The 111,399-nt window shown below is 62.4% G+C and carries 113 protein-coding genes, 1 tRNA gene and 1 pseudogene (1 of these 115 only partly in view); 63 read left to right on the top strand and 52 right to left on the bottom strand.

Going from position 1 to position 111,399, the window contains the following annotated elements; all coding sequences use genetic code 11:
• The 4 genes from NKJ37_RS04260 to NKJ37_RS04245 all read right to left on the bottom strand — a co-directional run.
• Positions 1-663: the 5' portion of an amino acid ABC transporter ATP-binding protein gene (locus NKJ37_RS04260; RefSeq protein WP_128305968.1), read on the bottom strand. 132 nt of this gene lie to the left of the window's left edge; 663 of the gene's 795 nt are visible here — the first part of the coding sequence; it begins with the start codon at positions 661-663; its stop codon lies off the left edge, out of view.
• 2 nt (positions 664-665) lie between these two features.
• Positions 666-1,316 (bottom strand): amino acid ABC transporter permease, encoded by a 651-nt coding sequence (locus NKJ37_RS04255; RefSeq protein ID WP_023810936.1) that lies wholly within the window; start codon positions 1,314-1,316, stop codon positions 666-668.
• A 1-nt stretch (position 1,317) separates the two neighbouring features.
• Positions 1,318-1,983 carry an amino acid ABC transporter permease gene (locus NKJ37_RS04250; protein WP_023810937.1) on the bottom strand — a complete coding sequence of 222 codons (666 nt, stop codon included), beginning with the start codon at positions 1,981-1,983 and terminating at the stop codon, positions 1,318-1,320.
• Between the two features lie 170 nt (positions 1,984-2,153).
• On the bottom strand, positions 2,154-3,035 hold the full coding sequence (locus NKJ37_RS04245) for a transporter substrate-binding protein (RefSeq protein WP_128305966.1): 882 nt from the start codon (positions 3,033-3,035) through the stop codon (positions 2,154-2,156).
• 127 nt (positions 3,036-3,162) lie between these two features.
• Here NKJ37_RS04245 and NKJ37_RS04240 point away from each other — a divergent pair, with 127 nt between their 5' ends.
• On the top strand, positions 3,163-3,951 hold the full coding sequence (locus tag NKJ37_RS04240; protein WP_352442017.1) for an IclR family transcriptional regulator: 789 nt from the start codon (positions 3,163-3,165) through the stop codon (positions 3,949-3,951).
• A 23-nt stretch (positions 3,952-3,974) separates the two neighbouring features.
• Here the strand turns inward: NKJ37_RS04240 and NKJ37_RS04235 are convergent, their stop codons facing one another.
• Complete coding sequence (locus NKJ37_RS04235) at positions 3,975-4,178, bottom strand: YdcH family protein (protein ID WP_013529216.1); 204 nt, start codon at positions 4,176-4,178, stop codon at positions 3,975-3,977.
• Between the two features lie 239 nt (positions 4,179-4,417).
• Here NKJ37_RS04235 and NKJ37_RS04230 point away from each other — a divergent pair, with 239 nt between their 5' ends.
• The 4 genes from NKJ37_RS04230 (at position 4,418) to NKJ37_RS04215 (ending at position 7,949) form a co-directional block, all read left to right on the top strand.
• Complete coding sequence (locus NKJ37_RS04230; RefSeq protein ID WP_013529217.1) at positions 4,418-4,597, top strand: YdcH family protein; 180 nt, start codon at positions 4,418-4,420, stop codon at positions 4,595-4,597.
• Between the two features lie 334 nt (positions 4,598-4,931).
• The gene (gene ispG, locus NKJ37_RS04225; RefSeq protein WP_023810940.1) at positions 4,932-6,185 is read left to right on the top strand and encodes a flavodoxin-dependent (E)-4-hydroxy-3-methylbut-2-enyl-diphosphate synthase; all 1,254 of its coding nucleotides are present in this window, start codon (positions 4,932-4,934) and stop codon (positions 6,183-6,185) included.
• 5 nt (positions 6,186-6,190) lie between these two features.
• On the top strand, positions 6,191-7,045 hold the full coding sequence (locus NKJ37_RS04220; protein WP_023810941.1) for a lytic transglycosylase domain-containing protein: 855 nt from the start codon (positions 6,191-6,193) through the stop codon (positions 7,043-7,045).
• A 1-nt stretch (position 7,046) separates the two neighbouring features.
• Positions 7,047-7,949, top strand: coding sequence for a Stf0 family sulfotransferase (locus NKJ37_RS04215; RefSeq protein WP_245273206.1), 903 nt, complete (start codon positions 7,047-7,049; stop codon positions 7,947-7,949).
• 19 nt (positions 7,950-7,968) lie between these two features.
• Here the strand turns inward: NKJ37_RS04215 and NKJ37_RS04210 are convergent, their stop codons facing one another.
• The 3 genes from NKJ37_RS04210 to NKJ37_RS04200 all read right to left on the bottom strand — a co-directional run bounded on the left by NKJ37_RS04210 (position 7,969) and on the right by NKJ37_RS04200 (position 12,305).
• Positions 7,969-10,308 carry a response regulator gene (locus NKJ37_RS04210; RefSeq protein WP_352442019.1) on the bottom strand — a complete coding sequence of 780 codons (2,340 nt, stop codon included), beginning with the start codon at positions 10,306-10,308 and terminating at the stop codon, positions 7,969-7,971.
• A 114-nt stretch (positions 10,309-10,422) separates the two neighbouring features.
• Positions 10,423-11,229 (bottom strand): class I SAM-dependent methyltransferase, encoded by an 807-nt coding sequence (locus NKJ37_RS04205; protein ID WP_352772858.1) that lies wholly within the window; start codon positions 11,227-11,229, stop codon positions 10,423-10,425.
• Between the two features lie 158 nt (positions 11,230-11,387).
• Positions 11,388-12,305, bottom strand: a complete 918-nt coding sequence (locus NKJ37_RS04200) for a polyprenyl synthetase family protein (RefSeq protein ID WP_352554509.1) — start codon at positions 12,303-12,305, stop codon at positions 11,388-11,390.
• A 78-nt stretch (positions 12,306-12,383) separates the two neighbouring features.
• Between NKJ37_RS04200 and NKJ37_RS04195 the strand changes: the two genes are divergently transcribed.
• The 3 genes from NKJ37_RS04195 to NKJ37_RS04185 all read left to right on the top strand — a co-directional run bounded on the left by NKJ37_RS04195 (position 12,384) and on the right by NKJ37_RS04185 (position 14,109).
• Entirely contained in the window at positions 12,384-13,145 is a 762-nt protein-coding gene (locus NKJ37_RS04195; protein WP_031213164.1) for a transglycosylase domain-containing protein, read from the top strand.
• A gap of 140 nt (positions 13,146-13,285) precedes the next feature.
• Complete coding sequence (gene rpmF / locus NKJ37_RS04190; RefSeq protein WP_008834724.1) at positions 13,286-13,468, top strand: 50S ribosomal protein L32; 183 nt, start codon at positions 13,286-13,288, stop codon at positions 13,466-13,468.
• Positions 13,469-13,707: 239 nt separating this feature from the next.
• Positions 13,708-14,109 (top strand): hypothetical protein, encoded by a 402-nt coding sequence (locus NKJ37_RS04185; RefSeq protein WP_127296853.1) that lies wholly within the window; start codon positions 13,708-13,710, stop codon positions 14,107-14,109.
• A 109-nt stretch (positions 14,110-14,218) separates the two neighbouring features.
• On the opposite strand, the gene NKJ37_RS04180 is transcribed toward NKJ37_RS04185, so the two are convergent.
• The 3 genes from NKJ37_RS04180 to NKJ37_RS04170 all read right to left on the bottom strand — a co-directional run bounded on the left by NKJ37_RS04180 (position 14,219) and on the right by NKJ37_RS04170 (position 15,648).
• Complete coding sequence (locus NKJ37_RS04180; protein WP_023810947.1) at positions 14,219-14,650, bottom strand: GlcG/HbpS family heme-binding protein; 432 nt, start codon at positions 14,648-14,650, stop codon at positions 14,219-14,221.
• A 164-nt stretch (positions 14,651-14,814) separates the two neighbouring features.
• Complete coding sequence (locus NKJ37_RS04175) at positions 14,815-15,048, bottom strand: hypothetical protein (protein ID WP_027037125.1); 234 nt, start codon at positions 15,046-15,048, stop codon at positions 14,815-14,817.
• A gap of 78 nt (positions 15,049-15,126) precedes the next feature.
• Positions 15,127-15,648 carry a winged helix-turn-helix transcriptional regulator gene (locus tag NKJ37_RS04170; protein WP_352772855.1) on the bottom strand — a complete coding sequence of 174 codons (522 nt, stop codon included), beginning with the start codon at positions 15,646-15,648 and terminating at the stop codon, positions 15,127-15,129.
• A gap of 99 nt (positions 15,649-15,747) precedes the next feature.
• Between NKJ37_RS04170 and NKJ37_RS04165 the strand changes: the two genes are divergently transcribed.
• Complete coding sequence (locus tag NKJ37_RS04165; RefSeq protein ID WP_352772852.1) at positions 15,748-16,584, top strand: alpha/beta fold hydrolase; 837 nt, start codon at positions 15,748-15,750, stop codon at positions 16,582-16,584.
• 103 nt (positions 16,585-16,687) lie between these two features.
• Positions 16,688-17,343 (top strand): annotated as a pseudogene (locus tag NKJ37_RS04160) (glutathione S-transferase family protein).
• Positions 17,344-17,427: 84 nt separating this feature from the next.
• Here NKJ37_RS04160 and NKJ37_RS04155 read toward each other — a convergent pair.
• The 3 genes from NKJ37_RS04155 to NKJ37_RS04145 all read right to left on the bottom strand — a co-directional run bounded on the left by NKJ37_RS04155 (position 17,428) and on the right by NKJ37_RS04145 (position 19,256).
• Positions 17,428-17,691 (bottom strand): ArsR/SmtB family transcription factor, encoded by a 264-nt coding sequence (locus tag NKJ37_RS04155; RefSeq protein ID WP_013529232.1) that lies wholly within the window; start codon positions 17,689-17,691, stop codon positions 17,428-17,430.
• A 32-nt stretch (positions 17,692-17,723) separates the two neighbouring features.
• Positions 17,724-18,971, bottom strand: a complete 1,248-nt coding sequence (locus tag NKJ37_RS04150; protein WP_352772850.1) for an MFS transporter — start codon at positions 18,969-18,971, stop codon at positions 17,724-17,726.
• A gap of 90 nt (positions 18,972-19,061) precedes the next feature.
• On the bottom strand, positions 19,062-19,256 hold the full coding sequence (locus tag NKJ37_RS04145; protein WP_352554508.1) for a DUF1192 domain-containing protein: 195 nt from the start codon (positions 19,254-19,256) through the stop codon (positions 19,062-19,064).
• Positions 19,257-19,379: 123 nt separating this feature from the next.
• On the opposite strand from NKJ37_RS04145, the gene NKJ37_RS04140 reads away from it, so the two are divergent.
• From NKJ37_RS04140 to NKJ37_RS04125, 4 genes are all read left to right on the top strand, one after another.
• Entirely contained in the window at positions 19,380-20,390 is a 1,011-nt protein-coding gene (locus NKJ37_RS04140) for an NAD(P)H-quinone oxidoreductase (RefSeq protein ID WP_032909131.1), read from the top strand.
• 204 nt (positions 20,391-20,594) lie between these two features.
• Entirely contained in the window at positions 20,595-20,735 is a 141-nt protein-coding gene (locus NKJ37_RS04135; RefSeq protein WP_013529236.1) for a DUF1127 domain-containing protein, read from the top strand.
• Positions 20,736-21,012: 277 nt separating this feature from the next.
• Positions 21,013-21,660: a hypothetical protein gene (locus NKJ37_RS04130; protein ID WP_023810956.1), complete on the top strand. Its 648-nt coding sequence runs from the start codon at positions 21,013-21,015 to the stop codon at positions 21,658-21,660.
• Between the two features lie 307 nt (positions 21,661-21,967).
• The gene (locus NKJ37_RS04125; RefSeq protein WP_023810957.1) at positions 21,968-22,663 is read left to right on the top strand and encodes a DUF1013 domain-containing protein; all 696 of its coding nucleotides are present in this window, start codon (positions 21,968-21,970) and stop codon (positions 22,661-22,663) included.
• 59 nt (positions 22,664-22,722) lie between these two features.
• Here the strand turns inward: NKJ37_RS04125 and NKJ37_RS04120 are convergent, their stop codons facing one another.
• The 4 genes from NKJ37_RS04120 to NKJ37_RS04105 form a co-directional block, all read right to left on the bottom strand.
• Positions 22,723-23,442, bottom strand: coding sequence for a helix-turn-helix transcriptional regulator (locus NKJ37_RS04120; protein ID WP_352772847.1), 720 nt, complete (start codon positions 23,440-23,442; stop codon positions 22,723-22,725).
• Between the two features lie 125 nt (positions 23,443-23,567).
• Positions 23,568-23,975, bottom strand: coding sequence for a hypothetical protein (locus NKJ37_RS04115; protein ID WP_023810958.1), 408 nt, complete (start codon positions 23,973-23,975; stop codon positions 23,568-23,570).
• A gap of 72 nt (positions 23,976-24,047) precedes the next feature.
• The gene (locus NKJ37_RS04110; RefSeq protein WP_023810959.1) at positions 24,048-24,638 is read right to left on the bottom strand and encodes a DJ-1/PfpI family protein; all 591 of its coding nucleotides are present in this window, start codon (positions 24,636-24,638) and stop codon (positions 24,048-24,050) included.
• Positions 24,639-24,726: 88 nt separating this feature from the next.
• Positions 24,727-24,894 (bottom strand): hypothetical protein, encoded by a 168-nt coding sequence (locus NKJ37_RS04105; protein ID WP_023810960.1) that lies wholly within the window; start codon positions 24,892-24,894, stop codon positions 24,727-24,729.
• Between the two features lie 313 nt (positions 24,895-25,207).
• Here NKJ37_RS04105 and NKJ37_RS04100 point away from each other — a divergent pair, with 313 nt between their 5' ends.
• Together NKJ37_RS04100 and NKJ37_RS04095 are read left to right on the top strand one after the other, a co-directional pair.
• The gene (locus tag NKJ37_RS04100) at positions 25,208-26,155 is read left to right on the top strand and encodes a ring-cleaving dioxygenase (RefSeq protein WP_352442021.1); all 948 of its coding nucleotides are present in this window, start codon (positions 25,208-25,210) and stop codon (positions 26,153-26,155) included.
• Between the two features lie 117 nt (positions 26,156-26,272).
• A complete protein-coding gene (locus NKJ37_RS04095; protein ID WP_023810961.1) occupies positions 26,273-26,434 on the top strand; it encodes a hypothetical protein in 162 nt (53 codons plus the stop codon).
• Here NKJ37_RS04095 and NKJ37_RS04090 read toward each other — a convergent pair.
• The 7 genes from NKJ37_RS04090 to tkt all read right to left on the bottom strand — a co-directional run bounded on the left by NKJ37_RS04090 (position 26,402) and on the right by tkt (position 35,904).
• The gene (locus tag NKJ37_RS04090) at positions 26,402-27,169 is read right to left on the bottom strand and encodes an SGNH/GDSL hydrolase family protein (protein WP_352442022.1); all 768 of its coding nucleotides are present in this window, start codon (positions 27,167-27,169) and stop codon (positions 26,402-26,404) included. The genes NKJ37_RS04095 and NKJ37_RS04090 overlap by 33 nt on opposite strands.
• Positions 27,170-27,231: 62 nt before the next feature.
• Positions 27,232-27,972, bottom strand: coding sequence for a DUF899 domain-containing protein (locus NKJ37_RS04085; protein WP_127296844.1), 741 nt, complete (start codon positions 27,970-27,972; stop codon positions 27,232-27,234).
• A gap of 165 nt (positions 27,973-28,137) precedes the next feature.
• Complete coding sequence (locus tag NKJ37_RS04080) at positions 28,138-29,163, bottom strand: class I fructose-bisphosphate aldolase (protein ID WP_352442024.1); 1,026 nt, start codon at positions 29,161-29,163, stop codon at positions 28,138-28,140.
• Between the two features lie 134 nt (positions 29,164-29,297).
• Positions 29,298-30,494, bottom strand: coding sequence for a phosphoglycerate kinase (locus NKJ37_RS04075; RefSeq protein ID WP_352442025.1), 1,197 nt, complete (start codon positions 30,492-30,494; stop codon positions 29,298-29,300).
• Between the two features lie 145 nt (positions 30,495-30,639).
• Complete coding sequence (locus NKJ37_RS04070) at positions 30,640-32,529, bottom strand: potassium/proton antiporter (RefSeq protein WP_352442026.1); 1,890 nt, start codon at positions 32,527-32,529, stop codon at positions 30,640-30,642.
• Between the two features lie 218 nt (positions 32,530-32,747).
• Positions 32,748-33,758 (bottom strand): type I glyceraldehyde-3-phosphate dehydrogenase, encoded by a 1,011-nt coding sequence (gene gap / locus NKJ37_RS04065; RefSeq protein ID WP_128305873.1) that lies wholly within the window; start codon positions 33,756-33,758, stop codon positions 32,748-32,750.
• 154 nt (positions 33,759-33,912) lie between these two features.
• Positions 33,913-35,904, bottom strand: coding sequence for a transketolase (tkt, locus tag NKJ37_RS04060; protein WP_352772842.1), 1,992 nt, complete (start codon positions 35,902-35,904; stop codon positions 33,913-33,915).
• Between the two features lie 263 nt (positions 35,905-36,167).
• Between tkt and NKJ37_RS04055 the strand changes: the two genes are divergently transcribed.
• The 4 genes from NKJ37_RS04055 (at position 36,168) to NKJ37_RS04040 (ending at position 38,724) form a co-directional block, all read left to right on the top strand.
• The gene (locus NKJ37_RS04055; protein WP_013529251.1) at positions 36,168-36,440 is read left to right on the top strand and encodes a DUF4164 domain-containing protein; all 273 of its coding nucleotides are present in this window, start codon (positions 36,168-36,170) and stop codon (positions 36,438-36,440) included.
• 15 nt (positions 36,441-36,455) lie between these two features.
• A complete protein-coding gene (locus NKJ37_RS04050; RefSeq protein WP_352772839.1) occupies positions 36,456-36,821 on the top strand; it encodes a cell division protein ZapA in 366 nt (121 codons plus the stop codon).
• A gap of 222 nt (positions 36,822-37,043) precedes the next feature.
• On the top strand, positions 37,044-37,703 hold the full coding sequence (locus NKJ37_RS04045; RefSeq protein ID WP_127260439.1) for a peroxiredoxin: 660 nt from the start codon (positions 37,044-37,046) through the stop codon (positions 37,701-37,703).
• Positions 37,704-37,851: 148 nt separating this feature from the next.
• On the top strand, positions 37,852-38,724 hold the full coding sequence (locus NKJ37_RS04040) for an MBL fold metallo-hydrolase (RefSeq protein WP_352750517.1): 873 nt from the start codon (positions 37,852-37,854) through the stop codon (positions 38,722-38,724).
• Positions 38,725-39,022: 298 nt separating this feature from the next.
• On the opposite strand, the gene rpoH is transcribed toward NKJ37_RS04040, so the two are convergent.
• Together rpoH and NKJ37_RS04030 are read right to left on the bottom strand one after the other, a co-directional pair.
• Positions 39,023-39,934, bottom strand: a complete 912-nt coding sequence (gene rpoH, locus NKJ37_RS04035; protein ID WP_013529255.1) for an RNA polymerase sigma factor RpoH — start codon at positions 39,932-39,934, stop codon at positions 39,023-39,025.
• A gap of 190 nt (positions 39,935-40,124) precedes the next feature.
• Positions 40,125-41,174, bottom strand: coding sequence for an RluA family pseudouridine synthase (locus tag NKJ37_RS04030; RefSeq protein WP_352772836.1), 1,050 nt, complete (start codon positions 41,172-41,174; stop codon positions 40,125-40,127).
• A gap of 26 nt (positions 41,175-41,200) precedes the next feature.
• Here NKJ37_RS04030 and NKJ37_RS04025 point away from each other — a divergent pair, with 26 nt between their 5' ends.
• The 7 genes from NKJ37_RS04025 to NKJ37_RS03995 all read left to right on the top strand — a co-directional run bounded on the left by NKJ37_RS04025 (position 41,201) and on the right by NKJ37_RS03995 (position 45,121).
• The gene (locus tag NKJ37_RS04025; protein WP_352772833.1) at positions 41,201-41,584 is read left to right on the top strand and encodes a fimbrial protein; all 384 of its coding nucleotides are present in this window, start codon (positions 41,201-41,203) and stop codon (positions 41,582-41,584) included.
• Between the two features lie 48 nt (positions 41,585-41,632).
• Positions 41,633-42,040, top strand: a complete 408-nt coding sequence (locus NKJ37_RS04020; RefSeq protein ID WP_023810974.1) for a VOC family protein — start codon at positions 41,633-41,635, stop codon at positions 42,038-42,040.
• A 90-nt stretch (positions 42,041-42,130) separates the two neighbouring features.
• A tRNA-Glu gene (locus NKJ37_RS04015) sits at positions 42,131-42,205 on the top strand.
• Between the two features lie 247 nt (positions 42,206-42,452).
• Positions 42,453-42,629: a Flp family type IVb pilin gene (locus NKJ37_RS04010; RefSeq protein WP_352772831.1), complete on the top strand. Its 177-nt coding sequence runs from the start codon at positions 42,453-42,455 to the stop codon at positions 42,627-42,629.
• Between the two features lie 272 nt (positions 42,630-42,901).
• Entirely contained in the window at positions 42,902-43,483 is a 582-nt protein-coding gene (locus tag NKJ37_RS04005) for a VOC family protein (protein WP_352772828.1), read from the top strand.
• Positions 43,484-43,505: 22 nt separating this feature from the next.
• A complete protein-coding gene (locus NKJ37_RS04000; protein WP_352772825.1) occupies positions 43,506-44,453 on the top strand; it encodes a glutathione S-transferase family protein in 948 nt (315 codons plus the stop codon).
• Between the two features lie 299 nt (positions 44,454-44,752).
• A complete protein-coding gene (locus NKJ37_RS03995; protein ID WP_128305017.1) occupies positions 44,753-45,121 on the top strand; it encodes a UCP034077 family protein in 369 nt (122 codons plus the stop codon).
• 10 nt (positions 45,122-45,131) lie between these two features.
• Here NKJ37_RS03995 and NKJ37_RS03990 read toward each other — a convergent pair whose 3' ends face one another.
• The gene (locus NKJ37_RS03990; protein WP_023810978.1) at positions 45,132-45,344 is read right to left on the bottom strand and encodes a hypothetical protein; all 213 of its coding nucleotides are present in this window, start codon (positions 45,342-45,344) and stop codon (positions 45,132-45,134) included.
• Positions 45,345-45,662: 318 nt separating this feature from the next.
• On the opposite strand from NKJ37_RS03990, the gene NKJ37_RS03985 reads away from it, so the two are divergent.
• On the top strand, positions 45,663-46,577 hold the full coding sequence (locus NKJ37_RS03985) for a DUF2865 domain-containing protein (RefSeq protein ID WP_352772822.1): 915 nt from the start codon (positions 45,663-45,665) through the stop codon (positions 46,575-46,577).
• A gap of 124 nt (positions 46,578-46,701) precedes the next feature.
• Complete coding sequence (locus NKJ37_RS03980) at positions 46,702-46,938, top strand: hypothetical protein (protein WP_013529265.1); 237 nt, start codon at positions 46,702-46,704, stop codon at positions 46,936-46,938.
• A 73-nt stretch (positions 46,939-47,011) separates the two neighbouring features.
• Here the strand turns inward: NKJ37_RS03980 and NKJ37_RS03975 are convergent, their stop codons facing one another.
• Positions 47,012-47,362, bottom strand: coding sequence for a hypothetical protein (locus NKJ37_RS03975; protein WP_023810980.1), 351 nt, complete (start codon positions 47,360-47,362; stop codon positions 47,012-47,014).
• 190 nt (positions 47,363-47,552) lie between these two features.
• Here NKJ37_RS03975 and NKJ37_RS03970 point away from each other — a divergent pair, with 190 nt between their 5' ends.
• The 10 genes from NKJ37_RS03970 (at position 47,553) to NKJ37_RS03925 (ending at position 63,812) form a co-directional block, all read left to right on the top strand.
• Positions 47,553-52,112 (top strand): PAS domain-containing protein, encoded by a 4,560-nt coding sequence (locus NKJ37_RS03970; RefSeq protein ID WP_502901974.1) that lies wholly within the window; start codon positions 47,553-47,555, stop codon positions 52,110-52,112.
• A 507-nt stretch (positions 52,113-52,619) separates the two neighbouring features.
• Positions 52,620-53,648 carry a PstS family phosphate ABC transporter substrate-binding protein gene (locus tag NKJ37_RS03965; RefSeq protein WP_352611788.1) on the top strand — a complete coding sequence of 343 codons (1,029 nt, stop codon included), beginning with the start codon at positions 52,620-52,622 and terminating at the stop codon, positions 53,646-53,648.
• A 95-nt stretch (positions 53,649-53,743) separates the two neighbouring features.
• Positions 53,744-55,210 (top strand): phosphate ABC transporter permease subunit PstC, encoded by a 1,467-nt coding sequence (pstC, locus tag NKJ37_RS03960; protein WP_127295148.1) that lies wholly within the window; start codon positions 53,744-53,746, stop codon positions 55,208-55,210.
• Positions 55,207-56,523: a phosphate ABC transporter permease PstA gene (pstA, locus tag NKJ37_RS03955; RefSeq protein WP_023810984.1), complete on the top strand. Its 1,317-nt coding sequence runs from the start codon at positions 55,207-55,209 to the stop codon at positions 56,521-56,523. Before pstC ends, pstA begins: the two co-directional genes overlap by 4 nt.
• Before the next feature lie 17 nt (positions 56,524-56,540).
• Entirely contained in the window at positions 56,541-57,359 is an 819-nt protein-coding gene (gene pstB, locus NKJ37_RS03950) for a phosphate ABC transporter ATP-binding protein PstB (RefSeq protein ID WP_013529271.1), read from the top strand.
• Positions 57,360-57,385: 26 nt separating this feature from the next.
• On the top strand, positions 57,386-58,093 hold the full coding sequence (gene phoU / locus NKJ37_RS03945; protein ID WP_127413489.1) for a phosphate signaling complex protein PhoU: 708 nt from the start codon (positions 57,386-57,388) through the stop codon (positions 58,091-58,093).
• A 16-nt stretch (positions 58,094-58,109) separates the two neighbouring features.
• Positions 58,110-58,799 carry a phosphate regulon transcriptional regulator PhoB gene (phoB, locus tag NKJ37_RS03940; protein WP_010911896.1) on the top strand — a complete coding sequence of 230 codons (690 nt, stop codon included), beginning with the start codon at positions 58,110-58,112 and terminating at the stop codon, positions 58,797-58,799.
• 463 nt (positions 58,800-59,262) lie between these two features.
• Positions 59,263-60,687 (top strand): endo-1,3-1,4-beta-glycanase EglC, encoded by a 1,425-nt coding sequence (eglC, locus tag NKJ37_RS03935; RefSeq protein ID WP_352442041.1) that lies wholly within the window; start codon positions 59,263-59,265, stop codon positions 60,685-60,687.
• Positions 60,688-60,731: 44 nt separating this feature from the next.
• Positions 60,732-62,489: a type I secretion system permease/ATPase gene (locus NKJ37_RS03930; protein ID WP_352629262.1), complete on the top strand. Its 1,758-nt coding sequence runs from the start codon at positions 60,732-60,734 to the stop codon at positions 62,487-62,489.
• A gap of 3 nt (positions 62,490-62,492) precedes the next feature.
• Positions 62,493-63,812, top strand: a complete 1,320-nt coding sequence (locus tag NKJ37_RS03925) for an HlyD family type I secretion periplasmic adaptor subunit (protein ID WP_128305025.1) — start codon at positions 62,493-62,495, stop codon at positions 63,810-63,812.
• A gap of 33 nt (positions 63,813-63,845) precedes the next feature.
• Here the strand turns inward: NKJ37_RS03925 and NKJ37_RS03920 are convergent, their stop codons facing one another.
• Positions 63,846-65,090, bottom strand: a complete 1,245-nt coding sequence (locus NKJ37_RS03920; RefSeq protein WP_352772817.1) for an ROK family protein — start codon at positions 65,088-65,090, stop codon at positions 63,846-63,848.
• Positions 65,091-65,359: 269 nt separating this feature from the next.
• On the opposite strand from NKJ37_RS03920, the gene xylF reads away from it, so the two are divergent.
• The 4 genes from xylF to NKJ37_RS03900 all read left to right on the top strand — a co-directional run bounded on the left by xylF (position 65,360) and on the right by NKJ37_RS03900 (position 70,466).
• On the top strand, positions 65,360-66,400 hold the full coding sequence (xylF, locus tag NKJ37_RS03915; RefSeq protein ID WP_023810990.1) for a D-xylose ABC transporter substrate-binding protein: 1,041 nt from the start codon (positions 65,360-65,362) through the stop codon (positions 66,398-66,400).
• Between the two features lie 145 nt (positions 66,401-66,545).
• Positions 66,546-67,898 carry a sugar ABC transporter permease gene (locus tag NKJ37_RS03910; RefSeq protein WP_224698718.1) on the top strand — a complete coding sequence of 451 codons (1,353 nt, stop codon included), beginning with the start codon at positions 66,546-66,548 and terminating at the stop codon, positions 67,896-67,898.
• A gap of 11 nt (positions 67,899-67,909) precedes the next feature.
• A complete protein-coding gene (locus tag NKJ37_RS03905; RefSeq protein ID WP_352772815.1) occupies positions 67,910-68,710 on the top strand; it encodes an ATP-binding cassette domain-containing protein in 801 nt (266 codons plus the stop codon).
• Between the two features lie 127 nt (positions 68,711-68,837).
• Positions 68,838-70,466, top strand: coding sequence for a CHASE domain-containing protein (locus tag NKJ37_RS03900; protein ID WP_352772812.1), 1,629 nt, complete (start codon positions 68,838-68,840; stop codon positions 70,464-70,466).
• A gap of 96 nt (positions 70,467-70,562) precedes the next feature.
• Here the strand turns inward: NKJ37_RS03900 and NKJ37_RS03895 are convergent, their stop codons facing one another.
• The 6 genes from NKJ37_RS03895 to NKJ37_RS03870 all read right to left on the bottom strand — a co-directional run bounded on the left by NKJ37_RS03895 (position 70,563) and on the right by NKJ37_RS03870 (position 73,985).
• Complete coding sequence (locus NKJ37_RS03895; protein WP_023810994.1) at positions 70,563-70,808, bottom strand: YMGG-like glycine zipper-containing protein; 246 nt, start codon at positions 70,806-70,808, stop codon at positions 70,563-70,565.
• Between the two features lie 83 nt (positions 70,809-70,891).
• Entirely contained in the window at positions 70,892-71,218 is a 327-nt protein-coding gene (locus NKJ37_RS03890) for a hypothetical protein (protein WP_352772809.1), read from the bottom strand.
• A gap of 120 nt (positions 71,219-71,338) precedes the next feature.
• A complete protein-coding gene (locus NKJ37_RS03885; RefSeq protein ID WP_127295168.1) occupies positions 71,339-71,515 on the bottom strand; it encodes a hypothetical protein in 177 nt (58 codons plus the stop codon).
• Positions 71,516-71,645: 130 nt separating this feature from the next.
• Positions 71,646-72,677: a sensor histidine kinase gene (locus NKJ37_RS03880; RefSeq protein WP_164893021.1), complete on the bottom strand. Its 1,032-nt coding sequence runs from the start codon at positions 72,675-72,677 to the stop codon at positions 71,646-71,648.
• 176 nt (positions 72,678-72,853) lie between these two features.
• Entirely contained in the window at positions 72,854-73,021 is a 168-nt protein-coding gene (locus tag NKJ37_RS03875; RefSeq protein WP_013529282.1) for a DUF1328 domain-containing protein, read from the bottom strand.
• Between the two features lie 169 nt (positions 73,022-73,190).
• A complete protein-coding gene (locus tag NKJ37_RS03870) occupies positions 73,191-73,985 on the bottom strand; it encodes a response regulator (protein ID WP_023810997.1) in 795 nt (264 codons plus the stop codon).
• 213 nt (positions 73,986-74,198) lie between these two features.
• On the opposite strand from NKJ37_RS03870, the gene NKJ37_RS03865 reads away from it, so the two are divergent.
• Together NKJ37_RS03865 and NKJ37_RS03860 are read left to right on the top strand one after the other, a co-directional pair.
• Positions 74,199-74,402, top strand: coding sequence for a NepR family anti-sigma factor (locus NKJ37_RS03865; RefSeq protein WP_023810998.1), 204 nt, complete (start codon positions 74,199-74,201; stop codon positions 74,400-74,402).
• A gap of 3 nt (positions 74,403-74,405) precedes the next feature.
• Positions 74,406-74,957 carry an RNA polymerase sigma factor gene (locus NKJ37_RS03860; RefSeq protein ID WP_013529285.1) on the top strand — a complete coding sequence of 184 codons (552 nt, stop codon included), beginning with the start codon at positions 74,406-74,408 and terminating at the stop codon, positions 74,955-74,957.
• A gap of 13 nt (positions 74,958-74,970) precedes the next feature.
• Here the strand turns inward: NKJ37_RS03860 and NKJ37_RS03855 are convergent, their stop codons facing one another.
• Positions 74,971-75,282 (bottom strand): response regulator, encoded by a 312-nt coding sequence (locus NKJ37_RS03855; RefSeq protein ID WP_050592687.1) that lies wholly within the window; start codon positions 75,280-75,282, stop codon positions 74,971-74,973.
• 205 nt (positions 75,283-75,487) lie between these two features.
• On the opposite strand from NKJ37_RS03855, the gene NKJ37_RS03850 reads away from it, so the two are divergent.
• From NKJ37_RS03850 to NKJ37_RS03840, 3 genes are all read left to right on the top strand, one after another.
• On the top strand, positions 75,488-76,234 hold the full coding sequence (locus NKJ37_RS03850) for a Crp/Fnr family transcriptional regulator (protein ID WP_023811000.1): 747 nt from the start codon (positions 75,488-75,490) through the stop codon (positions 76,232-76,234).
• A gap of 128 nt (positions 76,235-76,362) precedes the next feature.
• Positions 76,363-76,689 (top strand): ElaB/YgaM/YqjD family protein, encoded by a 327-nt coding sequence (locus tag NKJ37_RS03845; RefSeq protein WP_023811001.1) that lies wholly within the window; start codon positions 76,363-76,365, stop codon positions 76,687-76,689.
• A gap of 11 nt (positions 76,690-76,700) precedes the next feature.
• Positions 76,701-77,159, top strand: coding sequence for a hypothetical protein (locus NKJ37_RS03840; protein ID WP_352554484.1), 459 nt, complete (start codon positions 76,701-76,703; stop codon positions 77,157-77,159).
• A 13-nt stretch (positions 77,160-77,172) separates the two neighbouring features.
• Here NKJ37_RS03840 and NKJ37_RS03835 read toward each other — a convergent pair whose 3' ends face one another.
• On the bottom strand, positions 77,173-78,705 hold the full coding sequence (locus tag NKJ37_RS03835) for a sensor histidine kinase (RefSeq protein ID WP_352772805.1): 1,533 nt from the start codon (positions 78,703-78,705) through the stop codon (positions 77,173-77,175).
• A gap of 149 nt (positions 78,706-78,854) precedes the next feature.
• On the opposite strand from NKJ37_RS03835, the gene NKJ37_RS03830 reads away from it, so the two are divergent.
• Entirely contained in the window at positions 78,855-79,058 is a 204-nt protein-coding gene (locus tag NKJ37_RS03830; RefSeq protein ID WP_352772802.1) for a hypothetical protein, read from the top strand.
• 29 nt (positions 79,059-79,087) lie between these two features.
• Here NKJ37_RS03830 and NKJ37_RS03825 read toward each other — a convergent pair whose 3' ends face one another.
• Entirely contained in the window at positions 79,088-80,008 is a 921-nt protein-coding gene (locus tag NKJ37_RS03825; protein ID WP_352772799.1) for a diacylglycerol/lipid kinase family protein, read from the bottom strand.
• 251 nt (positions 80,009-80,259) lie between these two features.
• On the opposite strand from NKJ37_RS03825, the gene NKJ37_RS03820 reads away from it, so the two are divergent.
• Positions 80,260-81,597, top strand: a complete 1,338-nt coding sequence (locus NKJ37_RS03820) for a PRC-barrel domain-containing protein (RefSeq protein ID WP_352772797.1) — start codon at positions 80,260-80,262, stop codon at positions 81,595-81,597.
• A gap of 48 nt (positions 81,598-81,645) precedes the next feature.
• Here the strand turns inward: NKJ37_RS03820 and NKJ37_RS03815 are convergent, their stop codons facing one another.
• Positions 81,646-83,217: an alkaline phosphatase family protein gene (locus NKJ37_RS03815; RefSeq protein WP_352772794.1), complete on the bottom strand. Its 1,572-nt coding sequence runs from the start codon at positions 83,215-83,217 to the stop codon at positions 81,646-81,648.
• A 227-nt stretch (positions 83,218-83,444) separates the two neighbouring features.
• Between NKJ37_RS03815 and NKJ37_RS03810 the strand changes: the two genes are divergently transcribed.
• From NKJ37_RS03810 to NKJ37_RS03785, 6 genes are all read left to right on the top strand, one after another.
• Entirely contained in the window at positions 83,445-84,377 is a 933-nt protein-coding gene (locus tag NKJ37_RS03810; protein ID WP_352772792.1) for a VOC family protein, read from the top strand.
• Positions 84,378-84,381: 4 nt separating this feature from the next.
• A complete protein-coding gene (locus NKJ37_RS03805) occupies positions 84,382-85,002 on the top strand; it encodes an alpha/beta hydrolase (RefSeq protein WP_352772790.1) in 621 nt (206 codons plus the stop codon).
• Between the two features lie 2 nt (positions 85,003-85,004).
• Complete coding sequence (locus NKJ37_RS03800; protein WP_023811010.1) at positions 85,005-85,304, top strand: GNAT family N-acetyltransferase; 300 nt, start codon at positions 85,005-85,007, stop codon at positions 85,302-85,304.
• Positions 85,305-85,447: 143 nt separating this feature from the next.
• A complete protein-coding gene (locus tag NKJ37_RS03795) occupies positions 85,448-86,506 on the top strand; it encodes a dipeptidase (RefSeq protein ID WP_352772787.1) in 1,059 nt (352 codons plus the stop codon).
• Positions 86,507-86,605: 99 nt separating this feature from the next.
• The gene (locus NKJ37_RS03790) at positions 86,606-87,916 is read left to right on the top strand and encodes a flavin monoamine oxidase family protein (RefSeq protein WP_352677419.1); all 1,311 of its coding nucleotides are present in this window, start codon (positions 86,606-86,608) and stop codon (positions 87,914-87,916) included.
• A gap of 209 nt (positions 87,917-88,125) precedes the next feature.
• Complete coding sequence (locus tag NKJ37_RS03785; protein WP_352772784.1) at positions 88,126-88,536, top strand: hypothetical protein; 411 nt, start codon at positions 88,126-88,128, stop codon at positions 88,534-88,536.
• Positions 88,537-88,647: 111 nt separating this feature from the next.
• Here NKJ37_RS03785 and NKJ37_RS03780 read toward each other — a convergent pair whose 3' ends face one another.
• Complete coding sequence (locus NKJ37_RS03780) at positions 88,648-90,735, bottom strand: PAS domain S-box protein (protein WP_352772781.1); 2,088 nt, start codon at positions 90,733-90,735, stop codon at positions 88,648-88,650.
• 84 nt (positions 90,736-90,819) lie between these two features.
• Entirely contained in the window at positions 90,820-91,593 is a 774-nt protein-coding gene (locus NKJ37_RS03775; RefSeq protein ID WP_196815325.1) for a response regulator, read from the bottom strand.
• 46 nt (positions 91,594-91,639) lie between these two features.
• Between NKJ37_RS03775 and NKJ37_RS03770 the strand changes: the two genes are divergently transcribed.
• Positions 91,640-92,341 carry a response regulator transcription factor gene (locus NKJ37_RS03770; protein WP_127271440.1) on the top strand — a complete coding sequence of 234 codons (702 nt, stop codon included), beginning with the start codon at positions 91,640-91,642 and terminating at the stop codon, positions 92,339-92,341.
• Positions 92,342-92,413: 72 nt separating this feature from the next.
• On the opposite strand, the gene NKJ37_RS03765 is transcribed toward NKJ37_RS03770, so the two are convergent.
• Positions 92,414-92,581 (bottom strand): hypothetical protein, encoded by a 168-nt coding sequence (locus NKJ37_RS03765; RefSeq protein ID WP_023811016.1) that lies wholly within the window; start codon positions 92,579-92,581, stop codon positions 92,414-92,416.
• 56 nt (positions 92,582-92,637) lie between these two features.
• Positions 92,638-92,970, bottom strand: a complete 333-nt coding sequence (locus tag NKJ37_RS03760; RefSeq protein WP_023811017.1) for a hypothetical protein — start codon at positions 92,968-92,970, stop codon at positions 92,638-92,640.
• Positions 92,971-93,329: 359 nt separating this feature from the next.
• Here NKJ37_RS03760 and NKJ37_RS03755 point away from each other — a divergent pair, with 359 nt between their 5' ends.
• Positions 93,330-93,791 carry a L,D-transpeptidase gene (locus tag NKJ37_RS03755; protein WP_023811018.1) on the top strand — a complete coding sequence of 154 codons (462 nt, stop codon included), beginning with the start codon at positions 93,330-93,332 and terminating at the stop codon, positions 93,789-93,791.
• A 195-nt stretch (positions 93,792-93,986) separates the two neighbouring features.
• On the opposite strand, the gene NKJ37_RS03750 is transcribed toward NKJ37_RS03755, so the two are convergent.
• Positions 93,987-97,070 carry an efflux RND transporter permease subunit gene (locus NKJ37_RS03750; protein ID WP_352772779.1) on the bottom strand — a complete coding sequence of 1,028 codons (3,084 nt, stop codon included), beginning with the start codon at positions 97,068-97,070 and terminating at the stop codon, positions 93,987-93,989.
• Positions 97,067-98,398 (bottom strand): efflux RND transporter periplasmic adaptor subunit, encoded by a 1,332-nt coding sequence (locus NKJ37_RS03745; protein ID WP_352772776.1) that lies wholly within the window; start codon positions 98,396-98,398, stop codon positions 97,067-97,069. Before NKJ37_RS03745 ends, NKJ37_RS03750 begins: the two co-directional genes overlap by 4 nt.
• Positions 98,399-98,544: 146 nt before the next feature.
• On the opposite strand from NKJ37_RS03745, the gene NKJ37_RS03740 reads away from it, so the two are divergent.
• The gene (locus NKJ37_RS03740) at positions 98,545-99,078 is read left to right on the top strand and encodes a TetR/AcrR family transcriptional regulator (protein ID WP_023811021.1); all 534 of its coding nucleotides are present in this window, start codon (positions 98,545-98,547) and stop codon (positions 99,076-99,078) included.
• 348 nt (positions 99,079-99,426) lie between these two features.
• Here the strand turns inward: NKJ37_RS03740 and NKJ37_RS03735 are convergent, their stop codons facing one another.
• From NKJ37_RS03735 to NKJ37_RS03710, 6 genes are all read right to left on the bottom strand, one after another.
• Positions 99,427-101,106 carry a dipeptide ABC transporter ATP-binding protein gene (locus NKJ37_RS03735; protein ID WP_127295206.1) on the bottom strand — a complete coding sequence of 560 codons (1,680 nt, stop codon included), beginning with the start codon at positions 101,104-101,106 and terminating at the stop codon, positions 99,427-99,429.
• Position 101,107: 1 nt separating this feature from the next.
• A complete protein-coding gene (locus NKJ37_RS03730) occupies positions 101,108-101,959 on the bottom strand; it encodes an ABC transporter permease (RefSeq protein WP_236383514.1) in 852 nt (283 codons plus the stop codon).
• Positions 101,956-102,894 (bottom strand): ABC transporter permease, encoded by a 939-nt coding sequence (locus NKJ37_RS03725; RefSeq protein WP_023811025.1) that lies wholly within the window; start codon positions 102,892-102,894, stop codon positions 101,956-101,958. The genes NKJ37_RS03730 and NKJ37_RS03725 overlap by 4 nt, the downstream gene beginning before the upstream one ends.
• 74 nt (positions 102,895-102,968) lie before the next feature.
• Positions 102,969-104,501: an ABC transporter substrate-binding protein gene (locus tag NKJ37_RS03720; RefSeq protein ID WP_050592685.1), complete on the bottom strand. Its 1,533-nt coding sequence runs from the start codon at positions 104,499-104,501 to the stop codon at positions 102,969-102,971.
• Between the two features lie 74 nt (positions 104,502-104,575).
• The gene (locus NKJ37_RS03715) at positions 104,576-106,018 is read right to left on the bottom strand and encodes an amidase (protein WP_352772773.1); all 1,443 of its coding nucleotides are present in this window, start codon (positions 106,016-106,018) and stop codon (positions 104,576-104,578) included.
• Between the two features lie 46 nt (positions 106,019-106,064).
• On the bottom strand, positions 106,065-106,967 hold the full coding sequence (locus NKJ37_RS03710; RefSeq protein WP_352554470.1) for a MurR/RpiR family transcriptional regulator: 903 nt from the start codon (positions 106,965-106,967) through the stop codon (positions 106,065-106,067).
• Between the two features lie 434 nt (positions 106,968-107,401).
• Between NKJ37_RS03710 and NKJ37_RS03705 the strand changes: the two genes are divergently transcribed.
• From NKJ37_RS03705 to NKJ37_RS03690, 4 genes are all read left to right on the top strand, one after another.
• Positions 107,402-108,730: an NAD(P)H-dependent oxidoreductase gene (locus NKJ37_RS03705; RefSeq protein WP_352750491.1), complete on the top strand. Its 1,329-nt coding sequence runs from the start codon at positions 107,402-107,404 to the stop codon at positions 108,728-108,730.
• 2 nt (positions 108,731-108,732) lie between these two features.
• Positions 108,733-109,761: a thiamine pyrophosphate-dependent dehydrogenase E1 component subunit alpha gene (locus tag NKJ37_RS03700; protein ID WP_352772769.1), complete on the top strand. Its 1,029-nt coding sequence runs from the start codon at positions 108,733-108,735 to the stop codon at positions 109,759-109,761.
• Positions 109,761-110,759 carry an alpha-ketoacid dehydrogenase subunit beta gene (locus NKJ37_RS03695; RefSeq protein ID WP_352773066.1) on the top strand — a complete coding sequence of 333 codons (999 nt, stop codon included), beginning with the start codon at positions 109,761-109,763 and terminating at the stop codon, positions 110,757-110,759. The genes NKJ37_RS03700 and NKJ37_RS03695 overlap by 1 nt, the downstream gene beginning before the upstream one ends.
• Positions 110,760-110,762: 3 nt before the next feature.
• On the top strand, positions 110,763-111,399 hold a 637-nt coding region (locus tag NKJ37_RS03690; RefSeq protein ID WP_352772766.1), incomplete at its 3' end, for a biotin/lipoyl-containing protein.

The following is a 111,399-nucleotide window of genomic DNA, read 5'->3' as shown; positions in this document are numbered from 1 at the left end:
GGCATCTCGGGCAAAGGCCATTTCGTGCGTGACCATCACCATCGTCATGCCGTCCTCGGCCAGGCTGCGCACGACCTCAAGCACCTCGCCGACCAGTTCCGGGTCGAGCGCGGATGTTATCTCGTCGAGAAGCAGGATCTTCGGCCCCATGGCCACGGCGCGGGCAATGCCGACGCGCTGCTGCTGGCCGCCGGACAGTTCGGCGGGCAGGCTGTCGGCCTTGTGGGCTAGACCGACCCGGCCGAGCCAGTGTTCGGCGATGGTGCGCGCTTCGGCGTTGCTCTTGCCGCGCACCTTGGTGAGGCCAAGCATGATGTTGCCGGCGGCTGTCAGGTGCGGAAAGAGGTTGAAGCTCTGGAACACCATGCCGGTCTCGGCGCGCATCGCGGCGAGATCGCGTTCGCTGCGACGCTGGCGGGTTCCGGCTTCGCGAAAGCCGACCTCCTTGTCGTCGATGCGAATCGAACCGCTGTCATAGCTTTCGAGAAAGTTGACGCAACGCAGCAGCGTGGTTTTGCCGCTGCCGGAGGGGCCGATGACCGTCACCACCTCCCCCTTCGCCACCTGCAGGCTGACCGAACGCAGGACCTGGACGGTCCCAAAGGCTTTGGAAACGTCCAGGACGTCGAGAAGGGCCGGGGTGTTTTTCGGACTTGTGGACATTGCTATTCCCGGATGAAGGAGAAACGCCGCTCGAGCCGCCGGCTGGCGAGCGAAAGGGCATAGTTGACCGCGAAGTAGATGAGCGCGCCGAGAATATAGAGCGGCATGGCCTCGTAGGTGCGGCCGATGACCTGGTTGATGGCCTGCATCAGGTCGGTGATGCCGAGCAGCGATACCAGCGCGCTGCCCTTGACCGCATCGGTGACGCCGTTGATCCAGGGCGGCAGGAAGCGCCTGAACGCCTGTGGGAAAATGACGTAGGCGAGCCGCTGGCGAAAGGTGAGTCCGATCGCCATCGCCGCCTCGGACTGCCCTTTCGGAATGGAGCCGACAGCACCTCTGAAATATTCGACGACCTGGGCTGTCTTGAACAGGGTCAGCGCCAGCACGGCGGCCCAGAACGACGGCAGATGAAGCCCGACGGCCGGCAGTCCGTAATAGACAAAGAAGATGAGCACCAGGATCGGGATGCCGCGGATGGTGTCGCTGAAGATGCGCACGGCCCATTGCAACGGCACCGGGCCATAGACCAGACCGACGCCCATGATCACGCCGGCAATCAGCGAAAACACCACGACCAGCAGGGATACCCACAGTGTCAGCGCAAAGCCCTGGGCGAGGAAAGGCAAGGCATAGGCGATCTGGGTCAGCATGTCAGCGCGCCGCCCTGAACCGGCGCTCGACAAGCCGAAGCGCAAAAAGCAAGATGTAGCCGGTCACCAGATACATCGCCGTGACCACGAGATAGACCTCGACGATGCGGAAGGTGTTGAAGTTGATCCACTGGGCGCCATAGGTCAGCTCCGGCACCGAAATGACCGAGGCGACGGAGGTGTCCTTGAACAGCGATATGAAGGTGTTGGACAATGCCGGCAAGGTGATGCGCAGCATGGTCGGCAGGCGCACGTTGAGCAGCCTTTGCCAGGGCGTCAGGCCGATTGCCTTGCCGGCGTCCAGCTGTCCGCGCGGAACGGCTTCGAGCCCGGAGCGAAACACCTCGACCAGATAGGCGCCGCTATAGAGCGACAGCGTGACGACGAACGAGGTCGGCGCGCTGTAGGCGATGTCGACCACTGTCGGCAGGCCGTAGAAGACGAGGTAGACGAGCAGGATCAGCGGCACGTTGCGGATGAATTCGACGTAGGCGGCGATGATGGTGCGCACGATGCGTCCGGCAGACACGTACCAGACCGCCAGAACCAGGCCGATGACGGTGCCGATGGCGATCGATATGACGGCGAGCTCGAGACTGAGCAGCAGTCCTCCCCACAGCTTGTCGAAGTGCCGCCAGATCAGGTTGAAATTAAGGGCATAGCCCATGCGTCCGCCTCAGTGCCGCAGGCTTAGAGCAGTTCACCGTTTCACGGAAACGGCGACCCGCTCTAACTCTTTGTTTTGACGCAATTCCGGGCGGAAAACCGTTTCACACTTTTCCTGGAATTGCTCTAGGGAGGCGGAAGGGCGCTGGATACGCCCTTCCGCCCGGCAGGTCAGATGGCTGGGAAGCCGGGATGGCGCGCCGGCGGCTCCTGTCCGAAAAAGTCCTTGAAGGCGGCATCGTAGAGTGCGTTTTCGTGGCCGAACATGGCGATGGTGAAGGTCGAGTTGACGAAGGTCAGCCAGTCAAGGTCGCCTTGCCGGAGTGCCGCGCCATAAAGCATGCTCAGCCAGCTCTTGCCGGCGTCGAAATATCTGTCCGGATTGCGCGAGGCGAGCCAGCGCACCGTGGACAGATCGACGGCAGCGGCGTCGACGCGTTTCGATTCCAGTGCCTGCAGCACGTTGGCCTGGGTATCGATCTGCATAACCTGGCACTCGGGCAGCACCGAATGCACCTGCGCCTCGGCATCGACATTCTGCAGGATGGAGACGCGTGTCGCCGAGCCGCCGGCAAGCAGCTTGTCGAAGGTCTTGTTCTCGGCGGTCGGAAGGCTCAGCAGGGCGACGCCCTCGACGTAGTAAGGCCGGGAAAAATTGACCAGCTGCGAGCGCTGGGCGCTCATCGTCATGAACTGAATGGTGATGTCGACCTTGTTGGTGGTGACGTTGGGGATGCGCTGTGCCGGATCCTGCATCACGAACTCGACCTTGGTCGGATCGTCGAAAAGGCCCTTGGCAAGAATGCGCCCCATGGTGATGTCCATGCCGACGAGTTCGCCGGCATCGTTCTCGAAGTGCCACGGCGCATTGGTGCTGCCGGTGCCGACGATCAGCTTGCCGCGATCGAGCACGGTGCGCAGCAGGCTGTCGGGTGCTGCCTGGGCAGCGGCCTTTTGGGCATCGACGGTTACCGCCGCACCCACGACGCCGGCCGCGGCCAGTCCCGCCATTCCCAATTTCAGAAAATCACGTCTTCCGGATGTGTCGTTCACGGCGACCTCCTTTCGTTTGTGTTCCCCTTGCACAGGCAATACACGCGTCAGTGACGTCGAAGCGATTGTCTCTTACAAGAGACGCATGTATCCTGTACAGGACAGATACTAACACCGGGAATCAACAATGCAAGATGGCAATACCTCGGCACTTTCAGCCGGCGAGAAGATTTCGGGCTCCCGTGAAAAGGGGCTCAACCGGGTGCTCGAGATTCTGGAGTTTCTTCACACGACCCAGCGCGCGATCGGCATTGGCGACCTTGCCAAGGGCGTGAACGCGCCCCGCTCGACGACCTATACGCTGGTGCGGTCGCTGGTCGATGCGGGACTGCTGGAAATGGAAGGCGACGGCAATCGCGTCTATTTCGGCAAGAAGCTCTATCTCTACGGAATGGACTATGTGCGGGGCAACGACCTGTTGAGGCGGGGGCGCCAGGAGGTCGACAATCTGTCGCGCGAGACCGGCGAGACTTCCGAACTGTGCATGCTGCAGAGCGGCCGCTATACGATCGTCCATGCGAGTCCCGGCACCAGACCGTTCCGCATCAGTTCCGCCACCGGCTTGCAGATACCGCTGCCCTGGACAGCCTCGGGGCGGCTGCTTCTGGCGGGGCTGGAGAAGGCTGAGATCGAAGACATGGTGTCAAACGACGATCTCGTGCTGCCCGACGGGCGCAAACTGCGGCTTGACGATTTCGTCGCCGACATAGCAAAAGCGCAGGTCACCGGCCATTGCGTCACTTCGGGCCTTGTCGATGCCTATACGAAGTGCCTTGCCGCACCGGTGTTTTCAGCGCCGGGCAAGGTCGAGGCGACGATGTGCCTGGTGGTCCCCATCGATACGTCCGAGGAGCGGACCGGCGAACTCATCGGCCTGCTGCGTGATCGTGCCGCAAAGCTTTCGATCGCCGGGTAGCGCGCGGGCGAGCGAATGCCAACTCACGCAATGATGTCGGGAATGATCTTGTCTTCCAGTGCCATCAGCCGATCCTTGAGGAACAGCTTCTTCTTCTTCATGCGCTGGATCTGCAGCGGATCGCAGGCCATGGCGATCATCGCGTTGATGGCGGCATCGAAATCGGCGTGTTCCTGCTTCAGGCGGGAAAATTCGAGGCGAATATCGGCCTGTTCCTGATCGGACATTCTCTACCGTCTGCACGTCTGCGGCGCCCAAAGCTGGGCCTGATTGGGCGGGGCCGGGTGTTTTGTCACCGGCGTGCAGCCCATATCACATTTCACAGTGTCGTGGAATGCTACCACGGATCATTCGACATCGCCCGCGGAAGGTGACACACTGTCACCGTGCCGTCACAGAAGCGAACCTGCGGTGGACGCGCCGTGACGGTTGCAATCGAGGAAAACCATGAAAGGGAGAACCAATCATGTCTCTTGCATCCCATCTTGATGAGTTGCAGCGGAAACACGGCGACATCGAACGTGAAATCGATGACGCGATGAATCATCCATCGGTCGACGACCTCGAAATCGTGAATCTCAAGCGACGCAAGCTGGCACTCAAGGACGAGATTGAAAAACTAAGAGGCAAACCGACCACGCATTGATACCCTCCTGACATAGCCGCCCAATATCCGCGGCCTCTTTTCCCGGCGGCACCACGCCGCCGGTGTGGAGGGTTTTGATTTCCAGCACCGGTCTGTCAGCCGAAGCTGGACTTGCACAGGCTCAATTTCCGCTTCGGCCGTCGCCCGTTTCGCCAGATCATCGATTGTTTCCTGGCCTCTGGTGGCGGACCGATTCCGGCCAGTGGCGACCTGTCGCCATTGACAAGCCATCTTTGCTCCTCCACCTCATGCCCGGACCTCAGCGCATCGGCCCGGGGCGTCGTTGTGCGTCCATGCAGGACACAAGATGCTCCAGAGACAAAAGGCTGCCGGCATGACCGGATATTTTTCCTCTCCTTTTCCCCGCCGTACGTCGGTCGGCGTCGATGTCGGCGGCGTGATCGTCGGCGGCGGCGCGCCTGTCGTCGTCCAATCGATGACCAACACCGACACGGCCGATATCGACCAGACCGTTGCGCAGGTCGCAGCCCTGCACCGGGCCGGGTCGGAGATCGTGCGCATCACCGTCGATCGCGACGAGAGCGCCGCCGCCGTGCCGCGCATTCATGAGCGGCTTCAGCGGCTGGGTATCCACGTGCCGCTGGTCGGCGATTTCCACTATATCGGCCACAAGCTTTTGGCCGATCATCCGGCCTGCGCCGAGGCGCTGGCCAAATACCGCATCAATCCGGGCAATGTCGGCTTCAAGGACAAGAAGGACCGCCAGTTCGCCGATATCGTCGAGATGGCGATCAAGCATGACAAGCCGGTACGCATCGGTGTCAACTGGGGCTCGCTCGACCAGGAGCTTTTGACCCGGCTGATGGACGACAACCAGGACAAGGGTTTCCCGCTGACGGCCCAGGAGGTGATGCGCGAGGCGATCGTGCAGTCGGCGATCCTGTCGGCCGAGATGGCGGAAGAGATCGGCCTTGGCCGCGAGAAAATCATCCTGTCGGCCAAGGTCAGCGGCGTGCAGGACCTGATCGCCGTCTATACCGAGCTCGCCACCCGCTCCAACCACGCGCTGCATCTCGGCCTGACCGAAGCCGGCATGGGCTCGAAGGGCATCGTCGCTTCGTCGGCCGCCATGGGCATCCTGCTCCAGCAAGGCATCGGCGACACCATCCGCATCTCGCTGACACCGGAGCCGAATGGCGACCGCACGCGCGAGGTGCAGGTGTCGCAGGAATTGCTGCAGACCATGGGGTTCAGGCAGTTCGTGCCGATCGTCGCCGCTTGCCCCGGCTGCGGCCGCACGACCTCGACCGTGTTCCAGGAACTTGCCCAGAACATCCAGGCGGATCTCAGGAAGAATATGCCGGTGTGGCGCGACAAATATCCCGGCGTCGAGAACCTCAAGGTCGCGGTGATGGGTTGCATCGTCAACGGCCCGGGCGAGTCCAAGCATGCCGACATCGGCATTTCGCTGCCCGGCACCGGCGAGACGCCGACCGCGCCTGTCTTCGTCGACGGCAAGAAGGCGGCGACGCTGCGCGGGCCGTCGATCGCCGCGGATTTCGAGAAAATGGTCGCCGACTATATCGAACAGCGGTTCGGTCGCGGCGGCAAGGCCGCGGCAGAGTAAGTCAAATGCAGCGTTTCCTATGGGCGACGCTGATCCTGCTGTACGGGCTGACCTGGTCGGCCCTTGTGCAGGCCGATCCGCCGCAATCCGCTAAGCAGCGGCTGATCGACAAAGTCTGCAATCTGATCCAGGCGCATGCCGACCAGAACGGCCTGTCCAGGGATTTCTTCGCCCGGCTGATCTGGAAGGAAAGCCGTTTCGATCCCAACGCCGTCAGTCCGGTCGGCGCCGAAGGCATTGCCCAGTTCATGCCGGGCACCGCCAAGATGCGCGGGCTTGCCAATTCCTTCGACATCAACCAGGCGATTCCGGCTTCGGCTAGATATCTCGCCGAAATGAAAACCGGCTACGGCAATCTCGGCCTGGCCGCCGCCGCCTACAATGCCGGCGAGAGCCGGGTGTCGCGCTGGCTCAGCTCCGGGGGGTTCCTGCCAATGGAGACCGAAAGCTATGTCTTAGACATCATGGGCGAACCAGCCGACAAGTTCACGGACCGGGCCTATGCTGGAAAAGTCGAGCCGCTCGACGCAAAGACGGATTTTGCCGTCGCTTGCCGAAAACTGCCGGTGATCATGTCGCGGACGGTGGCCATGGCTTCGATCAACATAAAGCCATGGGGCATCCAGGTGGCCGGCAATTTTCGCCGCAGTGCCGCGATCAACCAGTGGCTCAGGGTAAGGAGCCGGTTCCCGGCCCTGCTCAACGGGCATGATCCGGTGGTCAGCCGGGTGCGCACGCCGATCGGCCGGCGCGGCATCTACGCGGTCAGGATCGGTGTCGACCGCCGCGCCGATGCCAACGTTATTTGCCAGAAATTGCAAAGTGTCGGTGGGGCGTGCGTGGTGGTGCGCAACCGGTAATTTGGCCGCTGCCGGCGCGATGTTCTGTCTGAGAAAGGCATTTATAAGCGACAGCCGGAACGTCGCATCCAGCAAAGATTTCAGCTATAGCGGCCGCCATCTTTACTGGGCGGCGGCCCTGTCTTTGACGAGCAGCATGGGTCTCAACATGTTCGATGGATACATTATCTGCGGCACGCCGAGGACCGGAAGCACGCTGCTGTGCAAGCTTCTGGCATCCACGAAGACGACTGGCGATCCGCACTCATTCTATCGGCGGCAGGATGTGCTGGAGTGGGCTGAAGAGTGGAAGCTGCCCGATCGCGACACGATGAGTGAGCTCGACTTCAATGTCGCCTATCTCAACGCGGCGATCGCTGCGGGCAAGGGTGGAACCGGCCTCTTCGGCCTTCGCTTGATGCGCGAAAATCTGGATGAGCTTTCGACGATCCTCGACCGGATTTTCCCGAAACTGCCGTCGGACAGAGCGCGGTTCGAAAGAGCATTCGGCAATGTTCTCTACATACACCTCTCGCGGGAGGACAAGCTCGCGCAGGCTGTCTCCCTGATCAAGGCAGAGCAGACCGGTCTTTGGCATATCGCTCCCGACGGCACCGAGATCGAAAGGGTCGCGCCGCCGAAAGAGCCTCAATATGATTTCGAGCGGATCAAACGAGAGGTCACGGAACTCGAGACCTATGACGCGGCCTGGAACATTTGGTTCGCAGAGCAAGGCATATCCCCGCTGCGTGTCGGCTATGAGCGCCTTTCAGGCAATCCGGCCGCGACATTGCTAGGCATCTGCGAAGCCCTGAGGGTCCGAGCGCCTGACGAGGAGGATGTAAGCCCCGGCGTTGCAAAGCTTGCTGACGCGACAAGCCTCGACTGGATGCGCCGCTATCGTCTGGAGGCAGCAGCCGTCTGACGCATCCCATGGATGCAGCCTAGGCGGTCTTCGCCACCACCGTTTCGCTGAGCCAGGTGCCGATCTTGGTGCCCAGGCGGTCGGGCGAAACTGGCTTCGGCAGATAGTCGTCCATGCCTGATTCGATGCACTTGTCGCGATCACCCTTCAGCGCGTGCGCGGTGACGCCGATGATCGGGATGTGGGCGCCCGTCGAGACCTCCATCGCCCGGATGGCGCGGGTCGCCTCATAGCCGTTCATTTCGGGCATCGAGACATCCATCAGGATCAGCTTGGGGCGCAGCGCCCGGTACATCTCGACCGCCGTGCGGCCATTGCCGGCGATGCGGTAGCTCAAGCCCAACCCGTTGAGGATTTGGCCGAACACCAGCTGGTTCACGTCATTGTCCTCGGCAATGAGGATGTCGATCGGTCCGTTCGGCGCGGTTGTCGATTCCGGCGCTGCCGCGACCGGCATTGCCGGGCCGCGGATGACGGTGAAGGCGGGCGGCGCCGCCGGGGGAGCCTGCACGATCGGTTCGCGGACGAACCGCGCCTTGCCGACCTGCGAGCGGGCCTTCTGGATCACCGAGATGACCGTGCCGAGCAGCACCGCGGAGCGCGCCGGCTTGGTCAGGTGTGCTGCAATGCCGTAGTCGATGATCATCTTGCCGAAATCGACCTGGTCGACCGAGGTCAGCAACACCACCGGGATGGAGGACAGCCGGCTGTCGGAAGCAATGGCTCTGGCGACGTCGGCGCCGTTCATGCCCGGCATTTGGTAGTCGAGGATGATGCAGTCGACGGCGGCGCCCAATTGAAAGGCGCGGTCGAGGAAAGCAAGCCCAACCGCGCCGCTTTCGGCGGCGGCGCAATCGAAGCTCCAGCTTCTGAGCTGCTCGAGCAGGATTTCGCGGTTGACCGGATTGTCGTCGATGACCAGCACGCGCGCGCCGGTGACGTCGACCGGCACGATCTCGTCGCGCGCCGCCGCCTGATGCGCGGCCAGCGGCACCGCGAACCAGAACACCGAGCCGCGGCCGATCTCGCTCTCGACACCGATCTTGCCTGCCATCAGGTCGACGAGGCGGGCGGCGATGGCGAGGCCCAGCCCCGTGCCCTCATGACGGCGGGTGGACGAGCCGTCCACCTGCGCGAATTTCTCGAATACATTCTGCAGTTTCTCGGCCGGTATGCCGATGCCGGTGTCTTCGACGCGGACCTTGAGCTGGACCACGTCGTTGACGATTTCGCCGCCGACATCGATCAGCACATGACCCTTCTCGGTGAATTTCACGGCATTGCCGAGCAGGTTGGTGATGATCTGCCGGAACCGGCCGGCGTCACCGACGACATGGGCCGGCAGGCGCGGGTCGACACGCACGATCAGTTCGAGGTTCTTTTCGGCGACGCGCGCCGAGACCAGCGTCGCCACATCCTCGACCGCCTCGGAAAGGCGAAAGGGAGCAGGGTCGAGGGTGAGCTGGCCGGCATTGATCTTGGAGAAATCGAGGATGTCGTTGATGATGGTGAGCAACGCGTTGCCGGATTTGACGATGACGTCCGTGAAGGTCTTCTGGCGCGGGGTCAGATCGGTCTTGGCCAGCAGTTCGGCCATGCCGAGCACGCCGTTCATCGGCGTGCGGATTTCGTGGCTCATATTGGCCAGGAATTCCGATTTGGCGCGGTCGGCGGCCTCGGCCTTGAACAGGGATTCGGCGGATTCGGCAAAGGCGCGGCGGATTGCCACTTCCATCGGGCGGAAGATCCAGAAGGCGACGATGGCAAGTGCCGCGAACAGGATGCCGCTCGCCCACAGCAGCAGTCTGTCGCTTGAGGCATCGGCCAGGTGGCGCTCATCATCCATGGCGGTGCGGACGCGAACCAGCATAGGCTGGGCAAACAGGTCGTTCTGGTTGCGGATTTCGCGATAGCTCCACTCGTCGACCTTCTGCGCCACCGACATCAGGTTAAAATTGCGCACCATGTCGCGCGGCGACCAGAACAGATCGCCGTTGACGGAAGCGGACTGGAGTTCGTTGACGGTCTTGATCGACAGCCGCGGCTTGATCGCCGCAAGCTGGGCGGTCAGCGTCTCGATCTCGCCGGTCAGACGCTCCGAATGGCCGCGCGCCGATGTGGTCAGGGCATCGCGTGTCTCCGCCCGCCAGGCTGTCCCGGTCGTCTCGGCAAAGCTGGTCGCGTTGCGCAGGTCGCGGGTGAAGATGACGAGATTGCTGCTCAGCGCATCGATGTCGCGGCGAAAGGAATTGACGCGGTCAAGCGCAATCACGATGCCGGCGGAAGCCAGCGCGAAGATCAGCAAACCTGAAATATAGCGGATCCGGACCGACCGGATGAAGGACGAATATTCAGGCATGCGCAACCCCAACACATACGCACCATTTTAATGGCCGGGATTACGCTTCATTTACATTAAAATTTCGTTCGTGCGGGTTGGCAGGCCATGCGAGCCGCCGGATGGACACCACGCCTAGGCCGCATCCACGACGAGGGCGCGGATGCGGCCACTCACCGAGCCTTCCCCGAACCGTTTCCCAAGGGCATTTGCCACGTATCGCGTCGTCTCCTCCAGCGAGCCGCCGCGCGCCTCGATCTCAGCCCGCAGGGGCGTGCCCTGGCAATAGGCCGCGGCCGCCTCATATGGCGAGGAAGCGGCGCTGACGGCATCCAGCGGCTCTATGGTGATGTCACGGAAGCCGGCGGCATGCAGGTCGGCGCGGATGGCGTCTGCATCGTGATAGCCATGCGGCGTCCTCGCCATGAAGCGAGGCGGATCGGCCGGAAAGAAATGGCCGAGTGCCCGCGTCACTTCCTCGGCGAACTCATTGTCTTCGATGGCACCCCAGACGTTGAACAGGAAATGCCCGCCCGGCCGCATCACCCGCCGCGCTTGTCCGTAGGCGCCCACTCGATCGGGGAAGAACATCGCGCCAAATTGGCAGACCACGGCGTCGAACCGGGCGTCCTCGAAGGGCAGTGCCTGGGCGTCGGCCTGCTGCCAGATGATACGAGGATCGTCCGCCATCCGCGTGCGCGCGTGGTCGAGCATCGGCTGGTTGAGGTCGGTGGCCACGATGCGTGTTTGCGCCGGCAATCTTGCTGCCAGCGCACGCGTCACCACACCGGTGCCCGCCGCCACTTCGAGCACCGATTGCGGCCCGAGCTTCGACACTCTCTCCGCCAGATCCTGCGCATAGGGCTCGAAGATCAGCGGCACCATCGCCCGGTCGTAGACTTCGGGAATGGAACCGGTGAACAGCTTGTCGGTGGTCGACATGGCATCCCTCCAACTCTATCCGCACCGCGTGCTTGCCGTGCGGTGGCAAAGCGATGTCGATCCTCTGCCTCGGCAGGCTTCCGCTCAAGCTCTATTTCAGAACCGGCCGGCGGGGACGTGCGTGCGTCGATCAGCTCGATGTTCCGGCTGGCACAACCTCAGCTGTTACGCGCCGCCACGAACGTCGCCGCTTCCTTCAGCAATTGGGCATCGTCGCCATAGGGCTCAAGCAGTGCATGGGCCTGTTCGACGAGGCCGTGAAGCTGGCCGCGTGCCCAATTCGCACCATGCAAGGCCACCAGCGTCGCCTTGCCGGCGGCGGCGTCCTTGCCGGTCGCCTTGCCCATCTGGCTGGCATCGGCGGTCAAATCGAGCAGGTCGTCGGCAAGCTGGAAGGCAAGACCGATCGCCGAGCCGAATTCGGCCAGCCGCTCGCGGTCATCGGCCGGAGCGCCGGCGATGAGGGCACCTGCCTCGCAGGCAAAGCGGATCAATGCGCCGGTCTTCATCGCCTGCAGCCGGATGATGCCGGCCTCGTCCGGCGGCGTCTGTTCGGCTTCGAGGTCGAGCTTCTGGCCGCCGACCATGCCGCCGGGTCCGGCGGCGCGGGCCAGCGCCAGCACCAGGGCTGCCCGCCGCTCCGCCGGCAGGGCGGTCGCCTCGCCAGCGATGATGTCGAAGGCCAGCGTCAGCAAGGCATCGCCAGCCAGGATGGCGGTCGCCTCGTCGAAGGCTCTGTGCACGGTCGGCTGGCCGCGGCGCAGATCATCGTCGTCCATGGCGGGCAGATCGTCGTGGATCAGCGAATAGCAATGCACGCATTCAAGTGCGGCGGCGACACGCAGTGCCGCCTCGCCATCGGCGGAAAAAAGGGCTGCACTTTCCATGACCAGGAAAGGCCGCAGGCGCTTGCCGCCGTTCAGCACGCCGTGGCGCATGGCCGCCATCAGCCGGGCGGGCCGGGCGATCTCGCCGGAAAGCGCGCGGTCGTCGAGCAGCCGCCGCAGCAGCACCTCGACGGCTGCCGCCCGTCTGATCAGCGCCATTTCGAACGCCATTTGGTCGTCATTCGTCATGGCCCGGACCGGTAGCCGACACTCAGACGTTGCGCAAGAAGCCAAGCGCCATTATGCCGGGGCAGGGAGAAGCACGGGTTGGGCGGCTTGGCGGAACCGATCGTCGATCATGAAACCGAAAGACTGGACATGGCGACGAGATCGCGGGGCGTAAACCGCCGTGGTCTCAAGCGCTGGGTCCGGCGCGGCATCGTCGTGGCCGCGGTGCTGGCTTTGATTCCGGTCGTGCTGACGTTTCTGTATCTGCCATTCTTCGTGCATCCTGTCTCGACGCTGATGCTGAAGGACCTGGCGACGTTCTCCGGTTACGATCGCCGCTGGGTGTCGATCGACGACGTGTCGCCGGTGCTGGCCAATTCCGTCATCATGTCGGAGGACGGGCAGTTCTGCTTTCATCGTGGCGTCGATCTCGGCGAGCTGAGGGGCGTCGTCGACGACGCGCTGGCCGGCGAAGCGACGCGCGGCGCCTCGACCATCACCATGCAGACGGTCAAGAACCTGTTTCTCTGGTCGCGGCCGCTGGGCTCGGTGCGCAAGGTGGTCGAATTGCCGCTGGCCGTCTATTTCGATGCGGTGATGTCGAAACGGCGCATTATGGAAATCTACCTCAACATCGCCGAGTGGGGGCCGGGCATCTACGGCATCGAGGCTGCGGCACAGCACCATTTCGGCGTTTCGGCAAAACAGCTGTCGCGACGGCAGGCCGCCTTGCTTGCGGTCTCCTTGCCAAATCCGATTGCCCGCAATCCGGCCAAACCCGGGCCTGGCTTGAGGCGGCTCGCCAATCTGATCGAGCGGCGCGCCGGCCGCTCCGGCGCCTATGTCGGTTGTCTCCGCTAGCCGATCCAAAAAAATTCGCGCCAGTGCTGGCCAAAACGGCACAGGGCGTGTATAGGCACCCGACTTTCTCAGATTTAGGCCCCGACATGGCCCTTTCACGAGGGCGGGCGGGGCTTTTGACCATGTAGTGGAGCATATCCATGGCCGTTCCGAAACGAAAAACCTCTCCGTCCAAGCGCGGCATGCGCCGCTCGGCCGACGCCCTCAAGGCCCCGACCTATGTCGAGGACAAGAATTCCGGCGAAATGCGCCGTCCGCACCATATCGACCTGAAGACCGGCATGTATCGCGGTCGCCAGGTGTTGACCCCCAAGGAAAGCTGAGACCAGCTTTTTCAAAGGTTTGAATTTCCAAAAGGACCGGCCGGTGGCTGGTCCTTTTGCGTTTGGGCGGGCCGGCAGCGCAGGCGTGCACCGCCGGCGTTGCAAATCCTTCGGCCGGCAACCGGCTGACATGGTTGTTGCGTGCGGTCTTCGACCGTGTTCAGCGCCGATGGCGAAACATCTTGACGACGTGGCTATGGCGCATTCTACAAAGGATCGCCCCCACATGGAGACGCCAGATGTTCGGTGCCATTCCGCTGCTGATCGTGCCTTTCGTGCTCTACAACCTCGGACTGCTGGGAATTTTCGGTAGCGGTGACGATCCGTGGGCGAGCGAGGTCTTCTCCTTCAGCATGATGTCGGGCGGCGTGTTCTCGATGACGCTGGGCGACCTGATGATACTGATCGGGCTGATCTTCCTGTTCCTCGAAATGGCGAAGTCGGTGCGCACGACCAACGCCTCGATCATGGACCATCTTCTGTCGACGCTGGTGTTCGTGGCCTTCCTGGTCGAGTTCCTGTTGGTGAAGGGCGCGGCCCATTCCGTCTTCTTCACGCTGATGGTCATCGCGCTGTTCGATGTGCTGGCCGGATTCGCGGTGTCGATGCGATCGGCCAGCCGAGACATCAATCTGAATTAGTTCCTCAGCGAAGCGATTGGCAGGAAACGCGCATCGCTTCGTCATCCCAGGGCCTCCGCGACGGAGCTTCGCTCCTGCTTCGCCCAGCGATGACCAAAGTGGAGAGGATTCAGCCCGGATCGGCGGTGAAGCCGGCGGCCTCGATGCCGGCGATGGCTGCGGCTTCGTCATTGTCCGACGTGTCGCCTGAGATGCCGACGGCGCCGATGATGGCTCCGGCCTTGTCGCGGATCAGCACGCCGCCGACCACCGGCAGCACGCGTCCGCCCGAGACGTCCGAGATGCCGGCCACCAGGTGCGGGCGCTCCTTGGCGAACGCCTCGACTTTGCGCGAGCCCATGCCGATGGCGAGCGCGCCATAGGCCTTGCCGGCCGACATTTGCGGGCGCAGGAACGAGGCGCCGTCCTGGCGCTGGAAGGCGACCAGATGCCCGCCGGCGTCGAGCACCGAGACGCCAAGCGGCTTGAGCTTGAGATCGGCGCCCTTGGCAAAGGCGGCATCGATGATTTGCCTGGCTTTTTCGAGCGGCAGTGCTGTCATGGCAATCTCCTGTTTGAAACGCGTCGATCATTGACCGTCGGCGGGCGAGATAACATCCCGGTTTGGGTTGAAATTGCTTCGCGTGAAGAGGCGGGATGGCAAGCGGCCTTCGCCCCCACCATCCAGATACGGCGTTGCCGCTTATGGGCTCCAGGCGTGGCTGGCTATTTTTTCTTGGCGCGGGCCGGCTTCTTGGCAGGTTCCGCCGGCGCATTGGCGAGGTCTTCGGCCTCCTTGGCGAGACGCAGCGCCCGCAGTTTGTTGGTCTTGGCCTGGCGGGCGTCGCTCTCGGCGACGTATTCGGCCATCGCCTTCTGGCGGACGGTTGCCGCCTCTTCCTGCTTCTTGAAGCGCAGGTCGGCTCGTGCGCGGGCAGCATCCCGAGAGTTCTCAACCAAGACCTTATCCAATCCCGTGAATTATGATTTTCCGCCTCTTCTAGCAGAGCCGGCCCCAAAACGGGAAAATAAAGTTGGTCAAGCGGCAGAGTTGGCGGCGAGAGCTTTGCTGGCAACCAGGGCTTCATAGGCGGCCTGCAAGGTCGCGCGGACAGAAGGACCCGCTGCAGTATCGAGCGGCATGCCGAGATGTTCATGGCGCAACTCGTCCATGAATTTGTCCCACATCGGCTGTCCGCCCTTTTCCAGAAGTTCGGCGCGGATCGACAGTTCTTCGCTGACCGGCAGCCAGACGCGGCCCCAGGCGCCGAGATGGGCCAGGATCGGCACCAGCGTGATCGCCATTTCGGTCAGGCTGTAGATCGCCTTCTGCTTGTGCGAGGGGTCGTCGGCCTTGGTCAGCATGCCCAGTTCCATCAGCCGCTTCAGCCGGTCGGCGAGGATGTTGGAGGCGATGCCTTCCATCGATCCGTTGAGCAGCTCGCGAAAATGACGCCTGCCGCCGAAGATCATGTCGCGAAGGATGATCAGGCTCCAGCGATCGCCGAAGACTTCCAGCGACAGGTTGATCGGACACCCGGACCGGCGATCCATGCTCATGAGATTTTTCTCCAAAACCGGTTGCATTATCGTATCGGTTTTATTATCGTGCAACCGATTGCAAAATGCAATCGGTATTGCAGGAGAGGAGGCCGAACCGTGACGACTACCGAACGCCCCGAAATCATATCCGAAACCTTTGGCGATCCGGCGAACCCGCCGCTGTTGCTGATCATGGGAGCGATGGCCTCGATGCTGTGGTGGCCGGAGGCGTTCTGCCGGAAACTGTCCGGTGCCGACCTGTTCGTGATCCGCTACGACAACCGCGACACAGGCCGTTCGACCAAATACGAGCCGGGAGAGCCGCCCTACACGTTCGATGATATGGCCGACGATGCAATGCGCGTTCTCGATGACCACGGCATCGGCAAGGCGAATGTCGTCGGCATGTCGATGGGCGGCATGATCGCGCAGCTTGTGGCGTTGAAACACCCGTCTCGTGTCGCATCGCTGACCGTCATCAGCAGCTCGCCCGTGGGAACCGACACTTCGCACCTTCCGCAGACGAGCGATGCCTATATCGAGCATTCGGCCGAGGGCGCCAAAGTCGATTGGTCGGACCGTGGCCAGGTGATCGATTTCACCGTCAGGGATGCGCGGGCGATCGCCAGCATCGCACATCCATTCGACGAGGCCCGGATGCGTGCCTTTGTCGAGCAGGATCACGACCGCTCCGGCGGCTTCCTGAGCGCGACCAACCATTTCATGCTCAAGGGCGGCGACGCCTGGAAGGGCCGCCTGCACGAGATCGCGGCGCCGCTGCTGGTCATCCATGGCACGGCTGATCCGATCTTTCCGGTCGAACATGGCGAGGCGCTGGCCGAGGCGGTCACCGGCGCGAAAATTCTCCGGATCGGAGGCGGCGGCCACGAGCTGCACCCGGACGGCTGGGAGGTGATTGTCGCAGGCATCGTCGCCCAGGCCCATGTCGCTTGAAGCGGCAAGCGGGCCTTGACGGGCCATGCTTGCCGCAGTGTCTGACCCTTGATGAGCAGCACGGCACCGGCCATCGATGAACCACGAAACAGATAAGCAAAAAATGTCCCTGACGCTTCATTTCCATCCGTTGGCCTCTTTCTGCTGGAAGCCGTTGATCGCGCTGTATGAGAACGTGACGCCGTTCACGCCAGTCATCGTCGATCTTGGCGATGCTGAATCGCGCGGGGCCTTCCTGAAGATTTCGCCGGCCGGCAAGATGCCGGCGCTGCGCGACGATGCGCGCGACCGCACGGTGCTGGAATCGACCATCGTTGTCGAATATCTGGCCGCGCATTATCCGGGGCCGATCGACCTCGTTCCCGCCGACATCGACCTGGCGCTGGCCGTCCGCCAGGCCGATCGCTTCTATGATTTTATGTGCAGGAGCCGATGCAGAAGATCGTCGGCGACCGGTTGCGGCCACAGGACAAGACCGACCCGTTCGGCGTCGAGCAGGCCCGCGACCAGTTGCGCAATTCCTACGCCATCATCGAACAAGACATGCAGTCGAAGATCTGGGCGATGGGCGACACCTTCACCATGGCCGATTGCGCGGCGTCCCCGGCGCTGTTCTATGCCAACAAGGTCGAGCCGTTCGGCGACAAATACCCGGCCGTGAAGCGCTATCACGACCGGCTGGTGCACCGGCCGGCTTTCGCCCGGGTGATCGAGGAGGCGCAGCCCTACTTCAAGTTCTTCCCCTACAATAATGGCTGATCGGGATGCTGCACGATCTCGCCCCAGACGCTCGCCGATACGGTCGGTCAACTGACCGAGCCGCTGGCAATGGCACTGAGAAGCTCAGGCTTCCCAGAACTGATCGAGCCAGATGTTGAGTTTGAGGAAGCCGGTGCCGCTCACCGTATAGACGCGCCTTGTTCCTTCCGGCTTGGCGTGGACCAGGCCGGCATCGAGCAGCACTTTCAGATGCTGCGAAACGGCTGGGCGCGACACCGGCAAGCCGGCGGCCAGTTCGGTGACGGTTTTCGGGCCGCGGCGAAGTTCTTCCAGAAGATGGCGCCGGTTGGGATCGGCAATCGCCATGAAGGCGTCGGAAAACATCATGCCTGTATTAGTGCGGCAAAGCCTTTCGAATCTCAACCGTCTGCTTCTGCTTTTCTTCTGGGATCAAGCCGCAATGCTTCCGGCGTCACCGAACGGTCGGCCGGCTGCGTCTTGAAGGCGTCACGATCCCCGATCGGCACCGGCGCGCGGCGGCTGATGCGCAGCAGCGTGTAGCCCGCCAGGCAGAGATGCGCCAAGGCGGTCGCCAGGAACAGACCTTCCGGGCGCATCCAGCCCATCAAAGCGGCGGCGAGCAAGGGTCCAATCATCGTGCCGAAGCCGTAGAGCAGCAGCAGGCCGCCCGACACCTTGACGAAATCCTCCGAGCGCGCGTGGTCGTTGGCATGCGCCACGGCGATCGAATAGAGCGTGTAGGCGAAGGCGCCATAGGCTGCGGTGAAGACGATGACGAAGATGCCGGAGCGTGGCTCGAACAGGAAGATCATGAGCGCGAACAAGGCCGCGCCGAAAGCAGCGCCCGCCAGCACGAAACGCCGGTCGGTCTTGTCGGACATGCGCCCGGCGGGAAGCTGCATGGCGGCACCGGCAACGACCACAAGGCTCATCATCAGGGCGATCTCGGCCGTGGAGATGCCGATACGGGCGCCGTAGACCGCGCCAAGCGTGCCCCAGGCCCCGTTGGCGATGCCGATCAACACGCAGGCGACCGCCGAAACCGGCGAATTGGCATAAAGGCCTTTGACGTCGAGCGAGACATCCTGCAGCGGCTTGGGGTGGGAGGCGGTCGAGACCGCGGTCGGAATGAGCGACAGGCAAAACAGGATGCCGGTGATCATGAACAGCGACGCCGATTTCACGTCGCCGCCGGCGACGATCATCTGCCCGCCCATGATCGAGGCATAGGTGACCATCATGTAGAGGCCGAAGACGGTGCCGCGATTCTCGTTGGTGGCCTTCTCGTTCAGCCAGCTTTCGATGACCATGAAGGCGCCGGCCATGGTGAAGCCGGTGAAGGCGCGCAGCAGGATCCAAACATATTCGTCGATGATCAGGCCGGTGAGCAGCGCCACGATGGCGCCCGACGCGGCAAAGGCGCCGAAGGCGCGCACGTGGCCCGCGCGGCGCACGATGCGCGGCGCAAAGAAGCAGCCGGTGACGAAGCCGCCGGCCCAGGCCGTGCCCATCAGGCCGAGCGATGCGGTCGAGAAGCCTTCCAGCTGACCGCGCAGGGGCAGCAGCAGCCCGTGCAATCCAGACGCCGCCAGCAGGAAGGCGGTGCCGCGAAGCAGCGAGAGGATCGGACGGTAGGTTGCGAACATTGTTTGATCCGGCTCGAGTTTGGCGGGGACGCTGGGTCTGAAGACAGTCGCATTCGGGCTTTTCGGCGGCGGGCTTTAGCGCCCGCGCACCTATCCGCGACGGAACAGCGCCTCGGCGGCGGATTTGGTGTTGTCCTTGGCCTTGAGCTCGGCCTCCAGCCTGGCGATCTCGGCGCGCAGGATGCCGATCCGCTCGGTCAAGTCGCTGACGGAAAGCAGTGACAGGTCCTGCCCGATCTCGTGCGGGCGCGCCTTCTTCTTGGGTTCGTCGTCGAAGATCGCCATCGTCGCTCCTCCTCCGCCAAGACCAGATTGGCCATTTGCCTGATTTGGCAATCAGCATACATAGGGCAGGGGCGTCGATGCAAACAGCCGATCGGATAACGGCGAGGAAAGACGGGAAATCTCATGGCGAGCGGACAGAAAATTCCGGCAAGGATGACGGCCATCGCGATCTCGGAGCCGGGTGGCCCTCGGGTGCTGAAGCCGGAAACACGCGACGTGCCGCAGCCCGGGCCCGGCGAGATCCTGATCAAGGTGCATGCGGCCGGCGTCAACCGGCCCGACGTCCAGCAACGCAAAGGCGCCTATCCGCCACCACCCGGCGCATCCGACCTGCCGGGCCTCGAGGCGTCGGGTGAAGTGGCGGCCCTTGGCGACGACATATCACGCTGGCGCATTGGCGACCGCGTCTGTGCACTGACGCCCGGCGGCGGCTATGCCGAATATGTCAAGGTCCATGCCGGGAGCGTGCTGCCGTTGCCCGCCGGCTTCACCCATACCGAAGCCGCGGCAGTGCCGGAGAATTACTTCACCGTCTGGCACAATGTGTTCGAGCGTGGCGCCCTCAAGAAAGGCGAGACGCTGCTCGTCCATGGCGGCTCGTCCGGCATCGGCACGACAGCAATCCAGCTTGCCTCGGCCTTTGGCGCCTATGTCATCACCACCGCGGGCAGCAAGGAGAAATGCGACGCCTGCCTGAAGCTCGGCGCAGACCGGGCGATCAACTATCGCGAGGAGGATTTCGTCGCCGCAGTCAAGGAGGCGACGGGGGGCAAGGGCGCCAATGTCATCCTCGACATGGTCGGCGGCGACTATGTGGGGCGCAACTACGAGGCTGCTGCGGTTGAGGGCCGGATCGTCCAGATCGCCGTGCAGGCCGGTGCTGTCGCAAGCGCGGATTTTTCGAAGATCATGGTCAAGCGGCTTACCCACACCGGGTCGACGCTGAGGCCACGCACCGTCGAGTTCAAGGCGGCGATCGCGGCGGCGCTGGAAGCGCAGGTGTGGCCGTTGCTCGGCACGCGCAAGGTTGCTCCTGTCATGGACATGATCTTCCCGCTCAGCGAAGCATGGCGGGCGCATGAGCGGATGGAAGACGGCGAACATATCGGCAAGATCGTGCTCGACGTCGGCTAGGCCGTATCGATATTCAGGTGAACCCGGCCTGACCTGAATCTCGATACCCCCCGGGGCGTCCGTGTCACTGCCTACAAGATGAACAGAAGCTTAATGCTGCAATGCAGCATTTGCATCATTGCTATGCAAAATCAGCCATTCAAGTCCTCATCGATGACGCCTATTTGAGCACCATCGAAACGAACATCATTTTGGAGGACTACCATGAACCCGATCCGCGCTTTCCGTAACTGGCGTATGTACACCGAGACCGTCCGCGAACTGAACCGTCTCAACGCACGTCAACTCAGCGATCTCGGCATCAACCGCGCCGACATCGAAAAGATCGCCCGCAGGGCCATCTGACTTCGAGCATGGTTCGCTGTAGGGTGGCTCACCGTTTCACGGAAACGCTGAACCGCTCTAGCTCCTGCCGATGCGACTCCGGACGGAAAACCGTTTCACGCTTTTCCCGGAATTGCTCTAAGGAGCGGACCTTGCCGTAGAAGCAAGAGCCGGAGCTGACGGTTTTGCCGTCGCCGGTTCCGAGCCCGCTGGACCCCGTCCGGCGGGTTTTGTCTTTTTGGGGCCATCAACCGCATGCGCTCGACAGCAATCTGAGGTTGACCTTCAACGGCCGCCCTTGCGCAAGGGAGGCCGCCAGCCGCGCCTCTGCGGGGTCGATCGAGAAACCTACTTCGACAAGTGGTTCAACTACAATGGACGGTGGACGCTCACCCAACTCTACGATCATGCCGTGACCGATCCGGTACCGCTCTCAATGGATTTCGTCAGTGCCAACAATCTGGACCCATACGATTCTGATGGCCTGCGCGCCACGAGCGAGACCGGCATCTGGTTCACCTATGTGCCGGACATGGACGGCTACGTAACGGTTTTCTGGCTATCGGACCGCGTAACCTATCGCCTGTTCAGACAATACCATCCGCGCGATGCGGACGGCTGGGCGAATGGTTGGCTCTCGGTGGAAGGGGTTGTCGGCATCTGGACGAACAATTCATTCGCAGGTCGCGACTACGTCGAAATTTCGAGCAGCAACGGCAATGCGCACGACACGCTACAAGCGAGCGGGGTCCTTTTCATTCACAACAGTACATACCCCGTCCAGGCAGGAAAACCGGTCCATGTGCTGATCGGAACGCGGTCGAAAATCTTTAGTGTTTGCGACGGAACGGGCATCAACTTGGGGGCCGGCGTTGTCGCGCGAATTGATCACCCCATTTCCATCTTCACGCGAGCGGGGCTGGAGCCATATTCGCCGTTCTACTGAACCTGGATGACAACTGGGCCGCTACCGTTTCGAGGCATTCGACCTCGGGTAAGGTGGAGCTGTCGGGCCGATACCGACAGGCCGGAAAGCCGACGCGCGATTTTTTGCGCCATCCGTCGAACAAGGGACGGCCGCGCTCCGGGCGATCTGACGGTCTTGGGACCGCGCAGCGCACGCGGTGCGGTCTTGGCTCCAAAAACGTTGCGAAACGACCCGAGAGCGGTTATACAGACCGCGAATTTCCCATTTTGGTGGCTCTAAACCACCGCCCGCGCGGGAACGCGGGCGAACGAGAAGGATTTGTAAAATGGCCAATACGCTGCTGATGCCCAAGGCGACCGCTGTCTGGCTGGTCGACAATACCGCACTTTCCTTCGAGCAGATCGCGCAGTTCTGCGGGCTGCACCCGCTCGAGGTCAAGGCAATCGCCGACGGTGAATCGGCGCAAGGCATCAAGGGCATGGACCCGATCATGACCGGACAGCTGACCCGCGACGAGATCGCCCGTGCCGAGAAGGACCCGAACCAGCGCCTGAAGCTTTCGGACCCCAAGGTCCGGGTGCCCGAATCCAAGCGCAAGGGGCCGCGCTACACGCCGCTGTCGAAGCGCCAGGACCGGCCGAACGCGATTCTGTGGCTGGTGCGCAACCATCCCGAGCTCAAGGACGCGCAGATCTCGCGCCTCGTCGGCACCACCAAGTCGACGATCGAACAGATCCGTGAGCGCAAGCACTGGAATTCGGCCAATCTGCAGCCGATGGATCCTGTCACGTTGGGCCTCGCCTCGCAGATCGACCTCGACATGGAAGTCAATCGCGCCTCGCGCGGCCGCGAACAGGCGCAGCCGGTCGGCGACACGCTGCTGCCGGCGGCCTTGACCGAGCGGCTGGTGCCGGCTCCCGAGAAGCCCAAGGACGAGGATGCCGAACTCGACGCCAACGCCGTGTTCGCCAAGCTTTCGGCCTTGAAGTCGAAGAACACGGACAATGACGACGACGAGTGAGGTTGTCTGACATTCTAATAAAAGCCCGCTTCGAGCGGGCTTTTTATTGGGTCAACAACTCAGCTGCGCGCCGCGCGATCCGGCGCCATGCCATAATCTTCGCTGCGCTCCACCGCGCGGTAGAAGTCGGCAAGCTGCTTGCAGCGCTCGGGCTTGAAGATGCGGCCAGCGATGACCACGGAGGCGATGCGATCGATGCGGAAGGCGCGAAAATCGTCGCGCATCTCGCACCAGGCGACCAGCGTCCACACCTTGCCCCAAAACCACAGGCCGAGCGGGCGGATATCGCGGGCGGTGCCGCGGCCGGCCTCGTCGGAATAGTCGATGGTCAGCACCTGCCGTTTTTCGACCGCGCGCTCGATCAGGTCAATCGCCTCGCGAGCAGCGTCGCTGACCACCCACATCGGTGTGTGGATCTCAGTGCGGGCGATGCGGTCTTTCTCGGCATCGGGCAATACGGCGCCGATCTTGACCAGCGCCTCGTCGGCGGCCCTCGCCATGGCGGCACCGCCAAAGGCGCGCACCATGCGGGCGCCGGCGACCAGCGCGACGATCTCGTCACGCGTGAACATCAGCGGCGGAAGGTCGAAACCCTCCCTCATCATATAGCCAACGCCGGCCTCGCCGTCGATCGGCACTCCGGTCGACTGCAAATCGGCAATGTCGCGATAGATGGTTCGCTCGGAAACTTCGAGCCACGTGCCGAGCTTCTGGGCAGTGACCAGTCGGCCACCGCGCAGATGCTGCACGATCTGGAAGAGCCTGTCGGCGCGGCGCATCGTATGGTCCCTCGGCGTTGTCTCTATGCATGTCGCCCGAAACCGGTCCACCTCTGGGTGGCATGCATCGTGTTTTCGCGCATGCCGCTATCCCAAAACCGCAGAACACTTTTGGGCGGCATGTATCATGGCTTCAGCCCTTCGCGCTTGCGCTGCGCGGCGACGAACTCCGCGCCGAAGGACAGTTTCTTCGTCGTCGGTGTTTTCGCATCGAGCACGCGCCAGAATGGTGCCACGCCACTCAGCGTCATACCGCGCTGGAGGTCCTCGTTGGCGGCTTCGGCAACAGTGCGCAGATGATAGCCTATGGTGACCGGGCATGTCACTTCGGCGCCATGCTCTATGGCAAGTGCTGTACGCAGCGCACGCATATCCATCTCGACGCCTTCGGGAATCGAGCGGATGAAATCATCGACCTGGCGCGCCGTCGGCACCAGCATAGGCTGGCCTTCGACGACATCGGCCATCGTGCGCGGCGTCGGCCTCACGCCGTTGATGCCTGGTGTGCTCAGTCTGTCGTTCCAACTCTTCATCGATCGTCCTTTAACGCCAATGCGCAGTGTCCGAAGCTGGCACCATTGCACGCCCCTCCTGACAGCATACTGTCAGGAGGCTTCAGCGTACTCCTTGGCGAACAGCGTCCGCATCTGTGCGAGATCGCTGCCTCTTTCGGGGTAGAGCGCCTTCAGAAAGGCGAGTGCGAAGGTGCCTGGTGCCGAGCCCGGTGCGGAAACGATGTTGCCGTCGGCTACGGCATGCGGCACATCCTCGTAGTTCTCGGCACCGGCATAACCGGCTTCATGACCCTTGATCCACTCGCGGCCATTGCTGGTATGCCTGGCCTTCTCGAAAAGGCCGGCTCGGGCCAGCGCCAGCGTGCCGGCGCAGATGCCGCCGACCACGCCGCCGCGCGATGCAATGGCGGCAAGCAGGTCGCCTACATCAGGCGGTGCCTTGCCCGTCCACCGGTCGGAACCAATGACGGCAATGGCATAGAGATCGGCATTCTCGCCGGCGCCTGTTGCGCGATCGGGGATCAGCCGAAAGCCGCTAATGCCCGTCACCTGCTTGCCATCAGGCGTCAGCGACACGGCACGGGCGCCGAACCATTCGACCGCCGAGGCCGCCAGCAGCCCATACTCCCAGTCAGCGAAGCCTTCGATGAAAAGGAAACCGATTGTCTTTTGTTCGGGCATAAGCGCGCTCCGCGTGTCGACCTGTTACCCTGCTTGTTATCTGGGCGTTGACGCGCCCACATCCAATCGCCGGGTCGAAAAATTGGCTTCAATTGCCGCGAGAGCCACGGTCGGCGTACATGTCGGGCCAGCCGATATCCTTGCGAATGTCCGCCGGCAGCGAGTTCATGAACCGCTGGGTGCGGATCTCGTTGCGCATCGTCCGGATCTTGCCGACATAGTGCTGCATGCCGCGCAGAATGGTGTAACCGTTCATGGCTAAGTCTCCTCTCTCTGTGTAGAGGCACTATCGCATACCCCTCCTGACAGCAGTCTGTCAGGAGGATGTCAGGGCGCGAGACAATAGTTGCGGCCGGTGCGCGCGCCGCAGGCAAGGCATCGCTTCTCGCCGCATCGAGCGGTGCCTCAAGGCAGGTTTGCGACGTCCGATTGTTCATGGCGACGACGTTGTTTTCGGCGCCGCTGTTCAGCGTCCGGCGACGGACTGTCGGAATACGAGGCCTTCAGCGAGGTGACCGCAGGTCTGATATGAAGGGAGAAAATTCTTCCCCAACAGCAGGGAGACGACGATGAGCTTGCAACTGACAGGTATCCACCATCTGACCGCCATCACCGCCAATGCGCCTGGCAATCTTCATTTCTACACCAAGGTGCTGGGTCTGCGGCTGGTCAAGAAGACCGTAAACCAGGACGACACCTCGGCCTACCACCTCTTCTATGCCGACGGCGAAGCGACGCCGGGCACCGACCTTACCTTCTTCGACTGGCCGGTCGGCCGCGAGCGGCGCGGCACGCACAGCATCGTGCGGACCAGCCTCAGGGTCGGCAGCCGGGAGAGCCTTGCCTGGTGGAAGCAACACTTGACCGATGAAGGCCTGGCAACAGGAGAGGTCGCCGACATCGGCGGTTATGCGTCGTTGGACTTCGAAGATCCCGAGGGCCAGCGTCTGCGCCTGGTCCGCGATGGCGGCAAGGGCGGCAGCCATCCCTGGGCGCAAAGCCCGGTACCGGTCGAGCACCAGATACGCGGGCTCGGGCCGATCGTCATCAGCGTTCCCGACATCACCAACACCGAAGCGGTGGTGACCAAAGTGATGAACATGCGCAAGGCGCGCGACTATGTCTCGCCGGAGGGGCAGGTTCACGTCTTCGAAATGGGAGAGGGCGGGCCGGCGGCGGAGTTGCATGTCCTGGTGCAGCCGGGACTGGCGCCGGCGCGGCAAGGCGCGGGTGCGGTTCACCATGTCGCCTTCAGGGCGCCGGACCAGGAGACGCTGCATCAATGGACGGCGCGGCTGGCCGAGTTCCGGCTGCCGTCGAGCGGCGAGGTCGAGCGCTATTATTTCCGTTCGCTCTACTTCCGCGAGCCGAATGGCATCCTGTTCGAGATCGCAACCGACGGGCCGGGGTTCACCGCCGACGAGCCGCTGGAAACACTGGGGGAAAGCCTCGCCTTGCCGCCATTCCTCGAACCGAAGCGGGCTTCGATCGAGGCTGGCCTCAAGCCGCTGAAGTAGATCGTTTTCCCAGTTGCAGACGGGCGCCGCGTTCCGACCTAGGATCGCGGCGTCGTTCTTTCTCAGGCAATGAACGACGTGCTTTGACAGCCGGGCGCGTTGCTGGTCAAAGGCGGCATGACGAAATTCCTCGCCCTTGTCATCGTCGGTTTCATGGTCATTCAACTGATCAAGCCGCTCGGCTGGCCAGGCCTCAAGCGACGCGGCGATTTCTGGAAGCTGGCACTGCTCGCCATGGCCGCGATTTCACTGGCGGCCGTGCTCGGGCATTTGACGTAGGACGGCACTTGTCGTCGGTGCCCCATTGCCAAGCACCGGGCCAACCAGATGCTCGGCCCAAGCCCGGTAGCCTGCTTCCGAGGCGTGAAAGCCGTCCGAGGCAAAGCCGGCTTCCGGATTGGTGATCGGCAGGCGCGGCGCCGGCACCGCGCCGCGCTCCAGGCAAAGGCGTTCGCCCATCCGGTTCATGTCGGTGGCGCGAATCTCAAGAATTTTTCCGAGCAGCGGCGGCATGGCCGGCGCCCGGGTGAACTCCAGCACCGGCGACCATACCACGCGTGCTTCCGGCCATTTGGCGCGCAGGCCGTAGAGCAGGCCACCGAACTCCTTCTTGAAGCGCGGCACGGAGTGAAAATTCTTGGCGTCGTTGGTGCCGATGGCCAGCACGATATGCGTCCACGGATCGGCCGACAGATTGGGCAGGACATGGTCGCGGATCTGGCCCGACGTTGCCGAATTGAAGCCGGCCGCCCGCCAGCGCACGGCGCGGCCTGTGCTTTGTGAAATCAGCACGGCGAGTTGCGCGGCAAGCCCGTCTTCCGAATTGCCGATGCCGACCGACGCGGCGGAGGAATCGCCCAGCACCAGAAGCGAGATCGCCGGCGCCTTGCCTGGTATTTCGTGCATGACCGGCCCTTGCGCCGGCAGCATGCGCGTGGTGCGGCGTCGCACGCCGAGGCCTTGCCAAATATAGACCGGGAAGGCGAGCCAGGTGAGTAGGGCCGGGAAGCGCATAGCAGTACCGTAAAACGATCAGCGGCAGCCTTAGCGCATGTTTTGGTCGACGGGAACGCTCTTCAATCGCAGCAACTCGCCTGCCCCGCTTGCTTGCCCTGATATTCATCGTGCAGCCGCACCCAATCCATCAGTCCGTGATAGGGGCCGTTCTCGTTGCGGCCCTTCGGCGTCATGTCGAGATAGTCGTAGGCGCCGATCTGCGCCTCGCCGCCGCGGGCGCGCGACATGAAGGTGAGCAAGATGTCGCCGGTCTCGTCCCGGTAGAAAACGCTGGTGCCGGGAAGCTCCTTCGATGTCCGTGGACGGGTCTCGAAATTGTAGGTGGTGTCGCCGGCGGCGATCTGCTTGTCGGTGAAGGAGACCTGCATGTCGAAGTTGAAATCCGAGGCATAGGACGACACCCAGTCGAACTTCCAGCCCATGCGCTGCTTGTAAGGCAGAAGTTCCGCCAGTGGGGCGCGCGAAACCACGACCAGCGACACGTCGTGATGCCGCAGATGCTGATTGGCGCCGTCGATATGGTCGGCAAGGAATGAGCAGCCCTCGCAATGATTGACGCAGCCCGGCCCGAACATGAAGTGATAGACGATCAGCTGGCTGTTGCCGGCAAACAGGTCGGCCAGTCTCTTCGGCCCTTGCCCGGTCTCGAAGACATAGTCCTTCCGGATCTTCAGCCAGGGCAATTCACGCCGCTCAGCCGCGATCCGCTCGCGGAGCCGCGTCAGTTCCTTCTCGCGCGCCAGATGCGCCTTGTGCGCCTGGAACCAGTCTTCGCGCGAAACGACCTTGTTGCGATGCATGAACCTCTCCCTGAAGTGTCATTCCAAGGACGTTCGGGATGAGCACAACCCGACATCGCCCGAGAGGAAATAAGGACGGAGAGGCTCCGCCCCAAGCCCGGCAAGTCACAAACAAAAAACCCGGGCGCATCGGCCCGGGTTCGAAGGAGGAAGAAAGGACTGTGGTCAGGCGGCCTGTTCCAGGCTCGCCTTCCATTTTCCGAGCGCTGCCAGATGGTTCATGTGGGCGCGATGGGTGAAGGCAGCCTGACCGACGGCGACGTTCGAGGCCTTGCCGCTCCAGGCTTTCTGTGGCGCGGCCTGCAGCGCGCGACCATAGGAGAAGGTCAGCTTCCACGGGTGCGGCCCGATGGCGTTGATGGCGTTGAGGTTAGCGGTCGCCTCCTCGTCCTCCTGGCCGCCGGAGAGGAACGCGATGCCCGGCACCGCTGCCGGTACGGTTTCGCGGAACAGCTTTATAGTCTTTTCCGCGACTTCTTCAGGGCCACTCACCTTGCCTGATTTCCTGCCGGCCAGCACCATGTTCGGTTTCAGGATAGTACCTTCCAGCACGACGCGCGCCGCGTAGAGTTCGCTATAGAGCTTGAGCAAAATCACCTTGCTGATCTCGTAGCATGTGTCGATGTCGTGGGCGCCATCCATCAGCACCTCCGGTTCGACGATCGGCACGATGCCGGCTTCCTGGCAAAGAGCGGCATAGCGGGCGAGCGCATGGGCGTTGGAGCCGATCGAGGTCCCCGAAGGCACGCCTTTGGCGACATCGATGTCGATCACCGCGCGCCATTTGGCGAAGCGGGCGCCGAGCTTGTAGTAGTCGGCAAGGCGCTCGCGCAGGCCATCGAGGCCTTCGGTGATGGTGTCGCCGGGAAACCTGGCCAGCGGCTTGGCGCCTGCATCGACCTTGATGCCGGGGATGGCGCCGGCCGCCTTGATGATGTCGACCAGCGGCGTGCCGTCGGCGGCCTTCTGGCGGATCGTCTCGTCATAGAGGATGACGCCGGAGATGTAGCGGGTCATTGCCTCCCTGGTGCGGAACATCATCTCGCGGTAATCGCGGCGGCTGTCGGCTGTCGATTCGACGCCAATGACGTCGAAGCGCTTCTTGATGGTGCCCGAACTTTCGTCGGCGGCCAGCAGGCCCTTGCCATCGGCGACGATCGCAGCGGCAATGTCTTCGAGACGTTCGCTCATTGTGGCTTCTCCTGAAACGGTTGTTCCGCGCTTAACGGAAGTCTACCGCCAAAGGAATGGCATCGGAAAGCTCGAATCGATTGAAAGCCTCGGGCGGCCTTGTTCGCTCTCCGAGTGTTGATCGCCTCGGAGCCTCAGCGCTTCAAGACGTCGACGCCGGGCAGCGGCTTGCCTTCCATCCATTCCAGGAAAGCGCCGCCGGCGGTCGAGACATAGGTGAAGTCGTCGGCGACGCCGGCATGGTTGAGCGCCGCCACCGTATCGCCACCGCCGGCGACCGAGACCAGCTTGCCGGCCTTGGTGCGCGACGCCGCGTGCTTGGCAGCTGCCACCGTCGCATGATCGAAGGGCGCGATCTCGAAGGCGCCGAGCGGGCCGTTCCAGACCAGTGTCGCGGCGCGGTCGATCCATTCGCCGATGGCCGTCACGGTTTTGGCGCCGACATCGAGGATCATGCCGTCGGCCGGCACATCCGATATAGCGACGGTCTCGCAGGCCGCGCCCGCCTTGAACTCCCTGGCGACGACGCCGTCGACCGGCAGGATGATGGCGCAGCCGGCCTCGGCCGCCTCGATCATGATCTGCTTGGCGGTCGCGGCGAGATCATGCTCGCACAGCGATTTGCCGACATTGGTGCCACGCGCGGCAAGAAAGGTGTTGGCCATCCCGCCACCGATGACGAGGGCATCAACCTTCTTCACCAGGTTCATCAACAGATCGATCTTGGTCGAGACCTTGGCGCCGCCGACAATGGCGACGACCGGACGAACCGGTTTTCCCAAGCCCTTCTCCAGCGCCTCAAGCTCGGCTTGCATGGTGCGGCCGGCAAAAGCCGGCAACAGATGCGCCAGCCCCTCCGTCGAAGAATGCGCGCGGTGCGCGGCCGAGAAGGCGTCGTTGACGAAGATATCGCCATTGGCGGCGAGTTTTTCCGTGAAGGCCGGCTCGTTCTTCTCCTCGGCCTTGTAGAAGCGGGTGTTTTCGAGCAGCAGCACGTCGCCCTTGTTCATGGCGGCGACAGCGCTTCCGGCCGTGTCGCCGACGCAATCCGAGGCGAAACCGACGGGACGGCCGAGCACGTCGGCTGTCGCCCTGGCGATAGGCTCCAGCGAGAATTCGGGCGAGGGGCCATTCTTGGGGCGGCCAAAATGGGCGAGCAGGATGACCTTGGCGCCCTTGGCCGATAGCTCGGCGATAGTCGGTGCGATGCGTTCGATGCGGGTGGCATCGGTGACCTTGCCGTCGGCGACAGGCACGTTGAGGTCGACGCGCACCAGCACGCGCTTGCCGCTGATGTTGCCGATATCGTCGAGTGTCTTGAAGGCGGCCATGCGGGTTCCTTTCGCGAAAAACCGGGGGACCATACCCCGCATCGGTGACGATGCAAGGCTTAGGGCGCGCTCGAACCGAAATTTTGAAGTGGGTACGATCTTGCGCCGGCGGGGCGGATGAATGGCAGCGCTCAATAGCGGTTTGTCAGCTTTCGGTTGCTGCCTTTTCCGGCGCTGGCTCCGGGGCCGGTTTTTCGTCCGTCCGCGCCTCGGCCTCCTGCGTCTCGGTCGGCTTGCGCCAGTTGCGGATGAAGGCGGAAAGCCGATCGCCGATTTCGCCGGCGCTGAGGAAGACCGGCACCCGCGCCACCGGCGCGGTCGGCTCGAAAGACAGACCGAGGCCTATGATCTTGCCCTTGTCGTCGACGTCGCGGACGATCAGTTCTATCGGGCCGAGCAGGACGCGGTCGGCATATTCGGCATGGCCGCCGAGCCGCGCCGTGACCAGCGCGCCAACGGTGAGCTTTTGCTCCGCTTCGGTCAGGCCCGGCGTATAGGCCGCTTCCAGTTCGGCGGCTGAGCGCGCGGGGTCGACCGCGAACGCACCGAAGAAATCGGCATCCTCGGGATCGACCACGGCACGGCTGGCGAACAGCTTGTCGAGCAGGCGCGGATAGCGGTCCGGCACGAAAATATAGACCTGGTCGCCGGCGGCGAGCCGGCCCATGTCCTGGAAGCGCATCGAGCGGCCGTCGCGCAGCACCAGCGAGGGCCGTGCCCAGCGCGGGATGCGCTCGCCGCGCGCCACCGGGCTGCCGTGTGCGACCCGATAGGCGAGAAGCTCGTGATGGGCCGAGCCCGGCAGTTCCAGCTCGACCTTGTCCAGCGGTCCGAGCCGTGCCGGCACGATCAGGCCGAGGCGGCGCGCCAGCGGTCCGACCGTCCAGCCCTGGATGACCAGCGACACGAGCACGATGATGAAGGCGCTGTTGAAGATGACACGGCCGTTTTCCAGCCCGCCGAGCAGCGGGGTGATGGCGAGCAGGATCGACACCGCGCCGCGCAGGCCGACCCACGAGATGAAGGCGACTTCGGGGCGCGGCAGACGGAACGGGATCAGGCAGAGCCAGACGGCGACTGGCCGCGCCACGAACATCAGGAATAGGCCGAGCAGCACCGCCGGCACCATGATCGCCGGAAACTGCGACGGCGTCGCGAACAGGCCGAGGATGAGGAACATGATGATCTGCGCCAGCCACGACATGCCGTCCTGGAAACGCTTGAGGATGGTGACGGCTCGGATGTCGGAATTGCCGGCGATAAGGCCGGCGATATACACCGCCAGGAAGCCTGAGCCGCCAATGGCGCCGGCTGCTGCAAACACCATCAGCGACAAGGTCAGCACGAAGATCGGCAGCAGGCCGTGGTCGAGATTGAGCCGGTCGACGAGGCGCACGATGGCGAGACCGCCCAGCACGCCTACGATTGCACCGAGGCCCATATTGAGGAGGAAGCCGAGGAACAGGCTGGTGACCAGAACATTGGTCTCGGGGTTGGCGTGGGCGGCGATGATCTCTACCAGCGTGATGGTCAGGAAGATGGCGATCGGGTCGTTGGTGCCGGATTCCACCTCCAGCGTCGAGCGCACGCGTTCGCGCAGATTGATCTCGCCGGCTCGCAACAGGAAGAACACGGCCGCCGCATCTGTGGAGGCGACGGCAGCCCCGAGCAGGAAGGATTCCAGCCAGGTGAGATCGAGCAGATAATGGGCGGCGGCGCCGAACAGGCCGGTGGTCAGAATTACGCCGAAGGTCGCCAGCGACAACGCCGGGCCTGCAGCCTGCCGCAAGGCGTTGAGCGGCGTGCCGAAACCGGAATCGAACAGGATGACGGCCAGCGCCAGTGAGCCGGCAAAATAAGCGATGCGGGCGTTGTCGAACTGGATACCGAGTCCGTCGGTGCCGGTGGCGAGGCCAATGCAGAGAAACAGGAGCAGAAGAGGGGCGCCGAAGCGGAAGGCGATCAGGCTCGAAAACGCGGCGGCGACGACAAGCGCTGTGCCGACCAGCGTGACGAGATAGATCGCATGCTCCATCCTGAAATCAGCCCCTCAAATTCGTCTGTCTCCTGCTTTGCGAGAGAGTGGGGCGAAGACGTGACCAGTGCAAGGCGGCAGGGTGGCTTTTTGGCCTATGCCGCTGATTTTTGGATGTTTTGGCGTCCAGGACACAATTTGGAAAGGCGCAAGCCGCCCTCATGAAAAACGCCCGGGCAAAGCCGGGCGTTCCAAGTCTCGAAAAGAGAGTTTTGTGATCAGGCGATGGTCTTGCCGAAGGCGACCGATGTGTCGCCCATGCGGTTGGAGAAACCCCATTCATTGTCGTACCAGGACAGCACAGACACGAAGTTGCCGTCCATCACCTTGGTCTGGTCGAGCGCCATGATCGAGGAGCGCGGATCGTGGTTGAAGTCGATCGACACGTTCGGGTGATGGGTGACGCCGAGAATGCCCTTGAGCTTGCCGTTGGAGGCGGCGATCACCGCTTCGTTGATCTCCTGCACCGTGGTCGACCGCTTGGCGATGAACTTGAAATCGACGACCGAGACGTTCGGGGTCGGCACGCGGATCGAGATGCCGTCGAGCTTGCCCTTGAGGTCGGGCAGCACCAGTCCGATCGCCTTGGCGGCACCGGTCGAGGTCGGGATCTGCGACAGGGCAGCGGCGCGGGCGCGGTAGAGATCCTTGTGCATGGTGTCCAGCGTCGGCTGGTCGCCGGTGTAGGAATGGATCGTCGTCATCATGCCCTTTTCGATGCCGACCGCCTCATGCAGCACGGCTGCCAGCGGCGCCAGGCAGTTGGTGGTGCAGGACGCATTCGAGATGACGATGTGGTCCTTGGTCAGCTGGTCGTGGTTGATGCCGTAGACGACGGTGAGGTCGGCGCCTTCGGCCGGGGCCGAAACGATGACGCGCTTGGCGCCGGCGGTCAGGTGTGCGGCTGCCTTGTCGCGGGCGGTGAAGATGCCGGTGCATTCGAGCGCGATGTCGATGCCCAGTTCCTTCCACGGCAGCTGCGTCGGATCCTTGATCGCGGTGACCTTGAACGTCTCCTTGCCGACGGTGATCTGGTCGCCGGAAACCGAGACTTCATGCGGGAAGCGGCCATGCACGCTGTCGTAGCGCAAGAGATGCGCGTTGGTCTCGACCGGGCCGAGGTCGTTGACGGCGACGACGTCGATATCCTTGCGGCCGGATTCATGGATGGCGCGCAGGATGTTGCGGCCGATGCGGCCGAATCCGTTGATGGCAACTCTGACGGTCATTATTCTCTCCCTGGGAGTTGGAGGGCAGACGATGGGTCCGCAGTTTCATAGCGGCGGAAGCGGAAAGAATCCAGCCGCAGCGACGTGGATTTAAATCGATTAAGTTGGTCCAGCCCGGCGAGGCCGCCTTACGCGATTTCGCCGAACCTTGAACCTACTTGGCATGCAGGCGGGTTTCCGCCGCCTTGACCGCGGCTTCGGCGGTGATGCCGAAATGCGGATAGAGCTGCTCAATGGTGCCTGAGGCGCCAAAGCCGGTCATGCCGACGAAGATGCCGTCGGAGCCGATCAGATGATCCCAGCCCTGGCGGATGCCGGCTTCGATCGCCATCTTGATTGGCGCGTTGCCGATCGTTTTCTTGCGGTAGTCGTCGCTCTGCTGGTCGAACAGTTCGAAGCAGGGCACCGAGACGACGCGGGTGGGATGGCCGTGCTTTTCCAGCAGGTCGCGGGCGCCGAGCGCGATCTCGACCTCGGAGCCGGTGGCGAAGATCGTCACCGCCGCTTCGCCGCTGGCGGCTGCCAGCTCGTAGGCGCCCTGGCTGCTGAGATTCTCAGCAACGAATTCGTTGCGTACCGTCGGCAGGTTCTGGCGTGTCAGCGCCAGCGTCGACGGCGTCTTTTCCGACTCGAGGGCGATCTGCCAGCATTCAGCGGTTTCGACCGCGTCGGCCGGGCGGAAGACATTGTGGTTGGGAATGGCGCGCAATGCGGCCAGATGCTCGACCGGCTGGTGGGTCGGGCCGTCTTCGCCCAGACCGATGGAATCATGGGTCATGACGAAGATGGAGCGGATGCCCATCAGTGAGGCCAGCCGCATCGACGGCCGGGCATAGTCGGAGAAGCACATGAAGGTGCCGCCATAGGCGATGAGGCCGCCATGCAGAGTCAGGCCGTTGATCGCAGCCGCCATGCCATGCTCGCGGATGCCGTAGTGGACATAGCGCTGGCCATAGTCGTCCGACGTGATGTTCTTGGTCTGGCTGGTCTTGGTGTTGTTGGAGCCGGTCAGGTCGGCGGAGCCGCCGATGGTCTCGGGCACGGCGCCGTTGATGACTTCCAGCGCCATCTCGGAAGACTTGCGGGTGGCGACCTTCGGCTTGTCGGCCGACAGCTTCTTCTTGTAATCAGCGATGACGGCGTCGAAATTGGACGGCAGCTTGCCGCTGATGCGGCGCTCGAACTCGGCCTTCAGCTTGGCATCGGCCTTGGCCAGGCGGCCTTCCCAGTCTGTACGCGCCTTGACGCCGGCCTTGCCGGCGGTGCGCCAGGCGTCGAGGATGTCGGCTGGAATCTCGAAGGGCGGCGAATCCCAGTTGAAGAACTTGCGCGCGCCGGCGATTTCGTCGGCGCCCAGAGGGGAGCCGTGCGCCTTGTTGGTGCCAGCCTTCGTTGGCGCGCCGAAGCCGATGGTCGTCTTGCAGGCGATCATCGTCGGCTTGTCGGAATGGCGGGCAGCTTCGATGGCATAAGCGATGGCTTCCGGATCGGTGCCGTCGATGTGGCTGGCATTCCAGCCGGAGGCCCGGAAGCGGGCGACCTGATCGGTGTTGTCGGACAGCGAGACCGGGCCGTCGATCGAGATGTCGTTGTTGTCCCAGAAGACGATCAGCTTGTTGAGCTTGAGATGGCCGGCAAGCGCGATGGCTTCCTGGGAAACACCTTCCATCAGGCAGCCGTCGCCGGCCAGCACATAGGTGTAATGATCGACGAGATCGTTGCCGAAGGCGGCGTTCATGATGCGCTCGCCGAGCGCGAAGCCGACCGAATTGGCGAGACCCTGGCCGAGCGGGCCCGTCGTCGTCTCTATGCCGGCGGCATGGCCATATTCGGGATGGCCGGCGGTCTTCGAGCCCAACTGACGGAAGTGCTTGATCTGGTCGAGGGTCATGTCTTCGTAGCCGGTCAGATGCAGCAGCGAATAGAGCAGCATTGAGCCATGGCCGGCCGACAGGATGAAACGGTCGCGGTCGGCCCAGTGCGGGGCCTTGGGATCATATTTCAGGAAGCGCGTGAACAGCACCGTAGCGATATCGGCGCAGCCCATGGGCAGGCCTGGATGGCCGGAATTTGCCTTCTCGACGGCGTCCATGGAGAGAAAGCGGATCGCATTGGCCATCCGGTCATGTTGTTCACGCGACGTCATGGTTCCTCCAGAAGTGGGGGTTTGGGGGCTTGGGAGAGCCCTTGAAAAGGGTGCGCGACACATAGCAGGCGCGGGCTTTTAGTCAACAAATCGGGTGCACATTTGCCGGTCTTGTGATGCCGGCGGCGGACCTACATTAGCGTTAGCGGGGGACAGTCGCGAGAGCTTTGTTGACGTTGCCTTCACCCGGTGCCTAATGTTTCAGGGATAACGCGTTCTGAACGTGAACGATTCGGTGATGGGCAGGGCACAGGACGAAGGCCATGACCGGGGAAGCCACACTCAAGGAAGTCATCGCGAGGCTGGGCAAGGCCATCGAGGGGCTGGAAAACGCCGTCGCGGCCAAGCTCGAGCATGAACGCGACTACTCCGAAGCCGAGGCCGAGGTGCAGCGGATGAATGCCGACCGCTCGCGGCTGGCGCAGGAACTCGATAATTCCGAAGCGCGCGCCGAACGGCTGGAAGATGCCAACAAGGAAGTCTCGCGACGGCTGGTGACCGCCATGGAAACCATCCGCGCTGTGTTGGACAGGTAGGGGGCTGGATAGCTCATGGCTCAAGTCACGGTTTCCATCGACGGCAAACAGTATCGGATGGCCTGCGACGAAGGTCAGGAAGACCATCTGATCGACCTTGCCGAACGTTTCGACCGCTATGTCTCGCATCTGAAGGACTCGTTCGGCGAGATCGGCGATCAGCGGCTGACCGTGATGGCCGGCATCATGGTGATGGATGAACTCTCGGAGTTGCAGAAACGCGTCAAGGGCATGGAAAGCGAAGTGCTGACCCTGCGCAAGACCCGCGACGAGGCTCTGACCAAAGCCGACAAAAGCGATAGCGTGCTGACCAACGCGCTCGGCGCGCTGGCACAGCGCATGGAAGACCTGACTGTGACGCTGGCGGTCAACAAAACCTGAGGCAGGAACCTTTCCTGTCCAGCCCAACAGGCTCTCATACGCGCGCAGCGTATTCGGCAGCATAAAAATGCTCGCCTGCCGCCCACAAGAGTTTCATATTATCTTGCAGCCACGATTTTTGCGCTAAGATGCAACGATGCCGGGCGGGACAGCTTGATGTCGGCGTGATTGCCGCGTGCTGTTCCTCGCTGCCGACGGTTCCGTTTACAGGGGAGATGTACCATGAGCCTTCGTATCAACGACATTGCGCCGGATTTTACCGCCGAGACCACGCAAGGGACGATCAAATTCCATGACTGGATCGGTGATGGCTGGGCGATCCTGTTCAGTCACCCGAAGAATTTCACGCCGGTCTGCACGACCGAGCTTGGCACGATGGCCGGGCTCGAAGGCGAGTTCAAGAAGCGCAACGTCAAGATCATCGGCATTTCGGTCGATCCGGTCGAAAGCCACGGCAAGTGGCAGGACGACATCAAGACGGCGACCGGTCATTCGGTGAACTACCCGCTGATCGGCGACAAGGACCTCAAGGTCGCCAAGCTCTACGACATGCTGCCGGGCGGTGCCGGCGAGACGTCGGAAGGCCGCACGCCGGCCGACAATGCCACGGTGCGCTCGGTCTATGTCATCGGACCGGACAAGAAGATCAAGCTGGTGCTGACCTACCCGATGACCACGGGCCGCAACTTCGACGAGATCCTGCGCGCGGTCGATTCCATGCAGCTCACCGCCAAGCACCAGGTGGCGACACCGGCGAATTGGAAGCAGGGCGAGGACGTCATCATCACCGCTGCTGTCTCCAACGAAGACGCGATCAAGCGCTTCGGCGCCTACGAGACCATTTTGCCCTATCTGCGGAAGACCAAGCAGCCATCGGCCTGATCCCAGGCGCTTCGGAGCGATCTTTGGCCTTCCCGCCCTTGCGAGCCAAGTGATACTTGACTGCCGCGCCCGAGCGGACAACCATGCTCCTCTCGGGTGTCGTCAGAGCAAAATCATTCCTGGCGACCGAGAGTTGGGGAAGCCGGAATTGGACGTAGCTTTGGCCAAGCCGCAGGTCAGCGGCTTCTATGACAAGCCGACCGGGGCCATCCAGTATGTCGTCGCCGACCAGGCGGCGAAGCGATGCGCCATCATCGATCCGATCCTTGATTTCGACGAGAAATCCGGTGCTACGGCAACGACGAATGCCGATGTCCTGCTCGACTTCATCAGCGAGCAGGGACTGAGCGTCGAATGGATCCTCGACACGCACCCGCACGCCGACCATTTCTCGGCGGCACACTATCTGAGGGAGAAGACCGGCGCGCCGACGGCGATCGGCGACAGAGTCGTCGACGTTCAGAATTTGTGGAAGGCGATCTACAACTGGCCGGATTTTCCCGCCGACGGTTCGCAGTGGGACAGGCTGTTTGGTGAAGGCGAAACCTTCAAGGTCGGCACGCTTCCGGTCAAGGTGCTGTTCTCGCCTGGCCATACGCTGGCCTCGGTCACCTATGTGATCGGCGATGCCGCCTTCGTCCACGACACGCTGTTCATGCCCGACAGCGGCACAGCGAGGACGGACTTTCCCGGCGGCAGTGCCGCGCGGCTCTGGCGCTCGATCCAGGACATTCTGGCGTTGCCGGACGAGACGCGGGTGTTCGTCGGCCATGACTATCAGGCCGGCGGCCGCGAGCCTTTGTGGGAGAGCACGGTCGCCATACAGAAGGCGACCAACATCCATCTCGCCGCTGCCCGCAGCGAGGTCGAGTTTATCGCCCTGCGCGAGGCGCGCGACAGGATGCTGCCGATGCCAAGGCTGATCCTGCATGCGCTGCAGGTCAACATGAATGGCGGAAGGCTGCCCGAACCCGAAGCCAATGGCCGGCGGTACCTGAAGTTTCCGCTGGATGGGCTTTGAGGGGCTGTTGGCGAAGTTGCCAATCTCCCCCTTGCGGGGGAGATGCCCGGCAGGGCAGAGGGGGTGCTGTCCCGCCAACCTGTCAGCTAATTGTGGTTGTGCCTTTAGTCTTTCGGTTGGGTGACTGACGCCGAAAGTAGCGATCCTTCACACCCCCCTCTGTCCTGCCGGACATCTCCCCCGCAAGGGGGGAGATCGGATGTCGCCTTCGCTTTCGCCAACCACCATTGCAGTCCGCTACAAAAAAGGCGGCGCCAGTTTCCTGACGCCGCCTTGATTTTTGTAACCGAAGCTAACCTTACGCCGCGGGCTGCGCCTCAATCGTGCGCAGCGCCTGGGTCTGGCGCTTGGCGGCGGCCTTGACCGCATCCTGCACCTTCTCGAAGGCGCGCACCTCGATCTGGCGCACGCGCTCGCGGCTGATGTCGAACTCGGACGACAGCTCTTCCAGCGTCAGCGGCTCCTCGGCGAGGCGACGGGCCTCGAAGATGCGACGCTCGCGCTCGTTGAGCACGGCAAGAGCGCCCGACAGCATGCCGCGCCGGTTTTCCAGCTCGTCCTGCTCGATCAGCATCTCTTCCTGGCTTTCGTGGTCGTCGACCAGCCAGTCCTGCCACTCGCCGGACTCACCTTCGCTCGCCCGGATCGGGGCATTGAGCGAGGCGTCGCCCGACAGGCGGCGGTTCATCGACACCACCTCGGCTTCGGAAACGTTCAGCCTGGTGGCGATCTCGGCGATCTGGTCGGGCTTCAAGTCGCCGTCGTCGAGCGCCTGGATCTTGCCCTTCACCTTGCGCAGGTTGAAGAACAGGCGCTTCTGATTGGCGGTCGTGCCCATCTTGACCAGGCTCCACGAGCGCAGGATGTACTCCTGGATCGAGGCCTTGATCCACCACATGGCATAGGTCGCCAGGCGGAAGCCACGCTCGGGTTCGAATTTCTTGACGGCCTGCATCAGGCCGACATTGCCTTCCGAGATCACTTCGCCGATCGGCAGGCCATAGCCGCGATAGCCCATGGCGATCTTGGCGACGAGCCTGAGGTGGCTGGTGACGAGCTTGTGCGCAGCGGAGGTGTCTTCATGCTCGGCATAACGCTTGGCGAGCATGTACTCTTCCTGCGGCTGCAGCATGGGAAAGCGGCGGATTTCTTCCAGGTAGCGGCTGAGGCCGCCTTCGCCGGAAACAATGCTGGGTAGTGACTGGGCCATGATAGCGCCCCCTCTCGATTGGAGTGATGCCCCCGAAACGCGGCGGGCATGTGACGCGAGCACCAAAAGGCTCGCCCGCGACATCAGATCTTATACAGGAACAAAACCAGAAAAGACAGGCATTTGTTCAACACGAAACAGTGTGTCACGGTGAAGTGAACAATGTCAGTCAGGTTTTTTGATGGCGAGTTCAGAGCTTGCGGAAGCCGCTGACGAGTTCCTCCATGTCCCTCGGTAACGGCGCCTCGAACCTCATCGTTAGATGGGTAGTGGGGTGGCGAAATGCAAGGAGCCAGGCATGCAAAGCTTGCCGGGGAAATGCCTTGACCTGACTTTTCAAGGGTTCGGGCAGCCGGTTGCCCTTGGTGCGGAAGGCCTGCCCATAATCGGGGTCGCCGATCACCGGATGGCCGATATGTGCCATGTGGACCCGGATCTGGTGGGTGCGGCCGGTCTCCAGCCGGCATTCGACCAAGCTGGCCGTGGCGAACTCCTTTTGGCTCTCGCCGAAACGCTCCTGCACGGCGAAGTGGGTGACCGCATGGCGGGCGTCGTCGCGTCCTTCCGGCACCACGGCACGGCGCACCCGGTCGGCGGCGCGGCCGAGCGGCGCGTCGACCCTTCCGGCCGGCCTTTGCGGTATCCCCCAGACCAGCGCCAGATAGGCACGTTCGAGATCGCCGGTCAGGCCGTGATCGGCGAAAGCCTCGGACAGTGACTTGTGGGCGCGGTCGGTCTTGGCGACGACCATGACGCCGCTGGTCTCCTTGTCGAGGCGGTGCACGATGCCCGGCCGGCGCACGCCGCCGATGCCGGAAAGGCTGTCGCCGCAATGATGGATCAGCGCGTTGACCAGCGTGCCGGTCCAGTTGCCGGCGCCGGGATGAACGACAAGCCCGGCCGGCTTGTTGATGACGATCAGCTCTTCGTCCTCATAGAGCACATGGAGCGCGATGTTCTCGCCCTGCGGCTCCGCCGGCTCCGGCTCCGGCATGGTAACCGACACGCTTTCGCCCGGCGCCATCTTGCGCTTGGTCTCGTCGACAGGCTTGCCGTCGACCGAGACCGCGCCCTGCCTGATCAGCATCTGCACGCGGCTGCGTGACATGTCCGGGCCAAGGCTTGCGGCCAGCCACTGGTCGAGGCGCAGGCCGGCCGCATCCGCGCCCGCCACCAGCACAGTGGGCTGCATGAATTGGTGCTCTATCAATTCAGGGGCCTCTTCGCTATGAGCGCTCATTGAAAAACCGTTCCGGATTGTTTGTCATGGCCACCCCAATTGCCGAGGAAGACCAGGAAAAGCCGCTCGACCCCGAGGTCGAAAAGGTGCGCAGGAAACTCGTCCGCTTCGTCGGGATCAATCTAGGCCTGCTGTTCCTCGCCCTTATGGTGGTGATCGGCGCCCTTGTCTACAAAGCGCGCAATGCACCGCCGGCGAACCCGCCGCTGGCCGGCGATATCCAGACACCCGCAGGCGAACCGGTCAGCGGCGACATCGTGCTGCCGGTCGGGGCCAAGGTGGTCAGCCAGTCGCTGTCCGGCAATCGGGTCTCGATCGACGCCGAGCTTGCCGACGGCAGCCGCACGATCTTCGTCTACGACATCACGGAGCGACGCCTGATCGGCCGCTTTGCGATCCGCAACAAGTGACCGAGCTGCAACGATGAACGGCAGCAGGCCAATGAGCAAGCCTCAGGGATGAGCGGGTTCGCCGAGCATCGTCGCGTCGCCACGGTCGCCCTGGTCGTCGCCAACTATGACGAGGCGATCGCCTGGTATGTCGAGAGGCTGGGGTTCCTGCTCGTCGAAAATGTCGATCTCGGCGGCGGCAAGCGCTGGGTCACAGTGGCGCCGGCCAACGGGCAGGGCGCCAGGCTGCTTCTGGCCGAGGCTTCCGACGAGGCACAGAGCAAAAGCATCGGCAACCAGACCGGCGGGCGTGTCTTCCTGTTCCTGGAAACCGACGACTTCGCCCGCGACCACGCGGCGATGCTGGAGAAGGGCGTCGAATTCCGCGAAGCACCGCGCTTCGAGCCCTATGGCACGGTGGCTGTTTTCGCCGATCTGCATGGCAATCTCTGGGATCTGATCGAGCCGAAACGATAGGCTGACGGCCGGCTTTTCCTCGGCAAGGGAAAGCGGCCTAACCCCAGTTGCTTTTTCCCAGCGCTCAGCCTATATCGCCGGTTCTTGAACGCGCCCATCGTCTAGCGGTCAGGACACCGCCCTCTCACGGCGGGAACAGGGGTTCGATTCCCCTTGGGCGTACCAAGTTTTCCGACAAATTACAGGATGCCGTCGATTTCGTTTCTGAAGTCGGCGACCGTCGATACTGCGGCGTTCGGAAAACCCGCTCTGCACAGGTAGCCGCAATCTTGAAGATCCCAGTGGCACCAACCACTCCGGCCTTCATTTCAGTCGTCTGGCAAATGTTAACGGACCCGAAACCGAGAACCTTAACGCCCCGCAGCTCACGGCGATATATTAGTTGTCGCTTTAGTATCTGCAGGAGGTTGAGATGCAGAAAATAGCCTATCGTTTCGCTTGGGACGAGCCTGGCGCGACCGCGATCGAGTATGGCTTGATCGCGGCTCTTATCGCGCTGGCGATCATCACCGGCGCCCGGGCGCTTGGCAATTCGCTCAACGGGATATTCACGAACGTCGGCACTACGGTCAACAGCAGCGGCTCGTAAGTCGGTACATCAATTCGGTCGCCACCGGCCGGATTCGTCGATCTCAGCCTCCAAGAGCGCAGCGCGTACGTGCTTCCGATGTCGGGCATCGGGAGTGCGGACGGCGCTCTCAATCAGTCGGCTTTTTCCCGTTGCGTCGCCGCGTCGTCGCTTCTGGCGCCGCGAGGCTGTTTGCATTAGCATCACGTCACGGATCCTGAGATACGGCTCCAGCGGCGCGCAGAACGCCGCGCTGCCCGGACGGCCAGTTGATGCCGTGGGGAGGAAGGCCAATGCAGAAGCTGCAATCGCAGGGCGTCCATCACATCACGCTGGTCGGCGCCGGGCGCCAGACCTCTATCGATTTCTGGGAAGGCGTGCTCGGCATGCCGTTCATCTTCGAACAGCCCAATCTCGACAAGCCGAGGGAAAGCCACCTCTATTTCGATCCTGGCGACGGCCGGCTGGTCACCATCTTCACCGACGAGAGCCGCACACCAGAGAAGCGGCGCACGCCGACCGATCCGGGCTGTGTCCACCACATTGCCTTTTCGGTGTCGCGCGTCACCTTCCTGCAGGCGGTCGCCCGGCTTGACGAGCGCGGCATCAAGCACAGCGGCGTGAAGGATCGCGGTTTCATGGATTCGATCTATTTCGAGGATCCGCTCGGTCTGCTGGTCGAGTTGGCGTCCTACCGCTTCGAACCGCCAGCGGGCTTCACCCATGCCGATGTGCTGATGGAAGCGCACAGGCTGCGGGTCGCGCGCGGCGACTACAACATCGCCGAAGTGCATCTCGCCGATGCGATCCAGGCGCTCGTCGAGCGTTCCCGCGCAACCTTGTCGGAGGACCGGGCAGCGAAGAACCCATACTGAACAGACCAGAGGGAGGAATAAGATGGCCAAGACAGCGACGAAGACTGCCGGGGAATCCGCGGCCAAAGCTGCCGCCAAGCCGGCGGCGAAAGCTGCGGCAAAGCCAAAAGCCAAGGCGGCCGTTAGGCCTGCGGTGAAGGCGACGGGAAAAGCCGCGCCCAGGGCCAAGGCCAAGCCGGCCAAGAAGCCGGCGCTGAAGCTCAGCATGCTGAAGCCCAGCGTCAACAACATGACCGTGCGGGTGTTTGCGCGCGCGGCCGGTTTCGACCATGCCGAGACCGATGCCTGGGGCCACACCCGTTCGCCGGAGTTCATGGCGCGAAACCCGGCCCATTTGACACCGATGATCGAGGACAAGAGCCTCCCCAGAGGCGTGCTGTGGGAAAGCTGCGCCATCATGCAGTATCTCGCCAACAAGCACGGGCTGGAGAAATTCTATCCGAAGGCGCCGGCCAAGCGGGCGATGGTCGACAGCGCCATGTTCTACCTGATCGGCACGCTCTACCCCTATGTGGCGCGCGCCACCTACCCGGCGCTCGGCTTCCCGCATTATGCCGGCGAGGTCGGCCACAGCGACGCGCACCCCGACAGGAAGTCGGAGGCCCAGAAGGCGGCGATGGCCGCGATCGCCGAGCCGCTGGAGGTCTTCCACAGCTTCTTCAGGGACGGCAAGCCGTTCATCGGCGGCAAGCATCCTTCGATCGCCGATATCCGGCTGGCGGCGACGCTCGAATTCCTGGCCGTCGTCGACTATTCCTTGCCCCGATGGGCGAAGGACTATGTGGCGGCGATCGAGAAGACGCTCGGCAAGGCCTATAGCGAGCCGGCCGGCGACGTGCGCGGCTATATCGCGCATGTGAAGTCGCAGGCAAGGCCTGAGGTTAAGGATGCGTTAACCGAAGCCCTGTCTACTGCGGGGCAATTCGCTTTCGGCCCGCGACCACGGATGTACTGGCGCAGAACGTCGTAGCGATGGGAAAGGTCGGCGCAATGCCGGCCTTTTTGCTTTCGCACGCGGTCTCTTTGTTCAACGCAATTCCCAAGGGAAGCGCCATGCGCTTTCCCCGGGAAAACCGTTTCACACTTTTCCTGGAATTGCTCTATCGCCGGGCGCGATCGAGCAGCGATCAGGCCACGCAAGCCTCGGCCGCTGTCGCTTTTTTGGCGTCAACTTTTGCGGAGAGATATTGTCATCGCCGGCGTTGACCCTACCATCCATTTCGGCAGTCCGGCATGGATTGTCGGTCAGGCGCGAAATGAGGGCTGGCGATGAAAAGCGTTGCGAAGCGGGTTGCGGTTGTGGGTGTGATGCTGGCGAGTGCTGTTCATCCTTCAAATGCGGCTGAACTGAACACAATGAACGATGTCGGGACCGCCATTCAGGCATGCTGGACACCGCCGGCGGATGCCGGAACCGCCAGCGTCACCTTGAGCTTCAGCTTCAAGCGGGACGGCACGCTAATCGGCCCACCGAGGCCGACAGCCATCAAGGTGGAAGGCGGTGCCATGGCGAAGAAATCGTTTGTCGACGCCGCGACAACCGCCCTGCAGAATTGTCTGCCCCTGACCTTCTCAGCGAAGCTGGCGCAAGGGATCGCCGGCAACGTGTTCACATTGCAATTCGCTTCTCCAAAATAGGCGCTGCCGCTCAGTGGTGACTGCGCCTTGCCTCGGCATGCCGGGCAAGATCGGGCGTCTCGAAGACGTAGTCGCTCCAGGCTGATTCAGGAACCTGGCCGGCCAGATAGCATTCCAGCAACAGGCTCTGCTCGGGATTGAGTGGCCTTGGCGCGCGCTGGTCCAGCCCCAGCGAGTGAAACAGGTTTCTTGTCAGGTCCGAGACGGTGAAGTGGATCGACATCTGCAATCTCCCTTTGGTCCTTCAACGCGGAAGGCCCGGCAAAGGTTTCGAACGCCTGGCGATAATGGCGCATTGATCTCGGTCCGTTGCGTTGCAAATCCTCGGCCACGGTCAGGCTTGCGCTTTCTTTCGAGGTTCGTCTCAATCTTGAAATAAAAATGTAATATCGAATTTACATGAGGTAACGTAGTACAATAGACAATAGGTCCTTCAGGTTGAAACTCTTTAGATTATTAGAAAGTACTCATGTAGCTGAAGCTTGCTGAAGTCATGGGCTCTAAATTCCAGGTTCTCCGCAAAAAGGACCAAGTTGTCCCGATGATCCGTTTCTGGCTTTCCATGGTGATCGCATTTATTTCGCTGGCGGCAGTTTTGTTCGGTACGCTTTCGTCCTACGCGGACAGCTGCGGCGCGATCAGAAGCCAGTTGCTTTCGGCTGGCCGCAGCGGCGGGGCAAGCCCGGAGCTTGCCCCGTTGCGCCGGCAACTTGCAGCCATCCAGACTATCGAGAGACAGCGCCAGTGCACGGCGAAAAGTTCGCTTGGTGGTCTCTTCAACGCCTGCGCCGATCTCGCCAGGAGCCGCTCGGATGTGCAGCGCCGGATCGCTGCCGCCGGGAATTCGGGCCGCGACACAGCGGGCCTGCAGGCGCGCCTCGTCGCGCTTGGCTGTGCGCCTTCAGCAAAGCAACGGCCTGTGCGCGCCGCGCCCAGCACCCAATCGGCGACCACCACGTTCGCCGGCAATGCGATGCTGTTTTGCGTGCGTCTGTCGGACGGGTATTTCTTCCCGGCGCCAAAGTCGCAGTTCGCCGCCAGCGGCGATCTTAAGGAGACGGTCGATCAATGCCGTTACATCTGCGATGACCCCAGCGTCGACCTCTACACGTTGAGCGACGCCAGCCTCGAAACCGACCAGATGACCGCGCTCGACACGCGCAAACCCTATACCGAGCTGCCGGCAGCCTTCAGATATCGCGATGATGCGAATTTCAAGGCATGCGACGTCAAGCGCTACTACCAGCGGGTCACCGAACTGCGAGCCAGGACTGTGACGCCCGCCAACATGCGCAACGCCATTATTCCGCTGCCGACGGCGAAGCCGGATCTCGGCACGGTTGCGGCCGTCGCCGGGATCGATGCCGAAGCCCCAGGTGCCGCCCAGCACCTTTCGATCGAGGCCGGCGAGCGGCCGGTGCGCGTGGTCGGCCCGGCATTTTTCCCGGCCGAATGATCGCCGGTCTTCCCCGATCGGCGATCACCGGTGGCGGCGTGCCTGCTGCGATGCGGTTGCGCGATCCCTCTGGAACAGAGGGGCACTCACGGCGTTGTGATCGACATCAGCCGGGAGGAACGCCGTGGCTACTTTCAGGGAAATGCGGGTGCTGGAGATCGTCGAAGACGACTCGCTGACCACCGAACAGAAAATCGCCGAACTGCGCGAGATCGAATCCGAGGCGCGTGGGTTGCAGCGGGCTGCCTCGGAGGGCCCAATGGACGACGATGACGGTTGGCAGGAAGATCTGCGTCAGGTTCGTCTTGCACTCGACAAGCTCGGAGCGAAGGAGCCGAAAAAAGGCGCTGCTTCCCTGTGAAGGCCGGGTCACCGAGCTATCCGCGGATCGCGTTTTGTTTGATCGAAACCCGCTTTTAGGACCAAGCTCCAATCTAATCGCAGACCATGCGAGCTCTCTTGCCAGGCTCGCTGACGTTCCTGCAGGTCAGCGATTTCGCCGGCGCCGATAGGGACGCCGACGCAGGCAACCTCGTCTGGTGCCGTCTCGGTGCGGCATGGCTGACCTTGCGCTCGGAAAAACGCCGGGGCGGCTGCGGCGCCACCGGAAAAGCGCCGTTTTCGACCTCGGCTTGCCCATAGTCGACATTCGGTGGCGGCCGATCCCAGAAGCGCCGGACATCGAGCGGCCTCGGGATGACGACCGTGCCGTCATAACTGCGCGAGCAACCGCCGCCGAAAAGCAGCGCCAGCCCCATGAAAAAAGGCACAATCCGTCCAAGCATCAGCAATACCCCTGCCGTTGCTTATATAGCGGGTTCGACCCTGCCGACAACCGGGCGGAATGAAGCAGACCCTGCCGCCCGATCCTGTCTAACAACCGTTAAGGTTAGCGGATCCTTAATGCTTCTCGGGCACATTCCGCCGACGAACCGCGGAGGAGGGTTCGGCCTTGGTTTTCGGGGTGGGGACGGCATGGCGGAAGCGAACGAAACAATCGGCGCGCGCGGCAAGCGCGGGCCTCGCAGATCCACAGTGCATGGCGATGATGCATCATCGTCCGCCTCTTGCATGGATTCGAACGATGCGCTTCGCCAACTCGTTGAAGCCGGTTCCGACTGGATTTGGGAGACCGACGCCGTACTGCGGTTCTCCTGGCTTTCGCAAAACTACCAGGCAGCCACCGGCATCGATCCGGCAAACGTGCTTGGCCGGTTCCGCTTCGACTTCCTCAACCAGGTCCTGAACGGCGATCGCAGTGGCGCCGCGCATCTGGAGGATCTGCAGGCGCACCGGCCTTTTCGCGACTTCGTCTACGAACTCAAGGGTGGCAACGCCGACTGTCGCTGGGTCTTGACGTCAGGCTTTCCGAAGTTCGACGACGAAGGAAGATTTGCCGGTTATCGCGGCATCGGCCGCAACGTCACGGCACTGGCGGACGCCTTTAAAGGTCCGGGGCCGGGACCATCGGCCGACGGCGAGCCCGACCAGCATCTGGCCGACCTCGAGCGAACGATGGACGCCATGCATATGGGCGTCGTGCTTCTCGATGCCAGGCTCGACACGCTGATCATCAACAAGGCCTATCGCGACCTCTCGAGGATTCCGGACGGCGCTGTTAGCGTCGGCGCTCCGTTCAGCCTGTTGATGGAGCTCAACCGCCGCAGCGGCATCTATGGCGACATCGACGAACGGCAATGGCAGCGCTACCTTGCCGCTCGTCTCGACGAGATTCGCGCCGGATCCGTCGCGCCGCGCGAATTCGTCCATGCCAACGGCAGGACGATGATGTTCTCGGTGACGGCGCTGTCAGGCGGCAAGCGGCTGTTGACCTATTATGAGGTCACCGAGATGAAGCAACGCGATGCGGAGATCAAAAGCGCGAACGCCAAGATCGCCGAGACCTTCGCCAGTCTCCGCAGCATGGTCGACCAGATGCCGATCGGTGTCCTCGTCCTGGACGCCAATATGCGCGCCGAGATCATCAACCGTGCTTTCTATGATTTCTGGCAGATCGACGCCCGGCGCGCCGAGATCGGCTGCAGCTTCCGCGATCTGATGGACGCCAGCCGCGACATCGATCCGTTTGGTGCCGACGATGCATCATGGCAGCGGCATGTCGCAGAGCGCGAGGCGGAAATCAGGGCCGGGGTCGCCGCCTCGCGGCAGTTCCCGCGCAATGACGGCCGCACCCTGATCTCGTCGATGGCGCCGCTGGCCGGCGGCAAGCGGCTGATCTCCTATGTCGACGTCACCGACATGAAGGACCGGGAGGCCGAACTTGCCGACGCGCTGGAGAAGGCGCGGCTGGCGGAGGCGGTGATCAACGCCGTCAAGGATCCGATCTTCGTCAAGGACGACCATCTGCGCTTCGTCTTCGTCAACGAGGCGTTCGCTGCTCTGTTTGGCCAGACGCCGCAAACCATGCTCGGCAAGCCCGGCGGCGATTTCCTCCCGGCGAACGCTGTCGCGCTTTTCGAGCAGAGCGAAGGTGAGGTCCTTGCGACCGGGCGGCCGTACGAAGTGGAAGAGAATTTCGAGGTCGATGGCGCCAGCCGATCGCGCATCGTCAGGAAGAGCCGCGTCGGCATGGCCAGCGGCCGCAACTATGTTGCCGGCTTCCTGTTCGACGTTTCCGACATGAAACGCCGCGAGACCGAGGCGCAGGATGCGCGCAAGCATCTCGCCAGCGTCCTTGAATCCTTGCCGGCCGCCGTGATCATCTACGATAGCGACGACAGGTTCGTGTTCGCCAACCGCAAGATCCAGGATACGCTGCCGGCCTTGAAGCCGGCATGGCAGCCCGGCTGCACATTCCGCGAGGCACTCGTTCTGGGCCATGCGAACGGCTATTTCCGCAACAGCGGCGATCCACAAGTCGACCAGCTCTACGACAGCGACCATGACCGCTGGCTGGATGCGATCCTCGCCCGCTACCGCTTGCCCAATTCCTGCTACGAGCGTCATAACCCCGACGGCCGCTGGTACCAGGTCTACGACATGCGGACCGATGACGGCACCTTCATCGGTGTTCGCGTCGACATCTCCGAGATCAAGAGCCGCGAGGCGGCATTGCGCGATTCGATGCGCCAGATCGACCTGTTCCGGCACGTGATGGACGAGTTGCCGGTGGCCGCCTTCATCAAGGCGCAGGACCTGAGCATCGAATTCGTCAACAAGGCCTGGTGCGCGATCACCGGCTTGGCCAAGGAGGATGTCATCGGCCGCACCGACCGGCAGTTGTTCGGTGCGCAGGACGCCGATGGCTACAGCCATGACGACACGCAAGTCGTCGTGACGGGCGCCGTCAAGGAGGTCGAGGAACCCGTCACCCATAGCGACGGTACGGTTCGGCAGTTGATGACGCGCAAGAGCCGCCTGGTGACGCTGGACGGGTCGGTGCATCTGGTCGGTTCGAGCACCGACATCACCGACGTCAAGGCGCGCGAGCGTGCGCTGGAAGAAAGCATGCGCGAGAACGAGGTGTTCCGCAGCCTGATCGACAACGTGCCGGTATCGATCTACGCCAAGCGCTCCGATCTGAGGCAGTTCTATGTCAACAAGGGCTGGTGCGATCTCACGGGCTTCCGCAAGGAAGAGGCTATCGGCAAGACCGACATCGAGATTTTCGGGCCGGATGGCGAGGCTTTCGTCAATGGCGACCTCGCCGTGCTGCGCACCGGCGAAACCCAGGAGGTCGAAGAGACGGTGACGTTGGCCGACGGCAGCGTCAGGCATCAATTCGCCCGCAAGGGCGCGATGATCGCCTCCGACGGCTCGCTCTATTTGATCGGCTCGACCACCGACATCACCGAGCTGAAGATGCGAGAGGCCGAACTGCGCGAGGCGCGTCAGCGCGCCGTGCTCGCCGACCGCGCCAAGTCGGAATTCCTCGCCAATATGAGCCATGAGATCCGCACGCCGATGAACGGCGTGCTCGGCATGGCCGAACTGCTGGCCAAATCGGACCTCGACCCGAAGCAGAAGACGTTTACCGACATCATCGTGAAATCGGGCAATGCGCTGCTCACCATCATCAACGACATCCTGGACTTCTCCAAGATCGATGCCGGTCAGTTGGTGCTCGATCCGGCGCCCTTCAATCTGGCCGAGGCGATCGAGGATGTAGCGACGCTGGTGTCCACACGGGCCAAGGAAAAGGACCTCGAGCTGATCGTTCGTGTCGAGCCTCGGCTCGAGAGCCTGTTCGTCGGCGATGTCGGCCGTATCAGGCAGATCGTCACCAACCTGCTCGGCAATGCGGTGAAATTCACCGATGAAGGCCATGTGCTGGTCGACGTCACCGGCGAGAGGGTTCCAACCGGAACGAAGCTGACGATCTCGGTCACCGATACCGGCATCGGTATCCCCGAGGAAAAACTGAAACTGGTGTTCGAGAAATTCAGCCAGGTCGACACCTCTTCGACGAGGCGACACGAGGGGACCGGTCTCGGCCTCGCCATCACCTCGCGGCTCGTCGAGCTGATGGGCGGCGATATCGGGGTCGAAAGTGCGGAAGGCAAGGGCTCGACTTTCTGGTTCTCGGTGACGCTGCCGAGGGCCGGACAGCAGAACGGGCAACGCATCATGCCGATCGACGTGACCGGTGCGCGTGTGCTGATCGTCGACGACAATGCCGTCAACCGGGCGATCCTGACCGAACAGATGACATCGTGGACGTTCGATTCCTGCGCGGCCGAAAGCGGCGCCGAAGGCCTCAAGGTGCTGATCGCCGCCGCAGCCTATGGCGTGCCGGTCGACTGCGTCGTGCTCGACTACCAGATGCCTGAAATGAGCGGCGCCGAAATGGCGCGGATCGTGCGCAACACCGCCGGTCTTGCCGGCACGCCGATCATCATGCTGACCTCGGTCGACCAGTCGCTCGCCAACACCAGCTATCGCGATCTCGGCATCGATGCCCAGCTGATCAAGCCGGCGCGCTCTTCGGTGCTGCTGGAAACGCTGGTCGCCACCATCCAGCGGCATCGCCACAATACTGGCGACACGCAGCCGCTCGCGGCCGACACCACTCCAGGCAATGTTGCACGGCCGCAGCCCTCGGCACCGTCCGAACAGCGTGCGCTGCTGCAGCCGCCTTCGATTCGCCCCCGGCCACCGGTGGCGGCTGGCGGCGACAGGCTGGACATCCTGGTGGCCGAGGACAATGAGGTGAACCAGATGGTGTTCACCCAGATCCTCGGCGAGACCGGTTATGGTTTCGAGATCGTCGGCAATGGCCGCAAGGCGCTCGACGCCTTCGGCCGGCTCAACCCGTGCATGATCCTGATGGATGTCTCCATGCCGGAGATGAACGGTCTCGAAGCGACCGCCGCCATTCGCCGGCTGGAGGAAGAAACCGGCACGCATGTGCCGATCGTCGGCGTCACCGCGCATGCGCTGAAGGGCGACCGCGAGCGCTGCCTGGAGGCAGGCATGGACGACTATCTGCCCAAGCCGATCAGTCCCCGGGCGTTGCTCGAGAAGGTCGAGCGCTGGGTCGGCGCCAGCCGGCAGGCTCAGCGCAACGCCGGGTAAGCCGGCTCTGCCCGAGTGCGGGGAACGCGGCGAAGATTCGCGCCCCTGTCAGCGGCCAAGACTATGGCGCGATCGCACCATATCAAAGGCGGCATCCAGCCGAGACAATGGCTACATTCGAATTCCGCTCTTCCCAGTTACGGGCGGGAGCAGCGACCGCCGGCATGAGACAGCGTCAACCTACCCCAACGGACCTGTTTTCGGCGATGGCCCGGCCACGACACCGTCTGGCTGAGAGCAACGCGCTCCCGTCCGGCTTTTCTTCACAGAGGCCGGCTGGTCCCAAATCGCCGGCCAGCCTCGGCTGAATAGAGCAAGTCCCTGATTCCGGTGACAAAGCCGGGCTGCGTCGGGAGTGCCGGCCAGGCGGCATTCTGCTCATCCCGATGAAGCGTTACCGGGGTGACATCAAACTGTCATGCGACTGTTATAATCGAAGGCTATTGGCCTCAGCGGGCGCCGACTGACGAGCGCCGAGAGACCATCTTCCGAACAGGAGCAGGCCACATGAAGAAATTCCTCTATACGGCGTCGGCCGCTGCGCTTGCGCTCGCCGCGTCGTCCGGCTTCGCCGCCGCGCGCGACCAGATCCAGGTCGCCGGGTCATCGACCGTGTTACCTTATGCCAAGATCGTTGCCGAGCAGTTCGGCGAAACGTTCACCAACTTCAAGACCCCGGTCGTCGAATCCGGCGGCAGCGGCGCCGGCATCAAGGAATTTTGCAAGGGCGTCGGCGAAGACACGATCGACATCGCCAACTCGTCGCGTCCGATCAAGGCGGACGAACTCAAGTCCTGCGCCGACGCCGGCGTGAAGGAAGTCCAGGAAGTCCGGATCGGCTATGACGGCATCGTCTTCGCCACCGACATCAAGGGCCCGGACTGGGCGCTGGTTCCCGCTGACATCTACAAGGCGCTCGCGGCCAAGCTGGTCGTTGACGGCAAGCTGGTCGACAATCCGAACACCAAGTGGAGCCAGGTCAATCCGAAGCTGCCCGACTGGGACATCGCCGCCTACATTCCGGGCGAAAAGCACGGCACGCGCGAAGTGTTCGAGACCAAGCTCCTCGATGCCGGCTGTGACAAGGCTGCTCTCAAGGCTGCCGGCATTGCCGACGACAAGGAAATCGGCAAAACCTGCATCGCCATCCGCAAGGACGGCAAGGCCGTCGACATCGATGGCGACTATACCGAGACGCTCGCCCGCATAGACTCCAACAAGACCGGCGTCGGCGTGTTTGGCCTCGCCTTCTATGAGAACAATGCCGACAAGCTGAAGGTCGCCACCGTGGAAGGCATCGTGCCTTCGACCGAGACGATCGCCAGCGGCAAGTATCCCGTCTCGCGCCCGCTGTTCTTCTACGTCAAGAAGGCGCATCTGGGCGTCGTTCCCGGCCTCAAGGAATATGTCGAGTTCTTCCTTGACGACCAGATGGTTGGCCCGGAAAGCCCGCTCGCCGAATACGGCCTCGTTGCTGCACCGGATGCCGAGCGTCAGGCCCAGCGTGACGCTTTCGCCGCCGGAAAGTCGATGTAATCAGCTGCCGAACCGGGGTGCGGGCCAATCCCGCGCCCCGGTTTCATCGCAGGCCGCAATGGCGGCTGCGTAAGAATTTCTCTTGGGGTGGGTCCATGTCGTCCTTGCTCGTACTGGCCATCGTCGTTGCCGTCGGCCTGGTTGCCTTTTTCATCGGCCGGCAACGTGCCGCGGCCCAGGACAATGGCAAGGTCAAGCCGCATTCGCGCGCCCATTATCATGGCTGGTGGGCCTTCCTGCTCGCCGTTCTGCCTGCTCTTTTGCTGCTTGCCGTCTGGACCGTCGGGTCTTCCATCTATCTGGACCGACACATTCACGCTGCCTTGCCCGAGCGCACCGTCGACAGCAAGGTTGCCAGTGAGGCACTGGACGTCAGCCTGGTAAAGAGCCTCGCCAGGGGCCTGCGCAAACTCGATGCGGGCACACTGGCCGCAATGCCTGCCAGCTTTGCCGAGTTGCAGCCGCTGCTCGCCGCCAAGGGTGTGGCACTGGCGAGCGACACGCAGGATTACATGATCCCGATCGCCGTCGAGGCGAACAAGGTCCAGGACCGGCTCGGCCTGTTCGGCGCCATTGTCATTCTCGTTTCCTCGATCGCCGGCGCCTTCTATGCGCTCAGGCAGATCGAGCCGCGCGCCAGGGCACGCAACAATGTCGAGAGGCTGATGCTGTGGGGGCTGCTTGCCGCCTCCACCATCGCCATCCTGACCACCATCGGCATCGTGCTTTCGATGCTGTTCCAGACGATCACCTTCTTCGAAAGCGTCTCGCCGATGAGTTTCTTCTTCGGCACCGTCTGGGATCCGCGTTTTGCCGCTGCCGGTTCGGGCGGCAGCCAGGGCCAGTTCGGCCTGATCCCGCTTCTTGCGGGCACGCTCTACATCGCCGCCGTCGCACTGCTGGTTGCGGTGCCGGTGGGGCTGATGTCGGCTGTCTACATGGCCGAATACGCAACGCCCAGGGTGCGCTCGGTGGTCAAGCCGGCGCTTGAACTGCTGGCCGGCATACCGACCATCGTCTACGGCATCTTCGCCGTCGTCACGCTTGGGCCATTCCTGCGCGACCTGTCCGCGGCACTGACCGGCGGTTCGCCCTTCATCCAGGGCCAGAGCATCTTCACCGCCGGCCTGGTCATGGGCGTCATGCTGATCCCGGTCGTGTCCTCTCTTTCGGACGACATCATAACCGCGGTGCCGCGCGCCATGCGCGACGGGTCGCTCGGCCTCGGCGCGACCCGCTCCGAGACGATCAAGCGGGTGATCCTGCCGGCTGCACTGCCCGGCATCGTCGGCGCCGTCCTGCTGACTGCCTCGCGCGCTATCGGCGAAACGATGATTGTCGTGCTGGCGGCGGGCGTCGCCGCCAACCTCACCATCAACCCGTTCGAGGCGATGACGACCATCACCGTCAAGATCGTCAACCAGCTCACCGGCGACCTCGAGTTCAATTCGCCGCAGACGCTGGTCGCCTTCGCGCTCGGCCTGACGCTGTTCGCGCTGACGTTGGTGATGAACATCGTCGCGCTCTACATCGTGCGCAAATATCGGGAGCAGTACGAATGACCGACATTTCCATGGATACGATGGTCAGGGCGGCGGCCCATCCGCGCCGCGACATCGGCCTGAAGGCCCGTTACGCTGCCGAGCGCCGATTCCGCATCTATGGCGTCGTGGCGATTTCCGTAGGCCTGGCGTTCCTGGCAATCATGCTGATCACCATCGTCTCGAAAGGCTACACCGCCTTCTGGCAGACGACGGTATCACTGCCGATCTCGTTCGACGAGAAGGTGATCGATCCTTCCGGCAAACGCGCAACCGATCCGAGCGTTCTGATCAAGGCGAATTATCCCAAGCTCGCCGAAAACGCGCTGGTGGCCAAGCTCGGCATCAATCCCGACGACAAGCCGGCGATCAAGCAGCTCAAGGGCTTCCTGTCGGAAGGCGCCCGCGTCCAGTTGCGCGACATCGTTGCCGCCGATCCGTCCGTGATCGGCACGACGCGCGACGTCAACATCCTCGCCGCCGCCAATCTCGACTCGGCTTTCAAGGGTCAGATCGACCTCAGCGTCGAGGAAGCGCGACGCAAGGTCTCGGACCAGCAGATCACCTGGATGAACAAGCTCAAGGCCGAGGGCGCGATGGCCGAGCACTTCAACAGCGGCCTGTTCACCTACGGCGCCTCCAGCCGCCCGGAAACCTCGGGCATGGGCGTGGCGATCATCGGCTCGTTCTATATGATGGTGATCGTGTTGCTCCTGGCGCTGCCGATCGGCGTCGCCGCCTCCATCTATCTGGAGGAGTTCGCCAAGAAGAACCGTTTTACCGACCTTATCGAGGTCAACATCAACAATCTGGCCGCAGTGCCGTCAATCGTCTTCGGCTTGCTCGGCCTCGCGGTGTTCATCAATTTCCTGGGCATGCCGCGCTCTGCCGCCTTCGTCGGCGGCCTGGTGCTGACGCTGATGACGCTGCCGACGATCATCATCGCGACGCGAGCCGCACTTGCAGCGGTGCCGCCGTCGATCCGCTCGGCAGCTCTCGGTCTTGGCGCCTCCAAGATGCAGATGGTGTTCCAGCACATCCTGCCGCTTGCCGCGCCCGGCATCCTCACCGGCACCATCATCGGTCTGGCGCGTGCGCTCGGCGAAACCGCGCCTCTGCTGCTGATCGGCATGGTCGCCTTCGTCGCCGATCCACCGACGACGCCTTTCGATCCGGCCACCGCGCTGCCGGTGCAGATCTATATGTGGGCGAACGAGGCCGAACGCGCCTTCGTCGAGCGTATGTCCGGCGCCATCATCATCCTGCTCGTCTTCCTCATGGCCATGAACATCACCGCGATCGTGCTTCGGCGTCGGTTCGAGCGGCGCTGGTAGAAAAAAGGCATCTTGGTATGAACATCATGACCGAACAGTCCCTTGAAAACGCAGTGGGCGACAAGATGAAGTCGAACGAAGTAATCAAAATGCGCGGCGACAAGGTCGGCGTGTTCTATGGCGAGAAGCAGGCGCTGTTCGACGTCGATCTCGACGTCCGCCTGAACCAGGTGACGGCGCTGATCGGCCCCTCCGGCTGCGGCAAGTCCACCTTCCTGCGCTGCCTCAACCGCATGAACGACACCATCGATTCAGCACGGGTAACCGGCAAGATAACGCTCGACGAAGAAGACATCTACGACAAGAACATCGATGTCGTCGAACTCAGGGCGCGCGTCGGCATGGTGTTCCAGAAACCCAATCCGTTCCCCAAATCGATCTACGAGAACGTTGCCTATGGTCCGCGCATCCACGGATTGGCCAAGCGCAAGGCCGACATGGACCAGATCGTAGAGTCGAGCCTGAAGAAGGCGGCGATCTGGAACGAGGTCAAGGACCGTTTGCAAGAACCTGGCACGGGTCTTTCCGGTGGCCAGCAGCAGCGTCTGTGCATTGCACGCGCCATCGCCGTGTCACCCGAGGTGATCCTGATGGACGAACCGTGTTCGGCGCTCGACCCGATCGCCACCGCTCGCGTCGAGGAACTGATCGACGAACTGCGTCAGAACTATACCATCGTCATCGTCACCCATTCGATGCAGCAGGCAGCGCGCGTGTCGCAGCGCACCGCGATGTTCCATCTAGGCTATCTGGTCGAGGAGGGCGCCACCGACAAGATGTTCACCACCCCCGACGACAAACGCACCCAGGACTACATCACCGGCCGGTTCGGCTGAGCTCAGGCATACGAGGGACGAAGATCATGGGTGAACATACCGTCGCATCTTTCGATGAGGATCTGGAGCAGATCAGCCAGCTGATCCGCGACATGGGCGATCTCGCCCGCTCGATGGTCAGTGGCTCGACCAGGGCTTTGCTCAATTCGGACAATGCGCTGGCGCAGCGCGTGGTTTCCGATGATGCCATCATGGATGCACGCCAGCGCGAGCTGGACGATCGCGCCATCACGCTGATCGCCAAGCGCCAGCCAATGGCCAACGATCTGCGTGCGGTGGTCGGTTCGATCCGCATGGCCGGCGACCTTGAGCGCATCGGCGACCTTGCCAAGAACATCGCCAAGCGCGTCGGCACTGTCGGGCTGAGTGTCACGCCGCACGACCTTTCGCATTCGATCGACGCGATGGCGCAACTGGTGCTGATCCAGGTGCAGGGGGTCGTCGACGAGTACGCCGCCGCCGACCCGGCAGCGCTTGCCACGCTCAGAAACAATGACGAACGCATCGACGTCAAATACACCTCGGTGTTCCGCGAGCTGCTGACCTACATGATGGAAGATCCCCGCAACATCACGGCGTGCACGCACCTGTTGTTCTGCGCCAAGAACCTCGAGCGGATCGGCGACCACGTGACCAACATCGCCGAAAATGCCTACTATGTTTTGACCGGCACGCAGCTGCCAGCCAATCGTCCGAAGCAGGACGAGACGGCAATGTCCGCGCCAGCGGCATAACAGGGGTGACCAGCCGATGATCGCACCACGCATCATGGTGGTGGAGGATGAGGAGCCGCTAGGCGTGCTGCTCCGCTACAATCTTGAATCCGAAGGTTACCAGGTCGAGGTGGTGACGCGCGGCGACGAGGCCGAAATCCGGCTGCAGGAGAACGTTCCCGACCTTCTCGTGCTCGACTGGATGGTGCCGGCGGTTTCCGGCATCGAACTCTGCCGGCGCCTGCGAATGCGCCCAGAGACCGAGCGGCTGCCGATCATCATGCTGACCGCGCGAGGCGAGGAAAGCGACCGCGTGCGCGGCCTGTCGACCGGCGCCGACGACTATCTGGTCAAGCCGTTCTCGACGCCGGAGTTCATGGCCAGGGTCAAGGCGCTGCTGCGCCGGGCCAAGCCGGAAGTGCTGTCCAGCGTGCTAAAGGTCGGCGACATCGTGCTCGATCGCGAGTCGCACCGGGTCTATCGCAAGAAGAGCGAGATCCGGCTCGGGCCGACCGAATTCCGCCTGCTCGAATTCATGATGCGCCACCCCGGCCGCGTGTTCTCGCGCAGCCAGCTGCTCGACAATGTCTGGGGCGAGACGATTTACATCGACGAACGCACTGTCGACGTGCACGTCGGCCGGCTGCGCAAGGCGGTCAACAACGGCCGCATGCCTGATGTCATCCGCACCATCCGTGGGGCGGGTTACGCGATCAGGGAAGACTAGGTGGCTGTTCCGTCCCGATAGATCGTGACCGGGAAAACTCGATTAGCACGTGGTCGCCAACAGCCGCGAAGAGTGGAATGTTGCACTCGTCTCATCGATGGGGAGCGAGCACGTGACGCTTTGGCCCAAATGCGGTCATTCGAAACCTGATGAGGATGACCGCTCTTGGCGGTACGTCGCCATCTTGCCCGCAGACTCCGACCAGAAAGCCATGCAAGAATAAATTTGAGTTAACTTAGATATACGTTCGTTAAACGACGTGTGTTCTGCATAAATATACGATTTTACTAAATTGCTTCAATTTACATTGAGCCATCACCTCCTTATTCATTATCCGCCTTCCGATTATTGCGGTCTCGGATCGAATGACGATTCCGTGGAACGATCTCGTTCCTTGCAGCGTTGCTTTGGGAGCGGTCGCCGGACCTTTGACCAGGTCGGACACCATGAGGAAGGATTTCTGATGAGCACGGTCTTAAACGCCAAAGGCATCCCTCTTGCCTACACCGGCGCTTCCACTCATTGGTTCTCGGCCACCGGGTCTGGACCGGAACTGCATGGCACCTCCGGCAACGACTCCTTCTGGGGAGACACCGGCGTCACTGTCACGATCCACGGTGGCGCCGGCGACGACTACTATCATCTCTATTCCACCAACAACAAGGTGGTCGAGGATCCTGGGGCAGGGATCGACACGATCGACACATGGATGAGCTACAAGCTCCCTGACAATTTCGAGAACCTCGTCGTTACCGGCACCAACCGATTTGCGTTCGGAAATGCGTTGGACAACATCATCAAGGGCGGGTCAGGTCACCAGACGCTGGATGGCGGCAAGGGAAATGATGTCCTGATCGGCGGCGATGGCGCCGATACTTTCGCCATCTCCAAAGGTAATGGAAGCGATCTTATCTTCGATTTCGGTGCGACCGATGCGCTCCGCCTTAACGGCTACGATTTCACTTCGTTCGATGCCGTCCGTTCACAGATGGTCCAAGTGGAATCGAACGTGATGCTGAACCTCGGATCCGACGAAATCCTGGTGTTCAAGAATACGACCATCGACAAGCTGCAGCCCACCCAGTTCGAACTTCCGATAGACAAGTCCGCAATGACGCTGTCCTTCTCCGACGATTTCAACACGCTGAGCCTTCGGGACGGGCAGGACGGCACCTGGAATTCCAATTTCTGGTGGGGAGCGCCGAACGGCAGCACGTTGAGCAGCAATGGTGAGTTGCAGTGGTATATCGACGCCAATTATGGCCCGACGAGTTCGGTCCATCCGTTCAGCGTTGAGAACGGCGTCCTCACCATCACCGCCGCGCAGGCGCCGGAGGACATCAAGCCTCTGATCAACAACTACGAATACACCTCGGGGATCCTGACGACCCACGACACCTTCTCGCAAACCTACGGCTATTTCGAAATGCGGGCGGATCTTCCTGAAACAGCCGGAGCCTGGCCGGCGTTCTGGCTGCTTCCGGAGGACGGATCGTGGCCGCCGGAGCTGGACGTTGTCGAAACGCGCGGCCAGGACCCGAACACGCTCTACATGACGGCGCATTCCAATGAGACGGGAGCGCACACGAAGGTTTCGTCAACGGTGAACGTTGCGGATACCGACGGTTTCCACACCTATGGCCTGCTCTGGACGAAGGATGAGCTTGTCTGGACCTACGATGGTGTAAAGGTCGCTCAAGCAGCGACGCCGGCCGACATGCACGATCCCATGTATATGCTGGCCAATCTCGCGGTGGGCGGCATTGCCGGCCAGCCTCCTGACCATCTGGCTACGCCAGCGGAGATGAAGATCGACTACATCCGCGCCTATACGCTGGACGACCTGCAGCACCACCCCTTGGACATCGCCGGCGACCATTCGGTCTAAGCGACGCCCTTATGTTGGGGCCATGAGCCGTTAGGAGCGCGGGAATGATTGCACGGTCTGATCTGCGGGCAGTCTTGAGGCGCGCCATCGCCGATGTCGGTGTTTTTTCGTTCCTCATCAACATCCTGCTATTGGTGATCCCCCTTTATCTGTTGCAGGTCTATGACCGCGTCCTGCCTTCCTCCAGCGTCGAGACGCTTCTTTACCTCTCTGCTATCGCGGTTCTCGCACTCGCCTTTCTCGGTCTCCTCGATGCGGTCCGCTCCGTTTACACGCAGCGCGTTGCAGCCATTGTCGACAACAGACTGGGCGCGAGGACATTCGCCGTCTCGCTGGAGGCTAAGTACGCCGGGGGAGCAGCCCTGCCTCCACTGCGCGACCTTGCCTCGGTATGCGCCTTCATCAGGTCACGTGGCGCGGCGGTCTTGTTCGACCTGCCGTTTGCTCCGTTCTTCCTCGCCCTGCTGTACCTCATCCATCCTTTGCTGTTCTGGCTTACGCTGGCGGGATCTGGTCTGTTGCTTGCGCTGGTCGTGGCAAATCAGTTTGCCATCGGCAAGAATGATGCCTTGTCGGCGGAACGCTCGGCTGTTGCCAGCCTGTCGGAGCAGGCCTTTGCCCGGAATGCAGAGACGCTGCGCGCCATGGGCATGATCCAAAACGCCGCGCGAGTGTGGGGAAGGCACGTGGCGGAGGCGCTAGTCCTGCATGACCGTTCGTCGATGGCCAACGCGATTTTCAGTGGAACGTCGCGAGCCGTACGCATGATGCTTCAGCTAGCAATACTGGGTGTCGGAGCATGGCTCGTGCTGCAAGGGAAGATGACGGCCGGCATGATCTTCGCGTCTTCCCTGGTGTCGTCCCGTGCGCTGCAGCCGCTCGACCAACTGATCGGGTCATGGCGGCAGATCGTCGACGCCAGACGATCGTGGAAGCGTTTGGACAAGGCGTTTTCCGCCCATCCGGCGCATGCGCAAAAACTGACCTTGCCGGACCCGTCCGGCGAAATTGTCGTGCAGGGCCTCATCTTTGTCGCGCCGAACGCCACACCCGGCACCGAACCCATCATCAAGAGACTGAACTTCCGCATCGGCGCAGGCGAAGCGGTGGCGATAATAGGTCCGAGCGGAGCCGGCAAGTCCACCCTGGCAAGATTACTTGTCGGTGCGATTCAGGCAACCAGCGGCTGCGTCAGGATTGATGGCGCCGATCTCAGAACCTGGGACGAGAAGCAGCTTGGCCGGCATATCGGATATCTCGCTCAGGAGGTGGAGCTCTTTCCCGGATCGATCGCGGAAAATGTCGCCCGCTTTGAACCCGATGCGAATGACGCCTCTATCGTCGAGGCAGCAAAGAATGCCCGGGCGCATGAGCTGATACTGGAGCAGCGAGACGGCTATCAGACCAGAATAGGTTCGTCGGACAGAACACTGTCGGGCGGCGAACGCCAAAGGATCGGGCTGGCGCGCGCTTTTTACGGCAATCCGCATGTTCTCGTTCTGGATGAGCCCAGTACCCATCTCGACGGCAGCGGCGAAGCCGCGCTCGAAGAAGTGCTTGCCGCCGCGAAAGCGGCGGGCGTTACGACAATCGTGATAACGCACCGCCCTTCGGTCGCCGCAGCCTGCGACCGCGTGATGCTTCTACGCAGCGGAGTGATCGAAGCCTTCGGTCCAAGCGGCGACGTGATGCGGCAGCCAATCGCCGGCATCGGCCTTGCCCCACAGCGCAGCATGGCGGTGACAGGGTCTTTTGCAACGACGAACCGCGGCACCCCTCATAGTGTCCGCTTTGGATCGTAGAAGATGACAGCACAGAGCCTCGTCCGGGAAGGCACAGCACGCACCGACATTCGCCGGGTGGCATTCGCCGGATACGCGGCAATGGCGATATTGATGGGTTGCTTTGGCTATTGGGCGGTCAGTGCACCGTTGTCCGGCGCGGTCATCACGCAAGGCACAATCTCGGCGACAGGCGGGAACATCCTCATCCAGCATCCCGAGGGCGGCATCATCCAAGAGTTGCTCGTCCATGAGGGTGATCGGGTGCAACAGGCCCAGGAACTGATCCTGCTGGATCGAACAGCCGCGCAAGCCGAACTCAACCGGCTGACGAGACAGTCGATCGCGTTGAAGGCCAGCGCCTCGCGGCTGGAGGCGGAACGCGACGGGTTGGATCGGCTTGCGCCAATCACAGAGGCTGCGCCGGCACCGTTCCAACACAATTTCGAGGTCCTGGTTCAAGAACAGCAGAAGGAATTCAACGCCAGGCTCGCCCGATTTCGATCGGAACAATCGATCCTCAGGCAACGGGTTGCCATGCATCGCCAGTCTGTTGTCGGATTGCAGGCCCAGAAACAGGCCATTGAGCAACAGGCCGAAGTCGTGAAGAAAGAACTCGGCATCAAGACCAGCCTTTTGGACAAGGGCCTCACCAATCGCACTGAATATTCACAGCTTTTGCGTAGCGAGGCCGATCTCGTCGGGCAGGCAGGGGCGCTGGAGGCAAATCTTGCATCGGCCAACACCCAGATCGTCGAAGCCCAGGAGCAGATAGAGCGCCTGACCACGCAACGCGTGGAGGAAGCCCTGACGAAACTCGACGAGGTACGTTCTTCGCTGGCTGACATTGACGAACAGATGCGGGCATCCGAGGCAGTGCTGCGGCGGACGACGATCAAGGCGCCGGCGGCGGGCATCGTGGTATCGTCCACCTACAATTCCAAGGGCAGCGTGATTGCCCCCGGCGAGAAGATCATGGAGATTCTGCCTACGGCATCGGGCTTGATCGTCGATGCACGGCTGCCGCCGAAAGACATTGACCAGGTTCGTGTCGGCCAGCCGGCAAGACTGCGACTATCAGCGTTGAACATGCGGCTCACCCCTGAGATTTCAGCCATGGTGACACAGGTTTCCGCAGATCGGCTTATCGATCAGGCTACGCATGAACCCTATTTCCGCGCCAAGCTGAAGATTGCCGCCAACTTGCCGCCCGGCGTGAAAGCGGAGCAGCTTTACCCTGGAATGCCGGTAGAAGCGTTCATCAGCACCGGCGAACGGACTTTCTTCGAGTATCTCGTACGGCCGATGCGCGATTCCTTCGCGCGCGCTTTCAAGGAGCGGTAGATGTTGCGGACCGCGCAATTTTGACCCTGGTCCTCACGCCACGCTCTTTCCGGCGCTCCCTCTCGCCTGCACGCCCGGCGCAAAAATCTCTTGATCGACGAAGATCAGTGCCCGCATGGCGCAGCCTTCGCGGATCAGTGGCAGTTCGTTCGGCTCGGTGTCGAAGGAAATCGATTTTGAGTGCTGGCCACCGGCGGTCTGGGCAATCGCCTCGCGCAGTGCCGGCTCTATCAGGTCGAAGGCGGCCGCGCTGACGCCGACCATGGCAACGGGCGCCGGATCGATCAGCGCGAACAGGCTGCCGAGGCCGTAGCCGAGCGCTTCGCCAGCCTTGCGATAGGCTTCCCGTTCGGGTCCGTCACCTTCGCGGGCCGCGGCAGCCAGGGCGCGCATGTCGGCGTCGCTGACATCGGCGACGGGTTCTGCATCCTCGCCCATCTGCCTGGCGTTGCGCCAGATGGCGTAATTGCCCGCATAGGCTTCGACGCAGCCGCGCCGTCCGCAGCGGCAGAGCGCGCCGTTCGGCCGATGGATCATGTGGCCGAATTCGCCGCCCGAGGAATGGGTGCCGGTGAACAATTCGCCCTTCAGCACCAGGCCCATGCCGATGCCGTGCGACAAAAGGATAGCGATGAAATCGTCGCGGTAACGATCGGGGTCGCGCCAGCGCAGCGCCACCGCCATCATGTTGCAGTCGTTCTCCATTATGGCGGGGATGCCGAACGCGTCTTCGAATATGTCAGCGAAGGCGATATCGGTGTGCGGCGTGATCGGCGACCACAGCATGGCGCGGGCACGGGTGTCGGTAATGCCCTGGATCGCCAGCGCGATGCGGGCGATGCTGCGCACGTCCAGGTCGGGATCTGCCAGGCGGCGGCGCACGATTGCCGCGCATTCACCGATCAGCGACTCGCGCGACATCGTCAGCGTGTCCAGCCGGCGCTGTTCCTCGGATACTACCTGGCCGGCATAGTCGATGACGGCGACGGAGAGGAAGTTCAGCGACAGCACTACGGTCATTACCGCGGCCGCTTCCGGATTGAGACTGAGGCCGACCTGCGGCCGGCCGCGTTTGAGCGAGCCGGCCTCGCTCGGCTTGCTTTCGGTCAGGATGCCTTCGACGATCAAGTCGGAGGAAATCGCCGAGATGGTCGAATGGCTGAGGCTTGTGGTCGCGGCGATTTCGGTGCGGGACGGTTGTCCGGCCTGGCGCACGGCCGCAATTACCATCGCCCGGTTGCGGCGACGCAGATCGTCGTGGCGGATTCCGACCGACATGTTCTTTCACGTCCTCCCGGTCGCCGCGGTTCTTCCTGCCCTGGAACGCTGTCGGTGACGCAGGTAAATACTGGCAGAAGCTGCACGCCCTGTCATTTATTTATTCCGAGACTCGAAAAAAACTCGAAATGACATCAAAATCCATCAGAATCGATGTTGACAGCGTTCGGACGTTGGCCCAGTGTTTTTTCGAGGCTCGAAAAAATAGGGCTTCTGTGCCGGCCCTCGGGTCAGTTTGGTCGCGCCATACGCGGCGCAGGGAGGATAATATGAAAAGATTCACAGCCGCCATCCTGGCGGGTGCCGCCATGTCGCTGACGCTCGCGTCTGTCGCGCAGGCGAAGGACAAGGTCGTCGGCGTTTCGTGGTCCAATTTCCAGGAAGAGCGTTGGAAGACCGACGAGGCCGCCATGAAGACGGCGATCGAGGCCGCCGGCGACAAGTACATCTCCGCCGATGCGCAGTCCAATCCCGGCAAGCAGCTCACCGATGTCGAAAGCCTGATTTCGCAGGGCGCCAATTCGCTGATCATCCTGGCGCAGGACGCCTCGGCCATCGGCCCTGCGGTGCAGAAGGCGCTGGACGAAGGCATTCCGGTCGTCGGCTATGACCGGTTGATCGAAAACAAGGACGTCTTCTATCTGACCTTCGACAACAAGGAAGTCGGCCGCATGCAGGCCCGCGAAGTGTTCAAGGTCAAGCCGGAAGGCAACTACGTCTTCATCAAGGGCTCCGGTGCCGATCCCAATGCCGACTTCCTGTTCTCGGGCTCGATGGAAGTGCTCAAGGAAGCCATCGACAGCGGCAAGATCAAGAATGTCGGCGAAGCCTACACGGATGGCTGGCTGCCCGCCAACGCCCAGAAGAACATGGAACAGTTCCTGACCGCCAACGACAACAAGGTCGACGCGGTGGTCGCGGCCAATGACGGCACCGCCGGTGGCGTCGTCGCGGCGCTGACGGCGCAAGGCCTTGCCGGCACAGTGCCGGTCTCGGGTCAGGACGGCGACCACGCCGCGCTGAACCGTATCGCGCTCGGCACGCAGACCGTTTCGGTATGGAAGGACGCGCGTGAGCTCGGCAAGACCGCCGCCGAGATCGCTTCGCAGCTCGCAGACGGCAAGAAGACCGGCGACATTGCCGGCGCCAAGGACTTCACGACGCCGGGCGGCAACACCGTCAAGTCGCTGTTCCTGACCCCGATTGCCATCACCAAGGACAATCTCAACCTCGTCATCGACGCTGGCTGGATCAAGAAGGAAGAAGTCTGCACGGGCGTCGCTGCCGGCACCGTCGCGGCCTGCAACTAAAAGCTGGCTTGTGCCTGCATTCTCAACGCCGCGGCCCAAAAGCCGCGGCGTTTTCTCAAAGACTTTTGTGTTTCCGCATCATGCGGATAGCTTCTAGGCTGGGCTCCGGTATACGCGTCAGACGGCCAGTCGGTGGGAGGAAATCATGACCGATACGACGTCCAACCCACAGGCCGATACGGCGCGCGCGTCGGAACTCGGGGCCGTCGCCCGGTTCCTGAAGGCGACCGAGATCGATACCCGCATGCTCGGCATGATCGGCGCGCTGCTGGTCATCTGGATTGGGCTGCATGTCATTTCCAGCCTGCGCCTCGGCGTCAACCCGCTCGATTTCGACAGCCGCACCTTTCTCACGCCGCGCAATCTGTGGAACCTGTCGGTGCAGACATCCGCGGTTGCCATCATGGCCTGCGGCATGGTGCTGGTCATCGTCATGCGCAACATCGACCTGTCGGTCGGTTCCGCCGAGGGCCTGATCGGCATGGTGATGGGGTTTGCCCAGGTGCATTTCCTGGTGCGCTTTGTCGGGCTCGAACTCGGCAATCCGTGGATCTGGGTCCTGGCGCTGGTCATCGGCCTGGCGCTCGGCCTGCTGATCGGCGCCTTTCAAGGCTTCGTCATCGCCTATCTCGAAGTGCCCGCCTTTATCGTGACGCTGGGTGGCCTGCTGGTCTGGCGCGGTGCGGCCTGGTGGGTCACGTCAGGCCAGACCGTGGCGCCGCTTGACGCCACTTTTCAGCTGATGGGCGGCGGGCCGGCGGGATCGATCGGCGCGACCTGGAGCTGGGTCGTCGGGATTGTCGCCTGCCTCGCCGTGGTGTTTGGGCTGTTCAACGGGCGGGTACAGCGCAAGCGTTTCCGGTTTCCGCTACGTCCGATCTGGGCCGAGACGCTGCTCGGAGTCGTCACCTGCGGCGCCATCATGGGCGCGGTCTGGCTCGCCAATTCCTATCCCTGGCCGATCGGCATCGTGAACAGATATGCGGCTGCCAACAACATCACCGTTCCCGAAGGCGGCCTGTTCATCGCCCACGGTATCGCCATACCGGTGCTGATGGCGGTTGCCGTCGGGCTGGTCATGACCTTCATCACCAACCGCACCCGTTTCGGCCGCTATGTCTTCGCTATCGGCGGCAATCCCGAGGCGGCCAATCTCGCCGGCATCAACACGCGCTGGATCACCATGAAGGTGTTCATGATCATGGGCGTGCTGGCCACGATCGCCGCAGCGATCTCCTCGGCCCGGCAGAATTCGGCCACCAACGTGCTTGGAACGCTCGACGAGCTGCTGGTCATTGCAGCCGCCGTGATCGGCGGCACGTCGCTTGCCGGCGGGTCGGGAACGATCATCGGCGCCATGCTCGGCGCCCTGCTGATGCAGTCGCTGCAGTCCGGCATGGTGCTGCTTGGCGTCGATTCGCCGCTGCAGAGCATCGTCGTCGGCGCCGTACTGGTGATCGCCGTGTGGCTCGACACCGTCTATCGCAAGCGCGTCTAGGAGGGCATGCCATGACTGACAAGACTGCTCCTACAGCCACCGCGCTGATCGACATGAGGAACATCTCGATCGCGTTTGGCGGCATCCGCGCCGTCGACGACGCCTCGATCGATCTTTTCCCCGGGGAGGTCGTGGCGCTGCTCGGCCACAATGGCGCCGGCAAGTCGACATTGATCAAGATCCTGTCCGGCGCCTACAAGCGCGATTCGGGCCAGATCTTCGTCAACGGCGAGGAGGCATCGATCTCCAATCCACGCGATGCCAAGAAATACGGCATCGAGACGATCTACCAGACGCTGGCGTTGGCCGACAATGTCGACGCCGCCGCCAATCTGTTCCTCGGCCGCGAGTTGATGACCGCCTGGGCCACGCTCGACGACGTTGCCATGGAGGCCGAGGCACGCAAGGTGATGGGTCGGCTCAATCCCCGCTTCCAGCGCTTCAAGGAGCCGGTGATCAAGCTGTCGGGCGGCCAGCGGCAATCGGTGGCGATCGCGCGTGCGATCCTGTTCAACGCCCGCATCCTGATCATGGACGAGCCGACGGCGGCGCTTGGTCCGCAGGAAACGGCGCAGGTCGGCGAACTGGTCAAGCAGCTCAAGTCCGACGGCATCGGCATCTTCCTGATCAGCCACGACATCCACGATGTGTTCGAGCTTGCCGACCGGGTCTGCGTCATGAAGAATGGCCAGGTCGTCGGCACCGCCCGCACCACTGATGTCACCCAGGACGAGGTGCTGGGGATGATCATTCTGGGCAAATGCCCGCCGGGCGCCATTCCCGGACCGGGCGCGCTGAAGATAGCGGCCTGAGATCGAGCCAGATCGCGGTTGCCGGACACGTGATATGCCAGCCGTAAGGATGGCTTGGCCTTGGCATTGTGTTGGCACGGCGACTTGCCCATAAAGGTCCGACATCGCTCAGGGACCGCACGATCCGTTGAAGAAGCTTTTTCCGATCATCGCCTTTATCGCCGTCGCGCTGATCAGCATGGTGATGGCAGGTTTTGCTTATTTCGCCACGCAGGAAGCCGCGCGCATCAAGTTCGAGGCGACTGCCGACGATGCGCTCAACCGGATCGAGAGCCGCATCGACCTGCATCTGTCGCTGCTGCGCTCGACGCAGGCCCTGTTCGACGCCCGCAATGGCGATATTTCTCGCAATGAGTTCAAGGCGTTCTTCAACGCGCTCGATGTCGACAAGAATTTCGCCGGCTTGCGCGGCATCGGTTTCCTCAGGCTGGCAAAGGCGGGCGACGAGGCGACGGTCGAACGCGATATGCTGCACGATTATGGCGTCAGTCATCCAATCTACCCGGATACCACGCAATCCTGGCGTACCCCTATCGTGCTGTTCGAACCGCTGGATCCATCCAACCAAGCCGGCATCGGCTACGACATGTTCAGCGAACCGGTGCGGCGTGTGGCGATCGAAAAGACGATGTCCGACGACCAGCAGCACGCCAGCGGGTTGGTGCAGCTGGGCCAGGACACGGGCGCCGCGCAGACGTTCACCGGCTTCTTCGTTTTCGTGCGGCTCAATGTCGAAACCGCTCCCGACGTCATCAATGCTTCGAGATCCTCGACGGCCGGTTTTCTCTATGCGGCCTTTCGGGCTCGCGATCTGTTCCAGACCGCGCTCAGCCGGTCGCCGCTGCTGCCGGTCAACACCGAAATCTATGATGGCGATGGTGCCGTAAACGGCGACAATCTGTTGTTCCGGTCTGAGACGCCGCCGGCTTCCACTTTCGGCGACAGGCTGCTGGTCACCCGACAGATCATCGTGGCCGGACGGCCATGGACTGTCCTGTTCCGGCCGACAAGCGCCTTCTCGCAGCCGTCGTCGCGCGCCATTCCGGTGATGCTGGGGCTGTTCGGCCTGCTGTTGGCGGGCGCCATCGCGCTGGTGGCGCGATATCAGGAGCGGGCCTATGAGGCAGCGTCGCGGTTGCACGAAACGACGGAAAAGAGCTTGATCGAAAAAGACCTGATGCTGCAGGAGATGAAGCATCGCATCAAGAATTCGATCACCAGGGTGCTGGCGATCGCGCGCCAGACGGCGTCGCGGGCTACCGACGTCAACGAGTTTTCCGCATCCTTCTCGGCCAGGCTGCAGGCGATGGCGGCGTCCCAGGATATGCTGACGCGCTCGCGCTGGCAGAAGGCCGATCTTGGCGATCTCCTGCGCATCGAGCTGGGTCAGGTGTTCGGCAAGGAGCTACCCGATGAGCTGTTGTCGGGACCACAGGTGCTGCTCGACGAGACCACGACGCAAGCGCTCGGCCTGACCTTCCACGAACTGGCGACGAATGCGCTGAAATACGGCGAAGCCGGCAATTCCGTCGGCGCGCTGAAAGTGGACTGGTCGGTCGAAGGGCGCGGGCGCGACAGGACGCTGGCTCTCAATTGGCGCGAAAACGGGCAGACGAAACTCGAAGCGCCAGCCAAGACCGGATTCGGCACCAAGCTGATCGATCTCAACGTGACGCGCGAACTGCGCGGTACGATCAAACGCGATTACCAGGCCAATGGGCTGAACGTGGAAATCAAAATTCCACTCGCCAACTGAGCGCGACCTTCACCCGAAAAGGATCAAGCGTCCAGACATGAAAAATCCGAAGGCCAGCGGACCGGCCTCCGGATCGACGTTTCGATGATCGCCGAATTAGTTGCAGCGAGCCGTGTAGATCCGGCCGCGATGATCGCGATATTGGCAATAGCCGTTGCGCAGATTGCGCACCAGCAGGCCGGAACCGGCACCAACGGCCGCGCCGATCAGCGCACCCTTGCCGCCGCCGACCAAGCCGCCGACACCGGCGCCGATCAAGCCGCCGCCAACCACGTCCTGCTCGGTCGAGGTGCAGCCGCTGACGGCAACCACCGCAACCAGTGCAATAATCATCTTCCGCATAGAGTCACTCCTCACTTTTTGTCCTCACTTGGTAAAGCTCCAGCTGCCATTTAGCATGAAATGACGGCCTTTGCTGCTGCAATCTATTGTTGGTGAAGATAGTCTTTTTCTGGGCGTGCCGCGTTCGACGCCATTACGAGGCTGGAAACTTCCAGAGACGCGTCAAGCGTACCATCGGCGCGCACATTCCAGACGATCTGATCATAGTCGTCTTCAAGCGCCGGATCGACGGCAAGGCATTTGGCGACGATGTGGTCAGCCTGCCCTTGCACGTCGCCCAAGACGAACGGGCGTTCGGCCACGCATTGCTCGGCGCTCGCGAAAACGCTGACGGGCACCTGGAGTTCACGGCAGTCAGCCATCGTGTTCGAGCAACCGATGACCAGCAGCAATGCAGCGATATGTTCCATGGCGGGAAGTCCTCTCGCCATAGTAACGGTCTACATTCGCCAAAGTTCCTGGCTCGCTGGGCCGGGCTGGGAAGTAAGAGGGCTACAATCGATTCTGTCACCGGCCGAAACGAGCTGGCCTCAGACCAATTGGTACAGGGCGACTACCGCGATCACGGCCAGCAGGCCCAGCGCGACAAGGCGCAAGGCCCCATTGGGAACAGGGGCCAGCGGTGGCGCGGATGCCTCGGAGTCCTCAAACTCGCCCATGGAAATCCGGGCGGCCTGCTCCAGTCTGTTCATGTCGGCAACCGTCAAGGCAATCCTCCCGCACCATGCTGCAAATCCTGCTGCGGAAATGTTCGGTGATGCAACGAGTTCCAGCGGTATCTGGGAAAAACAGCATCTGCTTTTATGGTGAACAGCTGGTTAAGGAAGCTCGGGCCGCTCAATCCGTCTCGAAATTGCCGTGCGGAACGACAAGGCGGTACTCGAGACGGCCGGCCGCGATTTCGAGCGTCGCCGTTCCGTTCAGCGACGTCGGCACGACCCGTTCGAGTGCGACACTGCCGAAGCGCTTCTCGCTACGCCTAACATCACTGGCTCCGATTGCCTCGGCCCATGTCAGGGACAGGGAGGTTCCCGTGTCGGCGGCGGTCAGGTTAGCTGTAACATCGACGAATCCATCGGGCCGCGACAGGGCGCCATAGCTCACCGAATTGACGGCGAGTTCATGCATCGCAAGGCCGATATGCAGGGCAGCGTTGGGATTGAGATAGGGGTTTGCCCCCTGAAACCTCAGGCTGCGAACCGGATCGCCGCCGTAGCGGCCCACCTGGCCCGATACGAGTTCGCGAAGTGCTGCACCCCGCCAGTTGGAAGAGGTCACGAGATCTTGGGACGAAGCCAGCGATTGCAGCCGGCCGCGAAAGCGTGTCAGGAAATCGCCGATGCTGTCGGAGTAGCGACCGGTCTGGGTGGCTATGCTCTGGATGATCGCCAGCAGGTTTTTGGAGCGATGGCTTACCTCCCGCAACAGCGTCGTCAGGGTCTGCTCGCGGCGCTTTTGCTCGGTCGTCTCGACCATTGTGGTGACGACGCCTTGCACCGTGCCGCCGTCGCCGTGGTCGGCATCGATCCAGACCTCAAACCAGCGGCTGCCATCCTCGACGGGAACGCTGATCTCGAGACGTTGGGGGTTGCCGGATGCAATGACGTCGCGCTTGGCCGCGCCGATGCGGTCGGCCTGCGCCTCCGGCAGAATACCGATGCTGTCGGTGGTGTCCGAAACCCAGGGCGCACGCATGTTGCGCGCCCATACGGTTTTCATCTCGCGATCCTGGTAGAGAACGGAAATGCCGGCATTGTGCAACGCGTGAAGAAGGGCACGGCCGAGCTGCATGCCGCTTTCGGCAGGATGGAGGGCGATGACTTCATCGCTTTGCACGTCGTCCTTCCTGTTTCCGGTCCTGGAACCCATCGGCCAAACTGTCCACCCAATTCAGGCTGAACGGCTCACCGGTGAATGGGTTCCAAACAGGTTTCCCGAACCCGCCGCCAAAAAACGGTCCGCCGGACGGCGTCCTTTAGGACACCGCCCGGCGGTGGCTGGAAACCGTTTGAGGGGTGCGGCTTCCAGTGTTCGGCCGTTCGTTGTTACGAAGCCCGTTTGAACAGGCCCGCAAGAAGCGAAATGACCAGGAAAGCGAGGAAGATGAAAAACAATATCTGCGCTATGCCGGCAGATGTACCGGCGATGCCGCCGAAACCAAGCGCGCCGGCGATGATCGCAACGACGAGAAATACGAGCGCCCAGTAAAGCATGATGCATCTCCTTCGAATGGTGCGATAAAAACGTGGGTGGCTGCGGTTTGTTCCCACCCTTTGCCGAAAAAGACCGAGCTTGCAAATCGTTCAAGCAGGAAGCGCAGGAATTTCACCGTCGCCGCCCGCGTGCATCAGGCGGCACGATTACCACTTCCCCAATTCACGACTATGCGGCGGCTTTCGCCTGGCGGTCAAAGAACAGTGCCTGGCTGATCAGCGCCTTGACCATGTCGGGATTGAACGGCTTGGTGACCAGAAAGGCCGGTTCCGGCCGTTCGCCAGTCAAGAGGCGCTCGGGGAAGGCGGTGATGAAGATGACCGGCACCGACGTCGATGACAGGATCTCGTTCACGGCCTCGATGCCGGAACTGCCGTCGGCAAGCTGGATGTCGGCCAGCACCATCTTCGGCCGTGTCTTGCCGAACATCATCACTGCCTCGGCATGGGTGCGCGCCGTTCCAACGACGCGGTGCCCGAGGCTCTCTACCATTTCTTCGATATCCATGGCGATCAGCGGTTCATCCTCGATGATCAGAACGTCGGTTGCCACCTGACGGGATATCTCGTTGCTCGCCTGGGCAAGCAGCTCTGAAAACTCCTGGTCGCCGACGTCGAGGATCTCAGCCGCTTCGTCCTCGCTGAAGCCTTCGACAGCCACGAGCAGAAAGGCCTGACGAGGCCGCGGCGCGATCGCATTCAGATTGGCGGCGGTGCGCTGTTCCCACGCCGATTGCGCCTGCTCCTGCGGGACGCGGATGGCGACGGATGTGAACAGCTTGGCGAAAACCTTGTACAGCGCGATGCGGTCGCTCGATGCTTCGGGAAATATCTCGATATCGGCGATGATGGCCTCGAGCATCGCGGCTACCAGCGCATCACCACTCTCTTGCGACCCGGAAACAGCCCGCGAGAAGCGGCGCAGGAAGGGCAGATGTGGTGCGATGGTGGCGGATAAGCTCATGGTAAGACGTCTCCCTCAGAATGACGTGACTGCATAGGTCAAGCTGACTGCAAGCCCTGACGTTAACGCGGATTTTTTGAAAAAGTTCCGCCTCGACGGAACAAAAGCCGGGGAGTGGCGTTTATGGTCGGGATGGGCAACCAGACGAGGGCGCCGCTTGCGTTGTGTTGAGTATGATAAGAGCGGCTTGAGCGCTGGGAATACAAGGGCAAAATGAAGGATATGACGAAAGATATTCTGGCTGGCGCCGAGAGCAGGCGCCGGAACGGTTCTGGTGATGCTCTTGGACCGAACTCCGAAATCGGACGCAAACTCAAACAATATTACGACGCGCTGGTCTCCGACGATGTGCCGGATCGCTTTTCCCAGTTGCTTAGCCAGCTGGAACAGGCTGAACCCGCACAGAAGAAGGACTGAGGCATGGCCGCGGTCTCACAAGGCTTCAAGACCGATCTGCTTGGGGCAATCCCAAGTCTGCGCGCGTTCGCCGTGTCGCTGACGCAAAATGCCGATAAAGCCGACGACCTCGTCCAGGAAACGCTCGTCAAGGCTTGGGACAAGCATGAGAGCTTCCAGCCCGGCACCAATCTCAAGGCCTGGCTTTTCACCATCCTGCGCAACGAGTTCTATTCGCAGATGCGCAAGCGCGGGCGCGAAGTGCAGGACAGCGACGGTATCATGACGGCCAGGCTTGCCGTTCATCCGGCTCAGCACGGCCAGCTTGACCTGAAGGATTTTCGTGGGGCGCTGGAACAATTGCCGGAGGACCAACGCGAAGCCATCATCCTCATCGGCGCGTCTGGTTTCTCCTACGAGGAGGCCGCCGAGATCTGCGGTTGCGCGGTGGGGACGATCAAGAGCCGCGTCAGCCGAGCCCGTACGCGCTTGCAGGAGATCCTGAAAATATCAGGCGAGGACGAGTATGGTCCGGACGCAATTTCGGCCCAGGTAACGAGCTCGCCGGCAAGCTGACCGCGATCGTGTCTCAAGCGCGTCCGCAGGCCGCGGCGACCGCTTGCACGAGGTCTTCACCCGAATAGGGTTTGCCAATCAGCCTGACGCCCGGAAACGATGCCTTGATCTCCTCTGCATCCGAATAGCCCGACGCAAACACGAAAGGTATGCCTGCCGCGCGCAGGCCGGAGGCGAAATCGATCGTCGAGACACCGCCCAGCATCAAGTCGACAATGGCTGCATCGAATCGCGTGGCGACCTCGCGGCCATCGACCTCGGTCAGGTCACGGGCGATCACCACCTCATCGGCGCCATGGTCGCGGCAAAGCTGCTCGACATCCATGGCGATCAGAAATTCGTCCTCCAGGACCAGAATCCGCAATCCGTCAAGCAATGTGGGCACAGGCAAAGACTCCTTGAAACGCCGGAGTCATGATCGCTAATTCGCTTGCTGTCATTTAAAAAAGACATGTGGCAAGCGGGCGGAATCTCAATCCTTGCAACGGGAAACGCGCTCCTCCAAGAGCGGGCTTTCGAAGGGGGTCGAAATGTCAGTCCAGAACAATAGCCAATATCCTTGCGAGAACTGCCCATTGCGGCCGTTGCCGATTTTCCGCGATTTCGAAAAACAGGAACTGGCCTTCATCAGCAAATTCAAGAAGGGCGAACTCGCAGTCGAAAAGGGTGGCACGGTGCTGGTGGAGGGAAGCCATAGCGCCCATCTCTACACCGTGCTCTCCGGCTGGGCGTTTCGCTACAAGTTGTTGCGGGACGGCCGCCGCCAAATCCTCAACTATCTCATGCCCGGCGATCTGATCGGCCTGCAAGGCAGTGTGATGGGCGAGATGCAGCATTCCGTGGAGGCACTGTCGCCGATGCTGCTGTGTGTTTTCGAGCGCGAATATCTGCATGAGCTGTACCGCAATCATCCCGGGCTGGCCTATGACATCACCTGGATCGCATCGCGTGAAGAGCGGATGCTGGACGAGAACCTGCTCAGCCTCGGGCGCCGCAGTGCGATCGAGCGCGCTGCCTATCTCATCGCCTTCATCGGCAGCCGCGCCAAGGTCGTTGGACTGAATGGCAACCAAACTGTCCAGATACCGATCACGCAGCAGCACATTGCCGATACGCTCGGCCTGTCGCTGGTTCACACCAACAAGACGATCCGCAAGCTGATGGATCGCAAGCTGATCGTCTGGCGCGACGGCGGCTGCGTGGTCTCCGACAATGAAGGCCTCAAGCGGCTCGCCGGCTGGGAAGGGCTGGGTGAAGCGCGCCGGCCATTAATCTGAGGAAGCGTCTTTTGCGGGAGCCGACGGACCGGGTGCGCGCCGATGCGTTTTCGGCTACTTTGTCCCCAATGCCGGAACCTTGAGGCGGGCAGCGCGTTTGAAACCAAGCAATCACAAGGAGTTAAGCCATGGCCACTGCCGCAGGAAAGACCGCAAACGACGCCCGTGCAAATGCGGACCTGGAAGCCGACATCAGGCAGTTGAAGGCCGACATCGACAAGCTCACCAAACAACTGGCCAAGACCGGCGAGCATGGTTACGGCACCGCGCGCCGCGCAGCCACGGAAGGGGTCGAGCAGTTGCGTGCGCAGGGCGAAGCAGCCTTTGACAGCCTGCGCAGCAATGCCAAGGACATTGAAGCGCAGATGATGGCAAGCGTGCGCGAAAAGCCGGTGACGTCACTGGCGATCGCCGCCGGCGTCGGCTTCCTTTTCGCGCTCATCGCGCGTCGCTAGTCGCGCTTCGGATGGGAATGCTGGCAACCCTGATCTCGGGTCTCGCCTCGGGGGAGACCGTGGCCGCCATATACCGGGCGCGCACGGCGGCAATCGTCTATGTGATCGCCATGGCCGCCGCACTTTGCGGTCTCGGCTTTCTTGTCGGGGCCGCCTATATCTGGACGGCGATGCGCTATGGGCCGCTTGCCGCGGCACTGGGGTTCGGCGTCGGTTTTCTGGTGCTTGCCGGGGTTGTCCTGCTGGTCTACCGGATATCGGCAGGCTCGCGCGCCCGGCGCCGGGCGCGGCGCCGCAATGCCGACATGAAGGCGATCGGCATCACCGCCGCACTCGCCGTGCTGCCGAGCCTGCTTAAGGGAAAAGGCGGTCTCGGCGTCATTCTGGGGCCGGCCGTGGCGCTCGCGGCCTACGCCATCTACCGCGAGAATGTGAAATCCGACGATCCGGACGAGAGCGAGCGGAGATAGACCTGTCGGGAGGTCACTTCGACAGATCTTCCAGGGGCATCGATATTTCGGCAAATACGCCTTCCGGCCGGAATTCATGGGTCACTTCGCTGAAAATGACCTTGGCAAGGCTGCGGCGAATGAGGATCGAGCCGAAGCCGTGCCGATCCGGCGGAGCGACTTGCGGGCCGCCGCTTTCGCGCCAGGTCAGCACAAGACGCCGGGCATCCCTCCTGCCTTGCGTCCTCCAGCCGAGGTCGACGCTGCCTGACGGCACCGACAGCGAGCCATATTTCAGCGCGTTGCTGGCGAGTTCATGCAGAATCAGGCCAAGCCCGATGGCCTGGTCGGGCGACAGCAGCAGGTCGTCGCCGGAGATCGTCATGCGCGGCTGCTCGGCCGTTTCGAAAGGTTTGACCTCGATTTGGACGAGTTCACTGATGCCGATGCCACGCCACTCGCGGTCCGACAACAGATTGTGGGCGATGCCCAAGGCCTGAAGCCTGGCGCCGAAGGCCTCGAGGAACTGGCTTGGCTGGCGGGCGTGGCGCACGGTCTGGGTTGCCAGCGCCTGGACGGTCGCCAAAGTGTTCTTGACGCGATGGTTGAGCTCACGCAGCAGCAGCCGTTGCCGTTCGTCGCCGAGCTTGCGCTCGGAGATGTCGTAGTTGACGCCGAAGATCAATGTCGGCTTGCCGTCGCCGTCACGCTCGATCACACGGCCGCGCGTGGCGAGCCAGCGCGGCGGATGAAAGCCCTTCACCCGGTATTCGCCGAAATAGTCGTCGCTGCCGGTCAGGGCGTCGCGAAAGCGGGTTTCGGTCTGGTAGACGTCACGCGGATCGATGGCGGCGAGGATGTCACGTGCGCGCAGCCGGTTGGAGCGCGGCAGGCTGAACAGCTCCGACATCAATGTGTCGCATTCGATGATGTCGGTGCGGATGTCCCATGCCCAACTGGCGAGCGACGCCGCATCGAGTGCGATGGCGCGTCGTTTTTCCTCGCGCACCAGTGCGGCCTCGGCGATCGCGCCGCTGCGGGTTGCATCCTTGAGGGTGAACAGGCTGGCGGCGAGGCTGGCGAGCGCCTTCAACTGGTCGAGCTCGGCGCGGGATGGAAAACCATGCGGCTCGCGGTCGAGCACGCACAGCGTGCCGATGCGGGCACCTGCCACGATCATCGGCGCGCCGGCATAGAAGCGGACATGATGTTTTCCGGTGACCAGCCGGTTGGTCTTGAAACGGGGGTCCGTCGTTGCATCCACGACCACCATGGGCTCGTCGCCGGCGGAAATCGCATGGGCGCAAAACGAGACGTCGGTCGCCGTTTCGGTCTCGTCCAGGCCGAAGCAGGATTTGAACCACTGCCGTTCGAGGTCGACGAGTGTGACCAGGGCCATCGGCGCCTGCATCACCGCCGCGGCAAGGCTGCTGACCCGGTCGAAATCGGGGTCGGGCGCCGTATCCAGCATCTCCAACCCGTGCAGCACAGCGAGCCGGTCAACATCCTTGACTGCGCGCGCAACTTCGGCCGGCAGATCGGGTGTTGTTTGCGTCTTGCCAGTCACCCTAATTGCCTCGTCCCGGTCTTCGCCGCCCCATGCTTGCGCTGGTGCAAGGCCAGGGCGCATTTCCGGAACCATCCTAGCGAGGAACCGTTACCCGACCATGATTTGCCGAGCGCGCCAGTTGGTGCAGTATGAGACAGGGATCGAGCATGGCCAAGATCATTCCAGAAAACAAGGCGCGGCAGGGGCGATGGGGCTGGCATGGATTTCGAATCCTGATCGCCGCATTGCTTTTGGTGTTTGCCGCGTGGGGCGTTGCCGAGATCTATGGTGTGTTGATCAAGGCGCCAACCAGTGATGAACAGCACGTCCCCACACCGCCGAACACCACCGAGCAGGCTCCTGCTGGTTAAAGCCGGTTTGTTCGTCGCAACGCACCGCATCAGGCGGCTCTCGATTGAGCCGCGCTAGCCGGCACCAGTACATTCAGCGCACCAGGCTGGATTTCGATTACCGTTTCACGGTCAAGTCTGACCAATTCGCCGTCCATGACGGCGCGAAACTTGCGGCTGCTCGAATGGATTTTCAGCACCGTTCTGTTCGTCTGGTGAATTTCGACATGTTCGTTGTCGCGCCATTTGCCGCGCGCCATGTTGAAGAAGAACTTGACCAGCTCGGCGCGCTGCTTCGCCACCGTAACGTAGACGCCAAGCACGCCGCCCGCCGGATTGTCGGCGTAGGGCAAATGGCCTTCACCGAACAAATTGTTGGTGATGCCGATGCCGGTGATGCGTGCCGCCATTTCGGCATCGCCGATGCTGAGCGTCACATTCATCGCAGGTGGATTGTTGATCGTCGCCCAAGCCGCCTTGGCCGAGGCGCGGATCTTTCCCCACCGCGAACCGAATTCCATCTTCTGGCGCAGTTGCACCATCTTCGCATGCATGCCGATCGAGAACTGGTGCACGAAAGGCTGGCCATTGGCCGTCGCCACGTCGACCGCTATGATTTCGCCGTCGGCGAAGGATTTCAGCGCGCCGTCGAGCGACTGCGGGATGCCCAGTCCGCGTGCGAACAGGTTCATGGTGCCGGCCGGCAATATGGCAAGCGCCTTCTTCGTGCCCATCAACCGGGCGGCTGCGGCGGAAACAGTCCCGTCGCCGCCACCCGCCAGCACGATATCGACCGAGCGACGCGAAGCCGCGCTGTCGAGCGTTTCCACCACGTCCTTGCCGGCGACGATCTCGATGCTGAGCGAGTGACCGGCCGTCTCCAGCGTCTGATGCATCCTGTCGGAGAAAGCGGCGAGGTCGGTGGTACGCAAAGTGCCGCCATCCCGGTTCAGCACCGCTGCGAATTTCATGCCCCGCTCCACCGTGTCAGCCAAAAGCGGCCGGACACCCAGCCTATGGCTGAAACGCGGCGGCGACGGAAAGGTTCCCTTGCCACGGGGTGGCTGCCCGGCGGCGCGATCATTTCTGTGGTTTCGTTTCCCCGACGACAGCGGTTTTGTCGGAACAACAGACTGGTCACAACGTTGTGAACCTGTAGATGCCGCGTCCGATTTTCCAACGAAGACGCGGCGCATGAGATCAGGCACGAGGAGAGACTATCATGATCCGCAATCTTTTAGCCACGACCGCACTCGCAACGCTGATCGCCACCGGCGCTTATGCGCAGAGTGCGACGACCCCGGCGCCGGCGCAGAGCCCAGCCGTTCAGGAGTCAGGCGCCGCGACGGTCCGCGCCGAGGGCAGCATCGTCACCAACATCATCGGTGAGTCCGTCTACAACGGCACCGGCGATGACGCCGAGAACATCGGCAAGGTCAGCGACGTCGTCTTCGACAAGGATGGGCAGGCGAAATCCGTTGTCATCGACGTCGGCGGTTTTCTGGGCGTCGGCGCCAAGAGCGTCGCCTTCGACTACGGCAAGCTGCAGTGGGCCGAAAAGAATGGCGACCGCTGGCTGGTGGCCCAGACCACCAAGGACGAGCTGACGGCACAGGCAGAATTCGACAGCAAGCCCTACGCGCCGGCCCCGGCGCCTGCCGCATCGACCGACGCGACAGCACCGACGGCACCCGCTACGACGGACACGGCACAAAAGCCGGCCGACATGAACGCCGCACCGGCGGAACCGGTGAAGCGCGCGGAGGGTAACCTTGCCACCAACATCATCGGTGAAGACGTCTATAACGGCACCGGCGACGACGCGCAGAATATCGGCGACGTCAACGACATCGTGCTGACCAGGGAAGGCAAGGCCGAGTCCCTCGTCATCGGCGTTGGTGGTTTCCTTGGCCTCGGCGCCAAGAATGTCACCTATGATTTCTCCAAGGCGCAGTGGGCCGAGAAGAATGGCGACCGCTGGCTGGTGGCCCAGACCACCAAGGAAGAGCTGCAGGCGCAGCCCGATTTCGACCGCAAGGCCTATGATCCGGCGCCGGCCACGACGGCTTCCAACGAGCCTGCGGCCACCGCTCCGGCTGCTGTGCCGTCCGACACGACGGCTCCTGCTGTCGCTCCGGCAGACAAGACCGCCGAAGCTCCGGCAGCGACCACCCCTGACGCCTCGGCTCCCGACCAGACACAGACTGCCGCCATCGACAAGTCGACGTTGACCGAGATGCCGGTCGGCGAGATTCGCGCCGATGACCTGAAGGGCACGACTGTCTATGGCGCCAATGACGCAAGGGTCGGCGAGATCGGCGATGTCGTGCTTGCGCCCGACAAGAAGGCCGATGCGGTGATCGTCGATGTCGGCGGCTTCCTCGGCATCGGTGAGAAGGAGGTCGCGGTCGGCATGGATAATCTCAAATTCATGACCGACAAGGACGGCAACAAATATCTTTACACGACCTTCACCAAGGAACAGCTCGAGGCTCAAACCGCCTATGACAAGGGCAGCTATGCCGAACAGCGCGATCAGCAGCGCATGATCGTAAGGTAATTCTGTTCAGCCAAATGAAGCCCGCGCTGGCAACGGCGCGGGCTTTATTTATGTGTGGCCAGGTGGCAGGCCAGCGGCATGGCCGACTAGGCCGTTCTCGGTCAATTCGGCCAGTGCCAACGACTGGTCGAGATGTTCGGCCCGCCAGGCGAGCAGCCGTTCGGCGAATTCCAGGCGCACGGTGAGATGACTGGGGTCGGCCGCGAGATTGTCCAGCTCGCCCGGATCGTTTTCCAGATCGAACAGCAGCGGCGGCAGGTTGCCGCCGAAATGCACATACTTGAAATGTTCCGTGCGGATAACGGCGAGGTTGCATTGACGTGCGGCGATGCCGAAATGGTTTTCGGCCTCGCCCGCGGCAATCGAGCGGAAGTCAAACTCCCAATGCGCGGCATCGCGCCACGCCGCAGGGGTTTCTCCGCTCAGGAACGGCTTCAGCGAGGCGCCGTCGAGATGCGGCGCGGGCTTTTCGCCGAGCAGGTCGAGAAGGGTCGGCAAAATGTCGACCGCTTCGGTGAAGCTGTCGACACGGCCGCCGGCAGCCTTGCCGTGGCGCGGATCGCGGACAATCAGCGGAATGTGGTAGCTGCCGTCGAAATAGCCGCCCTTGCCCAGCATGAAATGGTCGCCCATCATCTCGGCATGGTCCGAGGTCAGAAGGATGATGGTGTCATCCCACGCGCCTGCGGCCTTAACCGCTTGCCAGACGCGACCGAGCTGCGCGTCGACCTCGGAAATCATGCCGTAATAGATCGCGCGGATGCGGCGAAAATCGTCTTCGCTCCAGTCGAGCACCTTGCCTCTGGCGTCTGGGCGGAATTTTATCTGTTTCTGCCGGCCGAGATCATAGGCAAGGTAGGGATGGTTTCCCGCCTCTTCTTGCCAGCTTGCCGCGCGCCGGAAGGCCGCGCCGTCAGCCGGATCGTACATTGTATTGTAGGGCTCCGGCACAATGAAGGGCGGGTGCGGGCTGATGAAGGAAAGATGCGCGAACCACGGCGTGGCGTGCTCCTGTTCGCCAAGCCAACGCGTGAATTCGCCGGTCAGGAAGGCCGCCGGGGTTTGTTGCCCGCAGTAGACGGGCGGCGCGTTGCTGATGGTGGTCCCGGCCACGCCGTCGGCCAGCGGACGGTGGATGTCGGGGGAGCCGGCGCTGGCGTCGACACCTTGCAGCTCCAGCCAGGATAGCCATTGCTTCTGGTGCTCCGGCAGCAACTGGCGCACCGTAAAGCCGGGCAGCACGCCTTCATAGCTTTGCAGCCGCGGATCGCCCGGGGCCAGCAGGCGCGGATCGAGCGAGACGTCGGTGTAGCCGAACAGCGTCGGATCATAGCCCAAGGCCCGAGCCGAGAGCGCGATGTTGCCGTGGCGCGCGTCGAGCGGCGTGCCGTTGCGGCAGACGCGGTTGTTCATCTGGTAGAGACCGGTGTAGAGGCAGGCGCAGGCGGGCGAGCAGGGCGCCGCGCCGCCATAGTGCCGCTTGAACAGCACACCCTCCCCGGCCAGTGCGTCGGCGTTCGGCGTCTGCACAACCGGATGACCGGCTGCGGACAGACAATCGCCACGCCACTGATCGCATGTGATCAGGAGAATGTTGGGCCGCCTGGCTTTTCCAGTCACTCACGATACCTTTGTCCCGGAATGTCGAATGCCGTTCATGGAAACGAATTCTGGCCACGGCGCAAGCCCGACTCTGCGAACCAATTGGTGAACGAACTCTGTTCCATCGTTCACTTTTGCGACACAGTCCATTCTGTGTTTGCCGCCTTTGCGTAAACTGCTCGGGTCCTCATATTGGCATGGACAGCGGCGAGGGCCGCACAAGTACCAAGGGAAGGAGCAAGACAATGCTCGACCAGATCAAGGGCCTGCATCACGTCACGTCGATGGCCAGGGATGCCCGCCAGAACAACGATTTCTTCACCAGGAAACTCGGCCAGCGCCGGGTCAAGAAGACTGTCAATTTCGACGCGCCCGACGTCTATCATCTCTATTATGGCAATGAGACCGGCACGCCGGGTTCGGTGATGACCTATTTCCCTTTCCCCGACATCGGCAAGGGCCGGCATGGCGTCGGCGAAGTCGGAACCACCGTCTACTCGGTGCCGGAAGGCACGCTTGCCTATTGGGAAAAACGTTTTGCCGATGAGGGCGTCACCGGCCTCTCGCGCGAAGAGACCTTCGGCGAGAAGCGCCTGGCTTTTGCCGGACCGGATGGTGACGGCTTCGCGCTGGTCGAGGGCAAGGGCGACGGCAGAGCGCCCTGGGCGAAAGGCGGTATTCCGGTCGACCAGGCGATCCGCGGTTTCCATTCGGTATCGCTCAGGCTGAAGGATGGCGGCGCCACTGAGGAGCTGCTGAAGTTCATGGGCTATGAGGAAGTCGACAAGTCCGGCAATCTCAGGCGGCTGGCGGTGAAGAACGGCAATGGCGCCGATGTTATCGACATCGAATCGCTGCCGAGCACGGCCTTCGCCGATCTCGGTGCCGGCTCCGTCCATCACGTCGCCTTCGCGGTCGAGAACCGCGCCAGGCAGCTCGAGGTGCGCAAGGCGTTGATGGACACGGGCTATGGGGTGACGCCGGTGATCGATCGCGACTACTTCTGGGCGATCTATTTCCGCACACCGGGTGGCGTGCTGTTCGAAGTCGCCACCAACGAGCCGGGTTTCGATCGCGACGAGGATACCGCTCATCTGGGCGAAGCGCTGAAGCTGCCGTCGCAGCACCAGCACCTACGGCCGTATCTCGAACAGCACCTGCAGAAGCTGGAAGGCTGAGGTCATGAGCAAGGACGCTTACATCCACAAGCTGCTGCCCGGTTCGCCGGGCGGTCCATTGCTGTTCGTCTTCCATGGCACTGGGGCCGATGAGAACCAGCTTCTGTCGCTGGGGCGCGATCTCGCGCCCCAGGCAACCATCGTCTCGCCGCGTGGCGATGTATCGGAACAGGGTGCCGCGCGCTTCTTTCGCCGCACCGGCGAGGGCGTCTACGATATGGACGATCTGGCGCGGGCGACGGACAAGGTGGCGGGCTTCGTCAAGGCCCATGTCGAAGCAGCGAAGCCGTCATCCGTGCAGGGTCTCGGCTATTCCAACGGCGCCAATGTCCTGGCCTCCGTGGTGTTCGCGGTTCCAGCGCTGTTCGACGCGTCGGTGCTGATGCATCCGCTGATCCCGTTCGAGCCGCAGGTCAAGGGCAGCCTCGCCGGCCGCCATATTCTGATGACCGCCGGCAAGCGCGACCCGATCTGTCCGCCGAACCTGACCACGCGGCTCGAGGCCTATTTGCGTGCCGACGGCGCCGATGTCACAGTGGAATGGCACGATGGCGGGCACGAGGTGCGGCCAAACGAGATCGAGGCGGCACGGCGGTTCTTTGCCGATGCTGCCCAAGGAGCATAGCGATGCCTGAACAACTGCCTGAGATCGAACTTGAGGATCGCGGTTCCAAGGGCCGCTATGTCCTGCGTGGACCCGATGGAGCCGAGGCCGAGATGACCTTCACCAAGATCGGTGAGCACCAGATCATCATCGACCACACCGAAGTGCCGGACGTCTTTCGCGGCCAGGGTGCCGGGCTTCGGCTCGTCACCCGCGCCGTCGAGGATGCGCGTGCGGCAGGCAAGAAGATCATCCCGCTCTGCCCGTTCGCCAACGCCCAGTTCCGCCGCCATCAGGAATGGGCCGACGTGCTGAAGCGGTAGGGATTTCGTTGCTTGGAAACGGCGCGGCAAGCGCTGCCATCCTGCCGGGGCGGCTTTGGCATTTGCGCGGGTGGCGCATCCTGCCTAAGTAGATAGGATATATCCTAGCCGCCGCGCCGACAAACGAACCGAATGATCCCCCAATGACCGAAACCGATCTCGTTCCCGTCTTCGACGGCCACAACGATACGTTGCTCAGACTCTATCAGTCGAAAGACACGGACGTCGAAAAACTGTTCATCGAGGGGAAATCGGGCGGCCATATCGACCTGCCACGCGCGAAAGCCGGCGGCTTCGCCGGGGGCATGTTCGCCATCTTTCCGCCGCCTGTCGAGAAATCCAGGCGCGGCGCCGTGCCCCTGGCGCCGAGCGTCGCCGAACCGCTGCCGCCCGAGGTTCCGCGCAATGAGGCGCTGACCTCGACGATCGCCATGGCCTCGATCCTGTTCAGGCTGGAACGGGCCGGAGCGCTCACCGTCTGCCGCAGCGCCGGCGATGTGCGCAATGCCATGGCGCAAGGTTCGATCGCCGCGGTGTTCCACATCGAAGGGGTCGAGGCGATCGATCCCGAGCTCACCATGCTCGACGTGCTGCATGAAGCCGGCCTGCGCTCGCTCGGCATCGTCTGGAGCCGTCCGAACGCCTTCGGCCACGGCGTGCCGTTCCGCTTCCCGTCCTCGCCCGACACCGGACCCGGCCTGACCGATGCCGGCAAGGCGCTGGTCAAGGCATGCAACCAGTTGAAGATCATGATCGACCTGGCGCATCTCAACGAGAAGGGCTTTCGCGATGTCGCGGCGCTCAGCGATGCGCCGCTGGTCGCGACCCATTCCAACGTGCACGCGATCTGCGGCCATTCGCGCAACTTGACCGACTGGCAGCTCGGCGCGATCCGCGAAACCGGCGGCATGGTCGGGCTGAACTTCGCAACAGGCTTCCTGCGCGAGGACGGTCGCATGAATGCCGACACCAGCCTCGATATCATGGTGCGGCATATCGATTCGCTGCTGCAGGCGCTGGGTGAGGATGGCGTTGGTCTTGGCTCCGATTTCGACGGCGCCATGATCCCGGCCGTCATCGGGGATGTCGCCGGCCTGCCGAAGCTGATCGATGCATTGGCGGCACGCGGTTTCGGCCGCGCACTGATCGAAAAAATCGCCTATCGCAACTGGCTCAATATGCTCGAGAAAACGATAGGTTAGAGACAAGCCTGCGGCATGGCGTGTGCGGCCCGCCGGCATATGTCGACAAGGACATACTTCGTCTGTGGAAGCCGGATGCGACTGGGTGGATAGCCGGCAATGCTGAAGACCTTCACGGATGAGGGCGGCGAATTCGAGCGAACCGATGTCGTCATCGTCGGTGCGGGTTTCACAGGCCTGTCGGCGGCGCTCGAGATGAAGAAGGCCGGCATCGATTTCATCCTGCTCGAAGCACGCGACCGCGTTGGCGGACGCGTCGAGTCCCGACTGAACGGACTTGGCGAACGGATCGATAGTGGCGGCCAGTTCCTGTGCGAGGACATGCCGGAATTGATGGCCCTGGTCGAAGCACGCGGCAAGACGCTGGTTGAAACCTATGTCGATGGCGATTTCATTACCCAGCCGACGATGTCCGTACAGAGAGCAGAGCGGATCTATGACGCGGCAATGGCAATCCGCGAGCGCATGAACGGGATCGATCCGGACGACGTCTCGATTGCCGGACTGGCCGTTGCCGACTGGCTTGCCCGCCAGCGCGATTCCGCCGATGCCAGGGCCGTCTTCCGTTCGATGATCGAAGGTCTCTGGTGCATGGCGCTGGATCAGATTCCTCTCTGGTATCTGATCGACAATGACCGACGCGTCACCAACGAGGTGCCGGAGCTGCAATATTTCGTGCGCGAAACCATGCATTCGCTGGCCGACGATCTGGCCCGCGACCTTGGCGATCGGTTGCGGCTCAGCGAGCCCGTCACGCGCATCGAGCACAGTTCGCAAGGTGTTCTTGTCGTTTCGGCCGGGAGTGCCATCGCGGCGCGCGCGGTTCTGGTTGCCGTCCCCCCGGCGACGGTGACGGAGCTCGCCTTTGTCCCTGCCTTGCCGGCTGGACTGGGGCGGGCGCTCGGCGCCTGGAAAAGCGGCGCGGCTATCAAGATCCTGGTGCGCTATGCCAAACCGTTTTGGCGCGGGCGGGATTTGAACGGCATGGTGATGTGGCTCGATCCGCCGGGACTGTTTGCCTGCGACGCCGGCAAGGATGTCGAGCATGCCGCGCTCGTCGTGTTCGTCGGCGGGCCGCTCGCGCTGCGCTGGCGCGACCTCGGCGAGCCGGAACTGCGTGCGGAGGTGACCGGCCGGTTGGAGGCAGCCCTTGGCCCGAGTGCCGGCGACGTCATCGATTTCAGTTTGCGTGACTGGGTAGGAGATCGCTGGAGCGGCGGCGCGTACAGCGATCTTGTTGTCGACGTGACAGCAAGAGATGCCGAGCGAACGATCCTTGCCGGCGCACCCCCGGTGTATCTCGCCTGTTCAGAACTCTCGCCGTCGTTTCCGGGGTATGTCGAGGGCGCTATTATTGCCGGGCGTATCGCCGCGCACAAGATCATTGCCGAGCTTCAAGCTCCGGCCTGAGCCTGGTCTTTTCGAAAAACTGTTTGGCAAGATCGGTCAGGTTGCGCCTCGAGCCCGAGCGCCGTCGAAGCTATGCCCGATTTTGCCCGACTTCGCCCGAATGCTGTTTCGAACTCGTTACAGTGCCAGTCCTTCGCCACCCCATCGTCGTTACAAAGTGCGGATAAGTTCATTTCACCGCCAAAAGAAACTCAGCGAAGGGGAAGGCAATGCATGCGAAAATCCAGACGATCCGCGGCGAGAGCCGCCTTCAGGCTCCAGAACGCAATGACCGCCGTCCGAAACTGGCGCTGCGCCAGCGGGCCAGCGACCACCCCATGGCGATGTTCATGGTGCTGGCTGCTTGCGCCTTCGTCGGCATGGCGTTCACGCCGACAATCGGGCCGGCCTTCGCTTCGTTGAATCCGCCGTCCAAACTCATCGACGGCGCGCAGACGACGACCAGGACCGCGCGTCTGCCGGTGCCGGTGACCGACTTCGCCTGCAAGGGCCAGGCATGGGGTGCCGAGAGTATCGATTGCCTGCGCGCCATCGCCGAACAGTCCGGAACACACAAGAACCGCGCCATCCGCATGATCGCCAATGCCGCACCCTTGGCCGATACGCCGAATATTTTCTGATTTTGTCGAAGCATGATCCGAAACCGTTCCCGCTTTGGGATCATGCTCTGGACTCCCCGAGCGCTCCCTCCAGCGCGCTCTTCTTCGGCCCCCGCCCCCGGGGGCCTCTTTTTATCCTTTCAAGACCGCCTGTTCGGCAATGGCGGACAGCACACTGCGCACATCCAAAGTGCTGAACGGCTTTTCCAGGATCTGCGGCCGCTGCTGTGCCGGCAGCGCCTCGATTTCGGCTTTCGCACCGATCAGGTCGCCTGTGACCAGCACGAAACGCCGTGCCAGATCAGGCTTTTCGGCGAGCAACTCGCGATAGATCGATATGCCGCTAACGCCGGGCATGCGCAGGTCCGAAAAGACGATGTCCGGCGGCATGTGGCCGCTCAAAGTGGCGGCGCCCGTTTCCCAGACAGGAACGATCCGTGACTTGATGCCCATCAGTTCGAGAATGTCGGAGAGCGAGCCGGCGACATCCGGCTCGTCGTCGATGATCAAGGCATGGCGCAGGCCGCTCGATCGCGGCTGGTTGTCGCCGGCGGTGGCGAGGCCGGCCACGATGGCCGGCAGCTGGACGACGAAGCGCGCGCCTCTCGGGAGCACTTCCTCGAACCAGACATTGCCATTGTGCCGCTCGATGATCGATTTCGAGATCGACAGGCCGATGCCGGTGCCGACACCGACCGGCTTGGTGGTGAAATAGGATTCGAAGATGCGGCCGCGGATCGTTGCCGGCACGCCGGGCCCATTGTCCTCGACCGAGAAGCAGGGATGACCGCGGTCGCTGCGGAACGTCCGCACCTTGATCAGCCGGTCGCCGGCAATGCCGGCCAAAGCGTGCTGGCTGTTGATGAGGAAATTGGCCGCCACCTGCGTCACATGGTCGGCGTCGGCCATGGCCAGCAGCGGGCCGGCGGCGAAATCGGTGTCGATGGTGATGCCGCTCGAGCGCGCGCCATAGGCGGTCACTTCGAGTGCCGACCGGATCACCTGGTTGAGGTCGGTTTCGGCTTGTGCCGCGGGATGGAGGCGGACCATCGACAGGAAGCTCTTGACGATGCGGCCGCAGCGCTCGGCGGCCGCACGGACTTTCTCGGCGCGCACCTTGGTCTGCGGGTCGGAAGCGAATTCGTGCAGCAGCGTCGATTGCGCCACCACCACGGCCAGCGGGTTGTTGAGCTCGTGCGAGACGCCGGCGAGCAACGAACCCATCGCCGCCATCTTCTCGTTCTGGTGCAGCTTCTCGCGCTGCCGGCCGATCTCCTCCTCGGCGCGCAATTTGTCGCGCAGGTCGCGGATGGAGCCGAAGATCAGGCGGCGGTCGGCAACCCGCATCTCGGTCGCCGTCAGCTCGATCGGGAACACTTCGCCGGCGGCGTTCTGGGTCACCGTCTCGAGCCGTTGGCCGACCATCGGCGCGCCGCGGCCGGACATGTATTCGGCCCCCGAAGCATAGCCCTTGCGGTAGTAGATCGGCACGATCGTATCGAGCAGGTCCTTTCCGAGGATGTCGCTGCGCTGGAAGCCGAACATCTTCTCGGCAGCCGGATTGAATTCGATGATCGAGCCGGTCTCGTCGATGACGACGATGGCGTCGAGCGAGGCCTGCAGCATGGTGCGGCGAATGACCTCGCTGGCGTGGGCGTCGGAGGGCGAGCGCTCGATGGCGTCGCCGATGGCCAGCGCGATGATATGCAGCGTCGCCTCTTCCTCGTCCGTCCATGCACGCTCGTTGACGCAGTCATTGACCGCCAGCGTGCCCCAGAGATGGCCATGCGCGAAGACCGAGACCGAGAGGAACGATTTGATGTTCTGCTTCTCGAAATCGGTCCTCAGGAAGCCTTCGAGGTCGCGCGTGTGCCCGGCGAAGATCTTGCCTTGCCGTTCGTCCTCGGCAAGCCGCTCCAGCAGGGGGTCGGAATTGACGATCGATTGCATGATGACGGTCGGCGACGCCAGTTCGCCGCCGAAAAGAGGGTCGATCCAATAGGCGGCGACGGATTGGGCGAAGCCCTGGCCGGGCAGTTCGCGCAAGCGAAACAGGATGCCGCGCTGGCAATCCATGGCCCGGCAGAGCGTTTCCAGTATGCCGTCCATCTCGCGCTGCCAGTCGCCAGCCTCGCGAAGCCGGCGAACGACGCGCACGGCCGCCATCGCCGCGCCCTGCCTGAACCCTTGCATATAGGTGCTTGCTGCTTCAGCGATCATCTTGTGCCGTCATTCCGGAGTCGTGCCAATTCGGAGTCGTGCCAATTTCGGCTGGCGAGCAACCGAATCCTTCTGGCCCGGTGCTCAGTTGCCGTCGCCGGCCGGCAGCGAGAAGATATAGCCCTCGCCGCGCACCGTGCGCAGGAATTTCGGATTGGCGGGATCGGCCTCGATCTTCTTGCGTAGCCGCATGATGCGAATGTCGACAGCGCGTGACGATTCCGGATCTTCGGTGAAACCGATCGCCTCGGAGATAGCGGCGCGGGTCAGCAGCCGGTTGGCGCGGGTGAGGAAAATCTCCAGCACGTCGAACTCGCTCTTGGCCATATCGATCACCGCGCCATTGGCGCCGGTGACCAGTCTGCCGTCGAGATCGGCCTGAAAGGGGCCGAAGGCAACGGAACGGCGATCCGTCCCGGCCTTGTTGTCCTGGAGCTCCTTCGGCTGGGGAACCCGGCGCAACACGCTGCGCACCCTGGCCAGCACTTCGCGCAATTCGTAGGGCTTGACGATGTAGTCGTCGGCACCGAGTTCCAGCCCGACGATGCGGTCGAGCGCGGTGCCGGCCGCGGTCGCATAGATGATGCCGATCGGCAGTTTCGAACGCAGCCAGCGGCCGAGCGAGAGGCCGTCCTCGCCGGGCATGGCGATGTCGAGAATGGCGAGATGAAACGATTGCGTTTCAACGAGGCTGCGCGCCGCGGCAGCACTTTCAGCGGTGGCCACGTCATAGCCGGATGCGCCAAGATATTCTGCGACCGCGTCCCTGAGGTCGGGCTCATCCTCGACGATGACAATTCTTGCCCGCACGATGCTTTCGCTCCCACTTTCAGTGGAAAGTAGATTGGGTATAAACATCATGTCCAGCACTCATATCCGGGTTGCCAGGGAACGGTTGGAAAAGATGGCCGCACGATCCGTTATTGCGCTCGTTTCGGTAGCCGAAGTGGTGGCGACCGAACTCGCCGACCATCTCGAGCGGCGCGGCCACGATGTGCATCAGGCACGTCAGCCCTGGGAGGCCGAATCGCTGCTGTCGGGAAAGGGCATCGACGTCGTCGTCGTCGGCGACAGCCTCAGCCAGGCGGAGGGGCGGGACCTGCTCAGACGTTATGGCGGCCAAGGAGGAGGCGGCGAGGGCGGACCGGATTTTATCCTCATCTGCCGGCCGGCCGATCTTGTCGACAAGGTGCTGGCGCTGGAGCTTGGTGCGGCCGACGTCGTCGAGAGCCCGCTCAATGTCCGTGAACTGGCCGCCCGTGTCGGCGGCCTGCTTTCGCGTCGCGGCAGGGGCACCCAGGAACTGATCGTGCTGGAGAACGCGACCGTCGATCTGAGATCGGCCATGGTCATGCATCGCTCCGGCTCCGAGGAACAGCTTTCGCCCGGCCAGGTGGCGCTGCTCAGGTTGTTCCTGGCCAGTCCGCGCAAGGTGCTGACGCGTGACGACATCATCGCCGCGGCACCGGCCGAAAACGCCGACGCCTTCGATCGTTCGATCGATTCGCGCATCGTGCGGCTGCGCCGCAAGCTCGACACCGACACCATCACCACAATACGTGGAGCCGGCTATCGGTTCGATCCGCCGCGGCAATTCGCCGACTGACTGCCGGGTACTGGCGCAATCCCTTTTTTCGGGCATCGGATTTTCCATCTCTGGGCCCGATGCTCCTGATACTCAGCGTACCAGCAGAAGCGATGGCCCCACCGGCATGTCACTGCCCATGGTGAGTTCGCTTGCATGGGCGCGGTCCCTGAGAAGCATGGTGGCAAGACCGGCAAAGCCGAGCAGGCCTTGGGCGTAAAGCAGTGCGGACAGCACCGAAGCAGCGAATTTCGTTTTCATCGTCGCAGTTCCCCAAAAATGCCAATTCCCTAGAAATGAACCTGTTGCGGGTCGCTTCAGGATACCCCCGAAGTGCCCGCGCCGCCCACGGAGCCCCCCGTCGCGGCGCGGGCCTTCGGTCCTCTCGGCAGCAAGTTGCCGGAGGCGCCGCGCAAACCCGTCAGCCTAAGGCCGACCCGCCAGAGGGCCTTGAGCCGGGCGATGCGCAGGCTGGAAACAATCCAGACCGTGGCGAAAAACAGTGCGGCATGCAGCGTCGAAATCTCGCCTGATGTCATCGCGCCGAGGCTTGTCAGCGGGGTGCCGGCAACCGTGCCGACGCCGCCGATGACCGCTGCCGCGATGCTGATCCTGAGAAGCCAGGACAGCGCGTTCGATTTCGTTCCCATGTTCGTTACCGGCTGTTTTCGTTGCGTCAACTTTGCTCGCGGCCCGTATCCGGATCATGCCGCTAGGAGCCGCGCTTTGTTGCAAGTTGGTTTCGATGCCGACGGCTGTTCTTTCACATGACGCCGATTCGCACTTTCGTTTGGGGGCGGATACTCATGTTCCCGACTCTTGGTCTTGGCTGGGCGGGCCTGCCGAGCCTGTTCTAGCCAGGCTTAGAAGGAGGCGTTTGTTAACCAGTGGAAACAGATTCGAAACAGAAGTGAGCATTTTGCGAAATCTCCTCGAAACATGAGGTTGGGATAAGCGGCCATCGAATTGGAGCCGGCCTAACCGGCAGAGAGAGAGAGGGGACTTCATCATGCATACCGCCATTTCCGCCAAGCTCATCAACATCACCGCCGCTGCCTTGACTGGTGCAGCACTGCTGCTCGGCGCTGGCTCGGGTGCGGCGCACGCCGCCAACAAGATCGTGGCGCGCGTTTCGCTTTCGCAGCAGATCATGGAAGTCTCCGTCGACGGCCGGCCGACCTTCGCCTGGAAAGTCTCCACCGGCGACCGGGCCCATGTGACGCCGACCGGCTCGTTCAAGCCGACCCGCATGCATGAAATGTGGTACTCGAAGAAATACGACAACGCCCCGATGCCGCACTCGGTCTTCTTCAGCGGCGGCTATGCGGTGCACGCGACCTATGCGATCAAGCGCCTCGGCCAGCCGGCGTCGCATGGCTGCGTGCGGCTGCACCCCGACAACGCCGCCGATTTCTACCAGCTCGTCGAAACCTTCGGGGCGACCAACACCAGCATCGTCATCGTCAAGTAGCAGGCTGGAAACGGTGGCGTGTCAGCATGCTGTCGCGCCTCGAGGCTCCCGCTGGAAAACGCTGCGGTATCGAGCACAGCTCGAACCGGGTATCGAGCCCAGCCAAAAGAAAGAGGCCGGGAGATTCCCGGCCTCTTTTCTTTTGCTTCCATCGATTTGTCCTGCACATTTCCGGGCGGGACTCCCTCGACCGCCCTAGCTCGGCAGTGCCGGCATCAGCTTGGGGTCCGGCTTCTCCGCCAAATGAGGCAGATCCTTGCTGGCGATGAAGGTGTAGAACATGGGCACGACGAAGAGCGTGAACAGGGTTCCGACCAGGATGCCGGTGAAGATGACCAGGCCCATCGAATAGCGGGCCGCGGCACCAGCGCCGCTGGACGTGATCAGCGGCACCACGCCGAGCGCCATCGCCGCTGTCGTCATCAGGATCGGCCGCAGGCGCACCTTGGCCGAGGCGATGATGGCGTCGCGCCGCCGCATGCCATGTTTTTCACGCTGCTGGTTGGCGAACTCGACCAGCAGGATGCCGTGCTTAGTTATCAGACCGATCAGTGTGATCAGGCCGACCTGCGTGTAGATGTTGAGCGTCCCGAGGCCCAGATTGAGCGGCACGATCGCGCCGAAGATCGACAGCGGCACCGCCATCATGATGATCAGCGGGTCGCGGAAGCTTTCAAACTGCGCCGCCAGCACCAGATAGATGACGACCACGGCGGCCGCGAAAGCGATCAGGATGGTGTTGCCCTGTTCTTTTTCCTGCCGCGATTGACCGGAATAGTCGAGGAAGAAGGTGTCGGGCAGGCTCTCCTTGGCGATGTCCTCCAGCGCCTTCAGCCCGTCGCCGGTCGTGACGCCGGGCAGCGGGAGCGCCGAAATCGTCGACGAATTCAGCTGGTTGAACTGCTCGATTGCCGCCGGCGCCGCATTGGTCGAAATCTTGACCACCGCCGATAGCGGCACCATCTCGCCCGTCACGCTGCGCACGAAGTATTCGCCGAGCTTGTCGGGGTTGTCGCGAAACTCTTGCGGCACCTGCGGGATGATGTCGTAGCTGTTGGAGTCGCGGTCGAACTGCGCCACTTCGGCGCCGCCGACCAGCAAGGTCAGCGTGCGGCCGATATCGGCGATCGGCAGGTTCAGCGCTGCGGCGCGGTCGCGGTCGATGGTCACCGTCACCTCCGGCGCGTCATAGGCCATCGAATTCTGCACGACGATGAAGCGGCCGGAGGCCTGCGCCTTGTTCTTGATCTGCTCGGCCACCTCGTACACCTCCGAGGAAGCGCCCGTCGATCGCACCACCATGGAAATGGGCAGGCCGCCGCCGGAGCCCGGTAACGTCGGCGGTGCAAAGACGAAAGCCTCGACACCGGCCACTTTGGCGATACGGGCCGTAATGTCGGCCTGCAGTTCCTTCGAATTGCGCTTACGTTCCGCCCAGTCCTTGAAGGCATAGCCGACGAAGGCGCTGTTTGTCGTGCCGCCGAAGGCCACGGCCGAGAACTGCGCCCGTGTTTCGGGAATATCCTTCACCAGGCCGAGGATCTGGTTGACGTATGTCTCGGTGTAATCGGAGGTCGCATAACGCGGCCCCGTCACAATCGAGAGCAGAAAGCCCTGGTCTTCTTCCGGCGCCAGTTCGCTTGAGGTCTTGGTGAACATGAAGCCGGTGACGCCGACAAGCGCAAGCACGATGATCAGCGTCAATGGGCGATAGTTCAGTGATCCGGTGACGGCCCGTTCATAGCCATGCTCAACGCGCGCGAAGGTGCCGTCGACAATGCGCTGGAAACGGCCCGGCGTGCCGGACTTCAAGAGGCGTGCCGACATCATCGGGGTGATGGTGATGGCAATGACACCCGACAGCACCACCGAGCCGGCGAGCGTGACCGCGAATTCACGGAACAACGCGCCGGTCAGGCCGCCGGTGAAGGCCAGCGGCGCGAACACGGCGGCCAGCGTCATGGTCATGGCAACGATGGCCGACGATATTTCGCGCATACCGCTGAACGCGGCCTGCATCGGCGACATGTGGTCTTCTTCCATATGGCGATGGATGTTCTCCACCACCACGATGGCGTCGTCGACGACCAGGCCGATCGCCAGAACCATGGCCAGCAGCGACAGCAGGTTGATCGAGTAGCCGACCGCAAACAAAAGGAAGCAGACGCCGATCAGCGACAACGGGATGGTGATGATAGGCATCATCACCGACCGGAAGGAGCCAAGGAACAGAAGGATGACGACGATGACGATGGCAACCGCCTCGGCGATGGTCTTGAACACCTCTTCGATCGAGGCGCTGATCTGCCCGGTCGCATCGTAGACGACCTCGATCGTCATTCCCTTCGGCAGTGTCTCCTGAATCTGTGGCACCAGCTTGGTGAGCGCAGCCGCCGTGGTCAGCGGATTGGCCGCCGGCGTCGGGAAGATGGCGAGGAAGGTGCCGGGCTTTCCGTTGAACGAGACCCTGGTGTCGGTGTTCTCGGCGGCGAGTTCGACGCGGGCCACGTCGCGCAACCGCACCACATTGCCGTCAGTCGAGCGCAGCGGCAGCTCGGCGAAGGCCTCCGGCGTCTGCAATGTCGAGCGCACGGTGATCGAGGAAACGACATACTCGTTCTGGGTGTTGCCGGGCGCCGACAGGAAGTTGGAATTGTTGATCGCCGTCAGCAGTTCGGAGGCCGTCACGCCGCGCGCGGCAAGCTTGACCGGATCGATCCAGACGCGCATCGAGTATTCCTGGGCGCCGAAGATCTGCACGTCGGCGACGCCTTCGACCGTCGACATGCGCGGTCTGATGACGCGCTCGATATACTCGGTCAGCTGCTCCTTCGTCATGTTCGGATTCTGCATCGAGATGTACATCATCGCGAACTGCTGGCCGGTGCCCTTGACGATGACAGGGTCCTTCGATGCGTCCGGCAAGGTGCCGCGCACGCCCTGGACCTTGGACAGAACTTCGGTCAGCGCGACGTCGGGGTTCGAGCCGAGCTTCATCTGCACCGTCACGGTGCTGGAGGACGGGCGGCTGGACGAGGTGACGTAGTCGATGTTTTCGGTCGAGGCGACGGCGCGCGCGATCGGGGCGGAAATGAAGCCCTGGATCAGATCGGCGCTGGCGCCCGGATAGGCCGTGGTGATGGTGATCGCCGTTTCGTCGACCTTCGGATACTGCCGGATCGACAGGTTGAAGATGCCCTGGAAACCCAGAAGCAGGATCATGCAGCCAAGGACCGTCGAAAGAACAGGCCGGCGAATGAAGAGATCGGAAATGCTCATTGCTGGTCGGCCTGCTTGTTTGCCGATTTGGTCGGGTCGATGGTGTTGTCCACAACGACGGACATGCCGTTGAAGAGGCGGTTCTGACCGGCGGTGACGACTTCGTCGCCAGCCTTCAGCCCCTCGACGATCTCGACCATGCCTTGATTGCGGCGGCCGGGCTTGACGAACACCTGCGACAGCACGAGCGCGGGCTTGTCACCTTCCGCCGCCGGCTTGGCCGCATCGGGAGCCTGGTCAGTCGGCTTTGCCGCATCGGCGGTGGGCTTGGCAGCATCAGCCGCCGGCTTCATGGCATCGGCCGGCTTGGTGTCCGCAGGCTTGGCATCAGCCGATTTGTCGGCTGCCGGCGCGGCGGGTTTTTCCTCCGGCTTGGCAGCTGGCGCCGCCTCGGCGGGCTTGGCTGGCTGCACCACGAAGATGTAGTCGCCATAGAGACTTGTCGTCAGCGCCGTCTGCGGCAGGGTCAGCACGTTCTGCTCTTCGGGCAGCTCGACACGCACCTGCACGAACTGGCCGGGGGTCAGCTTGCCATCGGGATTGGCGACTTCCGCCCGGATGTTCACCAGCCGGCTGGACGAGTCGATCTTCGGGTCGATGCCGCGAATGGCGCCTGCGAATGGCCTGTCCTCACCGCCAAAGCCCAATCGAATCGTCTGGCCTATCTTGAGCAAGGCGAGTTGCTGTTCGGGAACCGAGAAATCGACCCGCATCGTGTCGAGATCCTGCAATGTCACCACGGCGGTGCCGGGCGCCAGATACTGGCCGATATCGATCCTCGGAATGCCCACCGTGCCGCCGAAAGGCGCCGTCAACTGCTTCTGCTCGAGCACGGCCTGCAGCTTGGTGACCTGAGACGCCGAGGCCGAGGCCGCCGCACGCGCCGTGTCCAGCGTCGAGTCGGAGCCAACGCCACGCCTGGTCAGTTCGATGGCGCGGGCAAGCGATGCCTGATCGAGCGCGGCCTGCGCCTTCTGGGCGTCGAGATCGGCGCGCTCGACGGCGTCATCGAGCTGCAGCAGAACCGCATTGTCCGCCACCTTCTGGTTGGCATGGAAAAGGATGTCCTTGACGATACCGGTGGTCTCGACCGTCAGGTCGACACCGCGCACGGCCTTGACCGTACCGATCGCCTCGACGCCGGGCGTCCAGGCCGAAGGCTTGGCGATGGTTGTCGAAACGGTTGCTGCCGGCGGCTTCATCGATGCGAAGTACTGCTTGATGCCGTTGTCACGCAGGAAGTTGAAGCCCACGATGCCGCCGACCACGACGACGAGCAGGGCCAAAACCAGAACAATGATAAATATACGGAGTATGCGCTTGAACAAGGAAGTCCCCTCAGTCGAAAATCCGGCGCGAAGCGCGGATATCGGGACACATATCGACTGCGGGTCCCGATTTCAAATAATGGCGGTCTTACTGTACCGTCTGGACGGTCTTGTCAATTGGGCCTAAGCTTGCGATGGGAGGCACCATGAGAGCCCAACGACCGAATTCGCGCGAGAAGATTCTCGCCGCGGCGGCTGATGTTGCCCGGGAATCCGGACCAGGCAGCCTGTCGCTGGATGCCGTCGCCAGCCGTGCCGGCGTGTCGAAAGGAGGGCTCCTCTACAACTTCCCGACCAAGGCCAAATTGATGCAAGGTTTGGTCGAAGGCTATCTGCGTGAGTTCGAGCACGCGCTGGAAGCCGCCCGCACAAATGACAAGGACGAAAATCCCCTGGCCGTCTACATCAGGCTGTCGGCCAATGATTGCGAGGAAAAGCAGCCGTCGGCGTCCTGGATCTTCTCGGCCATCGCCGAGGATCCCGATTTCATGATGCCGATAAAGACCTTCAAGCGGCAGCTTTTCGAGCGGCTGAAGGGCGAAACGCCGGATCTCAAATCGCTATTGATCTGCTATCTCGCCATCGAGGGATTGCGCAGCATGAACCTCTTCGATTCGGATGTCCTGTCGAAAGACGAGCGCGAGCTGTTGGTATCGTCCCTGCTCGAGATTGCCAAATAGGTCGCCCACCCGCTTTTCGGCCAGGCCTGTGCGTCAACGCGGTTCGCCGGCGTCACACAGGGTTCATCGTGCGGCCATAGCGTTCTTCCCAGTTCTTTGCTGCAATGCATCTGGAGTGGGACATGGTGGATATAGTTCCAGCGAGGCGGGCATTCCGAGACCGGATCATCCGCTGGAACAATCGGGCAGCGCGAAGTGGTTCCTGCCCGCCTTCGGCGTGCGCAGCGCCGCCCCATTGCAGCCGGAACCGTTCGCCGCCATCGTTCCGGCAACGCCCGACGCAATTTGCTGCTTGCCTGAGTGCTGACGCTGCCGTGCTCGATCACGCTCGGCCCTGAAGGCTTTAGTCTAGCATTTGCTTCCGGCGGCCAGTAGCGGGGTGTCTCCTGGTTGGATTCCGCTGCTCGTTCGACGCGAGAGTTTCGGGATAGCGGCGATCAACTCTTGGGTATAGGCCTGCTGCGGACGATCCAGAACGTCTTCCGTATTGCCATACTCAACCAGCTTGCCGTGCTGCATGACCGCAACGTGCTCGCAGAGATAACGCACCACGCCCAGATCGTGGGAAATCAGGATCAGCGTCAGCGACAATTCGCGGCGCAGCCGCGCAAAGAGGCCGAGCACCTGGGCCTGGATGGTGACGTCCAGAGCGGAGGTGACTTCATCGGCGATCAAGATCTCGGGCTCCAGCGCCAGCGCTCTGGCGATGCCGACGCGCTGCCGCTGGCCGCCGGAAAGCTGCGTGGTGCGTCGGTCCAGCAACTGGCGTGGCAATTCCACTTTTTCCATCAGCTCGCGGATCCGCTCCGGGATGTCTCTTTCCGGGCAGATGTTCTGTTGCCGCAACGGTTCGGCCAGAGTTCGCGCAACCGTAAACGCCGGGTTGAGGGACATGAACGGGTCCTGGAACACCATCTGCAGTTTGCGAACCTGCTCCGGTCGGCGCTGCCTCAGTGCGCGATCGAGCGATTGGCCGTCCACCTCGATCTCTCCTTGTTCCGGCTGCACAAGGCCTGCAATAGCCCGGGCTATGGTGCTCTTGCCGGAACCGGACTCGCCGACGATCCCCAGTGCCCCACCGCGCCGCAATGCCAGCGAAACATTGTCGACGGCGCGCACGATTTGCGGCGGCTTGCGCGTCGCCCAGGCCGCAAGGCTCTGCCCAGGGTAGAAGTTCACGCACAGGTTCTTCACCAGGAGATGCGGTTCCGTCGCCACGGGGCAGGCATGCGTGGTCGGCTTCATCAGCGAGGGTTGGGAAGCGATCAGGCGCTTCGTGTATTCATGGGCGGGGTCACGCAGGATCTGATCGACCGAGCCGATTTCCAGCACCGCGCCGTCCTTCATGACGACGACGCGGTCGCACATTTCCGCGATCACGCCAAGGTCGTGAGAGACCAGAATGACCGACAGCTTGCGTTCACGCCGGATGCCGCGGAGCAGGTCGAGTATCTGAGCTTGCACCGTGACATCAAGTGCCGTCGTGGGCTCGTCGGCAATCAGCAGTTTCGGTTCGCAGGCAAGGGCCGCCGCAATCATCACCCGCTGACGCATGCCTCCGGACAGCTCGTGAGGATAGGCGCCCGCGCGCCTTGACGCGTCCTTGATATGCATGTCTTCGAGCAGTCCGACCGCCCGCGCATTGGCCTGCCGCCAGGATATGCCCTGATGGACCACCATCGCTTCGCCCACCTGACGCCCGACCGTCATGATCGGATCAAGATGCGTTGACGGGTTCTGGAAGATCATCGCCGCTTGCCCGCCGCGCAGCCGGCCCAGCTCGGCATCCTTCATGGCGAGGACATCGCTGCCCTCGAACATAATCCGGCCCGACTTCACCAGTGCGTTGCCGGCAATCAGCTTGAGGATGGCCCTGCAGGCCACCGTCTTGCCCGATCCGGATTCACCGACGATCCCAAGGACCTCTCCCGCTTTTAGTGAAAAGCTGACGCCGCGCAGGGCGTGGACGTCGCCAAAATTGGTGGCGAAGTCGATGGTGAGGTTCTCGACGCTGACGAGGTCGCTCATCTCAGGATTCCGTGTTCAGAAGGCGGGCGAGACCATCAGCGGTCAAGGAGAGGCCGAGCGCCAGAAGGCAGATGGCGATGCCTGGGAAGATCGCAATCCACCATGCGGTCGTCAGGTAGGTCTGCCCATCCGCGATCATGGCGCCCCATTCGGGCGTCGGCGGTTGTACGCCGAGGCCGAGAAAACCCAATGATGATCCGAGCACGATGGCCAGCACGGCATCGGTCATGACGAAGACGATCGATGGGACGATGGCATTCGGCAGGATGTGGAACAGCATGATGCGCAAATGCCCAAAACCCATGCCACGTGCCGCCAGCACGAAATCGACGCCGCGCAGCACCAGCGCCTGGCTCCGCACAAGTCGCGCATAGCTGACCCAGTTCACCAAGGTGAGCGAGATGAAGTAGCTCTTGAGGCCGGGCCCCAGCACGGCCACGATGGCGATCACGAGGACGAAATAGGGAAATGATACGGTGACCTCGAGGATGCGCATCAGCGCGGCATCGATCCGGCCACCCAGATAGCCGGCGATAAGGCCGATGATCGTCCCAAGGATGATCGGACCGACGACGCCGAAGAAGGCCATGGCGAGATCGTAGCGTGCGGCAAACAGTGTCCGCGCCAGGACATCGCGGCCGATGGCGTCGGTGCCAAACCAATGCTCGGCGCCAGGTGGTTTCAGCGCCTGCATCACATCGACCTTGATCGGGTCGAAACTGGTCAGCACCGGCGCCAAAATGGCCACGACGATCCAGGCCAAAGTGATGGCGCCGCCAATGATCAAGGTTGCCGGCATCGTCCGGATACGCGCCATGGCCAAGGAGCCGCTGCCCTGCATCACATCGCTCATAATTCCACCCTTGGGTCGAGAATGGCGGTCAAGACATCGACGGCAAAATTCGAAATGACGACACCTACGGCAAGCAGCAGGGCCACCGCCTGGACGACGAACTGGTCGTGCGTGAGAACGCCGCGGATGAGCAGGTTGCCGAGCCCTGGAATGTTGAAGACATTTTCGACAACGACCGTTCCGCCGATCAGGAAGGCGACCACGACGCCCAGCAGATTGACCGTCGGCAACAGGGAATTCCAGAATACATGTCGGGAAAAGATATAGCTTTCCGGCAGGCCCCTGGAGCGGCAGGCGATCGCGTAATCCTTGTCCAGCTGCTGAATGAAGGTCGCGCGCAGATTGCGCGCGAGGATCGGCGTCACCCCGATGCCGATCGTCAGGGCCGGCAGGAACAGATGCCACAGATTGTTGATAAAGGTCGGTCCGTATCCAGAGACGGGGAAGATCTTCAGCCGCAGGCAGAAGCCCATGATCAGCAGCAGGCCGACAAAGTAGGACGGCACGCCGACGCCCGCGACGCAGACGAGACGGATGAGGTGATCGATCCACCGTCCGCGCTGCCGGGCAGCGGTGACCGCGAGCGCGAATGTCAACAGCAGCGAGATGACGAGGCCATAGAGGATCAAGAAAACCGTCGGCGCGATCCGTGCCGCGATGACGCCGCTGACGGGACCCCGGAAGGCGATCGACTGACCGAAATCGCCGCGCAGGCAATTCAGCACGTAATAGAAATACTGCACGGGGATGGGCTGATCGAGACCGTATCGCGCCCGCACGAATTCGATCGCCTCCTGACTGGCCTTGGGGCCAAGCATGAGGCGAACCGGATCGCCGGGTGTCATTTGCAGCAGCAGGAAGGTGATCACACTGATACCCAGCAGCACGGGGATCAACTGTATCGGCCGTCTAAGCACGAAGGAGAATCGATTCATGGTCGGGATCCTGGTGTCAAATCGATGCGAGACGGGGACGAAGTGTCTCGTCCCCGTCTCGCATCCTGTGCTGATCAATCCAGGCTGGTCCCGCCGATGGACGAGAATTGCAGGCCGACGTTCAGGACCAACCCTTTCACGCTCGGAGCGTAGGCGTTGAGCCACGTCGGGTGATAGAGCGCCACCTGCGCCACCTCGTCCACCACGGTCTTCTGGATCTGGGCATAGAGCTCGGCCCGTTTGGCATTGTCCGCCTCACCCGAGGCTTCATCGATCAGTTTGTCGACCGTTTCGTTGTTGTAGCGGGTGTAGTAGGACTTGTTGTCGCCCGCGCCCCAGACGCACCAGCGCAATGCGTTGTCGGGATCTCGCGTCTCGTTGTACCACCAGTTCATTTCCGCCTGATACTCGCCATCGGCGAGGCGGGTCCATGCCTGGGTTGAATCGATCTTGGCAATGTTGACGGTGATGCCGACTTCCGCCAACTGCGCCTGGATCAGCACCGCCGCCTTTTCCTCGTCGGCACTTCCGGCATTCTGGATGAGTTCGAAACTGGCTCCGGTCTTGCCGGATTCTGCCAGCAGGGCCTTGGCCTTTTCGACGTCTCGGGCAATGACTGGCAGCGATTTGTCGAAGAAATCGAGCGTCGGGCTCATGATGGAACTGGCCGGCGTGCCGAGACCCAGCGTCACCGCGGCATTGATGGCCGTGCGGTCGATGCCATAGCTGACGGCCTGGCGGAATTTGAGGTCGTTGAAGGGTTCTGCCGAATGGTTGATCAGCATGTCATAGGTGGTGCTCGAAGGTTCAGGGTCGGCCCGGAAGCCGGCGGCCTTCAACTCGGCCATGCGCGGGGCCGGAACTGCGAGGCAGACGTCGAGTTCGCCCGCCTGCAACATCGAGACCCTGGTGTTGTCGTCCGGGACATAGCGGAATTCGACGCCGTCGATCTTGGGCTCGCCTTGGCGGTAATAATGCTCGTTGCGGCCAAGGACCACGCGGTCTCCCGGCTTCAATTCGACGAATTTGAACGGCCCTGATGTGACCGGCGCCTTGGCGAAAGCGTCGTCGCCCATTTTCTCGACCGCTGCCTTCGGCACGATGCCGGTATTCCAGATTTCGGTCAGCGTCAGGAAGGGCGTGAATTTGCGGTCGAGCGTCATCACCACTGTCCTGGCGTCCTTTGCCTCGACCTTGGTCAGGGGCTGAAACGGCGCCGCATAGGCGGAATCCTTCTGGAAGCGCATGCGGTTCCAGCTGAACGCCACGTCCTCGGCCGTGATCGGCGACCCATCGGAAAATTTGGCCTCGCGCAGGTGGAAGGTATAGGTCTTGCCGTCATCCGCGATGTCCCAGCTCTCGGCAAGGCCCGGGCCGACTTCTGTGCGATCGGCATTGGCATGCAGCAGGCGTGCATACATCATGCCCTGGATAAGGATATCGGCTCCGTAAGTGGTTTTGATCGGGTCCAGAGTGAGAACCTCGGCCCCATAGGCCATACGCAGTATCTTGCTGCCGTCAGCATTGGCTCGAAGCAATGTGGCCGGCAACGTCGCGATGCTGAAGCCGGCAAACGCCGCACTTTTGAGGAATACTCTGCGGTCCATGACAATCTCCCATTTTCGTTGATGATGTTCCCGGGGCGGTTCCATGCTTGTTGGTTCAAGCAGTCCTTGTTGGTTCAAGCAGTCTTGGTGATGTGGGCAGGTGGTTTGCGCTGGTGCCAGGCGTAGTCGGCCTCAAGCACCGCACCTAGCCGTAGCAGCAGATCGTCGCGTCCGAATGCGGCGACAAACTGCACGCCGATCGGCAGGCCGTTTTGCGTCCAGCCGAGCGGCAGGGATATCGCCGGCGATCCAGTGCCGTTGAAGAGCGCGCTGAACGTCTCCTTCGGCGCCAGATCGGCGAACACCGTGTCGATGTCGCGGCCAGGACGATCCGGGTTGTGCGTGCCGAGCAACTCCGGCGAGATCGCGCAAGTCGGCGTCACCAGCACGTCATGGACGGCCAGGAATTCGCCAACCGTCCGCGTGATCTGGTCATAAACAGCGAGGGCCGCGATCAGGCTTGCCGCGTCCAGCGTTCGGCCATGGCGATAGACAGCAAGTGTCGTCTGCTGCAGGCAGGCCTCTTCGACTGGCCGTCGCAGCAAGCCCGCCAACTCGTCGAGCGACTGCGCCGTAGAAGCTGCCCAGATCACTTTCTGTGCCGCCAGATAGCGCTCATAATCGAACACAGGCCCGGCTTCGACGACCTTGTGGCCCAGTTGCTCCAGCCTCTTGCCCACTTCGAGAACTGCCGCCTTCACCTCGGCGTCGAGCGGATAGCCGGACCAGGACGTTGTACACAGGGCAATGCGCAAAGCCTTTGGTGGCGTCTTGATCGCCTGGGCATAGCTGGTGGTTGGAGGGACGATCTCATAGCTGTCGCCGGGAAGCGCACCAGACCCCAGATCAAGCAAAGCCGCCGTGTCGCGGATCGAGCGTGTCAGCATGAATGAAATGGCGAGACCCAGCATTGGCGCATTCGATTCCGGCGCACCGCTGATCCGGCCACGAGACGGCTTCAGGCCGACGACACCACAAAAGGCGGCGGGGGTGCGAATGGAGCCGCCACCGTCGGCGCCTTGCGCGAAGGGAACGATGCCGGCGGCAACGGCTGCCGCTGCGCCGCCGCTCGATCCCGAAACACCCCTGCTGGTATCCCAGGGGTTGCGTGTCGCACCATAGAGGGAGGATTCGGTTGCCGCCGCTATGCCGAATTCCGACGTGGTGGTACGCCCGATATTGGCAAGGCCGCCGGATCGCATTTTCACCCAGAAGGCGTGATCGTCGCCGCAGATGAAACCCTTGGCGAGAACGCTGCCGAACTCTCCCGGCCGGCCGGCTTCGATCGGGAAATCCTTCGTCAATGTCGGCATGCCGTGGAAAGGTGCGGGTCCGGGATCCTCGCCGAGCGCTTCGATCGCATCGGCATAGGTTTCGATCACGGCATTGAGCTGCGGATTGACCGCGGCGATCCCTGAAATGATGCAGTTTCCCAGTTCGCGCGGCGTAACTTCCCGCTTGCGCAGGAGCTCGGCCAGACCAACGCCGTCATAGGCGGCGTATTCCGTCAACTTCATGCGCTTGCCCTGACAGTCCGCGGTTTCAGCAACGGGTGATGCATCGTCATTCTTCGACTTCTTCCTCTTTGATGTGCCGTGCGACGCGCCGTGGCGGTTTGTGGAAGGTTCGCAGGATCCCGGCGATATCCTCCAGCTCATTCATCCGCGTCTCGGCCGATTTGCCGAGTTTCTCGGCAACGGAATGCGTGAGGAGGTTCAGAACCGAACTTATCGCGGCCGTCGAATCCCAGTACAGGTCGACGCGCGTCGATACTTCGAGCGCCAGTTTTGTGTATTCAGATGCCCAATGACTGTATTTGTCGGTAACGATGATCAGAGGAATCTTTCGGCGCTTGATCTGGGCACACAGCCGAAAGCTCATCGCTGCGTATTCCGCCGTGTCGATCAGCAGCACGCAAGAATTTTCGCCGCTATCGGTGAGGATTTCCGAGAACGTGCCGCCCAAACCTTCGGCAAAGCGGACATCGCTACGCACCCAGCGCAGACGCGTCGCGAAATCGAGCCCCAATCCCTTCACTGCCTGGAAGCTGACGCAGTTCACGCGATCGCAGGTGCTCAGCAGATGAACGATTTCGGACCACATCTCGCCCTGGGCAAGGCCATAGGCCGCGGTCAAGGCCTGCTGCTCCATCTCCAGGCTGCGAGCCAACCGCTCCTGCTTTTCGCCGCCGATGCGGAAACGCAACTCGGCACTGTCCAGGCCCGGGCCAGCGGCTTTCGGTGCGGAGCGCAGGCCACGCTTCATTTCCTTGAGATCGGTGTAGCCGAGACGCCGTACGAAACGGGTGACACTTGCCTCGCTTACACCGGCGCCGGCGGCAATGGTGGCGCCAGTTTCAAAGGGAATGTCATGGATGTTGGCGAGCAGGTATCGCGCCATTGCCTGCTCGGTCCGGGCGAAATCCAGCCAGCCCTCACGCAACCTGGCTTCCAGCGCGCTGGCCACCTCGGTCTCACCGGACACAGCCTTCTCGCCAGGCGTTTTCGTCTTCATCGACCGCAACGTCCCTTGGTAGACCTATTTGGAACAGACCGGAAATGCCGCCCAGAAAGCGCACTTCATTTCCAGTTCATGACGTGACGCTAGCACGCGAGAACACGCCATGAAAGATAAATTTTACAGTTTTATATTCCGGTATTTTTATTTCACGGCCGGCCGTAATCCCAAAAAGCGTGCAGCGCTGGCGCCGTTCCAGCGCGCCTGCGAGCGAAGCTGTCTTTGCGCGCCGTGCGGTTCGTGGCTCGTTTTCGGCCATGGTTCGGGCCGCCGGGAAAGTGGTTTTAAGCACGAGAATCTGGACATTAGTCTTGACAGAAATACAGATGTTCAATACCCGTCAGGCAATCGAACAAGCCTGCATTATGGGAGGAACGAGCGGTATGGCTTCCAATGTTTCGTTGACGGGCCTTGCCCGCGATCTTGAGGAACGCGCCAAGTCGGGCAAGCCTATCCGCATCGGCCTGATCGGCTCGGGCGAGATGGGAACCGACATCGTCACTCGTGTCGCCCATATGTCGGGCATCGAGATCGGCGCCATTTCCGAACTGAACCTGCCTGCCGCCAGCAAGGCGGTCGATATCGCCTTCCAGGAAACCGGGCATGCGCGCGAAGTGTCCAACGCTTCGGCGATGACCGCGGCGATGGAAGCCGGCAAGGTCGCGGTGACCAACGACGCCAATCTGGTCATCAACAACGATCTGATCGACGTCGTCATCGACGCCACCGGGGTTCCCGCCGTCGGCGCCGAGATCGGGCTGCGCGCCATGGAACATGGCAAGCATCTGGTGATGATGAATGTCGAGGCCGACGTCACCATCGGCGCCTATCTGAAGAGCGAGGCCGACCGGCTCGGCGTCACCTATTCGCTGGGCGCCGGCGACGAGCCGTCCTCCTGCATGGAACTCATCGAATTCGTTTCGGCCATGGGCCATCCGATCGTTGCCGCAGGCAAGGGCAAGAACAATCCGCTCAACATCGACGCCATTCCCCCAGACTATGAGGAGGAAGCCAAGCGCCGGCACATGAACGTGCGGATGCTGGTCGAATTCGTCGACGGCTCCAAGACCATGGTCGAGATGGCGGCGATCGCCAATGCCACCGGCCTGGTTCCAGACAAGGCCGGCATGCATGGCCCGGCGGCGACGCTTGGCGAACTGTCCAAGGTGCTGGTGCCGCAGAAGGATGGCGGCGTGCTGTCGAGGGTCGGTGTCGTCGACTATTCGATCGGCAAGGGTGTCGCGCCCGGCGTCTTCGTCGTTGCCGACATGTCGCATCCGCGTATCTCCGAGCGCATGGAAGATTTGAAGATGGGCAAAGGCCCGTATTTCACTTTCCATCGTCCCTATCACCTGACCTCGCTCGAAGTGCCGCTGACCTGCGCGCGCGTCGTGCTCTACGGCAAGGCCGACATGGTGCCGCTGGCCAAACCGGTGGCCGAAGTCGCCGCCGTGGCCAAGAAGGACATGAAGCCCGGCGAGAAGCTCGATGCGATCGGCGAATATTGCTATCGTGCCTGGATCATGACGACGCCTGAGGCGCGCGCCGCCAAGGCCATTCCCTGCGGCCTGCTGCAGGGCGGCTCGGTCACCGCGCCGATCAAGAAGGGCGAGCTCATAACCTACGCGAATGCAGCGCCCGCGGCGGGCTCCAAGATCGCCGAACTGCGCGCCCGCCAGGACAAGCTCGTCTATGGGTCCGTGGGAGCGTGATCATGGCCACAGCCAGCAAAGCCGTCACTGACAGTCACGCCAATCTGCCCTTCGTCTACCGCCACTACAGCGCCGAGCAGCTCAGGGAGGTGCTCCACAAGATGTACCTGATCCGCCGCTTCGAAGAGGGCGCGGAGGAGTGCTACACGCGCGGTCTCATCCACGGCACCATGCATTTGTCGATCGGCCAGGAAGCCAGCGCCATGGGCATCTGCATGCCGCTTGCCGAGGATGACCAGATCACCTCGACGCATCGCGGTCATGGCCACTGCATTGCCAAGGGTGCCGAGGTCAAGCGCATGTTCGCCGAGTTCTTCGGTAAGACCACAGGCTATTGCAAGGGCCGTGGCGGCTCGATGCACATCGCCGATGTCGGCAAGGGCAATCTCGGCGCCAATGGCATCGTCGGTGGCGGCATCCCGATCGCCGTCGGGGCGGCATTGTCCTCCAAGATGATGAAGACCGGCAAGGTCGTGGTCTCCTTCTTCGGCGATGGCGCCAACAATGAAGGCGCTTTCCACGAGGCGCTCAACATGGCGGCGGTCTGGAAGCTGCCTGTCATTTTCGTCTGCGAGAACAATGGCTATGGCATGTCGACATCGACGGCCCGCTCGACCGCCGTCAAGAACATCGCCGAGCGCGCCGCCGCCTATTCGATGCCCGGCGTCATCGTCAACGGCAACATCTTCTCCGAGGTCGCCGAGGCGTCTCATCAGGCCATCGCCCGAGCCCGCGCCGGCGAGGGGCCGACGCTGATCGAGTCCAAGACCTACCGCCATCGCGGCCATTCCAAGAGCGACCGCAACCGCTATCGCACCAAGGAAGAGATCGAGGACTGGATGTCGAACCGCGATCCGATCACCCTGTTCGAAAGCGAGCTCAGGGAATTCGGCTTCATCGACGACAAGGGCATCGAGGCCATTCGCGATGCCGTGGCGCAAGAGATCGCCGAGGGCATCGAGTTCGCCAAGGCGAGCCCATCGCCCGATATCAGCGAGACCGGAAATTACGTGTATACGGAGCAGGCGTGATGGACGCGATGGTGCGTGAACTGAGCTACGCCCAAGCGATCCAGGAAGCCATGGCGATCGCCATGGACATGGACGAACGCGTTTTCCTGATGGGCGAGGATATCGGTGTCTATGGCGGCGCCTTCCAGGTCACCGGCGACCTGGTCGAACGTTACGGCGCTGACCGCGTCATCGACACACCGATTTCGGAACTGGGCGGCGCGGGCGTTGCGGTGGGCGCTGCTCTCACCGGCATGCGGCCGATCTTCGAGTTCCAGTTTTCCGATTTCGCCACGCTTGCCATGGAGCAGATCGTCAACCAGGCGGCCAAGATGCGCTTCATGCTGGGCGGCGAGGTTTCGGTTCCCGTGGTGATGCGCTTTCCCGCCGGTTCCGGCACCGGTGCGGCGGCTCAGCACAGCCAGAGCCTCGAGGCCTGGCTCGGCCATGTGCCGGGTCTGAAAGTCATCCAGCCGGCGACCCCCTATGATGCCAAGGGTATGCTTTTGGCGGCGGTCGCCGATCCCGATCCGGTGATGATCTTCGAGCACAAGCTGCTCTACAAGATGAAGGGACCGGTGCCCGAAGGCTATTACACCGTGCCGATCGGCAAGGCCGATATCCGCCGCGAGGGCCGGGATCTCACCATCGTCGCCACCTCGATCATGGTGCAGAAGGCGCTCGACGCAGCTGCCGCGCTGGAGAACGAAGGCATCGACGTCGAAGTCGTCGATCTCCGGACCATCCGGCCGATGGACAAGCAGACCGTCATCGACAGCGTCAAGAAGACGTCGCGGCTGCTATGCGTTTACGAAGCGGTCAAGACGCTGGGTATCGGCGCCGAAGTCAGTGCCATGATCGCCGAGAGCGAGGCTTTCGATTATCTCGATGCGCCGATCGTGCGGCTGGGCGGCGCCGAAACGCCGATCCCCTACAATCCGGAACTTGAGAAAGCGACGGTGCCGCAGATTCCCGACATCATCACTGCCGCGCGCGACCTCGTGAAAGGGGTTCGCTGAGAAATGCCGACCGAAGTCATTCTTCCCAAGGTCGACATGGACATGGCGACCGGACAGATCTCGCGCTGGTTCGCCGAGGAGGGCGCGCACGTCAAGAAGGGCGATGTGCTGTTCGAGATCGAGACCGACAAGGCGGCGATGGAGATCGACGCGCCGGCCAGCGGCGTCCTGCGCGATGTCAGCGGCAAGGAAGGTGTCGATATTGCGGTCGGCGCTGCCGTCGCGTGGATTTATGCTGACGATGAGGCTTATGGGGCTGATGTCGCTGCGACAAAGCAGGACAAAGCGCCAATCTCCCCACCCGTGGGGGAGATGTCGGCGAAGCCGACAGAGGGGGACGCTGCCCCGCCAACGTCGCATTCTGTCACGCCCCCCTCTGCCCTGCCCTCTTTGCCGCCACTTGGCATCTCCCCCACAAGGGGGGAGATTGGCCAATCCCCATCCGCCGGCCGGGCAACACCGCTTGCCCGACGCCTGGCCCGCGAGGCGGGTCTTGCCCTTGCCAGCATTGCCGGCACCGGCCCGCATGGCCGGGTGGTGAAGGCGGATGTCGACGCGGCGATTGCCGGTGGAGGTGCCCAGGCGGCGCCTGCCGCCAAGGCTCCTGCTGGCGCTCCTGCGCCTGCGGTGAAGGCAATGT

It is taken from the genome of Mesorhizobium sp. M0140, from assembly GCF_040322475.1.
GTDB lineage: Bacteria > Pseudomonadota > Alphaproteobacteria > Rhizobiales > Rhizobiaceae > Mesorhizobium.
The sequence above is the reverse complement of the archived record's forward strand: the minus strand, read 5'-3'. Positions and strand labels throughout refer to the sequence as shown.

Excerpts from the sequence above, each read along its gene's own strand:
- NKJ37_RS04255 (WP_023810936.1), bottom strand. The coding sequence starts at position 1,316 with ATGCTGACCCAGATCGCCTATGCCTTGCCTTTCCTCGCCCAGGGCTTT.
- NKJ37_RS04250 (WP_023810937.1), bottom strand. The coding sequence starts at position 1,983 with ATGGGCTATGCCCTTAATTTCAACCTGATCTGGCGGCACTTCGACAAG.
- NKJ37_RS04240 (WP_352442017.1), top strand. The coding sequence starts at position 3,163 with ATGCAAGATGGCAATACCTCGGCACTTTCAGCCGGCGAGAAGATTTCG.
- NKJ37_RS04235 (WP_013529216.1), bottom strand. The coding sequence starts at position 4,178 with ATGTCCGATCAGGAACAGGCCGATATTCGCCTCGAATTTTCCCGCCTG.
- NKJ37_RS04230 (WP_013529217.1), top strand. The coding sequence starts at position 4,418 with ATGTCTCTTGCATCCCATCTTGATGAGTTGCAGCGGAAACACGGCGAC.
- ispG (WP_023810940.1), top strand. The coding sequence starts at position 4,932 with ATGACCGGATATTTTTCCTCTCCTTTTCCCCGCCGTACGTCGGTCGGC.
- NKJ37_RS04220 (WP_023810941.1), top strand. The coding sequence starts at position 6,191 with ATGCAGCGTTTCCTATGGGCGACGCTGATCCTGCTGTACGGGCTGACC.
- NKJ37_RS04210 (WP_352442019.1), bottom strand. The coding sequence starts at position 10,308 with ATGCCTGAATATTCGTCCTTCATCCGGTCGGTCCGGATCCGCTATATT.
- NKJ37_RS04205 (WP_352772858.1), bottom strand. The coding sequence starts at position 11,229 with ATGTCGACCACCGACAAGCTGTTCACCGGTTCCATTCCCGAAGTCTAC.
- NKJ37_RS04200 (WP_352554509.1), bottom strand. The coding sequence starts at position 12,305 with ATGACGAATGACGACCAAATGGCGTTCGAAATGGCGCTGATCAGACGG.
- rpmF (WP_008834724.1), top strand. The coding sequence starts at position 13,286 with ATGGCCGTTCCGAAACGAAAAACCTCTCCGTCCAAGCGCGGCATGCGC.
- NKJ37_RS04185 (WP_127296853.1), top strand. The coding sequence starts at position 13,708 with ATGTTCGGTGCCATTCCGCTGCTGATCGTGCCTTTCGTGCTCTACAAC.
- NKJ37_RS04180 (WP_023810947.1), bottom strand. The coding sequence starts at position 14,650 with ATGACAGCACTGCCGCTCGAAAAAGCCAGGCAAATCATCGATGCCGCC.
- NKJ37_RS04170 (WP_352772855.1), bottom strand. The coding sequence starts at position 15,648 with ATGAGCATGGATCGCCGGTCCGGGTGTCCGATCAACCTGTCGCTGGAA.
- NKJ37_RS04155 (WP_013529232.1), bottom strand. The coding sequence starts at position 17,691 with ATGATGTTTTCCGACGCCTTCATGGCGATTGCCGATCCCAACCGGCGC.
- NKJ37_RS04150 (WP_352772850.1), bottom strand. The coding sequence starts at position 18,971 with ATGTTCGCAACCTACCGTCCGATCCTCTCGCTGCTTCGCGGCACCGCC.
- NKJ37_RS04145 (WP_352554508.1), bottom strand. The coding sequence starts at position 19,256 with ATGGCGATCTTCGACGACGAACCCAAGAAGAAGGCGCGCCCGCACGAG.
- NKJ37_RS04140 (WP_032909131.1), top strand. The coding sequence starts at position 19,380 with ATGGCGAGCGGACAGAAAATTCCGGCAAGGATGACGGCCATCGCGATC.
- NKJ37_RS04135 (WP_013529236.1), top strand. The coding sequence starts at position 20,595 with ATGAACCCGATCCGCGCTTTCCGTAACTGGCGTATGTACACCGAGACC.
- NKJ37_RS04125 (WP_023810957.1), top strand. The coding sequence starts at position 21,968 with ATGGCCAATACGCTGCTGATGCCCAAGGCGACCGCTGTCTGGCTGGTC.
- NKJ37_RS04120 (WP_352772847.1), bottom strand. The coding sequence starts at position 23,442 with ATGCGCCGCGCCGACAGGCTCTTCCAGATCGTGCAGCATCTGCGCGGT.
- NKJ37_RS04115 (WP_023810958.1), bottom strand. The coding sequence starts at position 23,975 with ATGAAGAGTTGGAACGACAGACTGAGCACACCAGGCATCAACGGCGTG.
- NKJ37_RS04110 (WP_023810959.1), bottom strand. The coding sequence starts at position 24,638 with ATGCCCGAACAAAAGACAATCGGTTTCCTTTTCATCGAAGGCTTCGCT.
- NKJ37_RS04105 (WP_023810960.1), bottom strand. The coding sequence starts at position 24,894 with ATGAACGGTTACACCATTCTGCGCGGCATGCAGCACTATGTCGGCAAG.
- NKJ37_RS04100 (WP_352442021.1), top strand. The coding sequence starts at position 25,208 with ATGAGCTTGCAACTGACAGGTATCCACCATCTGACCGCCATCACCGCC.
- NKJ37_RS04095 (WP_023810961.1), top strand. The coding sequence starts at position 26,273 with ATGACGAAATTCCTCGCCCTTGTCATCGTCGGTTTCATGGTCATTCAA.
- NKJ37_RS04090 (WP_352442022.1), bottom strand. The coding sequence starts at position 27,169 with ATGCGCTTCCCGGCCCTACTCACCTGGCTCGCCTTCCCGGTCTATATT.
- NKJ37_RS04085 (WP_127296844.1), bottom strand. The coding sequence starts at position 27,972 with ATGCATCGCAACAAGGTCGTTTCGCGCGAAGACTGGTTCCAGGCGCAC.
- NKJ37_RS04080 (WP_352442024.1), bottom strand. The coding sequence starts at position 29,163 with ATGAGCGAACGTCTCGAAGACATTGCCGCTGCGATCGTCGCCGATGGC.
- NKJ37_RS04075 (WP_352442025.1), bottom strand. The coding sequence starts at position 30,494 with ATGGCCGCCTTCAAGACACTCGACGATATCGGCAACATCAGCGGCAAG.
- NKJ37_RS04070 (WP_352442026.1), bottom strand. The coding sequence starts at position 32,529 with ATGGAGCATGCGATCTATCTCGTCACGCTGGTCGGCACAGCGCTTGTC.
- gap (WP_128305873.1), bottom strand. The coding sequence starts at position 33,758 with ATGACCGTCAGAGTTGCCATCAACGGATTCGGCCGCATCGGCCGCAAC.
- tkt (WP_352772842.1), bottom strand. The coding sequence starts at position 35,904 with ATGACGTCGCGTGAACAACATGACCGGATGGCCAATGCGATCCGCTTT.
- NKJ37_RS04055 (WP_013529251.1), top strand. The coding sequence starts at position 36,168 with ATGACCGGGGAAGCCACACTCAAGGAAGTCATCGCGAGGCTGGGCAAG.
- NKJ37_RS04050 (WP_352772839.1), top strand. The coding sequence starts at position 36,456 with ATGGCTCAAGTCACGGTTTCCATCGACGGCAAACAGTATCGGATGGCC.
- NKJ37_RS04045 (WP_127260439.1), top strand. The coding sequence starts at position 37,044 with ATGAGCCTTCGTATCAACGACATTGCGCCGGATTTTACCGCCGAGACC.
- rpoH (WP_013529255.1), bottom strand. The coding sequence starts at position 39,934 with ATGGCCCAGTCACTACCCAGCATTGTTTCCGGCGAAGGCGGCCTCAGC.
- NKJ37_RS04030 (WP_352772836.1), bottom strand. The coding sequence starts at position 41,174 with ATGAGCGCTCATAGCGAAGAGGCCCCTGAATTGATAGAGCACCAATTC.
- NKJ37_RS04025 (WP_352772833.1), top strand. The coding sequence starts at position 41,201 with ATGGCCACCCCAATTGCCGAGGAAGACCAGGAAAAGCCGCTCGACCCC.
- NKJ37_RS04020 (WP_023810974.1), top strand. The coding sequence starts at position 41,633 with ATGAGCGGGTTCGCCGAGCATCGTCGCGTCGCCACGGTCGCCCTGGTC.
- NKJ37_RS04010 (WP_352772831.1), top strand. The coding sequence starts at position 42,453 with ATGCAGAAAATAGCCTATCGTTTCGCTTGGGACGAGCCTGGCGCGACC.
- NKJ37_RS04005 (WP_352772828.1), top strand. The coding sequence starts at position 42,902 with ATGCAGAAGCTGCAATCGCAGGGCGTCCATCACATCACGCTGGTCGGC.
- NKJ37_RS04000 (WP_352772825.1), top strand. The coding sequence starts at position 43,506 with ATGGCCAAGACAGCGACGAAGACTGCCGGGGAATCCGCGGCCAAAGCT.
- NKJ37_RS03995 (WP_128305017.1), top strand. The coding sequence starts at position 44,753 with ATGAAAAGCGTTGCGAAGCGGGTTGCGGTTGTGGGTGTGATGCTGGCG.
- NKJ37_RS03990 (WP_023810978.1), bottom strand. The coding sequence starts at position 45,344 with ATGTCGATCCACTTCACCGTCTCGGACCTGACAAGAAACCTGTTTCAC.
- NKJ37_RS03985 (WP_352772822.1), top strand. The coding sequence starts at position 45,663 with ATGATCCGTTTCTGGCTTTCCATGGTGATCGCATTTATTTCGCTGGCG.
- NKJ37_RS03975 (WP_023810980.1), bottom strand. The coding sequence starts at position 47,362 with ATGCTTGGACGGATTGTGCCTTTTTTCATGGGGCTGGCGCTGCTTTTC.
- NKJ37_RS03970 (WP_502901974.1), top strand. The coding sequence starts at position 47,553 with ATGGCGGAAGCGAACGAAACAATCGGCGCGCGCGGCAAGCGCGGGCCT.
- NKJ37_RS03965 (WP_352611788.1), top strand. The coding sequence starts at position 52,620 with ATGAAGAAATTCCTCTATACGGCGTCGGCCGCTGCGCTTGCGCTCGCC.
- pstC (WP_127295148.1), top strand. The coding sequence starts at position 53,744 with ATGTCGTCCTTGCTCGTACTGGCCATCGTCGTTGCCGTCGGCCTGGTT.
- pstA (WP_023810984.1), top strand. The coding sequence starts at position 55,207 with ATGACCGACATTTCCATGGATACGATGGTCAGGGCGGCGGCCCATCCG.
- pstB (WP_013529271.1), top strand. The coding sequence starts at position 56,541 with ATGAACATCATGACCGAACAGTCCCTTGAAAACGCAGTGGGCGACAAG.
- phoU (WP_127413489.1), top strand. The coding sequence starts at position 57,386 with ATGGGTGAACATACCGTCGCATCTTTCGATGAGGATCTGGAGCAGATC.
- phoB (WP_010911896.1), top strand. The coding sequence starts at position 58,110 with ATGATCGCACCACGCATCATGGTGGTGGAGGATGAGGAGCCGCTAGGC.
- eglC (WP_352442041.1), top strand. The coding sequence starts at position 59,263 with ATGAGCACGGTCTTAAACGCCAAAGGCATCCCTCTTGCCTACACCGGC.
- NKJ37_RS03930 (WP_352629262.1), top strand. The coding sequence starts at position 60,732 with ATGATTGCACGGTCTGATCTGCGGGCAGTCTTGAGGCGCGCCATCGCC.
- NKJ37_RS03925 (WP_128305025.1), top strand. The coding sequence starts at position 62,493 with ATGACAGCACAGAGCCTCGTCCGGGAAGGCACAGCACGCACCGACATT.
- NKJ37_RS03920 (WP_352772817.1), bottom strand. The coding sequence starts at position 65,090 with ATGTCGGTCGGAATCCGCCACGACGATCTGCGTCGCCGCAACCGGGCG.
- xylF (WP_023810990.1), top strand. The coding sequence starts at position 65,360 with ATGAAAAGATTCACAGCCGCCATCCTGGCGGGTGCCGCCATGTCGCTG.
- NKJ37_RS03910 (WP_224698718.1), top strand. The coding sequence starts at position 66,546 with ATGACCGATACGACGTCCAACCCACAGGCCGATACGGCGCGCGCGTCG.
- NKJ37_RS03905 (WP_352772815.1), top strand. The coding sequence starts at position 67,910 with ATGACTGACAAGACTGCTCCTACAGCCACCGCGCTGATCGACATGAGG.
- NKJ37_RS03895 (WP_023810994.1), bottom strand. The coding sequence starts at position 70,808 with ATGCGGAAGATGATTATTGCACTGGTTGCGGTGGTTGCCGTCAGCGGC.
- NKJ37_RS03890 (WP_352772809.1), bottom strand. The coding sequence starts at position 71,218 with ATGGAACATATCGCTGCATTGCTGCTGGTCATCGGTTGCTCGAACACG.
- NKJ37_RS03880 (WP_164893021.1), bottom strand. The coding sequence starts at position 72,677 with ATGGGTTCCAGGACCGGAAACAGGAAGGACGACGTGCAAAGCGATGAA.
- NKJ37_RS03875 (WP_013529282.1), bottom strand. The coding sequence starts at position 73,021 with ATGCTTTACTGGGCGCTCGTATTTCTCGTCGTTGCGATCATCGCCGGC.
- NKJ37_RS03870 (WP_023810997.1), bottom strand. The coding sequence starts at position 73,985 with ATGAGCTTATCCGCCACCATCGCACCACATCTGCCCTTCCTGCGCCGC.
- NKJ37_RS03865 (WP_023810998.1), top strand. The coding sequence starts at position 74,199 with ATGAAGGATATGACGAAAGATATTCTGGCTGGCGCCGAGAGCAGGCGC.
- NKJ37_RS03860 (WP_013529285.1), top strand. The coding sequence starts at position 74,406 with ATGGCCGCGGTCTCACAAGGCTTCAAGACCGATCTGCTTGGGGCAATC.
- NKJ37_RS03855 (WP_050592687.1), bottom strand. The coding sequence starts at position 75,282 with ATGGATGTCGAGCAGCTTTGCCGCGACCATGGCGCCGATGAGGTGGTG.
- NKJ37_RS03850 (WP_023811000.1), top strand. The coding sequence starts at position 75,488 with ATGTCAGTCCAGAACAATAGCCAATATCCTTGCGAGAACTGCCCATTG.
- NKJ37_RS03845 (WP_023811001.1), top strand. The coding sequence starts at position 76,363 with ATGGCCACTGCCGCAGGAAAGACCGCAAACGACGCCCGTGCAAATGCG.
- NKJ37_RS03840 (WP_352554484.1), top strand. The coding sequence starts at position 76,701 with ATGGGAATGCTGGCAACCCTGATCTCGGGTCTCGCCTCGGGGGAGACC.
- NKJ37_RS03830 (WP_352772802.1), top strand. The coding sequence starts at position 78,855 with ATGGCCAAGATCATTCCAGAAAACAAGGCGCGGCAGGGGCGATGGGGC.
- NKJ37_RS03825 (WP_352772799.1), bottom strand. The coding sequence starts at position 80,008 with ATGAAATTCGCAGCGGTGCTGAACCGGGATGGCGGCACTTTGCGTACC.
- NKJ37_RS03820 (WP_352772797.1), top strand. The coding sequence starts at position 80,260 with ATGATCCGCAATCTTTTAGCCACGACCGCACTCGCAACGCTGATCGCC.
- NKJ37_RS03810 (WP_352772792.1), top strand. The coding sequence starts at position 83,445 with ATGCTCGACCAGATCAAGGGCCTGCATCACGTCACGTCGATGGCCAGG.
- NKJ37_RS03805 (WP_352772790.1), top strand. The coding sequence starts at position 84,382 with ATGAGCAAGGACGCTTACATCCACAAGCTGCTGCCCGGTTCGCCGGGC.
- NKJ37_RS03800 (WP_023811010.1), top strand. The coding sequence starts at position 85,005 with ATGCCTGAACAACTGCCTGAGATCGAACTTGAGGATCGCGGTTCCAAG.
- NKJ37_RS03795 (WP_352772787.1), top strand. The coding sequence starts at position 85,448 with ATGACCGAAACCGATCTCGTTCCCGTCTTCGACGGCCACAACGATACG.
- NKJ37_RS03790 (WP_352677419.1), top strand. The coding sequence starts at position 86,606 with ATGCTGAAGACCTTCACGGATGAGGGCGGCGAATTCGAGCGAACCGAT.
- NKJ37_RS03785 (WP_352772784.1), top strand. The coding sequence starts at position 88,126 with ATGCATGCGAAAATCCAGACGATCCGCGGCGAGAGCCGCCTTCAGGCT.
- NKJ37_RS03780 (WP_352772781.1), bottom strand. The coding sequence starts at position 90,735 with ATGATCGCTGAAGCAGCAAGCACCTATATGCAAGGGTTCAGGCAGGGC.
- NKJ37_RS03775 (WP_196815325.1), bottom strand. The coding sequence starts at position 91,593 with ATGTTTATACCCAATCTACTTTCCACTGAAAGTGGGAGCGAAAGCATC.
- NKJ37_RS03770 (WP_127271440.1), top strand. The coding sequence starts at position 91,640 with ATGGCCGCACGATCCGTTATTGCGCTCGTTTCGGTAGCCGAAGTGGTG.
- NKJ37_RS03765 (WP_023811016.1), bottom strand. The coding sequence starts at position 92,581 with ATGAAAACGAAATTCGCTGCTTCGGTGCTGTCCGCACTGCTTTACGCC.
- NKJ37_RS03760 (WP_023811017.1), bottom strand. The coding sequence starts at position 92,970 with ATGGGAACGAAATCGAACGCGCTGTCCTGGCTTCTCAGGATCAGCATC.
- NKJ37_RS03755 (WP_023811018.1), top strand. The coding sequence starts at position 93,330 with ATGCATACCGCCATTTCCGCCAAGCTCATCAACATCACCGCCGCTGCC.
- NKJ37_RS03750 (WP_352772779.1), bottom strand. The coding sequence starts at position 97,070 with ATGAGCATTTCCGATCTCTTCATTCGCCGGCCTGTTCTTTCGACGGTC.
- NKJ37_RS03740 (WP_023811021.1), top strand. The coding sequence starts at position 98,545 with ATGAGAGCCCAACGACCGAATTCGCGCGAGAAGATTCTCGCCGCGGCG.
- NKJ37_RS03735 (WP_127295206.1), bottom strand. The coding sequence starts at position 101,106 with ATGAGCGACCTCGTCAGCGTCGAGAACCTCACCATCGACTTCGCCACC.
- NKJ37_RS03730 (WP_236383514.1), bottom strand. The coding sequence starts at position 101,959 with ATGAGCGATGTGATGCAGGGCAGCGGCTCCTTGGCCATGGCGCGTATC.
- NKJ37_RS03725 (WP_023811025.1), bottom strand. The coding sequence starts at position 102,894 with ATGAATCGATTCTCCTTCGTGCTTAGACGGCCGATACAGTTGATCCCC.
- NKJ37_RS03720 (WP_050592685.1), bottom strand. The coding sequence starts at position 104,501 with ATGGACCGCAGAGTATTCCTCAAAAGTGCGGCGTTTGCCGGCTTCAGC.
- NKJ37_RS03715 (WP_352772773.1), bottom strand. The coding sequence starts at position 106,018 with ATGAAGTTGACGGAATACGCCGCCTATGACGGCGTTGGTCTGGCCGAG.
- NKJ37_RS03705 (WP_352750491.1), top strand. The coding sequence starts at position 107,402 with ATGGCTTCCAATGTTTCGTTGACGGGCCTTGCCCGCGATCTTGAGGAA.
- NKJ37_RS03700 (WP_352772769.1), top strand. The coding sequence starts at position 108,733 with ATGGCCACAGCCAGCAAAGCCGTCACTGACAGTCACGCCAATCTGCCC.
- NKJ37_RS03695 (WP_352773066.1), top strand. The coding sequence starts at position 109,761 with ATGGACGCGATGGTGCGTGAACTGAGCTACGCCCAAGCGATCCAGGAA.